Source organism: Puia sp. (genome assembly GCF_035546395.1).
Lineage (GTDB): Bacteria > Bacteroidota > Bacteroidia > Chitinophagales > Chitinophagaceae > Puia.
The window spans coordinates 57,672-142,997 of sequence record NZ_DASZXR010000013.1 but is presented as its reverse complement, the minus strand read 5'-3'; the positions used below and the strand labels follow the sequence as shown (position 1 = coordinate 142,997).

At 53.7% G+C, this 85,326-nt stretch carries 77 protein-coding genes and 1 pseudogene (1 of these 78 cut by a window edge); 38 read left to right on the top strand and 40 right to left on the bottom strand.

Translation table 11 applies throughout. The annotated features are described in order from the left end of the window. The 3 genes from VHE34_RS12710 to VHE34_RS12700 all read left to right on the top strand — a co-directional run. Window positions 1-1,149, top strand: a 1,149-nt coding sequence (locus tag VHE34_RS12710; protein ID WP_325588404.1) for a Mu transposase domain-containing protein, incomplete at its 5' end; no start/stop codon positions are given. 29 nt (window positions 1,150-1,178) lie between these two features. Then, window positions 1,179-1,910 carry an IS21-like element helper ATPase IstB gene (gene istB, locus VHE34_RS12705; protein ID WP_325588402.1) on the top strand — a complete coding sequence of 244 codons (732 nt, stop codon included), beginning with the start codon at window positions 1,179-1,181 and terminating at the stop codon, window positions 1,908-1,910. Between the two features lie 343 nt (window positions 1,911-2,253). Further along, a complete protein-coding gene (locus VHE34_RS12700) occupies window positions 2,254-3,123 on the top strand; it encodes a hypothetical protein (RefSeq protein WP_325588400.1) in 870 nt (289 codons plus the stop codon). 15 nt (window positions 3,124-3,138) lie between these two features. On the opposite strand, the gene VHE34_RS31130 is transcribed toward VHE34_RS12700, so the two are convergent. Then, a complete protein-coding gene (locus tag VHE34_RS31130) occupies window positions 3,139-3,354 on the bottom strand; it encodes a JAB domain-containing protein (RefSeq protein ID WP_414709884.1) in 216 nt (71 codons plus the stop codon). 36 nt (window positions 3,355-3,390) lie between these two features. On the opposite strand from VHE34_RS31130, the pseudogene VHE34_RS12695 reads away from it, so the two are divergent. The 3 genes and pseudogenes from VHE34_RS12695 to VHE34_RS12685 form a co-directional block, all read left to right on the top strand. Continuing rightward, window positions 3,391-3,573, top strand: a pseudogene (locus tag VHE34_RS12695) (integrase core domain-containing protein); the annotation flags it as partial. A gap of 219 nt (window positions 3,574-3,792) precedes the next feature. Beyond that, entirely contained in the window at window positions 3,793-4,425 is a 633-nt protein-coding gene (locus tag VHE34_RS12690; RefSeq protein WP_325588398.1) for a DUF6088 family protein, read from the top strand. Between the two features lies 1 nt (window position 4,426). After that, the gene (locus VHE34_RS12685; protein WP_325588396.1) at window positions 4,427-5,677 is read left to right on the top strand and encodes a nucleotidyl transferase AbiEii/AbiGii toxin family protein; all 1,251 of its coding nucleotides are present in this window, start codon (window positions 4,427-4,429) and stop codon (window positions 5,675-5,677) included. A gap of 232 nt (window positions 5,678-5,909) precedes the next feature. On the opposite strand, the gene VHE34_RS12680 is transcribed toward VHE34_RS12685, so the two are convergent. The 11 genes from VHE34_RS12680 to VHE34_RS12630 form a co-directional block, all read right to left on the bottom strand. Then, window positions 5,910-6,869 (bottom strand): hypothetical protein, encoded by a 960-nt coding sequence (locus tag VHE34_RS12680; protein WP_325588394.1) that lies wholly within the window; start codon window positions 6,867-6,869, stop codon window positions 5,910-5,912. Window positions 6,870-6,874: 5 nt separating this feature from the next. Next, entirely contained in the window at window positions 6,875-7,732 is an 858-nt protein-coding gene (locus VHE34_RS12675; protein WP_325588392.1) for an alpha/beta hydrolase, read from the bottom strand. Window positions 7,733-7,841: 109 nt separating this feature from the next. Then, window positions 7,842-8,294, bottom strand: a complete 453-nt coding sequence (locus VHE34_RS12670) for a thioredoxin family protein (RefSeq protein WP_325588390.1) — start codon at window positions 8,292-8,294, stop codon at window positions 7,842-7,844. 11 nt (window positions 8,295-8,305) lie between these two features. Next, on the bottom strand, window positions 8,306-10,801 hold the full coding sequence (locus VHE34_RS12665; RefSeq protein ID WP_325588388.1) for a DUF5686 family protein: 2,496 nt from the start codon (window positions 10,799-10,801) through the stop codon (window positions 8,306-8,308). Between the two features lie 11 nt (window positions 10,802-10,812). Then, window positions 10,813-11,052, bottom strand: coding sequence for a hypothetical protein (locus VHE34_RS12660; protein WP_325588387.1), 240 nt, complete (start codon window positions 11,050-11,052; stop codon window positions 10,813-10,815). A 136-nt stretch (window positions 11,053-11,188) separates the two neighbouring features. Beyond that, window positions 11,189-11,842 carry a hypothetical protein gene (locus tag VHE34_RS12655; RefSeq protein WP_325588385.1) on the bottom strand — a complete coding sequence of 218 codons (654 nt, stop codon included), beginning with the start codon at window positions 11,840-11,842 and terminating at the stop codon, window positions 11,189-11,191. Beyond that, window positions 11,839-13,653 (bottom strand): NRDE family protein, encoded by a 1,815-nt coding sequence (locus VHE34_RS12650; protein WP_325588383.1) that lies wholly within the window; start codon window positions 13,651-13,653, stop codon window positions 11,839-11,841. The genes VHE34_RS12655 and VHE34_RS12650 overlap by 4 nt, the downstream gene beginning before the upstream one ends. Beyond that, window positions 13,641-14,138 carry a hypothetical protein gene (locus VHE34_RS12645; RefSeq protein WP_325588381.1) on the bottom strand — a complete coding sequence of 166 codons (498 nt, stop codon included), beginning with the start codon at window positions 14,136-14,138 and terminating at the stop codon, window positions 13,641-13,643. The genes VHE34_RS12650 and VHE34_RS12645 overlap by 13 nt, the downstream gene beginning before the upstream one ends. A gap of 2 nt (window positions 14,139-14,140) precedes the next feature. Beyond that, window positions 14,141-14,545 (bottom strand): DoxX family protein, encoded by a 405-nt coding sequence (locus tag VHE34_RS12640; RefSeq protein WP_325588379.1) that lies wholly within the window; start codon window positions 14,543-14,545, stop codon window positions 14,141-14,143. Between the two features lie 82 nt (window positions 14,546-14,627). Beyond that, window positions 14,628-15,101 (bottom strand): YHS domain-containing (seleno)protein, encoded by a 474-nt coding sequence (locus VHE34_RS12635; protein ID WP_325588377.1) that lies wholly within the window; start codon window positions 15,099-15,101, stop codon window positions 14,628-14,630. A 299-nt stretch (window positions 15,102-15,400) separates the two neighbouring features. Continuing rightward, window positions 15,401-16,345 carry a hypothetical protein gene (locus tag VHE34_RS12630; RefSeq protein WP_325588375.1) on the bottom strand — a complete coding sequence of 315 codons (945 nt, stop codon included), beginning with the start codon at window positions 16,343-16,345 and terminating at the stop codon, window positions 15,401-15,403. 136 nt (window positions 16,346-16,481) lie between these two features. Here VHE34_RS12630 and VHE34_RS12625 point away from each other — a divergent pair, with 136 nt between their 5' ends. Both VHE34_RS12625 and VHE34_RS12620 read left to right on the top strand, forming a co-directional pair. Then, a complete protein-coding gene (locus VHE34_RS12625) occupies window positions 16,482-17,183 on the top strand; it encodes a response regulator transcription factor (RefSeq protein ID WP_325588373.1) in 702 nt (233 codons plus the stop codon). A gap of 11 nt (window positions 17,184-17,194) precedes the next feature. Next, window positions 17,195-18,682: a HAMP domain-containing sensor histidine kinase gene (locus VHE34_RS12620; RefSeq protein WP_325588371.1), complete on the top strand. Its 1,488-nt coding sequence runs from the start codon at window positions 17,195-17,197 to the stop codon at window positions 18,680-18,682. Window positions 18,683-18,727: 45 nt separating this feature from the next. Here the strand turns inward: VHE34_RS12620 and VHE34_RS12615 are convergent, their stop codons facing one another. Continuing rightward, complete coding sequence (locus tag VHE34_RS12615; RefSeq protein WP_325588369.1) at window positions 18,728-19,450, bottom strand: LytTR family DNA-binding domain-containing protein; 723 nt, start codon at window positions 19,448-19,450, stop codon at window positions 18,728-18,730. Beyond that, window positions 19,447-20,643, bottom strand: coding sequence for a sensor histidine kinase (locus VHE34_RS12610; protein ID WP_325588368.1), 1,197 nt, complete (start codon window positions 20,641-20,643; stop codon window positions 19,447-19,449). Before VHE34_RS12610 ends, VHE34_RS12615 begins: the two co-directional genes overlap by 4 nt. 142 nt (window positions 20,644-20,785) lie before the next feature. Between VHE34_RS12610 and VHE34_RS12605 the strand changes: the two genes are divergently transcribed. Continuing rightward, window positions 20,786-22,168: a vanadium-dependent haloperoxidase gene (locus VHE34_RS12605; protein WP_325588367.1), complete on the top strand. Its 1,383-nt coding sequence runs from the start codon at window positions 20,786-20,788 to the stop codon at window positions 22,166-22,168. Window positions 22,169-22,207: 39 nt separating this feature from the next. Here VHE34_RS12605 and VHE34_RS12600 read toward each other — a convergent pair whose 3' ends face one another. Continuing rightward, window positions 22,208-23,137: a hypothetical protein gene (locus tag VHE34_RS12600; RefSeq protein WP_325588366.1), complete on the bottom strand. Its 930-nt coding sequence runs from the start codon at window positions 23,135-23,137 to the stop codon at window positions 22,208-22,210. Window positions 23,138-23,233: 96 nt separating this feature from the next. On the opposite strand from VHE34_RS12600, the gene VHE34_RS12595 reads away from it, so the two are divergent. Continuing rightward, window positions 23,234-23,662: a DUF1810 domain-containing protein gene (locus VHE34_RS12595; protein WP_325588364.1), complete on the top strand. Its 429-nt coding sequence runs from the start codon at window positions 23,234-23,236 to the stop codon at window positions 23,660-23,662. Between the two features lie 118 nt (window positions 23,663-23,780). After that, entirely contained in the window at window positions 23,781-24,689 is a 909-nt protein-coding gene (locus VHE34_RS12590) for a lysophospholipid acyltransferase family protein (protein ID WP_325588363.1), read from the top strand. Window positions 24,690-24,756: 67 nt separating this feature from the next. Here VHE34_RS12590 and VHE34_RS12585 read toward each other — a convergent pair whose 3' ends face one another. Continuing rightward, window positions 24,757-25,578: an alpha/beta hydrolase gene (locus tag VHE34_RS12585; protein WP_325588361.1), complete on the bottom strand. Its 822-nt coding sequence runs from the start codon at window positions 25,576-25,578 to the stop codon at window positions 24,757-24,759. A 121-nt stretch (window positions 25,579-25,699) separates the two neighbouring features. On the opposite strand from VHE34_RS12585, the gene VHE34_RS12580 reads away from it, so the two are divergent. Then, entirely contained in the window at window positions 25,700-25,840 is a 141-nt protein-coding gene (locus VHE34_RS12580) for a hypothetical protein (RefSeq protein ID WP_325588359.1), read from the top strand. Here the strand turns inward: VHE34_RS12580 and nifJ are convergent. After that, on the bottom strand, window positions 25,804-29,376 hold the full coding sequence (gene nifJ, locus VHE34_RS12575; protein WP_325588357.1) for a pyruvate:ferredoxin (flavodoxin) oxidoreductase: 3,573 nt from the start codon (window positions 29,374-29,376) through the stop codon (window positions 25,804-25,806). The two genes, VHE34_RS12580 and nifJ, sit on opposite strands and share 37 nt — an antisense overlap. 157 nt (window positions 29,377-29,533) lie before the next feature. On the opposite strand from nifJ, the gene VHE34_RS12570 reads away from it, so the two are divergent. After that, a complete protein-coding gene (locus tag VHE34_RS12570) occupies window positions 29,534-30,709 on the top strand; it encodes a DUF1343 domain-containing protein (RefSeq protein ID WP_325588355.1) in 1,176 nt (391 codons plus the stop codon). Here VHE34_RS12570 and VHE34_RS12565 read toward each other — a convergent pair. Next, window positions 30,698-31,570, bottom strand: a complete 873-nt coding sequence (locus VHE34_RS12565; protein WP_325588353.1) for a phytanoyl-CoA dioxygenase family protein — start codon at window positions 31,568-31,570, stop codon at window positions 30,698-30,700. The genes VHE34_RS12570 and VHE34_RS12565 overlap by 12 nt on opposite strands. A gap of 35 nt (window positions 31,571-31,605) precedes the next feature. Between VHE34_RS12565 and VHE34_RS12560 the strand changes: the two genes are divergently transcribed. From VHE34_RS12560 to VHE34_RS12550, 3 genes are all read left to right on the top strand, one after another. Beyond that, window positions 31,606-31,842 carry a hypothetical protein gene (locus tag VHE34_RS12560; RefSeq protein ID WP_325588351.1) on the top strand — a complete coding sequence of 79 codons (237 nt, stop codon included), beginning with the start codon at window positions 31,606-31,608 and terminating at the stop codon, window positions 31,840-31,842. A gap of 97 nt (window positions 31,843-31,939) precedes the next feature. Then, complete coding sequence (locus tag VHE34_RS12555; protein ID WP_325588349.1) at window positions 31,940-32,752, top strand: SDR family oxidoreductase; 813 nt, start codon at window positions 31,940-31,942, stop codon at window positions 32,750-32,752. 27 nt (window positions 32,753-32,779) lie between these two features. Further along, window positions 32,780-33,688 (top strand): helix-turn-helix domain-containing protein, encoded by a 909-nt coding sequence (locus VHE34_RS12550; RefSeq protein WP_325588347.1) that lies wholly within the window; start codon window positions 32,780-32,782, stop codon window positions 33,686-33,688. Window positions 33,689-33,712: 24 nt separating this feature from the next. On the opposite strand, the gene VHE34_RS12545 is transcribed toward VHE34_RS12550, so the two are convergent. The 4 genes from VHE34_RS12545 to VHE34_RS12530 form a co-directional block, all read right to left on the bottom strand. Next, a complete protein-coding gene (locus tag VHE34_RS12545; RefSeq protein WP_325588346.1) occupies window positions 33,713-34,522 on the bottom strand; it encodes an AraC family transcriptional regulator in 810 nt (269 codons plus the stop codon). 21 nt (window positions 34,523-34,543) lie between these two features. Next, entirely contained in the window at window positions 34,544-35,515 is a 972-nt protein-coding gene (locus VHE34_RS12540) for an aldo/keto reductase (protein ID WP_325588344.1), read from the bottom strand. A gap of 85 nt (window positions 35,516-35,600) precedes the next feature. Then, window positions 35,601-37,148, bottom strand: a complete 1,548-nt coding sequence (locus tag VHE34_RS12535; RefSeq protein ID WP_325588342.1) for a GMC family oxidoreductase — start codon at window positions 37,146-37,148, stop codon at window positions 35,601-35,603. Window positions 37,149-37,158: 10 nt separating this feature from the next. Beyond that, window positions 37,159-37,521, bottom strand: a complete 363-nt coding sequence (locus tag VHE34_RS12530) for a hypothetical protein (protein WP_325588340.1) — start codon at window positions 37,519-37,521, stop codon at window positions 37,159-37,161. Window positions 37,522-37,600: 79 nt separating this feature from the next. On the opposite strand from VHE34_RS12530, the gene VHE34_RS12525 reads away from it, so the two are divergent. Together VHE34_RS12525 and VHE34_RS12520 are read left to right on the top strand one after the other, a co-directional pair. Then, window positions 37,601-38,101: a DinB family protein gene (locus VHE34_RS12525; protein WP_325588338.1), complete on the top strand. Its 501-nt coding sequence runs from the start codon at window positions 37,601-37,603 to the stop codon at window positions 38,099-38,101. Then, entirely contained in the window at window positions 38,094-40,739 is a 2,646-nt protein-coding gene (locus VHE34_RS12520; RefSeq protein WP_325588336.1) for a bifunctional YncE family protein/alkaline phosphatase family protein, read from the top strand. Before VHE34_RS12525 ends, VHE34_RS12520 begins: the two co-directional genes overlap by 8 nt. A 10-nt stretch (window positions 40,740-40,749) precedes the next feature. Here the strand turns inward: VHE34_RS12520 and VHE34_RS12515 are convergent, their stop codons facing one another. Both VHE34_RS12515 and VHE34_RS12510 read right to left on the bottom strand, forming a co-directional pair. Further along, entirely contained in the window at window positions 40,750-41,445 is a 696-nt protein-coding gene (locus VHE34_RS12515; protein ID WP_325588334.1) for a hypothetical protein, read from the bottom strand. Window positions 41,446-41,630: 185 nt separating this feature from the next. Then, entirely contained in the window at window positions 41,631-42,293 is a 663-nt protein-coding gene (locus VHE34_RS12510; RefSeq protein WP_325588332.1) for a hypothetical protein, read from the bottom strand. Between the two features lie 41 nt (window positions 42,294-42,334). Here VHE34_RS12510 and VHE34_RS12505 point away from each other — a divergent pair, with 41 nt between their 5' ends. The 4 genes from VHE34_RS12505 (at window position 42,335) to VHE34_RS12490 (ending at window position 45,696) form a co-directional block, all read left to right on the top strand. Beyond that, window positions 42,335-43,096 (top strand): cytochrome b/b6 domain-containing protein, encoded by a 762-nt coding sequence (locus tag VHE34_RS12505; protein WP_325588331.1) that lies wholly within the window; start codon window positions 42,335-42,337, stop codon window positions 43,094-43,096. Between the two features lie 24 nt (window positions 43,097-43,120). Next, window positions 43,121-43,867 carry a molybdopterin-dependent oxidoreductase gene (locus VHE34_RS12500; protein ID WP_325588330.1) on the top strand — a complete coding sequence of 249 codons (747 nt, stop codon included), beginning with the start codon at window positions 43,121-43,123 and terminating at the stop codon, window positions 43,865-43,867. 64 nt (window positions 43,868-43,931) lie between these two features. Beyond that, window positions 43,932-45,005 (top strand): nickel-binding protein, encoded by a 1,074-nt coding sequence (locus VHE34_RS12495; protein WP_325588328.1) that lies wholly within the window; start codon window positions 43,932-43,934, stop codon window positions 45,003-45,005. Window positions 45,006-45,099: 94 nt separating this feature from the next. Next, on the top strand, window positions 45,100-45,696 hold the full coding sequence (locus tag VHE34_RS12490; RefSeq protein ID WP_325588326.1) for a DUF4242 domain-containing protein: 597 nt from the start codon (window positions 45,100-45,102) through the stop codon (window positions 45,694-45,696). Between the two features lie 385 nt (window positions 45,697-46,081). Here VHE34_RS12490 and VHE34_RS12485 read toward each other — a convergent pair whose 3' ends face one another. Then, on the bottom strand, window positions 46,082-47,101 hold the full coding sequence (locus VHE34_RS12485; protein WP_325588324.1) for an aldo/keto reductase: 1,020 nt from the start codon (window positions 47,099-47,101) through the stop codon (window positions 46,082-46,084). Between the two features lie 285 nt (window positions 47,102-47,386). On the opposite strand from VHE34_RS12485, the gene VHE34_RS12480 reads away from it, so the two are divergent. Then, window positions 47,387-49,576: an outer membrane beta-barrel family protein gene (locus VHE34_RS12480; protein ID WP_325588322.1), complete on the top strand. Its 2,190-nt coding sequence runs from the start codon at window positions 47,387-47,389 to the stop codon at window positions 49,574-49,576. Between the two features lie 18 nt (window positions 49,577-49,594). Here the strand turns inward: VHE34_RS12480 and VHE34_RS12475 are convergent, their stop codons facing one another. After that, window positions 49,595-51,142: a S10 family peptidase gene (locus VHE34_RS12475; RefSeq protein ID WP_325588320.1), complete on the bottom strand. Its 1,548-nt coding sequence runs from the start codon at window positions 51,140-51,142 to the stop codon at window positions 49,595-49,597. A gap of 197 nt (window positions 51,143-51,339) precedes the next feature. Here VHE34_RS12475 and VHE34_RS12470 point away from each other — a divergent pair, with 197 nt between their 5' ends. Genes VHE34_RS12470 through VHE34_RS12460 form a run of 3 tightly spaced genes read left to right on the top strand, consistent with a single transcriptional unit; the run spans window position 51,340 to window position 55,712 of the window. Next, window positions 51,340-51,903, top strand: a complete 564-nt coding sequence (locus VHE34_RS12470; RefSeq protein WP_325588318.1) for a YybH family protein — start codon at window positions 51,340-51,342, stop codon at window positions 51,901-51,903. A gap of 26 nt (window positions 51,904-51,929) precedes the next feature. Next, window positions 51,930-52,487, top strand: coding sequence for a hypothetical protein (locus VHE34_RS12465; RefSeq protein ID WP_325588316.1), 558 nt, complete (start codon window positions 51,930-51,932; stop codon window positions 52,485-52,487). A 51-nt stretch (window positions 52,488-52,538) separates the two neighbouring features. Then, the gene (locus VHE34_RS12460) at window positions 52,539-55,712 is read left to right on the top strand and encodes a WD40/YVTN/BNR-like repeat-containing protein (protein WP_325588314.1); all 3,174 of its coding nucleotides are present in this window, start codon (window positions 52,539-52,541) and stop codon (window positions 55,710-55,712) included. A gap of 64 nt (window positions 55,713-55,776) precedes the next feature. Here the strand turns inward: VHE34_RS12460 and VHE34_RS12455 are convergent, their stop codons facing one another. After that, a complete protein-coding gene (locus tag VHE34_RS12455) occupies window positions 55,777-56,049 on the bottom strand; it encodes an acylphosphatase (protein ID WP_325588312.1) in 273 nt (90 codons plus the stop codon). A gap of 142 nt (window positions 56,050-56,191) precedes the next feature. Next, entirely contained in the window at window positions 56,192-57,193 is a 1,002-nt protein-coding gene (locus VHE34_RS12450) for a hypothetical protein (protein WP_325588310.1), read from the bottom strand. A 174-nt stretch (window positions 57,194-57,367) separates the two neighbouring features. On the opposite strand from VHE34_RS12450, the gene VHE34_RS12445 reads away from it, so the two are divergent. Next, the gene (locus tag VHE34_RS12445; RefSeq protein ID WP_325588308.1) at window positions 57,368-58,480 is read left to right on the top strand and encodes a YARHG domain-containing protein; all 1,113 of its coding nucleotides are present in this window, start codon (window positions 57,368-57,370) and stop codon (window positions 58,478-58,480) included. Between the two features lie 65 nt (window positions 58,481-58,545). Then, a complete protein-coding gene (locus VHE34_RS12440) occupies window positions 58,546-58,962 on the top strand; it encodes a DsrE family protein (RefSeq protein WP_325588306.1) in 417 nt (138 codons plus the stop codon). A gap of 5 nt (window positions 58,963-58,967) precedes the next feature. Here the strand turns inward: VHE34_RS12440 and VHE34_RS12435 are convergent, their stop codons facing one another. The 4 genes from VHE34_RS12435 to VHE34_RS12420 are packed head-to-tail and all read right to left on the bottom strand — an operon-like array spanning window position 58,968 to window position 65,995. Next, window positions 58,968-60,446, bottom strand: a complete 1,479-nt coding sequence (locus VHE34_RS12435) for a lipase maturation factor family protein (protein WP_325588304.1) — start codon at window positions 60,444-60,446, stop codon at window positions 58,968-58,970. Beyond that, window positions 60,443-62,620, bottom strand: coding sequence for a molybdopterin cofactor-binding domain-containing protein (locus VHE34_RS12430; protein ID WP_325588302.1), 2,178 nt, complete (start codon window positions 62,618-62,620; stop codon window positions 60,443-60,445). The genes VHE34_RS12435 and VHE34_RS12430 overlap by 4 nt, the downstream gene beginning before the upstream one ends. 52 nt (window positions 62,621-62,672) lie before the next feature. After that, complete coding sequence (locus VHE34_RS12425) at window positions 62,673-63,491, bottom strand: hypothetical protein (protein WP_325588300.1); 819 nt, start codon at window positions 63,489-63,491, stop codon at window positions 62,673-62,675. A gap of 53 nt (window positions 63,492-63,544) precedes the next feature. Further along, the gene (locus VHE34_RS12420; protein WP_325588298.1) at window positions 63,545-65,995 is read right to left on the bottom strand and encodes a glycoside hydrolase family 9 protein; all 2,451 of its coding nucleotides are present in this window, start codon (window positions 65,993-65,995) and stop codon (window positions 63,545-63,547) included. Between the two features lie 44 nt (window positions 65,996-66,039). Here VHE34_RS12420 and VHE34_RS12415 point away from each other — a divergent pair, with 44 nt between their 5' ends. Beyond that, on the top strand, window positions 66,040-66,660 hold the full coding sequence (locus tag VHE34_RS12415; protein ID WP_325588297.1) for a hypothetical protein: 621 nt from the start codon (window positions 66,040-66,042) through the stop codon (window positions 66,658-66,660). A gap of 190 nt (window positions 66,661-66,850) precedes the next feature. Continuing rightward, window positions 66,851-70,105 carry a S41 family peptidase gene (locus VHE34_RS12410; protein WP_325588295.1) on the top strand — a complete coding sequence of 1,085 codons (3,255 nt, stop codon included), beginning with the start codon at window positions 66,851-66,853 and terminating at the stop codon, window positions 70,103-70,105. Window positions 70,106-70,134: 29 nt separating this feature from the next. Here VHE34_RS12410 and VHE34_RS12405 read toward each other — a convergent pair whose 3' ends face one another. Beyond that, complete coding sequence (locus VHE34_RS12405; RefSeq protein ID WP_325588293.1) at window positions 70,135-70,854, bottom strand: tetratricopeptide repeat protein; 720 nt, start codon at window positions 70,852-70,854, stop codon at window positions 70,135-70,137. Between the two features lie 3 nt (window positions 70,855-70,857). Next, window positions 70,858-72,546 carry a GMC family oxidoreductase gene (locus tag VHE34_RS12400; protein WP_325588291.1) on the bottom strand — a complete coding sequence of 563 codons (1,689 nt, stop codon included), beginning with the start codon at window positions 72,544-72,546 and terminating at the stop codon, window positions 70,858-70,860. Window positions 72,547-72,613: 67 nt separating this feature from the next. On the opposite strand from VHE34_RS12400, the gene VHE34_RS12395 reads away from it, so the two are divergent. After that, on the top strand, window positions 72,614-72,997 hold the full coding sequence (locus tag VHE34_RS12395; RefSeq protein ID WP_325588289.1) for a helix-turn-helix transcriptional regulator: 384 nt from the start codon (window positions 72,614-72,616) through the stop codon (window positions 72,995-72,997). A 36-nt stretch (window positions 72,998-73,033) separates the two neighbouring features. Further along, window positions 73,034-73,420 carry a VOC family protein gene (locus VHE34_RS12390; RefSeq protein ID WP_325588287.1) on the top strand — a complete coding sequence of 129 codons (387 nt, stop codon included), beginning with the start codon at window positions 73,034-73,036 and terminating at the stop codon, window positions 73,418-73,420. Here the strand turns inward: VHE34_RS12390 and VHE34_RS12385 are convergent. Together VHE34_RS12385 and VHE34_RS12380 are read right to left on the bottom strand one after the other, a co-directional pair. Continuing rightward, window positions 73,413-73,985, bottom strand: a complete 573-nt coding sequence (locus VHE34_RS12385) for a hypothetical protein (protein ID WP_325588285.1) — start codon at window positions 73,983-73,985, stop codon at window positions 73,413-73,415. The genes VHE34_RS12390 and VHE34_RS12385 overlap by 8 nt on opposite strands. Before the next feature lie 81 nt (window positions 73,986-74,066). Then, window positions 74,067-75,107, bottom strand: a complete 1,041-nt coding sequence (locus tag VHE34_RS12380) for a polysaccharide deacetylase family protein (RefSeq protein WP_325588283.1) — start codon at window positions 75,105-75,107, stop codon at window positions 74,067-74,069. Between the two features lie 201 nt (window positions 75,108-75,308). On the opposite strand from VHE34_RS12380, the gene VHE34_RS12375 reads away from it, so the two are divergent. After that, the gene (locus tag VHE34_RS12375) at window positions 75,309-76,061 is read left to right on the top strand and encodes a carbon-nitrogen hydrolase family protein (RefSeq protein ID WP_325588281.1); all 753 of its coding nucleotides are present in this window, start codon (window positions 75,309-75,311) and stop codon (window positions 76,059-76,061) included. Between the two features lie 150 nt (window positions 76,062-76,211). Next, complete coding sequence (locus VHE34_RS12370) at window positions 76,212-77,162, top strand: hypothetical protein (protein ID WP_325588279.1); 951 nt, start codon at window positions 76,212-76,214, stop codon at window positions 77,160-77,162. Between the two features lie 112 nt (window positions 77,163-77,274). Here the strand turns inward: VHE34_RS12370 and mddA are convergent, their stop codons facing one another. Further along, window positions 77,275-78,012: a methanethiol S-methyltransferase gene (gene mddA, locus VHE34_RS12365; RefSeq protein ID WP_325588277.1), complete on the bottom strand. Its 738-nt coding sequence runs from the start codon at window positions 78,010-78,012 to the stop codon at window positions 77,275-77,277. Between the two features lie 86 nt (window positions 78,013-78,098). On the opposite strand from mddA, the gene VHE34_RS12360 reads away from it, so the two are divergent. Then, on the top strand, window positions 78,099-78,554 hold the full coding sequence (locus VHE34_RS12360; RefSeq protein ID WP_325588275.1) for a GNAT family N-acetyltransferase: 456 nt from the start codon (window positions 78,099-78,101) through the stop codon (window positions 78,552-78,554). A gap of 74 nt (window positions 78,555-78,628) precedes the next feature. Here VHE34_RS12360 and VHE34_RS12355 read toward each other — a convergent pair whose 3' ends face one another. The 3 genes from VHE34_RS12355 to VHE34_RS12345 form a co-directional block, all read right to left on the bottom strand. Further along, window positions 78,629-78,988 (bottom strand): superinfection immunity protein, encoded by a 360-nt coding sequence (locus tag VHE34_RS12355; protein WP_325588273.1) that lies wholly within the window; start codon window positions 78,986-78,988, stop codon window positions 78,629-78,631. Window positions 78,989-79,047: 59 nt separating this feature from the next. Further along, window positions 79,048-80,466 (bottom strand): T9SS type A sorting domain-containing protein, encoded by a 1,419-nt coding sequence (locus VHE34_RS12350; RefSeq protein ID WP_325588271.1) that lies wholly within the window; start codon window positions 80,464-80,466, stop codon window positions 79,048-79,050. A gap of 151 nt (window positions 80,467-80,617) precedes the next feature. Beyond that, window positions 80,618-81,106: a hypothetical protein gene (locus VHE34_RS12345; protein WP_325588269.1), complete on the bottom strand. Its 489-nt coding sequence runs from the start codon at window positions 81,104-81,106 to the stop codon at window positions 80,618-80,620. A 119-nt stretch (window positions 81,107-81,225) separates the two neighbouring features. Here VHE34_RS12345 and VHE34_RS12340 point away from each other — a divergent pair, with 119 nt between their 5' ends. The 3 genes in view from VHE34_RS12340 to VHE34_RS12330 are tightly spaced (at most 9 nt apart) and all read left to right on the top strand, a layout consistent with a single transcriptional unit that may run on beyond the window. Further along, window positions 81,226-81,597: a BlaI/MecI/CopY family transcriptional regulator gene (locus VHE34_RS12340; protein WP_325588267.1), complete on the top strand. Its 372-nt coding sequence runs from the start codon at window positions 81,226-81,228 to the stop codon at window positions 81,595-81,597. Next, entirely contained in the window at window positions 81,594-83,075 is a 1,482-nt protein-coding gene (locus VHE34_RS12335) for an N-acetylmuramoyl-L-alanine amidase (RefSeq protein ID WP_325588265.1), read from the top strand. Before VHE34_RS12340 ends, VHE34_RS12335 begins: the two co-directional genes overlap by 4 nt. Before the next feature lie 9 nt (window positions 83,076-83,084). Next, window positions 83,085-85,326, top strand: partial view of an FtsX-like permease family protein gene (locus VHE34_RS12330; protein ID WP_325588263.1) — the 5' portion only. The gene runs 104 nt beyond the window's last position; 2,242 of the gene's 2,346 nt are visible here — the first part of the coding sequence; its start codon is at window positions 83,085-83,087; its stop codon lies off the right edge, out of view.

Below are 85,326 nucleotides of genomic sequence, written 5' to 3'. Positions count from 1 at the left end.
CATCTCGAACACAAGGCGGCAGAGACGATCATGATCGACTTTGCCGGCAAGAAGCTGCGTTATACGGACCTTGCCAGTGGAGAGGTGGTGGAATGCCAGGTCTTTATCGCGGTGCTGCCACACAGCGGCCTGATCTTCTGCCTGGCGGTACACAGCCAGCGGACGGCCGATCTGGCCGAGTGTCTGAACGCTATGTTGCGTTACTATGGTGGAGTCACCCTGATCATTCTGTGTGACAACCTGAGAACAGCCGTGACCCGGCCGGATAAGTATGAGCCGTTGTTCACCGATATGTGCTACCAGCTCAGTGAACATTATGGGGCGACGTTCAGCGCCACGAGGCCAGCTAAACCTCGGGATAAGGCTATGGTGGAGCGTAGTGTCAACATTGTTTACAACCATATTTACGGGCCGTTGCGCAACCAGGTCTTCCACTCCCTCAAGGAGCTCAATGCCGGTATCGCCGTCTGCCTCGAAAAACTCAACAGCAGGCGCTACAAAGGTTCGTCCTATAGCCGGCGGCAGTTGTTCGACAACCAGGAACGGGCGCTGCTCCGCCCCCTTCCTTCTGCCCCTTTTACCCTTAAAAGATGCATCCAGGCTACGGTACAGCGTAATTACCATATCCAGCTCTCCGAGGATCATCGTTACTATAGTGTCCCGTATGGTTATGTCGGTAAGAAGGTCAAAGTCCTTTACGACAATAAAACCCTGGAAGTCTACTATGATCATACCCGCGTCGCCCTGCATCACCGCAGTTCCCTTACCAGCGCCTATATCACCCATCCCGATCACATGCCCTCCAATCACCGGTATGCGCTTCAGGCAGGTGGCTTTACACAGGAAGAGTTGCTGACCAGAGCGGGCCGGGTAGGCCCACAGACTGCCCTGGCCGTTGAACATATGTTATCAGGCAGCATTTACCCGGAGCAAAACTATAAGGCCTGTCATGGGCTGCTGATGCTGCAAAAGACCTACGGTCCTGCACGCCTGGAGAACGCTTGTGCCCGGGCCCTGACGGGCTCCCGTATCAATTACACCCTGATTAAAAATATCCTTCGCTCAGGACTGGACAAACAACTGCCGCTACCGGTCGCAACCCCTTTGCCCCAACACGACAATATCCGGGGAGCCGCAGCCTATCAATAAAGTATCTTTTTGTAAACCCATATATGCATATGAACACAACAGCTACGCTGCAACAGATGCAGCAACTAAAACTACATGGAATGGCCGCCAGCTACCAAACGCAACTGGAACTGCCGCTGGATCATCAACTGGATGCCCACGATCTGATCGCTCAGCTCCTGCAGGCGGAGATACTGGCTCGTAGTAATGAACGGACCACCTACTACATCAAACAGGCTAAGTTCCGGCTGACAGCTATGCCTGAGGATGTCGAGTGTTCCGTCGCCCGCAACCTGTCCAAATTACAACTGGCAGCGCTGCTGGATGGCAGCTATCTGAAAAAAGGAGAGACCCTGTTAGTGACGGGGCCGACCGGTTCCGGAAAGAGCCACCTGGCCTGTGCATTAGGTTACCAGGCCTGTATCCAGGGCTATAAAACCCTCTACCTAAACCTGCCCAGGCTGATGGAGCGCATTACCCTGGCCAAGCTCGACGGGTCGTATGTTAAACTGCTTAACCAGTTCGAGCGGATCCCGCTGATCATCCTCGATGACTTTGGCCTGGTCCAGCCCCTGGAACACACCGTCAAGCTGGCCCTGCTGCAGATCATGGAAGACCGGTATGCGAAAAAGTCCCTCATCATTACCTCCCAGTTACCGGTCTCCAAATGGCATGACTATATCAATGAACCCACCCTGGCCGATGCCATCATGGACAGATTGACAGCCCGATCTCACCGGGTAGAACTAAAAGGAGAATCCATGAGGAAGAAAAAACCATAAAACCATTTATCCGATTCTATATCTTTGATCACCACAAGCAGTAACTATCTACGCTCTTTGCATTACCGTTAGTGCCCCGGAACAGGGGGGAAAGGTTGCTCCGGAATGACGGGGTAACATTGGCCGGTATCTACATAAGGGCGTTACCGATCTGGATGGTGCTATACAAAGAATATATTCCTCAGATTCGCTGTTTGAGAATTGGTTTACAATCAAAGCATTTGAAGCCAAAATAGCGGAATTTGTATATTCTATTCACTCTGAAAACAGGCAAAGTGAACCTGAGGACTACTCAATTTTTCGAAATAAGATAACGGCCATACCTGAAATTAAAGTAAAAGTAGTGGCACCGATTCGAGGAGTAGCGCTTAGCCGACCCTCTGTCCAGTTGGGTCCGTTTATTATATATTCACCAAAAGAGATTCTGGGGAAGATATCATTAAATGAAAGCGATATTGATTTGTATAGGTTGAAATTTCTAAATGAATTGCCGTTAATCGAAATAGAAGTATCGGCAAAAGATGAAGATCGCTGCTATGAAAAAGCCAGTTTGGCTTTCGCGAAATTCGAAAGCGTATGCAATTACATTACTGGAAGTTTTTACAATGAAAGCAAGGTTAGAATTTTTAATCAAAATATGCCTAATGAAGCCGAATGCATTTTTATAGCTGACGGAGAAGTTACGAAATCAATAAAACAGGTCCATCATTATAATGACGTTTCTATCGACGAACCATTTTATCAAGACAGCAACCGAGGCTATGATAAAATTTGGTGGTGGATCACTAACGCGCAAAACGACTTGCAACAGAAAATATTGAATTCAGTCGAATGGTGCGGAAGAGCTTTGGTTGATCCAGACACTGTTAAAGCGCTTCTTCAATTCGTAATAGCAATCGAATCTCTTCTTCAGTTTAATGAAGGGTCTTTTATTACACCTTCTATAGTTAGTCATCTTTCGGACTCGGTGGCATTTTTACTTGGAAACGATAGAAAAAGTAGAATAGAGTGTGCTGGTTACATCAAAGACCTTTATGCAATTCGATCGAAGATTGCTCATACTGGAATAGCAGTGGTCCCTAGCCTCTCTTTACACACAGCACATGTTATGTGCAAAAGAGTTGTAACGAAGATAACTACGGAAGCGCCTTATAATTCTTTTTCAAATAAGAAGGAGCTTGGTAATTATCTATCAAATTTAAAATTTGGGTAGAACTATTTTTTACGATTATATGAGACCATCTACCCTCATCGACAAATACCCATCCGCCGAAATAATCAAGTGATCGAACAACTGCACATCGATTAGCCGGAAGGCCTTTTTGATCTTCATAGTGGTGAGCCTATCGTTGAGGCTTGCTTGCAGTATCCCGGATGGGTGATTGTGGGCCAGGATCGCATAAGAAGCTATGCAGTGGAGGGCGAGGCTGACAAGGAGCCGGATCTATTTCAGAAAGCGCTGCAAAAGGCCAGGATGCTATGTAGTATGAGCCGGAAAGGGAATTGCTGGGACAATGCTGTTGCGGAGAGCTTTTTCTCCTCGCTCAAGCGCGAGCTGATCTATCCCAATGGTATTTTTGCCAGTAAGGACGAAGCCCGAAGTAAAATTTTCAGCTACATCGAAACATGGTATAACAGGCAGCGGAAGCACTCGGCATTATAGTACTTATCACCGTCGGAATATGAATTCGAAAAGGAAAATCTATCTTTAACAACCGCAGCTTAACCAAGTGGCCCGAATTCCAGGACAAGTTCAGTTCACCCCCTCTTGTTTTACAAATATTTGATTATTATGTATATATTGAATAAAGTGCGACAAATATTCAAAAAAATGTGGCATTTTATTGGATAAAAATGCGACGAATTTGTGTAAATTAGTCGCATGATACACTCGGCGCATGATAAGATACAACGAAAAATCAACCGGAGTAAGCCCGGTAGCATTCTATTCCCATCTGATTTTAGAGGAATGGGGTCAGATATAGCTATAAAGAATGCTCTATCCCGACTGGCAAAAGCTGGAAAGATTGACCGACTGGCACATGGGCTGTACTACTTGCCAGAGCACGACCCCAAATTTGGAAAGCTCCTGCCTTCCTTGGAGAAGATAGCCCAAGCAGTTGCTCAACGCGATCATGTTAGGATCAAGCCTGCCGGAGCATTTGCGATCCATAAACTGGGTTTATCGACTCAGGTTCCCATGAAGCAGGTCTATATAACCAGCGGACAGCCGAAGCGCCTGAAAATGGGAACGGGCATTATCGTTTTTAAGTCAACGACGGCAAAAAAATTAGCTCTGAAAGGCCCGATCAGTAGCCTTGTCATTCAGGCACTAGAAGAAATTGATCCGAAAGATATTGAACTCGATCCCGGTCTTAGAGAGAAAATTACTAAATTGCTTGCTACTGAAAGTCCTTCATTACTGCAGCACGACCTAAAGCTGGCTCCAGCCCGAATTAGTGATTTCATTTTCAAATTGATTATTCAAAACAAACATTTCACTCAAACAGACTAAAATGATAGGCTGGCTGATCAACTTGACGGAAGGCGAAAGAAAGCGAGTGGTGGAGCAGGCTGCCATACGGTGCGGGGTACCACCACAGGCTATTGAAAAGGATTGGTGGGTGACTCTGGCTCTAAAGGCTATATTTCAAACGAGGTACGCTTCCCATCTCATATTTAAGGGAGGAACTTCATTAAGCAAATGCTGGAAACTAATCACCAGATTTTCTGAGGATATTGACCTGGGAATCGACCGGGCCGTTCTTGGGTATTCTGACTTCCTAAGCCGGACTCAAATCAAGGCGCTAAAAAAGAACGCTGCACAATTCACGTCAACCGTACTAAAAGACGATTTTATAAAGCAGTTGATCAATATCGGTGTTCCAGCAGACAAAATATCTGTTACCTCAGAAGAGATAAAGCCGAACCATCCTGATAAGGATCCTCAGACGCTGTTCCTTCATTACCCCACGCTCTTTGAATCACTTCCCTATTTGCCCAATGTCGTAAAAATTGAAGTCAGTGCCCTTTCGCTAAGGGAGCCTTTTGCAAATTGTGCAGTTGGCTCCCTCTTATATGAATATTTTCCAAACGTACTTTATGAAGAGGAGGCTTTTGCTGTGCCTGCGGTAGAACCACATAGAACTTTTTTGGAAAAAGCCTTTCTTCTTCACGAAGAACTCGCAAGACCTGACAGGCTAAAGGCCGATCGGAAATCGCGTCACTTCTACGATCTGGTAATGCTCATGGATACTGCTCATGGAAAGAAAGCGCTCGAAAATTTGGAATTATATGAGACCATCGTAGCGCATAGAAGTTTATTTTATAAACTGCCAGGGGTGAATTATGCCACGCACTCCCCCGATCGAATAAATTTTGTTCCAGGTGTTGATTTATTGTCGCGATTCGAAAATGACTACAAACTGATGCAGACACAGATGATATATGGAGAACCTCCCGAGTATGCAAAATTATTGGAGTCGTTGCGAACTCTTCGATGGAGATTCAGGGCGAAGAAGCCGATCCCACTGCCTTATAGTTACGCATTAGAAGATGTCATTAGGCATGGTAAAGAGATAGCCGAACAAAGTGGTATATTTAGAAATGTCCGAGAAATGTCTTTTGTTAGGGTGCCTGTTCATTACCAGCTCGACATATATAAGCCCAGCAATTCAGCAAATGTTGACCGGTCTTATATGGTCAGCTTTATCTTTTCTCGAGGGCAGCTGGTGGTTGATGATGTCCAGGCGCTGAGCGTTAAATAAGAGTTTACTTGAATTTATTTATATTTTTCGTGGTGCTGATTGGGTCACTGATTTCAAAATTAGTGACCATAGCGTGAACGTGTTGTCTCAAAGGCGGATCCTCTCTTCGCTGACCTCCAATGTCAGGCCGCGTTACGAACAACTGCTCAAACAATACCCTTCCCTTATCCAGCGCATACCCAAAAGCCTGATTGCCGCCTACCTGGGCGTTTCTCGCGAGACTTTAAGCCGGTTACGTCCTTAGGGTGGGCAAGCGAAAAACTGATCGGACATCATAGATCATAAGAGACACCGAGCCCGACGCATTTACTTTGTTCCGGAAACGGTCCACTTTTGTCCCGTCCGGGGCCACCTGGTACCGGTCCGTCGTTTTGTATTCTGCAAAATAGAATTGATACACCGCTTTTAGTTGCCAGCGTTCGGCAACTTTATACTTCATGAAAAATTCTGAATTCAGGCTGCCGTAGTCGTTGTCCCCGGTCAGCAAAAGGTTAAAATGGGCCGGTTTTACTGCCGGGTCCGGTGAGATTGCGCCGTTGCTCAATAAAAACGCATTGCTTGTGCTTCCCAGAGAGAAGCCGATAAGATCGATGTTCACGCCGCCATACCATTTTGACGAAAAGCGATAACCAAAATTGGCGGACAGGTTCAACGAAAAAACGGAAGGCTTTCGCACGGTAAGGGTGTCGATGTTTTTTTCGTCGTGTCCCGCGAAAACAATTATAAAAGGGATGGTCGTCGATCTGGCGAGCCTTGCGGGCGCGGTATAAAATGGCTTATCTGTGCCCGAATAAAATGTCGATCTCGCTCCCAGTCCGACCTCAAATTTTCTGCTCTTGCCTACTCGCCAATTATTTACATAAGAAAAAGAGATAGTGCCTTCCTTGTCTCCAAGGGCGCCGGAGACATCAAGGAACCGGTTTACTGCCGGAGGGGAGTTTTGTGCCTGCAAGTGAATTGTGTGAGACAGGACAAGCAGTAGCAGGAAAGATTTTTGCATGGGGAATTTGATTTTTTTAGTGTTGTGGCCGGCAGCAATTGGTGCTTTGGCGGCCGCGAGGTCGAAATAGCACGCTACCGTCTGCGGAAGAAACTGCCATTGGCGACGGATGAAGACCTGTCGGACTTTCTGATTGCGATAAGACCCGAACAGGGGAATCTCAACGTCCCCGAAGGCGATTGGATAGCGCACCCGATTCACTCATTCAAAGTCAACAGATGCTTTTTTATAATATCATAATGTTCCCAGGGAATAAAATGATTGGCTCCCGGGATAATAATCATTTTTGCATTGTTATTGGCTGTAAGTTTATGCATTCCATATTGAACATTTTTAACCGTTACCAGTGGATCCTTGTCTCCATGGATAAACATCACCGGCATTCGCATCGTATCATAATGCCGGTCCATCTTGTATAAGTCTTTCTTAAAATACCATATTTCCTTGTTGCAGGTACGGATGGCCCCGGGAAGAAGGTATTCAAACGGCCCGGAGGCAAAAAATCCACGCCATTTCTCCTTCGGCTCATCGTATGGCGAGATCGATCCGGAAAGTATGGTCAGTGAGCTGTACGCATTCGGATGCTCCTGCGCCAGCTTAACCACAATCGGACCGCCCAGGCTGTGCCCTATCAGGTGTAAAGGCTTCCCATTATCTTCCTGCTCAACAATATTATAGATCAGGGCGGACTGCTCATATAAGTGAAATGCATGCCCGAATGAACTGTAGCCGAAACCCGGACGGTCGATAGCGATCATTCGGAAATGCTGCAGCAGCGCCGTATCCGCCAGATAGCGCTTATAGGCGGTCCAACTTCCCGGAGAGCCGTGAATGAAGAATAGTGTTGGCAAGCTGTCGTTACCTGTCTTCGCATAGTGGAGTTTTATTCCACCGATCTCAATGGTTTTAAAGGTAAGCTTAACGCCTTTTTTGGCAAACTCAGCCATAGCGGCGCGATCAGGCTCCCTCATCTTAAAAATAAAAGATGAACAGATGAACCATACCGGAAGAAGCAGCCAAGGCAAAACCCGCCCTTTTATCCTTTTCTTTTTCATATCTGTGCCATACCGCCATCTACACAAATCCCGCTGCCCGTAATAAAGCCCGAATTAGCCGATGCGAGGAACGAGGTTTTGATAGCTGTTTTTGATATTCTGTAATGTATTAATGTCTAAGCTGATTTTCGACGAGCAGCAGATCCCCCGCGCCGGTGTAGCCTTCGATCTTTCTTGCTACGGAACCGTCGGGGTTAAAGAAAAGCAGGGTCGGCGTAGCCCGGATAGGGAATTGCTTGCCGAGCTGCTTGCCGTCCGGGCTGTCGATGTCGATGGCAACATTGACAACCTCTTTATTATAGCTGTCGCCGAGCGCTTTTTGATTGAGTACCTCATTTTCCATGCGTTTACAGGTCGGACACCAGGAAGCATGTGCAAATACGAACAGCGGTTTGTTTTCGTCTTTTGCCAGCTGTTTAGCCTGGACAAGAGAGATTACATTGAAGTTGATCCCATCATGGGAGGTCAGCATTGCCTTGTATTTGGTGTTGCAGGAGAGGAGTCCGAGAAACAAACCGGCAAATGCCAGCAAAAGAAAATAACGATGTGTGTTTTTTTTCATACTATGATAATTTAAAAAGCCACCCGAAAGCTTCCGAAAACCCCAAAACGCTCCGCGCCCTCAGCGGGCAATGGCTGGGGTAAGATCCGCCAGATACAATCCACCCGGAAGAACCGGAAAATATTATCCACCCCGGTCCCCAATTCCAGGTACGTCCTTCCATTCAACGACTGAAAATTGCTGCCTGGTTGGCTATTGTAAGCCGTGTTTTCCCTGGATAAGCTTCCCCACAGTGCCTTGGCTGTCCAAAATTGCCTCCATTTGAGCCGGCGGGTCAGGGGAATGAACCGAAACAGGCCGTTTCCCACATTATGCTCCAGGTTGGCGCCCCCGTATTTATCGTGGATATACTGCCATTTGTTAAATAAGCTAAACGCATATTGGTTGTAATAGTAAAGTTCGTTGCCGGGAGCCACATCCAAAAACGTAAAGGGCAGCGTACCATAGGTCTTTCCTGCAAAGACATTATAATATAATGTTCCGAAGGTCTGTATCGTGGTCAGATCGGATATGCTTCCCGATAGTTTGTTGTATTCATAGTTGCTGTTCAGTACACCCTTTATTCCCCTCGTGTACTTTATCGAAACGACCGGGTATTTCGCTCCCAGACTCCTCCGGTAAAAAGTATTCTGAAAGAACTTTTCTAAGTAGGCCCATCGAAACCGGATGGAGGTTTCGAACGTATGGAGGGGGTCGCCGCCAAATTTCCCGAAACTGGCCTTTGAAGGCAGGTGCAGTAAAGGGTCATATTGTTTGTCATCGCCGGTCAGCGTAACGGAAAATCCGTTGTGCCATTCCTTGAATAACTCCAGCTTCTTTTCCTCGAGGTTGATGAACTTTATCGGGATGCCCGATTTGCGCAGCGCAATAGCGAAAATATTATCGGAAGTGATCTCATCATAATACTGCTGACCATAATCCAGATCATTGCGGTACATGCCATACAAGGTGAATCGCGGATCTCTGTGCAGCACCCACAGTGCGTCGGCTTCTCCGCGCACCCGCCGGTCGCCAAAGCCGTAGGCAAGATAACCATGCAAAATTACCTTCTTTGAAAAATTGCGATTGGTGCCCAGATCGAATCGCAGCCGGAATCCCTGCAGTTGATTGGAGTAGATGGCATTATACCACGGACCAAATTCCCAGGGACCCGCGTCATAATAGCCCGTGCCGATGAAGTTCACCCATTCCGTATAGGTATGGAACAAAGGCATTTTCAGGAGGCTGTCCATCGTGGTATACACAGCCTGCTGATGAGGCGACAGCGGTTCATGCCTGGCGGACGCCCAGAAGGAATCCGCACGATCCCTGGCTCCGGCCCTTGTCACGATCTCCTCCCGGATCCTGTTGCTGTCCAGCGTCCGTGAAACGTTCGGATCATCGATCCGTATATTCCGGTAAGTGGCCGTTTTACGACCGATAAACCCCACCTTACTACCGCCCAACGGCGAAATGTTCACTACGAACTTATCCCTGGTCAAAAACCAGGTACTATCATTGATCAGGCTAAATTGCTGGATAAGACTGAGCTCGTTAATAAAATTAATATTTGCCTCCCTGTTGAGGCGAAGGTTCATCTTCTGTATCGCAAAGGTTGTGTCGTGAACCCAGCAATCACCCTCGAATGTACTTTCACCTTTCCGTTGTGGCGTAAAGACAAGGTGAAAAAAGCGCCGGGAATTTATCCATTGCGTATCGACCAGCTTATAGTGGTAATAATAGTCTCCCCGGTCACTGAGCGGGCTGATGAACCGCTTGGTAAAGAGTGGGATATAATTGCTGTAAAAATCCACATTCTGATCCATCCCGCCCAATAGCTGAGTTACACTGGGATTGTCGATCCCCAGTGTCTTACTGGCCTTGATCGCTTCCCGCTTGCGAACGGGGCGTTTTTGGTAGAAATAGTCCGAAAGGGTTTCCGTCAGATATACCGGCAAAAAAGGAACGCCCTGGAGTGTATCGACATTATCGAACACGAACGCAAAAGGCCGAAGCAGCCGTTTCGAACGCAGGCGGTCTTTGTTCACATCATTCAAGTCCAATTCCAGTCGATTATAGAGTTCGTATGCAAAATTATTCAGCCTGTACCGATCGTTAAAAGGCCGCCGTCTCACTATCTTCCGCCATAACAACAGTCCTTTGTCAACTGTTCGTTTAACCACCACGTCCGCTGCATATTGCGACCGCTGCAGTGTTACAATAATGCCAGGAGGGCTCTTGTCCGCAAAGCTGTGGGCCATTTCCCGCGATACCGGCAAGAGGAAAATTTTATATCCTACATAGCTGACAATTAACGTATCCACCGAACGATCACTTTCGGCTAACCGGAATCGGCCTGCTGAATCGCTTATCGTACCGGTACCGGCTACCGCCCAGCGGGCAGACGCAAAGGGTATCCGTTCGTCGCTATGCTCATCCTTAATGATGCCCTTTACTATTAACCGCTGAGCGTGGCCCGCCGACACGGTCAACAGCAGCACGACGGCCATCACTGTCCGCCATATCATATTTGATATTTTTACCAACCCGTCGGTTTTTCCGCCGGTAAATGCAGCGTGTTGCTTACAATGTTGGATATTACATTATCTGCGATGGCCATTGCGACGTCGAGCAGATGAGGCAAACCGTATCCGGCCTCGAAGAACTCGTCCAAAACCGTCTGATCTGCCCTGGTCCTGTTGATTAACGAACTATGAACCAAATGGGCCAATGCATTTAGCCTATGGTCAAAGCCTGCCGTACCTTCTTTCACTTCCATTATTTGCACGTCGTTAAAGCCATTCAATTTCTCGATCATCGTAGGTGTCTCGAGGCAGCAATTCGAGTCATGCATTGCCGAAACGATCAGGCCGACGATCTCGGACTGATCATACCTCGTCAATGACTTATCTTCCCTAATAATAAACCATCCCTTTTACCGACCCTTTAAGAAAGATCTTATATAGCTGCACCAGCGCGGTGATCAACAGCGCAATTCCGACGACCCAGTTCAATAGCACCTGACGACTGCCGAGCAACTGGATCAGGTAACCCCCGGCAGTACCATATAGGCAAAACGCCATCGCGGTACCCAACCCTATCGCTCCGATGAACGTAAGATAAGACCCCGACTCATCGATTAGTATCTTTTTGGTTCTTAGGACGGTCGTCCATCCCATCCAAAAGGGAAGATGCAATGGATTGGTAAGGCCTAAAATGGCGCCAGCCGCTACCGGATGCAGGAATGGCAATGGCAACGTAGCGCGGAAGGCCGCCATTTCCAAAGCGGCCAGCAGACTGCTGAACGCCAGGAAGAGTAATACCCCGGTACTGACCAGGTTGAATATTTTCAGGAATAGCCCCAGCCGTTCAAGACGACGGATCACGATCAAGGCCACCCAGACCAACAGCATTTCCACTGCTATCGCAGCCACTGAAAATCCGGCGGCCCCGGAACAATTTCCCAGGAAGGCGTAGTTTGCCACACTCAGGTTGAGCGTACCAAGCGGCAGTGTGCCCAGGAAACTGATCGACATCGCTGAGAGGAACAACCTGATTCGACTTTTCATAAATTTTTTATTGATTTCAGATATCGCCTGTGTTCCTTTAGCATTTTATATCCCTCGCGCATCGTCATGAATGGGATATGCCTGCTACTGGCGTTAGCCATGCTTATCCGGCAAAGCAATCGCCAGTGGCGAATGATTTCCCTCCAGGCGAAGAACAGGGAGTGGCGGGGATCATAGATATGCGTGGGTTCGCTACCGGCCCCATTGACTTCGATAATGGAGAAATTCTTTCCTTGCAGCAGATCTTCCCAGCTGGCAAACTTCAAGTCCATTCTCCCAAAATAAAAGTCGTGGATCTGTTTACAAATTGAGTCTACGACTGCCGTCAGCTCGTCGCTGATCCGGTCGCTCCAATCGACGAACTTCGACCCCCGGCTATGATTACCATAAGGCACCAGTACATGCTGTATTCCTTCCGGCAGCACCGTCTCCAGCGCATTACCATACTTTGCCTGCAATGCTGCGATTTGTAGCACAAATCTCGGTGTCTTTTGCAAAAGCTCAGTAACAGTGGATTGTCCGTCTCCGGTAACGGCCAGAAATTCCTTGCCTACAATCCCGGTGATCAATCCCTTCTCTTCTCCGGGCAAACGGACGTAAAATATCCCCGCTTCCATTGGAAATGAGACGTATTCCTGTACCAGGAAATTTACGCGGCTTTGGTGGCAATAGTCCTCCAGTTCCCGGGCTGTCTGCAGCAAGCTTACCTGCATTCCTCTTTCCCCAATGTCCGGTTTGGCGATGAGAGGGAATCGAAATTCCAGCCTGTTCAACTGGTCGTTCAAGATATTTCCATCGATTCCCGCCGGGCAAAAATGTGTCCTTGGGTAGTAAGAGGCTGGTATCTGCTTATAGATTTCGCTTTTCCTTTCATGGGTAAAACCTCCATATTCGATTTGGGGATTAGCGGCATTAAAGAAGAACAACGACCTTGCCCGGAGTCCTATCAATAGCCACACTGGATAGATCGGCCCATAGACAAGATGGGTCGGCCAGTATTCCCAGTGCGTCAGCCTGATGCGGAATGCCTTCCACCAGGAATTCCATCGCTCCGGCAACGACCGCCCTGCAGGTTGTTTAACGGCCTTTCCCGTCCTGGGATGACGACCGGCAAATCCTGTGGATGTAATGTAATTGTTCTGCAGGTCGTTATAGAGCATTTTAATATCTCCGTTTGCGCTTACGATCGATGTTATACTGACCGTAGACATTTTGTTATCCGGGCTTACGATCAAACCATTCCGCTGTTCTCCGATGCCTGCCGAGCGGTGAAATGCAAGGATATCTTCGGCGACAATACGCCTGTTCCCCTGGTACCATTCGTCAAACCAACGTTTTCGTTGTTTTCCCGCCTGCCCATCATAAAGGGTGGTGGATAACCAGATATGAGGCAGGGTAGTGTCCAACGCCCGGGAATGCTTTTCCAGTCCGTCCCATCGGCAATCCCAAAGGCGACCGCCTGACAAGAGTACCAGCGTAAAGGGCTCGATACCCTCCAGGTCCATCTCCCTGAACCGGGCGAGGGGCGCCGTTGCCCGTACGATATCCAGCAAGACAAGGCCCCGGCTGATCTTATATGGCGGGCGTGGCATATGCTTTAGAAAAGCTCCGTTAAGGAGAACAGCTGCCGTGCCTTCTTCCTTTAGTACGATCCAGCTTCCTCCCGCGTCAGCGTCCTTTGGATAGATTAATTCTTCCATCCCGCTGCTGTATATCCTGGGCGAAAGCGCACGCCCCCGGCAGCTGCTTTCATCCCGATTGGATGTAAGATAAAATCCGCCCGAAGCCGGCACAAACGTTACCGTACACATGCTTTCCGGTACTTTATGGTTGAAGATGCTACCCCAAAACCGGCAGGAAGCACCAGCTCCGATACGGCGCCCACCCCAATTCGCAACAGGGCCATGTGATGTACTGCGTGCTCGATATTGTACAGCAGCTCCCGGTGGAAATTGGTCTGCACCTTACACCTGACATTCCCGAATTCCGTCGACAGGACCAACGGCTTGTCCTCATTGTCGAGGAATGCAGCCACTCCGCTCAGAACACGTGCCGCATAGACGCGGCTGGTCTCGATCCTCCCATCCCTTTTCCGCTGGTCATAATCCACCAGGCCGATGTCGTAGCCGACAAACAGCTCCACGAAAAATTCAATGACATGCCGGGTATGCTGCCCAATTGTAGCATTTGACAATAGGTCTATTTTTCGCACGTATTCCTCATCGGATAATCCGTTAATCATTTCCTCCAATTGAGTCAGCAGCAATTTCAGGGGCTCGATAAGTGGGGTGCTCATTATCAGCGGGGTTTTTGCTTTTGGAATAAAAGGACTAACTGCCTCCTGTCCATCCAGGCCATAATTAAACAACTCATAAAGACCAATAGCGCATAGATAAACAGTTGACCCGAATCCTCCTTCACCACTATCCCCAATTTGGTCAGATGAAAAAAGATCGCTCCACTCATCAAGCCTGTCCCGAGTATTGCTCCAAATACAGTGGTGGCAGGGATCAGAATGAGCACCGATGCGATCAATTCACCTATCCCGGTCCCGATCCGGCCCCAGGGTTCGATTCCCAGCTTTGAGAAAATGTAAATGGACTCTTCCGCTCCGGAAAATTTATAGAATAGTGTTTGTAGCATGATGGCGGCCGCCAGTATGCGTAAAACCCATTGGATGATGCTTCTTTTTTGAAAAGCCATGATAGAAAAATTAAGGTTTGTCCTTTAATTCCGGCCAGTTTTTGTCGGCTTTCCCGATCAAAGCCTGCTTCAATTTCACGCATTACGGGACAAATTTCATCCAGTTTTTATCGGCATTTGCCTTTAGATGCATTTCGTCTTTATTCCAGGTCTTCAGGGTATTATTGAAGAATTTATTATAGAAGAGGTATAATTTACCATCTATTATCTTGAAAGTTTCGGGATCAATATCCACCTTTTCGCCATTTGCGCCCATGGCATAAGCGCACCACCCTCCATATTGGGGCTCATACTTTGCAGGGTTGGCCTTGAATGCATCCCGATCGGCGGTAGAAGCGAACCGGTAGGTGACCCCCTGGTCTTCCAGGGTGATGTCTTTCTTTCCATCTACTGCTTTACCCAAGGTAAAATAGGCTACCGGGTCATAACCGTCGATAGCCAGTCCGGACTTGTCGAGGTTAAACTGTTTCTTTCGGACTTCCGTTGATTGCGCCATCGCTCCATAGGTAAACGCGGCCGACAATAGGAGCGTTGTAACGAGTTGTTTCATATTCATTCGTGTAGTTTCAAAATTTTGGTAAAAATAATGCGACCAATGCCCTGCAACGATGACCAATGTTCCCGACTTTTTGTCTGTATTTCCCGGCGAACGGCCAAATTATTTGCCATTAAGCGCTTTACGTTGCGGGCGCTTGCCGACCGTAAAATTTCGGGAGATGATTAACTAGTTGTTGATTGCCCCCTGGTTGATCCATGCCCGTATTTTCGCGATCTCACAATCCGGTAGCCGACAACATCCGTCGCATACCGGACATTGGTGGTATCGCAACCCATCGCACGTTCACCTGCAGCCGACTATTGTTGGACGTTCACAACCGGGCAATTGACGTTCCCTGCGTTCGGTACAAGGACAGGGGCTGCGGAGGCTGTGGTAAAATCCATTACAGATCCAAAGCTCATATTGTCATATACCACCACTGCCCACAGTGGGGAATAGCCAGCGTTCGCCGGCAATGCGGAAACGACATTATGTGTTTGAGAGGATCCGGTCTCTGTCTTGAAGCCGGAAGCGGGGCCACCGTTAGGCTGATTGGGATTGATAGTAAACGACACGTAGATTGGTATCACCGGAACCTGACCGCTGGAATTTACCGTCAGTGCTTTTTCACCGAAAGAAAAATAATACACCGCCATGTCTTTATACCAGCCGGTAATTATCGATGCGTCGCTGCCCGCGGGATAGCGCTTAGTTGCCGTAGATCCCTTGGGTACCACGGGACAATTGACCAGTGTATTTGTCCTGGTGACCGTATATCCCTTTGAAACGATTTCCTGATAGCTGGTAACTGTATTGGCTACGTAATTGGACGGCACCGTCACATTGTAGATCTGCCAGAAATCGTTGTATCCCGGTTCACCGGGAATGACATCGATTATATTAAATTGTCCCGCGACCGGTGTTGTTTCCCCGCTTTTGATCAACACATAGATCGGTGCGGGCGCGGTCGGCTGTACGTCGAAATTATAATAGTCAACGACCTTCCCTGCCGGCGACAAACCCCTGGTAATGAAAGGAGCCTGATCGAAATTGACCGCTGCATTGGCTGCCGGAAGTCCGTTAGAAGACGTTCTCACCTGGAGATGACCGGCTGCGCTGCTGAACCGATCGATCGAAGCCTGGGGTGCGGTATTCGGGTCCCGGGGTGTGGAATTCGTGTTCGTATGGCTGTCTTTCTTGCAGGACGCCAGCAAAGCTACCAAGGTTATCGTACTCAGCGCCTTCAAATGGATTCTTTTCATTTTCATCATTTTTTGTAATGCAAAACTAGAATCCTATTATCCTGAGATCGTCACCAAAAGTTAACAAATGTATCACAGCTTGCCCCATATGCCGGAAATTCTGCAATTTTGATCTCCAGTGAATACATCCCCAATAGTGAAAAGGGTCCTTATCATCGAAGACGACAGTCAGATAATAGAATTACTGACCATTCATCTGACTGATCTGAATTGTCATGTCGTCAGTATATGCAATGGAAAAGAAGGTCTTGAGCTGGCGTTGAAAGAGCCCTTTGACCTGGTCATACTTGATCTTATGCTTCCCGGCATGAACGGAATAGATATCTGTCGCCGGTTGCGTCACTCCGGCATCTCATCACCGATCCTTATCCTGACAGCAAAGTCGGAGGAGATAGACAAGGTCGTTGGACTGGAGACGGGCGCCGATGATTACCTGACAAAACCTTTCAGTGTCCGGGAATTTATCGCGCGTGCAAAGGTCATTTTCCGGCGGAAGGATGAAAATAAAGATGTCCTGACCGGACCCACCAAAGGACAGATGCAATATGACGCGCTCTTTATCGATGTTGACATGCGAAAAGTGACGCTGAACAATGCGCGCGTAGATCTGTCGCCGAAAGAGTTCGAGCTGTTAATTTTACTGGCCGGCGCCCCCGGTAAAAGCTATAGTCGAAAACAGCTTTTAAACCTCATCTGGGGTTATGACTTCGACGGATATGAACACACCGTCAATTCGCACATCAACCGACTTCGAGGGAAGATCGAGTCGAACATTTCGTCCCCCCGCTATATCCTCACTACGTGGGGTGTCGGATACCGATTTAATGAAGAATTATAAAATTCTACGGCATGGCACTTCGCTCGATAAAGAACAATTTGCTTTTCTGGAAGATCACCGCGGTCTTTACCTCTCTACTCGCCATGCTGGGGATCACCTATTTTTTGATTGCCTCCTGGATGTCCAGCCGGAACTTCAACGCCATTAACCAACAACTCTATGGAGACGTCGCCTCCAATCTTACGAAGATGACCAGGCCGATACGCAACGGCCGACCCGACACTGCTGTCACCCATGATATTATCCATTCCATCATGGTGATCAATCCAAGTGTCGAGGTATACCTGCTGGACACTACCGGGAAGATAATCGACTTTGTAGTTCCGGACCGATCGGTCAAGACCTCCAGAGTCAACCTGAATCCCATATGGGAATATATGCGTGATGGGCCGGAACACTATGTAACCGGAGACAATCCGAAAATGCCAGATCAGAAAACCATCTTTTCGGCCGCCCCGATGTACGACCAGGGCCGGCTGCAAGGCTATGTCTATGCCGTCCTGGCAAGCGAAAAACAAGCCCAGATAGCTAACGCGTTGAACCGCCATTTTCTCCACGGCCTTGGCACCGTGCTGTTTATTGCCACCCTCCTGGTGGTATTCCTCGTCGGGAGCATCACGTTTTTCCTCATCACTGACAGCATTTGTAAAATATCGGCCGTAGTGAAGCGCTTCAAGGACGGAGACAATAAGGCAAGGATTCAAGGATATGCAAGGGGTAATCTTGGAGTCCTCACATCCACTTTCAACGAAATGGCCGACACGATCGTCAGCAACATGAATAAGCTGACTGAAATAGACCGGTTGAGACAGGAGCTTATCGCTAACGTATCCCACGACCTACGCAGCCCGCTTGCGATCACCCAGGGCTACGTCGAAACGCTCATTATAAAAAGAGATAGTCTCAACGAACAGGAGACCAAACGGTATCTGTCGATCGTCATGAGCAGTCTTAAGAGGCTTTCCCACCTGGTAGAGCAACTCTTCGAATACTCGAAACTGGAAGCCAACCAGATACGTCCAGTCAAGGAACCCTTCCTTCTTACGGAACTCGTGTCGGATATCCTTATGAAGTATGATATTCTGGCGAAAAAAAAGGGGATAGCTTTTTCGACGGACGTGCAGGAAAACTTACCGGCGGTTTTCGCCGACATCGCTCTCGTCGAAAGAGCTATACAAAATCTTATTGACAACGCACTCAAATTCACGCCGCAAGGGGGAACGATTACGATCAGTGTCCAGGATCGGGGCCAGGCCCTGGAAATAGCCATTGCTGACACCGGTATTGGAATTCCATTGGGCGATCAGTCCTACATCTTCGATCGCTATAAAAAATTCCCAAGCCATGAAATAAAAAACGCGGATGGCGCAGGACTGGGACTCTCCATCGTAAAGAAGATCATCGAGCTTCATCAGACCACGATCAATGTCAGGAGTACGCCTGGCGCCGGAACGACATTTTGGTTTAATTTACCTACGGCATTTCTTGTTGATTACTGATCCAACTATTTTTATAATCAGCATGCCAGGTTCGCTCAGTCTTGATTATGCCGATTCTTTGTTTTGCAGTCGGTCCATTACCGATTGTTTGTACAGTCGTCCGATGGGGATTTCGCATCGTCCTATTTGCACTACCAATGCATTATAACCGGAGATTTTGCTGAGGGAAACAATGTACGACCGGTGCACCCGGATAAACTTGTGATCGGACAGAATATTTTCAATTACACTGATGGCGCGTTTCACCAGAAAATGCCTGCCTCCTGTAAGAAAAATCTTTACATAGTCTTTCCAGCTTTCGATGTATTCAATTTCATTCACAAAAACCTTTTTCATATCCCGGTCCACTTTCAGGTAAATAAAAGCAGCCGGGTCCGGCGCTTCCTTTATTGTGGTTACAGAAACTTCGCGGCCCATCATCCTGTTCAATTTGGTGATGGCTTTAAAAAAGCGTTCGAAGGAGACAGGCTTTACCAAATAATCCACCGCATCCAGTTCAAAACCATCAATTGCATATTCTCTGTAAGCCGTAACAAAAATCACTTTGGGCGGATGGGAAAGGTTTTTTAGGAATTCGGTGCCGATGATGCGGGGCATTTTTATATCGAGGAAAATAACATCAACTGTCCTTTGCCGCAATACGCCCAATGCTTCTATTGCATTTCTGCACTGGCCCACAATTTCCATGTCATTAAGGGAAGAAATATATTTTGCCAGCACTTTCAAAGCCGGAGGCTCATCATCTATAAGCAGGCAACGAAGTTTCATGAGGTGATAGTTTGGGCAGTTACGGGAGGGAGATGCATTATTCTATACCCTGAAATGCTACCGCTCAATTTGAGCATTAATGAAACCGCAAAGAAATCACCCTCATCATTTATCCTCAGTTCATGTTTCCCGGGGTAAAGGAGTTCGAGACGTTTTTTCACATTGTCGACGCCAATGCCATTCCTGCTGTGTGCCGTATATTCGTTTTTGCTATTGGCGATCTTGAATTTCAATGTATTGTTCGCTACGGATATATCCACTGCCATCCAGGGTTTTTCAATTTGCTCCGATGCGCCATGCTTAAAGGCATTTTCCAGAAATGGAAGCATCAACAGGGGGGATATGAAGACGTCCCTGATGTCGCCTTCCACGGTCCACGATATCTCAATTGTATCGCCATAACGTTCCTTTTCCAGGTCAATATAATCTTTCATGATCTCCACTTCTTTCTCCAGCCTCACTTCTTCCGCCTTGCAATCGTAAAGCATGTAGCTGAGCAATGATGACAGTTGTAAGATAAGTTGCGGTGTTTTTGGTGATCTATCGAGGGAAAAGGAATATATATTATTAAGCGTATTGAATAAAAAATGCGGATGCACCTGCGCTTTCAGCAGTTGCAACTCGGCCGTTATCTTTTCCTGCTGCGCCCGCAGGAAATCTCTTTGCTTCAATAACCATTGCTTCCCAAGAGATAGAGAAGAGAAACAGGCTGCGGTAGTTATCACACAAAGGAAACACTGCCATTCATAACCGTCACCGCGAGGCATTTTCATCGAATCTAACAAGGGACCGGATGCATACTTAAGATAGTAGACGCTCAGGAACCATCCGACTCCAAGCCAGAAAATGACTGATCCCAGGAATGCCAGGTATTTGCCGTTCAACAGCAATTTTGGAATGGCAATATGCGCGACAGGATAGCTGAAGGTTATGAAGACCGGAATCCAAAGCGCGATGCGAATAAGGTTATCGGTGAATGTCGACCAAATCAACGACAAGAAGCAGGTCCAGCCCAAAAGCCACAACAACCAAAACGAGAAGTGCCGCAGCACTTTGTGTTTCGGGTAGAAAATAATCTCGTTTGTTTTGACCATGGTCAGGTTGAAAGCTTGCTTTCCCCAAGTTAAGCAATTAAACCAAATGATCGTTTTACCTGAACAAAAAATAGACGAACAACATTCAATTGCAGACAAACGACATGTTTTGCTTTTGGACACCACAAACCCGTTTCAGCGGGTTTGTTTCCGGTAAATAAGCCTTTTGATCGATTAGAATTTATTGTGGGCGACGCTGTTTCTATTTTGTCTTCCGTTAACTAACACCAAACACTAAACAATGAAACAGAAAAGCGTTTATGCAATGTTGCTGGCTGCCATTGCGTCATTATTGATTTTTTCGTGCCGGAAAGGATCAAACCAGGAGAACAACGGTCATCTGCAGCAAACCAAAGCTTATTCTTCGGATGTTGTAAAAAAATGGCTGGGTGTGCAATTACCATTGTTGTACTCGCCTGCTGTTTCTTATGGAGTTAATGCCGGCAGATACATGGCTTATTGTGGCGTTGCTGTATATGAGGCCGTGGCGCCGGGCATGCCCTCTTATCAAAGTCTCTACGGTCAACTAAATGAGATGCCCCAAATGCCTCAAACGGAACCGGGTAAATCCTATCACTGGCCAACCTGCGCCAATGCGGCTTTGGCTGAGATAACCAGGAAACTTTTCACTTTCAATCCTGCAACGAACGATGCGGTGCAAAAACTGGAGGATTCATTAAATGAAGCCTATGCAAAGGAGGTTGGCGATACGGCAATCCTTGAACGATCGAAGGCTTTCGGAAATGCCGTAGCGGATAAAGTCTTCGAGTGGTCGACCACGGATCATCCCTGGTCTGCCTGGGCGCCCCTGGTACTGACCGATCACAGTCCAGGCCGTTGGTGGCCGGAAAACAATAACCCTACCATCGCCAATGGTCTGGCTTACTGGGGTGATACCCGCACCATGGTTGCCGGCAGCATCGACGATGTGACTTCGACGCCGTATGCGTACAATGATGCGGATGTAACCTCTCCTTATTATAAGGATTTTAAGGAAGTGTACGATGTTTCCAAAAGCCTGACCTATGATCAAAAGCGCCTGGCCAAATACTATGATGACCCGGCCGTGAATGGTTATCCGTCCGGAGCGAGCTATATTCCTGTGCTCAAACAGATCCTGGATCAACAAAATCCGGCACTCGATATAGCTGCATTTGCTTATGCCAAAACCGGTATCAGCCTGTTTGACGCCACGATTGGCTCCATGAAAGCGAAGTTCCATTTCATGCAGGAAAGACCCTTTCAGTTCATTCGCAGGGTGATAGAGCCCTCCAGCGACCCGGCTACCTGGTGGAAGCCATTTATTGCCACGCCGCCACATCCTGATTTTCCGGCAAACCATGCGACTTTTAGTGGGGCATTTGCTCAGGCATTAACCACGGTTTTCGGCGATCATGTGGCTTTTGTAAATAGTACTTATAAAGGCCAGATGTTCGATTTGGGAAAAGGTCCGGAGGACATGGGCAGCTATTCGTACCATTCTTTTTTTGAATTTGCCAGCGCCATTGCGATCTCGAGGGTTTATGGCGGTATTCATACCCGTCATGCGGTGGAAGAAGGCGCAAAACAGGGAATGAAAATAGCGCAGAATGTCGATAGCAAGGTGAAATTCAGGAGGGAATAGCCGCATTCGTTCCGGGTGTTACGATTTGAATAGTTGTCGTTATTCAATAAATTTCGAATACGCCCTTGGACCGAAATATTCGTATCCCTTATTCTCTTCATCTGTTCGATACAGGACGGAGTGGATAAAGCCATTTAGTTCCACTTGTTGCGTGTGGAATATTTTCCGATCGGGATTGGGTTTAAAAAAGAAGGCGATTTGATCGTTTGTGCTTCGGTAAAAAATCAAAGAATCGTCTTTGGGGCGGGAAAACGAAAAATCGTTTCGCAGGTGTCGCAGCATCAAATGCGATCTGAACCATGTTCCTCCCGTGGCCGAGACAAAGGGTTTTCCGTTTAGCAGCGCGACACTGTCGTTGTAGGCAAATACGGTTAAAGTCGCTGTCTTAATGTGTTTCAGCCAGGTCCTTATTTTGTCATAGTAGCTGCTGTCGTAACCGTAATCGCTGTCGAGGAAAGTGATTCGCTGCACAGCGGAAGGGATCTTTTCAACGCCGGCGAGATAGCCAAAAACAAAACTTCCGCCACCGCTATGTCCGCTCAGCTGGATTGTTTTCCTTTTGGATGGAATAAGGTTGTACAAGGTATCCACAATATGCCGAATTTCTGCCTTAAAATCCGGATGTTTTTGTTTCCATGAAGGCCAACTTTTGTAATTATTTTCAAGATATGCCACCACGATATTTCGGTTCAGTTTCTCCCGGATAAAGGAAGTTTGTGCTTTTATGTGCTGAATATCATAGTGCCAGTCGTCGCCTGGCGCCAGCGCTTTTCCCATTGTTTGCGCGGTGGTATTGCCATTGGGAAGAGCAAATACAATCAGCGTTGTTCTTTTATATCGATAGGAAGGCACGTCCATCGTGATCTTTACATCGTTGTATATTCTGAAAGAATCGAGGTGAGGCTGTGCATGGCAAATTGTGGACCGGCCGAGGGAGATGAAAAGCAGGCAAAAGGCGAAGTACTTCATGTCATAAAGCTAAAGATTCCTGCGAATCTGCTTAGAAAAGTCGGATCCGGCGACAGACAATGCATTAATTTTGCTCTACAATAGTTCTAATCAGATATGACCTTTCTGCTGGATCGCTTTATCACTGCTCAGGCGACAAGCTATGTTCAGGCGCTTTCCGAGATCCGCGCGGGCCGAAAGCGCAGCCATTGGATGTGGTTTATCTTTCCGCAACTGAAGGGACTGGGTTCAAGTTCCAACGCTTTGTACTACGGCATTGAGGGGCTTGCGGAAGCGACTGCTTATCTGAAAGACAAGATCCTTGGCGCCAGGCTTATAGAAATCTCCCGGGCGTTGCTGACGCTACCGGGAAGCAATGCTACTACAGTGATGGGAAGCCCGGACGATATGAAGTTACGCTCTTCGATGACCTTGTTCTCGGAGGTGGAGGGGGCAGATGCCGTGTTTGAACAGGTGCTGGAGAAATATTTCCAGGGGCAGAAAGACGCCAGGACATTGGCGATGTTGGGGCAATTGGGTGGATGAGAGGAAGTGGAATTGTCAAAGGCTGCATAACATTCGGGTGATAAATTCCTCCTTTTAGTATATCTTTAAGCCGGTCGCCGGCGCCTCGATAGGGGCCGCGAAACCACCAGGTCTTGCCATGTATTACCTATTTTACGGATTCCTTTACGTCGTGTCACTTCTCCCCATGCGGGTTCTTTACTTGCTTTCGGACTTTATTTATGCGATTGTCTACTACGGCTTTGGCTATCGCCGGAAGGTGGTGATGGGCAACCTGCGGCAGGCTTTTCCGGAGAAAACGGAAGCTGAGCTGGTCGGGATCGCGAAAAAATTCTACCATAACTTTATTGACTCCTTTGTGGAGGTGGTGAAGCTGGTGTCAGCGGATGAGGCCTGGTTGCGGAGGCGATTCACGGTGGACGTGCGCGTGCTGGATGAGGTTTATGCAACGGGCAAACCCTGCCAGATGCACCTGGGACACACCTTCAATTGGGAGTGGGGGCAGATCGTGCTGACGGCACTGACGCGATTTAAGATCCTGGTGGTCTATATGCCCATCGGCGCCAAAGTGTTTGAAAGGCTGTTTTACCGGCTTCGGACCCGCACGGGGAATGTTTTTTTGCCCGCCCCACAAATGCGGGAAGCTATCGTACCGCACCTCTCCTCCCAATACCTGCTGGGACTGGTGGCGGACCAGTGTCCGGGCAATATGCAAACCTCTTATTGGATCGATTTCATGGGCCGGCCGACTCCCTTTGCGAGCGGGCCGGAAAAGGGCGCCCGGCAGGGCCACCTGCCGGTGATCTTTGCGTCGATCGATAAACCGCGGCGGGGCCACTATCACGCCACGATGAAACTGGCTTGTATGGATGCGGCTGAGCTTCCGGAGGGCGAGCTGACGCGGGAATATGTTCGATACCTGGAATCGGTGATCCGGAACCGGCCGGACATGTGGCTGTGGAGCCATCGGAGATGGAAACATGCGTGGAAGGAGGAATATCAACCGCGGAGGATCGATGAGGGTGGGTTGGGGTTGCTGCCGGCGTGACCGTGGATGGGGTGGAAGAAATCCCTGCATTTATTTCTTACGATAAATGCAGGGAAGCTGAGGGGGATTATCCTTTTATAAATGCTAAGAGATCGGCATTGATCGTCGCCGCTTCCGTGGTGGGCATTCCGTGGGGGAAGCCCGGATAGGCGATCAGTTTTCCCTTCTTGAGCAGCTTGATGGACTTCGCGGCTGAGTTTGCAAAGGGAACGATCTGGTCATCTTCGCCGTGCATAACAAGAACCGGGATATCGACGGTTTTCAGATCGTCGGTGAAGTCGGTCTCTGAAAAGGCCTTCACACAATCATAATGCGCTTTGATACCTCCCATCATGCCCTGGCGCCACCAGTTGTCGCGAATCCCCTCCACGATCTTCGCACCCGGGCGATTATATCCGTAAAAGGGCATCGTAAGGTCGTGGTAGAACTGCTGCCTGTTGAAGCCGGTATTTTGGCGAATGTCATCGAATACGGCAATGGGAACGCCATCGGGATTTGTTGCGCTTTGCACCATCACCGGGGGCACCGCGCTGATTAAAACGGCCTTGGCTACGCGCCCTTTTCCATATTTCGCTGCATAATGGATGACCTCACCGCCGCCAGTAGAGTGTCCAACGTGGATCGCATCCTTCAGATCAAGCGCCTTTACGAGCTCGGCTACATCTGCAGCGTAGGTGTCCATTTCGTTGCCTGTGGCGGTTTGGGAAGACCGCCCGTGGCCTCTGCGATCATGCGCGATCACCCGGAATCCGTGCTGCAAAAAGAACATCATTTGGGCATCCCAGTCATCAGAAGACAAGGGCCAGCCGTGATGAAATACGATGGGTTGCCCTGTGCCCCAGTCCTTGTAGAAGATCTCTGTACCGTCCTTTACTTTAATCGTAGCCATTTTCTTGAGTTTTTTTATTATCGTTAATCGTTTTGTAAAGGTCGGCGACTTCTGCGAATTGCCGTACCCGATGCGATGTCCCCTGCATAGCAATCGATGTCGATTTAACGGGTCGCCCGACATGGCCAACGGAGACCGGAGTCCGGAAGGCGCCTGGCGCCAGCGTGCTCAATCTGTGGCGGCGATGCCGAACCCCATAAAGAGTTTGGGAGGGAAGGGGCTGGGCTATAGTCCTGTCAGCGTCTTCATTCTCGACCAGTGATCTTTTGTAGCTTCCTCTGCTTCGGCCAGAAATTTTGCGGCCAATTCGGGATCCTTTGCCATGATCACCTTGAAGCGGTTCTCCCGGTACAGGAAGTCCGAAAGCGGAAGGGTAGGTTCTTTCGAGTCGATCACGAAGCGCTGGCCCTGGGGTTTCGAGGGATTATAGTGGAACAGGGGCCAATACCCGGTCCTGACGGCCAGGTCCTGGTGTTCCGTCCCTTCGCTCATTTCGATGCCATGGGCGATACAGTGCGCATAGGCGATGACCAGCGAGGGGCCGGGGAAATTCTCGGCTTCGATGATGGTCCGGAGCGTGTGGGAGTCGTTGGCGCCCATGGCGATCTGGGCCACGTAGGCCGTGCCATGGGCGATGGCTTGCAGGGCCAGGTCCTTCTTGCCGGTCGTCTTTCCGTTCACGGAGAATTTGGCGCTGGCGCCGATCGGGGTTGATTTGGACTTTTGACCGCCGGTGTTGGAATAGACCTCGGTATCCATGACGAATATGTTGACATTCTCGCCTGTCGAGAGCACATGGTCCAGTCCGCCGTAGCCGATGTCGTAAGCCCAGCCATCGCCGCCGATGATCCACATCGAGCGCTTCGCGAGGAAGTCGGCCAGGTAGGAGAGGTTTCTTGCCGCTGGGGTATCGATGGCGGCGAGACGGGCTTTGAGTTCGTGGATGTGTTGGCTGAGGAGTTTTATTTCGGATTCCGTTGTTTCCGGGGCGTGGACGAGGGATTCGACCAGGGTTTCTCCCAGCGTATCCTTCATTTGGTGCAGGGCGGATATTGCAGCCTCCCGCTTCTTCTCATTGGCGAGCTTTATGCCGAGTCCAAATTCCGCATTGTCCTCGAAGAGTGAGTTTGCCCAGGCCGGTCCGCGGCCTTCGTTGTTCTTCGACCAGGGGGTGGTCGGGAGGTTGCCGCCGAAGATGGAAGAACAGCCCGTGGCGTTGGCCACGATCATGCGTTCGCCATACAGTTGCGTCAGCAATTTCAAGTAGGGCGTTTCGCCACAGCCGGCGCAGGCTCCCGAGAATTCGAACAGGGGTTGAAAGAATTGAGATCCCTTGACGGTATTCCGGTTGACCCGTTCCCTGGCGATCTCGGGGAGGTGGAGGAAGAATTCCCAGTTTTGCCGTTCCGCTTGCTGGATGGCGGTCTTATCGACCATATTCACCGCCTTGTGGTCCGGATCGGTCTTGCTGACGATCGGGCAGTATTCCATGCAAAGCGTGCAACCGGTACAATCCTCGGTGGAGACCTGCAGGGTATATGCTTCTTTTTCCTTATCCCATTCTTTGCCGATGGGGTCCATGTGTTTGAAATCTGCGGGTGCGGCGGCCAATAGCCCTTTGTCATACACTTTTGCGCGGATCGCAGCATGGGGACAGATCAGGACGCATTTGTTGCATTGGGTGCATAGACTGGTATCCCAGACGGGGACGGTATCGGCGATATTTCGTTTCTCCCATTTTGTCGTACCGGACGGATAGGCGCCATCTGCCGGAAAGGCGCTGACGGGAAGCTCGTCGCCGTCGCCCGCAATGATCTTTCCGAGGACGTCTTTGACGAAATCGGGGGCCGCATCCGGGACGGTGTTGCTCAGGGGGGTGTCTCCGATGGCATACCCGTTGTAATCGACCTCGTACAAATTTTCCAGGGCTTTGTCTACGGCTTCGTAGTTCTTTTGCAGGATCTCTTCCCCTTTCTTGCCGTAGGTCTCGACAATCGCCGTTTTTATCTTGCCAATGGCTTCTTCGCGGGGAAGGATATTGCTGATCGCGAAGAAGCAGGTTTGCAGGATGGTGTTGACGCGACCGCCCATATCCGACCCTTTTGCGACTGCATGGGCATTGATGGCGTAGAATTTCAGTTTCTTGCGGACGATCTCCTGCTGGATGGGGCGGGGCAATTTGTTCCAAAGTTCGTCTTTTGGATAGGGGGCGTTGAGCAGGAAGACCGCGCCTTCCACCGCGTCCCTCAATATATCGTACTTGTTCAGATAATTGAAATGGTGGCAGGCAATGAAGTTGGCAGAATCGATCAGGTAGGTCGATTGGATGGGATGCTTGCCGAAGCGGAGGTGCGAAACGGTTAAGGAGCCGGATTTCTTCGAGTCGTATACAAAATATCCCTGGATATAATTATCCGTCTTTGTCCCGATAATCTTGATGGAGTTCTTGTTTGCGCTCACTGTCCCGTCCGAGCCAAGCCCGAAGAACTGGCCTCTGAACAGGTGTTGGTTATCCAGGGAGAAGTTGTGGTCGTAGGGGAGGCTCAATTGCGTAACGTCGTCATTGATCCCGACGGTGAAATGAGGCTTGGGGTCGGCGTTGTCCAGTTCCTTAAAGACCGCTATCACCATTGCCGGGGTGAACTCCTTTGAAGAAAGGCCATAGCGTCCGCCGATCACCAGCGGATAGGGCCGGAGCCTGGCGCTGCTGAACGCGTTTACGACGTCCATATACAACGGTTCGCCGATGCTGTTCGGTTCTTTGCAGCGGTCGAGCGCCGCCACCTTTCTCACCGTCTTTGGGATGTAAGCCAGGAAATCGGCAACGGAAAAGGGTCTGAACAAGCGTACGATCAACACGCCGACCCTTTCTCCCCGGCCGTTGAGAAAGTCGACAGTTTCTTTTACGGCGCCGGCTCCCGAGCCCATGATCACGATCAGCCGTTCGGCTTCTTCGTGGCCATAGTATTCAAACGGCAGATACTTCCTGCCGGTCAGTTCTTCAAACTGTTGAAATTTCTGTTTTACGATATCGACTACCCTGTCATGGTAGGAGTTACAGGCTTCCCTGTTTTGGAAGAAAACGTCCGGGTTCTGGGCCGTGCCGCGGATGTTGGGATTGTCGGGTGACAAGGCCCTGCTCCGGTGTGCATTCACTTCGTCCATATCGATCATGGCTTTTATGGTCGTGTCGGGGATCCTGTCGACCTCGGTCAACTCGTGGGAGGTGCGGAATCCGTCGAAAATATTGAGGAAGGGAATACGCGAGCTGAGGGTAGCGGACTGAGCGATAAGCGCCATGTCCATCGCTTCCTGCGAGGAATTGCCGAAAAGCATGCTGAAGCCGGTGGAACGGACTGCCATGACATCGCTGTGGTCGCCGAAGATGGATAGCGCGTGGGTGGCCAGCGATCGGGCGGCGATATGGAAAACGGTGGGGGTGAGTTCCCCGGCGATCTTGTACATGTTGGGGATCATCAGGAGTAATCCCTGCGATGCCGTGAAGGTGGTAGACAGGGTGCCGCCCTGCAGGGCTCCGTGTACCGCGCCGGCGGCGCCCGCTTCGCTTTGCATTTCAATGATCCTGGGTACCTGGCCGAAGATGTTCGTGAGTCCCTGGGCGCTCCATTCGTCCGCCCATTCGCCCATCGTGGACGATGGAGTGATGGGATAGATGGCGCAAACCTCGTTTGTTTTATAGGCGATATAGGCGGTGGCCTCGTTGCCATCCATTATGGCGAGACCTGGTTTTTTGGGTTTTGGCTGGTTGCTGCCGGCAGACCCCGGTTCGATGGCCATATGTATTGCTTTTCTGGCGATAAATATAAAGCCGGAGGTGGGGGTAGCCTATGACCGGGGTCAGGGGCCGGGATGATTAGTCACGGGGTGAGGGGAGGGGTGGGACGACGGTTCCCGGTGTTCTTTTCCAGCGCCAGCAATTTCGTATCTTTCCTCCATGGTTACCCTTTTTATTGCGATTTTTACCGTCTTCTTCCCACCAAAGCCGAAGCCCATCATCACCGGGGCCGATCAAACGAGCGCCTATCTTCCTTTATTAAAGGGCAAACGGGTGGGCATCCTGGGCAATCCCACGAGCATTGTCGGCAGCCGGGCGCTTGTCGATAGTCTTCATTCCCTGAAGATCGACATTCGGGAGATCTTTGGTCCCGAACACGGATTTCGCGGTAAAGCCAGCGCCGGCGCCAAGGTGTCGGACGAGGTCGATTCGGCCACGGGCATCCCCATCATCTCGCTTTATGGTTCCAAGCGGAAGCCGTCCAGGGAAGACATGGACGCGATCGATATTATGATCTTCGATCTGCAGGATGTAGGTTGTCGATTTTACACCAACATCAACGTCCTGCGCAATATCATGGAAGCCTGCGCCGAGTCGGGTAAGGAACTTCTTATCCTCGACCGGCCCGATCCGAATGGTTATGTGGATGGTCCGATACTGGATATGTCGCTTAAGTCCGGTATCGGTCAATTTCCAGTGCCGATCGTCCATGGGATGACGATCGGGGAATTCGCTCAAATGATCAACGGGGAGGGCTGGTTGGCGAATAAGGAACAATGTAAGCTGAAGATCATTCCTGTGAAGAATTACGATCACTCTTTGTATTACAAGCTGCCGGTCAGCCCTTCTCCTAATTTGAATACGCAGCAATCCGTGCTGCTTTATCCGTCGCTTTGCCTTTTCGAGGGGACTGTCATCAGCCAGGGGCGTGGGACCCATATGCCGTTCACTGTCCTTGGCAATCCTGAGTTGAAGAGTGCCTATTCTTTTTCTTTTACGCCGGTCAGTATTCCGGGGATGGCCGAGACGCCGCTTCACCAGGACCAGGTGTGTTATGGCCTTGACTTGCGCGTTATCGATGCCGACAGCCTGCGGAAGACCGGGAAGATCAATATCACGTGGATGATGCAATTCTACAAGGCTTATCCGCACAAGGAGAAATTCTTCGACTATCACCAGAGCAAGCAGATGGGGGATATCAATAAACTGGCGGGCACGACGGCCTTTAAGGAACAGATCGCCGCCGGGATGAGCGAGGCGGAGATCCGCCGGAGTTGGGAGCCCGGCCTCAGCAACTATAAACAGATGCGGAGGAAATATCTTTTATATCCCTGAGAATAATAGCGGGAAGAACTGGCCTTCCATGCGGTGGCCGGACTTTATGACGGGTACGCCTTTGAGGAGCTCGTCGTTTGATTTGGATTCGGTACCGTCGGCGAAGACGTTGGTCACGAAGGCGCGGCGGGATCGCGGCGAGGAATTGGCGTAGGACCCGTGAACCATCAGCGGGTGGTGGAATGCGGCGTGTCCTTTTTTCAACTCGATGGGGATGGGTTTGAATTCTTCCTTTTGCTCCTTTGTTAAATACTGCATCAATCCTTCCATATCGCCTGCCAATGCGGGTTTGTCGAGCAGGCCCCAGTTGTGGCTTTTGGGTACGTAGTATAAACAGCCATTTTCTTTTGTCGCGTCGTCCAGGCCGACCCAGCATGTGAGATGTTGGAGTGGTCCGGTGCGGGTCCAGTAGGAGTAGTCCTGGTGCCAGGCCACGACGCCGCCGTGTTTGGCGGGTTTGCAGAATAGCTGGTCGTGCCAAAAACGGACCGGTTTGTTTCCGAGGAGCTGGCTTGCGGCCATTACGAACGCCGGGTTCCATAAGACATCGTGAAATCCTTTGGTGATGCGCCAGGCGCCGAGGGCGTGGAACAGGACTTTGTCGGGGTCGGCGGACTCGTTGCTGTGGAATTCATGGAATAGGCTGTTGGCCGGGTGAGTGGGGTCCATGATCGCCTCCAACTCGTTCTTTAATTGGTCGATCTGTTTTTCGTTCAGCAGCTTTATATCGGCGAGATAACCGTATTCTTTGAAGAAGGCGACCTGGTCGTCGGTTAGTTTGTATTGCTTCCATTCGGCGGGGGTGGCAGGCCAGGTGAAGAGATCGGAGATCAGGTGGTGTATTTGGGAGAGGTCTTGCATATGGCTATTTTGGGCAATTTAGTATCTTTCCGGCCATGGAACAAACGGTTGAAATTCCGGTGGATGTACGGGGTGTGGAGCGGACCTTTACGGCTCGTGTGCAGGCTTGGCGGTACGGGCTCCGGTTTTTGGTGGATGTGGATAGCGTCGAGGTGACGCTGGAGCGGGATGATGCGGGGGAGTTTCGGGCTATTTTGCCGGAGGGGTTTAATGGGAAGGCGCCGGATCGGGAGATGATTGCGGCGATTGTTGAGGTGTTGGAGGGGTTGTAGGTGGGGCGGTCATCGAAGAAATGTATAAGCCTTGCCAAGAAACCTATAAATACGGGGAGTAGCTGCGTCGGAACTTTGTGGCTACAAAAGAGAAATTATGAAAAAGACCGTATTTATTACCGGGGCTTCTTCCGGGTTTGGCAAGGAGACTGTTCGTTTGTTTCATGAAAAAGGCTGGAATGTTGCCGCGACGATGCGTTCGCCGGAGAAAGAGGGCGAGCTGGCGGCGTTGGATGGGGTGCTGGTGACGCGATTGGATGTGACCGACGAGGGGAGCATTGCGGCTGCGGTGAAAGCGGCGGTGGGAGCTTTTGGCGGGATCGATGTGCTGGTAAATAATGCCGGCTATGGGGCTCTTGGCGCGTTGGAGGCGGCTTCGGATGCGGAGATCCGGCGGCAGATGGAGGTTAACCTGTTCGGGTTGATCGCGGTGACTAAAGCGATGTTGCCCCATATGCGCGAGCGGAGAGCGGGTGTTATCATCAATGTTTCGTCTGTCGGGGGCAGGGTCACTTTCCCTTTTACTTCCCTGTATCATGCGACGAAGTTTGCCGTGGAGGGTTTAACGGAGTCCCTGCAGTATGAGTTGAATCCCCTGGGGATCCGGACGAAGATCATCGAGCCGGGTGGGTACCGGACGGAATTTGCGGGGCGATCGATGAGTGCTATCGGTGCGGGGGGGATCGATGCGTATCGGCAGCCGTGGGACAAAATGGTAGAAGTGCTGGCCGGTTGGCCGATGTCCGGGAATATCCGGGAGGTGGCCGATGCCATTTTCGAGGCGGCTACGGACGGCACGGAGAAGCTTCGTTACCCGGTTGGACAGGATGCGGAGCAGTTGCTGGCGGGGCGTGTCCAGATGGATGACGTCGCCTTCAAGAAGATGATGGTTGGACAGATTGGCATCTGAGGACAGGGGCGTAAATTTGCACTAACCATGAAAAAAGAGTCAATTATCGATCTGGAGTCGATCGGGGCGCTGCACGAATTTGTGCAGTGTCCCCCGCCGCGGCATCCGCTGGTGAGTGTGATCGATCACCGGGATTTTTATGGCAGGCGGCCGAAGGATCCGGCGGTACGGCTGCGGATGGGGTTTTATACGATCTCGTGCAAGAAATTCGAGGGGTTGATGTACTATGGCAAGGGTCATTACGACTTTAAAGACGGGTCTCTTGTGTTTACTGCGCCGGGGCAGGTGATCGGCGCGGGGCCGGATATCCGTGTGGAGGAGGGATGGGGGCTGTTTGTGCATCCCGATGTGTTACATGGGACGGCGCTTGGAAGGAAGATCCATGAGTATACTTTCTTCCATTATGAGGTGAATGAGGCGTTGCATATCTCGGAGGAGGAGAATTCGTTGATCCGGGATTGTCTCAGGAAGATCGAGCGGGAGTACCAGGGGTCGATCGATAAACATACGCAGGGGCTGATCGTGAGTAATATCGAGCTGTTGCTAAACTATTGTAACCGGTTTTATGACCGGCAGTTCTATACCCGGACCCGGGTGAATGCGGATGTGGTGCAGCGGTTCGAGGCGTTGCTGAAGGACTATTTTGGACAGCCCACTTTAATTGAGTCGGGGCTGCCGCCGGTGACCTATTTTTCGTCACGACTGAACCTGTCGCCGAGCTATCTTTCGGACCTTTTACAGAAGACCACGGGAAAGAGCACGCTGGAGCATATTCACCTGGAATTGGTGGATCGGGCGAAGTCGCTGCTATGGGGGACACCGCATTCGATCAGTGAGATTGCGTATGAATTGGGGTTTGAGCACCCGTCTCATTTTACGAAAATCTTCAAGGCGAAGACGGGGAAATCGCCTAGTGAATTTCGGAATCCGAACTGAGGGTTGGCCGTGCTTTGGGGCCGGCTACGCCCATTCCGTGGGGGCTTTGCCGAACTTTTTCTTGAAGGAATGGGAGAAATGGGAGAGGCTTTCGAAGCCGAGGTCCAAATAGATGGAGGAGGGCTTTTTGTTCTTCTTTTCTATCAGGTGGCGGGCTTCGGTAAGGCGTCGTTCCTGCAGCCATTGGCGGGGCGCCATGCCGAATGTCTTTTGGAAATCGCGTTTGAAGGCGGCGAGGCTGCGGCCGGTGAGTCGGGCAAATTTTTCGATGGGGACGTTGAAGTGGAAGTTGCTGAGCATGAATTTTTCCAGATCGATCTTATAGGGGTCCGAGAAGTCGAATAGAAATTCTTTCAGGGCCGGCATGGTGTGCAGCAGCAATTGAACTCCTTCTTTTACTTTTAGCAGGCCGAGCGCGGTCGTCAACTTTTTTTCCGGATGTTGAATATAGGGTAATACGGATTGGAAGTATCCACGCAGATAGTCGTTTGGCGGCAAAAGGATGTTGGACGGGCCGATATACCGGTGATCTATTTCGATATGCTCTTCCAGGGCGATCTGCCGGAGCAGATCTTCCTGGAGGCATATGACGATCGATTGATAATTTTCCCCGGGTAATGGGAGCTTCGTGAGCTGGGCCAGCTGATTTTTACGGATCAGCAGCATCGCGCCGGGTTGGGTGGCGACCTTTTCCGTCGAGGTTTCCAGGGTCAATTGTCCCGAGACCTGCAGGACCAGGGTGTTATGTCCATGGAAGCCTACCTTTTCCTTCCGCATTGCCGAAAGAAAAGCGTAGAAGATGACCCCGGGCATTATTTCGGCAGGATTTGTCACTGTATAAAGATATTGAAATTTCTACCGTTGCAGGTAGGTGCCGCCGGTGATCGCGCCGGGTGCGAAATGGGTATTCAGAATGTTTGTTTCTTCCGGGGTGAAGGTGATCGCCATGGCATCCCTATTCTCCGGCAGCCGGGAACGTTTGCTCATACTGACCAGCGGCATGAATTGTTCGCCCTGCCGGTTCACCCAGGCGATGGCCAGTTGGGCCGGTGTATATCCTTTTTCCTTTGCCATGGTCTTCAACACTTCGACTTTCGCGAGATTGTTCTTCAGGTGCTCGCCCTGGAATCGCGAAAAATGGTTGCGGTAGTCATTGGCTGCGAGGGGAGCCTGCAATTCACCGGTGAGTAACCCTTCGGCGGTGTTCGCAAAGGCGACCACCCCAATACCCAACTCCCTGGCGGTGGGAAGAAGGTCGTTTTCAATGCTGCGTTCGGCGAGGGAATAGCCTATTTCGAGGGCTGATACCGGATATATGCTGTTTGCCTTGCGCAATTGGTCTGCGGTGATCTCGGACACGCCGAGGTAACGCACCTTGCCTTCTTTGATGAGATCGGCGACGGTCCCTATTACATCCCCGATGGGGACTGAGTTGTCCAACCGGCAGGGTTGATAGAGATCGATGGTGTCAATGCCGAGGCGCACGAGGGAGTAGTTGATGAAGTTGCGGATGGATGTGGGACGGAGATCGAGACCGAGGAAGCGGCCATTGTCGACGAGGCCGCCGAACTTAACACTTATAAAGGCGTCGTTCCGCCTGCCTTTTATGGCTTTGCCTACCAACAGCTCGTTGTGGCCGCTGCCGTAGAAGTCGCCGGTGTTGAGGAAATTGATGCCGTTGTCGAGAGCCGCCTGGATGGTGGCGATGCTTTCCGCTTCATCTTTTGCTTTCGAGCCCCAGACGGGGGACATGCGCATACAGCCTAATCCGAGCTTCGATACGAGCGGGCCCTCTTTGCCGAGGGCGATCTTTGCTATTGTTGTCATTGTTTGTTTTTTTTAACGAGACAAAGATCGGACCCGGGGCAGGGTGCGCATTTCCCTTATGGCTCAATTTACTTGTCTGGATGGCTCAGCCAATGGGCGAGGAGTGGAAGAGCTTTTTGAGATGGTCGGAAAGGCGGAGGCTGAGTGCAACGATGGTCAGGGTGGGGTTGGGTGCGGCTGCGGTGACGAAGCAGCTGGCGCCGGCGATATAGAGGTTGGACACGCCATGGATTTTGCAATTGGCATCGACGACACCGGTCTGCGGATGGTTGCTCATGCGGGTCGTACCCATATGGTGCCAGCCGCCGCTGGTGAAGTCGGGCCAGGAGGGGTCGTTGGCATCCTGTAAATAGTCCATGAGTTTGATGCGGCCGGCGCCGTGTTGGCCGACCTGTTGGGCGACGAGCTGGTAGAAGGTGCGGATGCTTTGCTTTTCGAGGGGTGTCAGGGTCCAATTGAGCCGGGCGCGGAGCATGCCGAGCTGATCGCGTTCGGGCATGAGGGTGATACGTGAGTCGGGGTTGGGGGATTGTTCGATACGGGTCTTTAGTTCGAAGGCGTTGTAGCCGGATACTCCGGCGGCTTTCTTTTCGTGAGAATCCCACATGGACTTCATTTGATCTTCGTTCTTTTTCGGGTCGTCGGTGTTCCATATTTCGATCTGGGACTTTATCCCTTTGGCGAGTTCGGCGGGAAAAAAGGAACAGGTGCCGTTGAGGATGCGGTGCGCTTTCTGTGCGGCCGGTGTGATGGCCAGTTCGCAGCGCATTTTGGTTCCACCGCTCGAGAAGGTATAGAGCTTCATCGCATCGGGTTGCGGCAGGTGGATCCAGGCGGACTGGATCTCGAGATGTTCCATGAAGTGGCGGCCGACGAGGTCGTGATCATTGCCGAGGCCTTTTGGCGCCTGGGGACAGGCGGCGAGGAGGAGGCGGGCGTTCTGGATCGTGTTGCAGGCGAGAATATAGCGGCGGGCTTTTACTGTGTGAGTCTTACCGCTGAGATTGCGGGCGGTAAGCTTTTCGATGGCGCTGACGGATTCATTGGCGGTTATCTCCGTTAGGTTACTATAGGTGTAGAGGTGAATGTTGCGGGATTTTCGGACCGCATCCCCATATTTTGTATTGAACCGGGTCGGCGGGCTGAACTGCCAGACCTTATTCCAGACGATTTCGTTAGGGGGCAGCAGGGATTTTAGAGACGGATCGAGCTGCTGCCAGTATTGGACATCGTATTCGTAGGGGCCGAGGTCGAGTACTTTTTGCGCCCGGGCATAATAGGGATCGAGGTCCGATCGCCGGATCGGCCAGCCGCTTTTTGGGACCCAGTCTCTTTTTTCGAAGTCGATGGGATCGAAGATGGAGCAGAAGCCCGCCCAGTGGTTGCTGGTGCCGCCAAAATAATGCAGGCGGGTGGAGCGAAGGGGGTAGTAGCGCTGGCCGGTGGTTTGGCCGGTGTATAGATCCTGCATTTTGTCGTCGTAGTCGAAGCCGCCGCCTTCCAGCAGGATCACTTTATACGGCGTGCCTTCCCATTCCATGGCGATGCTGAGGCCGGCGGGACCACAGCCGACGATACAAATATCTCCTTCTATGTGGGTGTGATCGGGCAGGTGGCGTGCGTCGAGGTGCATGAGGCGATGTTTATGGCTTTTGCAGGGAATACAGGGCGCATTGGCGGGCTTCGGTGATGGACAGCACCCAGCCGTCGATGGTGACCGTTTTGCCGGCGGCGTAGTCCTGGCGTGCTTTGGCGTCGAGCTGGTTTGTGGGGTCGCTGCCCTGGGGAAGATCGGTGGTGAGGAGGCTGACCAGGCGATCTTCCTTTGTTTCGGCGGGCGTTGTTTTGCGGTAGTTGTTGCCGATATGGCGGAGGGTGGCGGGGTCGCAGATGGTGGAAAGGAAGAGGGGCCGGCTGAGCGCGGGGTTTGTGTGTGGCTTGCAGGCGGGCGCGATGGAGGCGCCCACTCCGCCAATTGTTAGTAAGATGAAATTCCTTCTTCTCATGGCATGCGCCGCCCCCGGCGGGATGGTTGTGTTAAGTTAATAAAAAATGCGGGTATAACCCTGTATCTTGCGTTTCGTTATGGAGAACCTTTCTGATCTGATCGACTATCATCTATGGGCGCACCGGCGACTGCTGGAGCTGCTGCCCGCGCTGACGGCGGAAGAATGGAATATCGACACCCGCGGCAGCTTCCCTACCTTAAAGGCGTTGTACCAGCACATCCTGGAGGGCGATTATCGCTGGCTGCAGCGGTGGAAGGGTGTGCCTATTGCCGAGGTCCCGGCGCATTACCGGATCGAGGGCTATGAGAGCCTGGACCGGCTTTTCCGGCCGCAGCTGGACGAGATGGTGGTGTCGGCGAAGCAGTGGCTGGCGTCGGGTCCGGACCGGCCGGTGTATTTTATCACGGGCAAGGGATTGCATGTGACGCAACCTTTCTGGCAGACCTTTTACCAGGTGGTCAACCATGGAACCTATCACCGGGGGCAGGTAGCGCATATGTTGCGCGCATTGGGCCGGCAGCCGGCCACGACGGATATCTTTTTATTCTTTCTTGAAAAGGATCAGCAACATGGGTAAGCACTTAGTCAGCAGTTTTTGTTTTTTGTTCTTTGTAGGGATCGCGTTTGGGCAGGAAGCGGCGAGCTTTCGGACGGCCTATGACGATAGTATTCAGGGCCGGCGTGCCGCGCATACGGTGATGCCGTTCAATCGATGGATCAAGTCGGCGGGAGAAGTGCTCCGGTTTGGCGATCCCTCGCAGGAGAACCATGCGCTGGATTTTGCGATCCTTCCCGACAGCCAGCATCTTGTGCTGGAGGAGCGGTATGGGGTCGATATCCTGGATACGCGGAGCCATAAATGGGTGGCTCACTGGAATTTTGTGAATGATCCGGCGGTGCGCGACCTGATGAGTACGTACTCGGGTATCAAGACCTTTGCTTTTGGGGGACATACGTATATCGTTTGGGGTGCGGGGAATTCGCGACGGTCGGCGGTTTTGGTGGCAGAATGGGATGGGACGGCGGTGCGGAATGTGACCCACCTGGTGGTGAATGCGGAATGGCCGGCGGCTACTGCGCTGCCCAATGACATTGCCGTGCAGGTGGAAGGTGGCGAGCCGTACCTGTATGTGGTCCTCAATGGAAATAATCGATTGATGAAGGTGCGTTTTGCGGATCGGTCGGTGGTATGGACTGTGCCTACCGGGGTGGCTCCTTATGGGTTGCGGATCGTGGATAACAAGGTGTATGTGACGAACTGGGCGGGTCCGCGGGTCACCGAGGCCAGCCCTGAAACGGCGGGGACGCCCTGGGGGAATGCTTATACGAGCCCGGTGACGGGGGCGACGGCTCGTGGGAGTTTGTCGATTATCGATGCCCGCACGGGTGGGGTTCTTGGCGAGGCGCCGCTTGGGTTGCATCCGAATGCCCTGGTGTGCAGCCCGGACAGTCTTTTTCTTTATATCTGCAACGGAAACAGCGATAATATCAGCGTGTTCGACGTGCGGCGTGGGGTCGTGACGGATTCGATTCCCGTCGGGCTTTTTGGGGGCAGTATCACATATTATGGGAGCAGTCCGAATGCGCTGCAACTGGATGCCTCGGGGACGACGCTGTATGTGGCGAACGGGTTTGACAATGCGCTTTGCGTGGTCCAATTGGGGGCGGATGTGGCGACTCGCGGTCGCGGTAAGACCCTGGTGCGGGGATATATTCCGACGGAGGCCTATCCGGGGGGTGTTGCTTTGTTTCGCGGGACGCTGTATGTCGCCAATATCGAGGCGGAGGGTTCGGGGGTGCTGGCGTTGGCGCCGACGTTGGTCGACGATTCTATGCGGATGGCCTATACTATTCACCAGGAGTTGGGTTCGATGAGCATCATCCCGGTACCTGATGACAAGAAGCTGAAGAATTTTACGGAGCGGGTGCGGGAGCAGAGCCTGCTGTTCCGCCTGGCGCTGACGAACCGGGCACCGCGTGCGGGGGTGGCGCCAAAGCCTGTTCCCGAGCGGATCGGGGAGCCTTCGGTTTTCAGGCATGTGGTCTATATCATCAAGGAGAATAAGACCTATGACCAGGTGTATGGAGATATGAAACCGGGACGGGGTGCTCCGGGACTTTGTATCTATGGCGACAGTGTGACGCCGAACCAGCATCGGCTGGCGTCGACGTTCTCGCTGCTGGACAATTACTATGCGGCGGGCAAGTGTTCTGCGGAGGGGCATCAGTGGGCGGATGCGGCGATGGTGTCGGATTATGTGGAGAAGAGCGTTCGTGCTTGGTTCCGGAGCTATCCGCACCGGCAGGATGATGCGCTTGTGTATAACCGGAACGGGTTTATCTGGAACAACGCGTTGGACCATGGGAAAAGCGTGCGGGTGTATGGGGAGGCGTGTACGACGCATTATGATGAGAAATTGAAATGGGAGGATATCTATCGGGGATATTTGGAGCATCGGGACCAGGGATTCTATAATACGACGACGATCGGGCGGCTTCGGCCGATCATTTCGCCCGACTACCCGGACTGTGATAATCTCGTGTTCACGGATCAACTGCGGGCGGATATTTTTATCAGGGACTGGAAGCGGGCCGAGCGGGCTGTTGGAGATTCTTTGCCGGATCTGATGGTCGTGTCCTTGCCGGACGATCATACGGCGGGGACTTCGCCGAACTTCCCGGCGCCGCAGGCGATGGTTGCGGACAATGATTTGGCGGTGGGCCGGATCATCGATGTGATTACGCATAGCCGGTACTGGGAGAATACGGTGGTCTTTGTGACGGAGGATGATAGTCAGTCGGGTTGGGATCATATCTCGCCCTATCGGACGACGGGGCTTGTGATCAGTCCTTATTCGGTGTTTGGCCGGGCCATTCATACGAACTATAACCAGACAGGGATGGTGCGGACGATCGAGCAGATCCTGGGGATCCCGCCGATGAATGTGATCGACGCGACGGCGTTGCCGATGTTCGATTGTTTTTCTGCTGAGCGGTCATCCGGGGTGGCTTTTTCTCATGTGGTGAACCAGGTGCCTTTGGACCGGATGAACAGGCCGGTGGCGGAGTTGAAGGGGAAGGCGGCGAGTTTTGCGCGGGCTTCGGCGAACCAGGCGTTCAAGGATGTGGATGGGGGGGATGATGCGTTGATGAATAGGATACTTTGGTTTGCGGCGAAGGGGGAGGAGCCGTATCCGGTGGCGACGAGGCCTTAGGGGGATTGCATCACCATTCGCGTACTCCTAGAATCCCTAGCCTGGGTGCGAGGTCTTTGCAGTCTTCAAGGTCCTGAGGATTTATACTCCAGGCGCCTGCAATTTCCATAGTGATCGACTCATCGGGATAATCGGCTTTTGCACTGTAATCCGGATCATCCTCGAATTCTTTTGAAAATGTATTGTAAAGATTATATCCTGCTTCAATGGGGGTAGGATCGCCTTCCACAATGGTATTGGCACTGTCGACAAATCCGTAGGCTCGCTCCAGCCGTCCATTTTTTGCTTTCATCCAGCAATCGTAACCGACTACACGGTATGTTCCAAAGTATTGGGCTTCGCCAAATTCGGTGCTCAGGTCGATCAGTATGTCTTTTAAGAGCTCAATCGTCCTGGAATCTTCGGCACAGGGCAGATTTCGGCTGACAATGAACGACCAGCCATCAACAGGCGGAGAGACAAAAAATAATCCCTCGTAACTATATTGGATGCCATACTCCCAATTGCAAGGGACTGTGGCAGTGAGTCGGAATAGGGAAGCGAGTTTATCCGTATCGATGGTGGGGATGGCGAGCCAATTACATTTGTAACCGAAACTATGGGGATGATCGATCGCAGAGCCTTTCGATGGGACTAAAGGCTTTGGTATCGGCGGCCTCCCGTTAGCTTTCTTTTTGAATAGCCTCGCAAGCAAGTTTTTCAGCATAATCAAATCTACGGAGTAAAAACGGCTTGGCCTGCGATAAAAGAGCCTAGGTATAAATACTTATAAACCCATACTTGCCATGCCGATCAAGTCCTTTATTCCCGTCATTTTAAGTCTGCTGCTGTTCACTGTGACGAGGTTGCTGATGGGGCATATTTATCATTGACCTGCATTTTCCGGGCGGCTTACATATCGAAATCGAAATAATAGGCCTTTTTTGCGGAGGTGTCAAACCACAAATACCGATACAGTTCGTGTTCACTTTTCTTTTTGTAGGGGACTAGTTTCAATATCTTCGCGCTGTCCCACCAGGGGAAGCGGTGCCATAGGCCGCTGCTGTAGTTGTCGGGTTGCATTTGCTTTTTCAATTTTAGGTGCTGAACTATCCTGTTGACGGTTGGGGTGTCACAGTTGAAGGCGAACTGAAAGTCGGCGTCGATGCCGATCTCATCATTGAAGCAGTATAGATTTTTGACGTCTTCCGGCGGATAGAAGCCAAAGAATTCCTCGAAGCGCCTTTTATTGAATTTCGTGTCGGGGTGATCGTCGTCGAAGTGCGGGAGAATCTTATCGCCGAGGTTGGATTTATTTTCGGCGAGGGTTTGTTTGGTCCATTTTGCCACTTCTTTGCCTTTGTTGGTGAGATGGTGGCAGGAGAGGGAGCCGATGAGGATCAAACTAAGGATGGCCGCTTGCGTTTTCAGGATTGTTACTTTAAATTGAAGATAATAAAAGCTGACGAATTCGCCGCAGGTGACGATCGATGTGGACGCCAAGACGACGAGGATGGCGCAGCGGAACCCGGAGCTGCTGATCGTGTTTATGGGGGGATGGAGCAGCTGGGGCAAAAGAGTGTGTGAGCATTGGGAGTTTTGGCGTATATTTAGATATGCCACCCCTCCCGACTGACGCCATACGGCCCGCGCCTGCGGGACATCGACCGTGGGTTAAAACGACCCATTGGGTGGGGACGATCAGCTTTCTGCTGCTGGTTTTTTCGGGGGTGGAGATCCTGATGGTGCATCCGAGACTTTATTGGGGCCAGGTGGGGAATGACCTAACGCCGGCTCTTTTCGAATTGCCGATCAGCCGCAATTATCATCATGGTGGATGGACGGCGAGCCAACCTTTCTTCGATCCGGCGCGTTCTCCCGTTAGCGCCGGAAGGACGTATGATATCTTTAACCAGAATGGCTGGGGCAGGAGCCTGCATTTTCTCAATGCCTGGGTCTTTGTGGTGACGGGTCTGATCTACCTGCTTACTGCGTTGTATACTCAACATGTGCGGCGAAATCTCCTGCCGGGCCGGCGTGAGATGAGCTTCAGGAGTGTTGCCCGGGATTTTGCGGATCATGTTCGCCGCCGGGTCGTTTTTGTGAAGGGACCTCAATATGGCGTGTTGCAGAAGCTGAGCTATTGCGTGGTGTTGTTCTTTCTTATCCCTGTCACGGTGCTGACCGGGCTGACGATGTCGCCGGCCGTAACGGCCTCGAACCCCTGGCTGCTGACCTTATTCTTCGGCGCTCAATCCGCCCGCACCCTTCATTTCTTTTGCGCCGTCCTGCTTATCCTGTTCTTTGTGGTCCATGTCATCATGATCGTCCGTTCGGGTTTCCGGAGGCACCTGCGGGCCATGACGATCGAATCGTAATAGTACTGTAAACCGCCAACCGCCATGAAAAAAAAGCAACTGATCACCCGGAGGACGGCGCTGATAACCGGCTTTACGGCCCTGGGCAGCTACCTGTTGTACCGGACGGTCAAATCGCCGGCCATGCCTACCTATGGCAGCATCCTTCGGGCGGGGGACAATTTTACCTATGAAGCGCAGCGGGCGCTGCTATCGAAACGGGCCCTGGCGAAGGAGTACTCGCGGGGCGATATCACCTCTTTCCCGGCGGTGGGTACGATCGATCCCGGGGATGAGAAGAGCCCGGTCTTCAGCAAGGACTACGCCCTGACGCGGCATCACGATTTTTCGGACTGGAAGCTGTCGGTGGAAGGGCGGGTGGCCCGCCCCGGTCAATATTCCATGGCGGACCTGCAGCGTCTGCCGGTGCGCACCCAGATCACGCGGCATAGCTGCGAGGAGGGCTGGAGTGCGATAGGGGAGTGGACTGGGGTCCCGCTGAGCCAGCTGCTGCAACATGCCGGCATCTACCCGACCGCGCGGTTTGTCAACTTTTACGCCTACGACGGGTACCAGGACAGTATCGATATGATCGATGCCTTTCATCCGCAGACCCTGCTTGCTTATGGAATGAACGGCAAGCCGTTGCCGGTGCAGCATGGGGCGCCCTTGCGGTTAAGGGTAGAGACGCAGATCGGGTACAAGAGCATGAAATACCTGAAGCGGGTGGTGGTGACGGACGAGTATGTCGATCCGGGGGACAGCGGTTGGGCGTGGTATACCGGGATTTAGACGCCTTGGTCCGGCCGGACTGGATTTCGGCAGGAGATTTGCGAATTGTGACAAACACCTTTTTATGCCCATTTTCATGGATCGCCACGACGTATCGGATGCGGTCACGGCGGAAACCATTGCCCATTTGCACCAGGAGGACCTTAAAGTACAGGCCCAGTTCGGGTGCAGGGGGCTGACCTATTGGTTCGACGACAAGCGGAAGACGGCTTTTTGTCTGATCGAGGCGCCGCATATAGAAGCCATTCGCGAGATGCACAGTTTTGCCCACGGGGATGTGCCGCACCGGGTGATCGAAGTGGATACCGACCTTGTCGAGTCGTTCCTGGGCCGGATCGAGGACCCTGTGAAGCCGCGGGGCGCCGAATTGAACGTCATCGATGACCCGGCCTTTCGGGCGATCATGGTGATGGATGTGAAACCTTTCTTTTTTCCGAACGGCGACATGGGTCCGCTCAGGGCTGGAACCCAGCTGCTTGCGCAGGGAGTTCCTGAAGTGTTGAAGGCTTTTGACGGCGCGATGGTGAAGCAATCTCCCGATCGGTATTTGATCTCATTCAAACAGGTATCCAATGCCGTTCATGCCGCGTTCGAGCTGCGGAAGTCTTTTCAGGTGAAGATCGGACTCAGCACGGGGATGCCGGTGACGGAAAAGAAGCTGATCTTCGAGGATGCGATCCGGCTGGCGGAGCGGATGGCGATGGCCTGCAGGGAGGACATCGTGGTGTCGGCCGAGGTCCGGGAGCTTTATGACGGCGAGAATCCCACTCCTTTGGCCACCCGGAAAGGCATTTGCTGTCTTACGCCAGCCGATGAGCAATTCCTGACCCGGCTGATGGATCATGCGGAAAAGTGCTGGAGTGATATCCACCTGAAAGTAGATGATCTCAACAAGGTGGTGGGCTACAGCAAGCCGCAGCTGTACCGGAAAATGATCGGGCTTACGGGCAAGTCGCCCGTGACCTTTATCAAGGACTACCGGCTTAACGAGGCCCTGTCCTTATTGAACAGACAGACGGGTAATGTCTCGCAGATAGCCTATGAGTCGGGTTTCAGCAGTCCTTCTTATTTTACCAAGTGCTTCCAGAAGCGCTATGGCCAGTCGCCCACCGACTACCTCGCGGCCAGGGCCGGATGATGAAAAATTACCAGCATTTGAACTAATCGTTACAATCGACGGGTTTATGGGTGATTAGTTTTGTGGCATATTAATCATCTTTAAATCTTTTCGAATGAAGTATTTTGTTGCCATTTTGTTGCATCTGGGAATTGGAGTCGCGAATCTTGCACACGCCCAGGGTCGTCAACTCTATATCGATGTCCATCATATCGGCGCCGGGAAGGTCGCTTATGATGGCGTTGCCCAGGCCCATCAAAAGGACCTCGCTGTGGAGGACAAATATGGCGTGAAGTTTATAAAATTCTGGGTGGACTCGGCAAAGGGAGACGTATACTGCCTGTCATCGGCTCCTGACAGTGAGTCTATTGTCAAGACCCATGCGGAAGCGCACGGACTGCTGCCCGCGAATGTTTATCCGGTGAGTGCGGGGGATGCTGCGAAGGCAAAGGGCGGCAAGCATCTTTACCTTGACATTCATGAATTCGGTCCGGGTAATGTGAAGGCCGCTGATGTGGCCGGGGCGCATAAGAAGGATCTGGCTGTTCAGAAGAAGTATGGCGTGAATTTGCTCAATTATTGGGTGGATGAGAAAGCGGGGGTTGTCATGTGTCTGGCGGAGGCGCCGAATGCCGATGCGTTGATCAAGACCCATCAGGAAGCGCATGGATTGTTGCCCAAGTCAGTGGAAGAAGTGAAGCAGGGGAATTAGTGTATGAAGCGGTTATTTGTTTTGGCAGGTTTGTTGACTTTGGCTGGAGGAGTTATTTCGGGTAGGAATTCCGTGCTGCCGGTTTCCAGTGTCCACGCCCGGGTGATCAGGGATTTTGTACTCAGGTATCGGGACGTCAGATGTGCGAGATGGGTGCCGAACAATGAAGGATCGACGATGTATTTTACCAGGAAGGGTATTCGAAGCCGGGCGGTTTATGACGCGAAAGGGAAATGGATAACTAGTTTTTGATACGAAGGTCCGGGTTAAAAAAAAGGTGCCCCCGAATGGGGGCACTTTGTTTCCATTGTGGATGGGAAGGTTAAGGAGGAATTGCTTCCTTCGGAAGTAATTCACTGACCTGCCGTTTGATCTTTCGTTTGACCTACCTTTTGATGATCCGGTCGTAGAAGCCGCCGAAATTGTTTTGGCGGACACCTTCTTCGCGGAAGAATTTGCCGGGAAAGCCGAGGTCGATGGCGCTGGCCGCGTCGAGTCTTTGGAGATCTTCGGGTGAGAGCACCAGATGGATGGCTTTTAGATTTTCTTCTAACTGTTCGAGTTTTGTGGCGCCTACGATGGGGATACATTCGAAGCCCTGTTGGCGGGTCCATTGGAGGGCGACATGACTGGGTTGGACCCCGAGCTTTTCGGCGATGGCCATTACTTCGCGGGTGATCCTTGTGCTGTTCTCGTCGCGGCGGTTGCTTTCGGGTTTGACCCGGCCCTGGCCGCCTTTCAGGTATTTCCCGGTGAGTGCGCCGCCTGCCAGCGGGGCCCAGGGGGTTACGGTCATGCCGTAATGTTTCGCCATGGGTGTCAGCTCGCGTTCGGGTGTCCGTTGGAGGAGGCTGTATTCGACCTGCAGGGCGACGAAGGGGCTCCAGCCCATGAGCTCGGCCAGTGTGTTTCCTTTGCTGACGATCCATGCGGGCGTGTCGCTGATGGCGGCGTAGTTGACCTTGCCCTGGCGGATGAGGTCGTCGAGGCCTCTTACTATTTCGTCGATCGGCGTGAGGTCGTCCCAAATGTGGAGATAGAGTACGTCGATGAAGTCCGTTTGGAGCCGGTTGAGGCTTTGTTCGACGCTGCGCATCATGTTCTTACGGTTATTACCGCTGGCGTTGGGATTGGTGGTGTTATCTTTTAGGGAGTATTTGGTGGCTATGACGAAGAAGTCGCGGTCGCGGGGGTTCATGAATTCGCCGATGATCTTTTCGCTGGTGCCGAGTTTGTAGATGTTGGCTGTGTCGAGGAAATTGCCGCCGGCGTTGGCGAAGGCTTCCATGATGGCGAAGCTGGTGGTTTTGTCGGCGCCCCAGCCGGCTTCGGTGCCGAAGCCCATGGTTCCGAGGCAGAGTTCAGATACTTTCAGGCCGCTGCGTCCGAGGAGTTTGTATTTCATGAACGCAAGTTATGGGCAAGTTGCGGGCAAAAAAAAAGGCCCAGATAGAAATCCAGCCCGTTTTTTAAATCCAACATTGTTTTGTTAGAAAGACCGTGCTGTATATGGCAATGGATGGGCCAGTTTTGTGGCGACTGCATATAAGATTGATTTGTATTACTTTGTGGGATTGCCGGCCTGTTGCCGGATTGGAATTTTTCCCAAAATTGGAATTTTTGGTCCCGGCGTTGGATTGTGATTAGCGGCGGCGGGATTCGGGGGGGATGGTTGAACTTTGGGTTAACCATGAAGATTACTACACTGCTTTTACTTTTACTGACTTTGATGGAGGGATCGGGTGTTTGTCAGGGCCCCGTTGGAGATACGGCGAGGCCGAAGAGCCGGACGCTGAAGGAGGTCACGGTGACCGGGCATGTGCTGCCGGTAGAACGAAAACGGGACAAGGTGATCGTGAATGTGGAGGCTTCGGTGACGAACACGGGTTCGACGGTGCTGGAGGTGCTGGAACGGTCGCCGGGAGTTACGGTGGACCGCAACGGCGGGATCAGCCTGAACGGGAAGGCGGGGGTGCTGGTGATGATCGATGATAAACCTACCTACCTGTCGGGAGACGACCTCAACAACCTGCTGAGCAGTATGAATTCTGCGCAGGTGGCGCGGATAGAGCTGATCGCGAATCCGACGGCGAAGTACGATGCGGCGGGGAGCGCGGGCATCATCAATATTAAAACGAAGAAGAGCAAGAGTAATGGCCTCAATGGGAGTGTTACAGGTTCGTTCGGCCAGGGTATCTATCCAAAGACCAACAACAGCCTTGTCCTGAATTACCGGCGGGGAAGGGTGAATGCTTTTTTGAATTACAGCTTCAATGACACAAAATACCTGACCAATCTTTATGCTTATCGACAGTACTTTGATGCGAATAGGGATGTTTCAGCTGTGTTGCAACAGCCTTCTTATTTTTCCGGGACGGTGATGAACAATACGGTGAAGGCGGGTGTCGACTATACCTTGTCGGCTTCGACGACGATTGGGATGGCGGTGACGGGTACGGATATCCATCGGATGGGTCATAATACGGCTACGGCTAACTGGCTGCGGGCGGATGGGCAGGTGGATTCGGCTATTTTGACCCAGAGCCGGCCGGAGAACCGGTTTAGGAATGGGGCGATCAATTGGAACGGCCGGCAGGTGTTGGCTAAGAATGCCGAGCTGACAGCCGATGTCGACTATTTGCATTACCGGATGCGGTTGGAGCAGGATTTCGATAACCGGCTGCTGGATTCCGGTGGTTATGAGCAGGTATACCGCAACGATATCCCCACCACCATCGATATCTTTTCGGCCAAGGCGGATGCGACGGTCGGGCTTGGATCGGACCTTACGCTGACCACGGGATTCAAAACTTCTTCGAGTCATACGGATAATGCGGCGACGTACCAGGACTGGCTGAACCAGCAATGGATCAAGGACGAGACCCTGAGCAACCATTTTGTTTACCGGGAGAATATCCAGGCGGTGTATGGGGCTCTTGAAGGGAAGGTCCGCCGCTGGAGCTACCAGGGCGGGGTGCGTTACGAGTATACCCGCTATACGGCACATCAGACGGGGAACAGTACGCAGCGGGATTCGCTGGTGTCGCGGAATTATGGGAGCTTTTTTCCGAGCGGCTATCTTTCCTACAAGCTGGATACGATGAACAGCCTGACCCTGACGGTGGGACGGAGGGTGGACCGGCCGGTGTTCCAGACGTTGAATCCCTTTCTTTTTGTGATCAATAAGTACACTTATGAGACGGGTAATCCGTACCTGCTGCCGCAGTATACCTGGAATTTCGAACTGAGCCATCAATATGGGAATTTGCTGACGACGGGGATCTCCCTTGCGCGCGTGTCGAACTATTTCTCGCAGATATTTCTTTCGGACACGTCGAAAACCATCCTTTATTATACGCAGGGGAATGTCGGGCGGGTGTATAACCTGGGGCTGTCGATGAGCCTGAATGTGTCGCCGGCGCGGTGGTGGTCGATGGCGTTGACGGCGGTGATGAATCACAAGCAGCTTCGGGGGTTCAATGGGAATGAGTATACGTCGACGATCACTCAACTGAGTGCGAATATCAATAACCAGCTGAGCATTGGCCGGGGTTATGCCGGTGAGGTGTCGGCTTTTTATACGACGCGGGCGCGGAACGATATCCAGGAGCTGTTGTATCCGACGGGGCAGGCGTCTGTCGGTGTGGCGAAGACGGTGTTGAAAAAGAAGGGGACGATCAAGGTGAGTTACCGGGACATCTTTTATACGAATGCGATGGAGGGGCTGACCTCTTTTCCGGATGCTTCGGAATATTTCAAGATCAAGCGGGACAGCAGGGTGCTGACGGTTGCTTTTACCTTCCGGTTTGGGAAGAGCCAAAAGGCGACCTCGCATGCTGATGGGGCGAGCGAGGAGAAGGAACGGGTGCAGAATGGGTAGCGGGTGCGTTGCCTGCGGCTAATATTTTGCCGGCTCGCCCGGTTTGGGGGTGGCTTCGCGGATGAAGCGGCGGAGGCTTTCGGTGGCTGCCTCGAGGTCCGGTTTGCGCAGGTAGAGCATATGGCCGCTGCGGTAGCCTTCCCAGTGGAGGCGGTTCTTTAGTTTCCCGCTGGGGTCGATCTGCCAGAGGCTGTATTTGGCGTTGAAATAATCGCAGGCGCCGTCATAGTAGCCCGATTGGATGAGGAGGTGCAGGTAGGGATTTTGGGCGATGGCCTGGCGGAGGTTTTCGCCGACGTGGTTGTCCTGATTGTTCCATGGGTGGACGGGGCCGAACATAAAGTACTTCAGATCGGTCTTGTAGTGCAGGTCGTCGCGGAGATAGATATTGATCGCGGGCGTGAAGGAGTGTTCCCAGGAGGTGAGTTCGGCGTTGTAGTCGGGGGATGCGCCGGCGTCCTCCCGGTCGATGCCTTTATAGCGGGAATCGAGGCGTCCGACGGTAAAGCCTTTATCGCGGAGGAGTTCTTTCCAGAAGAAATTTGTGGGGATCTCGAGGTTGGACTCGAGAACGGCCTTTTCGGAGAGGCCGGTATAGCGGGCCAGTTTGGCGGCCAGGGCTTGTCGTTTGGCGTCCTGCAGGAAGCCACCTTTTGCCAGGGCGGGCATGAGTTCGTTGAGGGTGAAGTCCTCGACCTCGGGGAGGTAGTCGGTGAGGTCCCTCTTTTGGAGCTCGGGGGCGAGGGCTTTGTGGTACCAGGCCGTGGCGGCGTAGTAGGGGACGAGAAGGGAGGTCTTTACGTAGTCGGCGCGATCGATCCCTATTTCCGTCGGTGACACGAGGACGACGCCGTTGAGGTACATCCATTGTGCGTTTTGGAGTTCGAGGGCCAGGCCGGAGACGCGGGTGGTGCCATAGCTTTCGCCGATGAGGAATTTGGGGGAGGCCCAGCGGTGATTACGGGAAACGAAGGTGGCCACCCATTCCGCGAGGTATTTGATGTCTTCGTTGACGCCGAAGAATTTATTGGCGGGGATGTCTTTGCTGACGGCGCGGGAGAAGCCGGTGTTGACCGGGTCTACATAAACGATATCGGCGACGTCGAGGATGGAGTAGGGATTTTCCTGAACGCCGTAGGGTTGGATCGGGTAGCCTTCGTCGTCGATCTTCAGGCGGCGGGGGCCGGTGTAGCCGATCTCCATCCAGACGGAGGGGGTGCCCGGGCCGCCGTTGAAGGAGATGACGAGGGGGCGGCTGTCGCGATCTTTTATGTCGGAGCGTTCGTAATAGGTGTAGAAGACGCCGGCGATGGGTTTGCCTTCTTCGTCCCAGACGGGGATGGTGCCGGCGGTGGCGTCGTAAGGGATCTTCTGGCCTTTTATGGTGACGTCGGCGTGGGTGGTGACGGAGGAGTCTATGTTGAGGATGCGGCTATGGGCGGGTGGGTGTTCGGTTGTGGCTTGTCTTTCGGGGGCGGCCGGCGCCGTGGGGGTTTGGGTATTTGTGCGGGGTTGGGCGACGGTTTGCAAGGTGCAGAACAGTAGGAAAGAAATGAAGATTTTCATGTAGTCACTCGGTTTGACCCCGAATATAGGAAGGTATTTTATTTTTTGACCTCAATTTTACTTATATTAGATAGTCTTTTACTGCGACTGCACGTCCTTATCTCCTTCTTTCTCTTACCTCCCTTATTGCCTTATCGCGTACATTTCCTTACCCCGGCGGAAGAAATAGCTTTTTTTAACCCTAAATATTGCTTGCAATGAAAAAATCCATTTGCTGGGCGGCTGCGTGCTGCCTGTTGGTCGCCTGCAACAATCCCGGTGCGGGTACTGCTTCCACTGATACTACGAAGGCTGCGACGCCGGCGGCGCCTGCTACGCCACCGCCGACCGAATTTGCCGATGCGCATTATTCGGACCTGCAAAAGAAGGCGATGGCGGCGCTTAGCTCGGGGGATGTCGCGGGTTTTGTGGATCAGTTTGCCGACAATGCCGTTTTTATCTGGTCGTCGGGTGATAGCCTGGCCGGAAAGGAGGCGATTGCCAAGTATTGGACGGACCGGCGGGGGAAGGCGATCGATTCGCTTGCGTTCGTCAATGATATCTGGCTTCCGGTGAAGGTCAACCAGCCGCAGAAGGGGCCGGATTGGCCCGGGGTCTGGGTATTGGGGTGGACCGAGGTGCATGTCAAATACAAGAATGGGGTGAAGCTGGGATTTTGGGTGCATTCGGATGCGCACTATAACGCGTCGGATAAGGTGGACCGGTATATTCAATATATTGACCGGGCGCCGATCAACAAGGCCTTCCCCGCTAAAAAATAGCTTTTTTCCAACTAAAATCTATGATCATGAAACTAAACTCCCCGATTGTCCTGGCGGTACTATTTGCTGCCTGTACCGGCGCTCCTTCCACGCCTGCTACCGAGGCGGCAAAGAGCGATTCTTCCGCTGCCGCCGTAAAACCGATCAAGTCTCCCTATGACATTATGTATTCCTCGAATTTTGCGATCGATGATCCCAAGAATTCCGAGACGCTACTGGCCCTGTGGAAGTTCTATGATGAGGGTGATCTGAGCAAGGGAAAAGACATGATCGCGGACTCGATCGAAATGTACCTGGGTGAGGGCTCGACGATTCATACGAGCAGGGACAGCGCGATGGCGATGGTGCAGGCCGTGCGGAGCTCCTACAAGAGCGCCGTGGACCGGGTCGATGCGGTGATGGCCCTGAAGAGTGTGGACAAGAACGAGCATTGGGCGTTGATCTGGGGGAAGGAGATAGATACCCATAAGGATGGGAAGGTAGATTCCATGGAGTTGCACGAGGTTTGGCGATTCAATTCTGCGGGTAAAGCGGATCTGATGATGCAGTATACGAGGCCGGCGGCGCCGCCGAAGAAGAAATGAAATTTTGGCTTAGGCCCCGCAGTCGCGGGGCCTTTTTCGTATATTCATCGTATGAGAAATATATTTTGGCTGCTGGGCCTTTGCACTCTGTCGTTTGGCGGGTGGGCCCAAAACAACTCCCTCAATACTTATTTGAAGCCGCTTCGCTGGAGGAATATAGGTCCCTTCCGGGGCGGCCGCAGCGTTACCTCCTGCGGGGTGGTGGGGCATCCCCAGATCTACTATATGGGGACGACCGGTGGGGGTGTCTGGAAGACGGAGAACGCCGGCGGGACCTGGCAGAATGTTTCGGATGGGTATTTTCAAACCGGGTCGGTGGGCGCCGTGGCGGTGGCGGAGAGCGATCCCAACGTCGTGTATGTGGGGATGGGAGAACATGCGGTGCGTGGGGTGATGAGTAGTTATGGCGATGGGGTGTACCGGTCTACGGATGCGGGCAAGACCTGGAAGAAGCTGGGGCTCGAAGGGACGATGCATGTCTCGGCTATCAGGGTGCATCCTGCCAATCCCGACGTTGTTTATGTGGCGGCGCAGGGTGCGGCGTATGGGGCGTCGGCCGATCGGGGGGTGTATGTGTCGATGGATGGAGGGCAGAGCTGGAAGAAGACGTTGTATGTCGATGAGAATACGGGTTGCGCCGATCTGAGTATGGATATGAATAATCCCCGGGTGTTGTATGCGGCGATGTGGGATTACCGGCGGCTGCCGTGGCAGATGCGGAGCGGCGGTCCGGGGAGCGGTTTGTATAAATCCGTCGATGGCGGCCAGACCTGGGTCAGGCTGGAGAAGGGTTTGCCGAAGGAGATGGGAAAGATGGGTATTTCGGTATCGGGCGCCAATTCCAGTAAGGTATATGCGCTGATCGAAAGCGATACCCAAAAAGAGGAAGGCGGACTGTTCGTTTCGGATGACGCGGGTAAGAGTTGGAGCCGGGTGAGTTCCGATCACCGGCTTGTGCAGCGGGCCTGGTATTATATCGAGGTCTTTGCGGATCCACAGAATGAGAATGTGGTGTATGTGTTGAATTCGCCGGGGCTGAAATCGATCGATGGCGGGAAGAGCTGGTCGGATATCGGCGGTACTCATGGCGACTATCACCAGCTGTGGATCAATCCGCGCAACGACCGGAATATGATCATTTCCAATGATGGCGGCGCGGCGGTGACTTTCGATGGCGGGGATAGTTGGAGTACGCAGAATAACCAGCCTACGGGGCAATTGTACCGGGTGAATGCGGATAATCTTTTCCCGTATAACCTGTATGCGGGTCAGCAGGACAACACGTCCGTCATGATCGCCAGCAGGAGTACTACGGGAGGGAGCATTGGGGAGAAGAACTGGTTTTATTCAGCTGGGGGAGAGAGTGCCTTTCTCGCTTTTGATCCGGATAGTCCGCGGTATGTGATGGGCGGGAGTTACCAGGGAACGATCGAGGTAGTGGACCGGTCGACGGGGGAGGGGAAATCGATCATGGTGGCGCCTATCCAATACCAGGCATTGTCGCCGAGGGATATGAAATACAGGTTCAATTGGAATGCGCCCATTATTTGTTCCCGTTGGGAGCCTCAAACCTTTTATCATGGGGGGAACCGGCTTTTCAAGACGGCCGATTTGGGTCGGACCTGGGAGGTCATCTCGCCGGATCTTACGCGGCATGATACGGCGCATATGGGGAAGAGCGGGGTACCTTATACGAATGAGGGGGCGGGTGGAGAGAATTATTGCACCCTGGCCTATGTGGTCGAGTCGCCGTTGGAGAGGGGGGTGATTTGGACGGGGAGTGATGACGGGGTGGTGAGCCTGACGAGGGATGGGGGAAAGACCTGGAGCAATGTGACGCCGGCGGGATTGGGAGAGTGTCTTGTCAATTGCATCGAGGTCTCACCTTTTGACAAGGCGACGGCTTATATCGCAACGACAAGATATAAGTGGAATGACCTGGCGCCGGCCATTTATAAGACGACGGACTATGGGAAGACCTGGACAAAGATCGTCAACGGGATTCCGAACGGGGCTTATACGCGTGTGGTTCGGGAGGACGATGTGCGGAAGGGGCTTTTGTATGCGGGAACGGAGACAGGGTTTTGTATCTCGTTCGATGGGGGTGCGAAGTGGTTGCCGTTGCCTTTGAATCTGCCGGTTACGCCGGTTACGGATCTGCTTGTGCATAGGGGCAACCTGATCGCATCGACGATGGGCCGGGGTTTTTGGATCCTGGATGACCTGAATGTATTGCGCGGCTATGATGGGTCGGGGTCGAAGAATGCGGTGGTGTTGTATCCGCCTGGAGACGCTTACCGGGTTTCGGGTGGAAGTGCGTTGGATAGGGTTGTGAAGGATTATGAAGAAGAGGAGGAGCAGCGGAGGCCTGCGGTGGCGGGGACCAATCCCTCCACGGGGGTGGTGATCTATTACCAGTTACCGGCCAGGGTGGATACATCGCGGGTGTTGTCGCTGGAGATATTGGATGGTGCGGGGCGGCTTGTCCGGCGATATTCGAGTAAGGAAGAATCCGGGTTTGTGCATTATCCGGGTGGTCCTGAGCAGGACCCTGTGTTGCCGTTTACGGCGGGGTTGAACCGGATGGTTTGGGATATGCGATATCCGACTTTGCCCGGGGTGCCGAGGGTGTTTATCGAGGGGGAGTTTTCGGGGCGGAGGGCGGCGCCGGGTGTTTATAGTGTGCGGTTGCGATATGACAGTGTGGAGCGGACGGTGAAGTTCACGGTGCTGGCCGATCCGAGGATCAAGGCTTCTGTGGCGGAGTATGCCGAGCAGCAGGAGTGGTTGGGTAAGGTGGAGGAGGGGATCCGCGAGATCCATGGGTCGGTGTTGCGGATCCGGAAGGTGCGGGAGCAGGTTAGCGAGGTCGTGGGGCTTGTGGGGACGCGGGCGGATTGGAAGGAGGTGGCGGATAGCGGGCGGAGGATTGCCGACAGGCTTTTGAAATGGGAGGAGGAGTTGGTGCAGAATAAGGCGCAGAGTAATGATGATGTGATCAATTTTATCAATGAGCTGAGTGCGGATTATATCTTTTTGAAGGGGGAGATGGATGTTAATATTCCGTATGTGACGGCGGGGGCGAAGGTGCGGTATGGGGAGTTGGAGGTGATGTGGAAGGGTTTGAGGGCGCGGATGGATGGGTTGTTGGAGAGGGATGTGGCGGGGTTCAATGCGTTGTGCAGGGGCAAGGGGGTGGAGCGGGTGGTTGTGCCGGAGCGTTAGGGGCTTTTGTGCGGCGGGCTTTTTTTGCTGGGCTGTTTTCGGATGGCGTGTTTTTCGGATGGCCTTAACCGCGGCGGATAATGAAGGATTCGAATGGGGTTTCGGGGAGGGTTTTTTTTTCGACGGCGGTGACGGTGGCGTGGCGTGGGCCGCGCCGGCACCAGTCGGCGAATTGTTCGAGGGCGGAGTTGGAGCCGGTGGCGGTGATCTCGACGTGGCCTTCGGGGGTGTTGCGGACCCAGCCTTTGATGGAGAGGCGGTCGGCCTGGTCTTTGGCGGAGGCGCGGTAGTTGACGCCCTGGACGTTTCCTTTGATGAGGAGGTGGATGGTTGGCATGTGTCCAAAGATAGGAAAGGGCACGGATTCAACCGGTTCATCGGCCGGGGTATGAGGTTTGGGTTGGGCTTATACGGCGGGGGAGAAAATAAAAGGTCGTCCCCGACCCGGAACGACCTATGGATGAAAACTAAGAGCACGATCAATAGGGTGCGATGAAGGTGTAAGTCTTGTTACCAATAGTCCATACGGCTTTGTAATAGTAGTAGCCGGTGCCGGGACAGGAGGTGGGGTTGCCGCTGGAGTCGAGACCATAGGTGATATCTAGGGTAACGGCTTTGCGGATGGTTTCGGTCTCACCGCTGGTCAGGCGCCAGTCGCAGTCCTGCTCGATGACGAGGGGTTGTACGATGAGGGTTTCGAAGGAATTGCCGAAGCGGGTGGTTCCCCAGACGGCGACGTTGTTGTTGGTGCCGTCGGAGTGTGTGCCGGTTGTGGTGATGACGACGCCATTGTTGTAGGTGAATACCCGTTGTTTGGCTACGCTCCAGGTGCGGGTTGCGCTGTCGGCGAATTGAACCGTGAGGTTGTCGGCGGTGACGGTATGGGTGATGGTGCCGAGACTGGCGAGATCACGAAGCAGGCCGCCGGTGACGTTTGTAAATTTGTAAGCGCCATTGATGATGATCGTCTTCTGGTCCCGGATGCGGGTGATCTTGAGGTTGTCGATGCTTACGGTGACCACGGCGCCTTTGTCTTTCCAATGGGTACCGATGGGGATCGAGATGGTGATGACACCCGTGCGGGTACGATGGCCTGCGCAGCCGAGGCCGTTGTAGGTGATGATCAGCTCGCGCTGGCCATTCGCCGTATCAGTGGTTACGGTGGCATCGCAGAGGTTGTAGAGGATCTGGAGGCCGCCTGCGCCATCGGTTTGGAGTCCATTGGCGGCGCTGGTCGTGCCTACGCCATTGAAGGCTGCGCTTGTGTTCAGGGAGTTGTTGATGTCGTTTTCGGCCGTGTTCAGTTCGGTGTTGACCTGGCTTTCGTCATCGGCCTGGGTCTCTACCTGTGTAGTACTGTTGTTGGGGGCGGTGCTGTTGGAGTTGTTGCCACCCGTTGCGGAATTGCTTTTGTTGCAAGCAATGATGAGGCCGGCGACGACAGTGAGTGTCGCCAGCGAGATGATGAATCTCGTTTTCATGTTTGTAAATTTTAACGTTGTAGTAGTAGAGGTAGATCGGGGTTTTTAATGCTGGTTTAATCCGGGGGTAGGGAAAATTTTCCATTCGTACTATTTTTCAAAATTTTATGTATAAGGGTTAAACTTTGGGTGATTTGGTTGGTCTGAATCAACTTTTAGGATATCTTGGGGTCTATGAAAGCCCTGCTTCCCCTGCTCCTGCTGCCTGTTTTTTGTTTTGCGAATGATGGCGCCTTTCGCGTCAACGGCAATCAATTGATCCCGATGTATGAGACGGATATTTCTGTGCGGAAGGAGATCTTGGCGATCAAGCGGATTGCCGACCGGCAAGCACAAATAACGGTTTATTACGAGTTTTTCAATCCAAAAGACGACAAGACGATCGAGGTTGGTTTTGAGGCCTATTCGCCCGCCGGAGATGTCGATGCAACTCCCAGGGCCGACGGACAGCCGTATATCGACCGGTTTACAGTGAACCTGAATGGCGCCAATGTGCCGTGGAAGGTGGCACTTGTACGGGACAAGAGTTATTACCGGGAGGGAAAGATCAAGGCAATAACCCTTGCACAGGCTACGAAGGAAGTCGAGGATGCCAGTTTTTTTTATGTGTATCATTTCAAGGCGCTGTTTCGTAAAGGTTTGAATATTTTGACGCATACTTATACTGTCGATCTATCCAGCTCGGTCGTCGAACATTATAGTCTATTGTATGTGCTTACTGCGGCGAAGAGGTGGGCGAACCGGCAGATCGATGACTTTACTTTGCAGATCGAGATGGGAGATATCCAGGAACTGGTGATACCGCGAAGTTTTTTTAGTCATGCTGCCGAGTGGACGATGACCGGATCCGGAAAAAGTTTTGACCGGCCGTATTCACGTGAAGAATATGACTCGGTGGATAAGGCGGATTTCTTTGTTCGTAGTGGCGGGCTGGTTTTCAAAAAAACGAATTTCCGGCCGGATGGTGAGCTTTCGATCGTGTGTCCGAGTCAGTATACCTATTATAGCAAGACATTGGGCAAGCATACGGGCGATGGGGAAGTCAAATTCGACTCCCGGGTGGATAGTCTCTCCTTTTCCGTCGAAGACGTATATGTTGGCCAGGCGTCGGATGAACTCTCAAAGAAAATCCTGCATAACCTGCCTTTTGCCCGGAGGGGATACATCTTCAAGTCGCGGGAGATCCAAGCCTACTATTCGCGCCAGCCCTGGTATATGCCTGATCCGGGCTATGTGCCGGATGAGAGCAAGTTAACTCAAGACGAGCGGACGCTTCTAAAGCGGTAGATACCCCCCAAACATGCTATTGAGGAGGCCTGTCCCGGGTGTAACTTTACCCGCAAAACTTCTTTATGAACAAGCCTATTTTCTTCAGCGGCTTGTGTATGCTGTTGATGGCGACAGCGTATGCGCAATCCAACGATTACCGAGTGGTCTTTGACCTGACGAGCAGGGATACGATCAACCAGCAGACGGTGGTCCGGGAGATCGGGCTTATCCGAAATGCCAATCCGGAGGCTCAATTGGAGGTGGTGATCTATGGGCAGGGGCTGGATCTGGCGGTGCGGGGCCGTTCGGCGCAGGAGAGTGCGGTGCAAAAACTGATCGCGGACGGGAAAGCGAAATTCAAAGTATGCGCGATGACGATGAAGCGGAACAATATCTCGACCGATCAATTGGTGCCGGGTGTGGAGGTGGTTCCGGATGGGATCTATGAGATATTGACGAAGCAGCGGGAGGGATGGGGGTATATCAAGGTGGCGCATTAACTATTTCAGTATGGGGACAATCGGGGATCGTCGGCGGCCATGGCGGGGAGCCATGGGGCGCCGAGTCGTGTTCTGTTCCACCAGCGGTGCTGGGGATTACCGGGTCGTGCGAAGGAGTAGCGGTAGAGGATCGCGCGGATGTAGAGGGGGGGCTTGGTGGGGAAGGGGTTGCCGGCGAAGAGGCTGAGGGCGCCGGGGTCGTTATGGAGGAGCTGCTTGATGAGCGTGAGCGTCCAGGGGTACTCGTCCGGGGTGGACATGGAGGCGAACCACATTTGCCAGTCGAGGCGGGGCTGGTAGGGGGCGACCTGGGGAGGGCGTTTGTCGAGGGCTACGGGCAGGGCTTTGTAGTCATATTCGATCCAATGGGCGCTGTCGGTGGGGATGCTGTCGGCGGTGCCTTCGAATACGATGTTGAGGCGTTGTTTACCGACGGAACCGAAGGCGCCGTAAGTGTTGACGAGGTTAAGGGGATCGAAGGAGGTATTCATGATCTGTTCGGGTGAGAGCATATTGAGGATGGGTTGGATGCTGAGGAGGCCGATGATGGCGGTGATCACCCAGGCGGTTACGGTCATGGGTCTCGAGGGTTCCGCGGTTGATTGGGCTGTTGTGGCTTTTTGGACGAGGCTTTTTGGGAGGATGTTTGCCCAGAAGCCGTCGTCGAAGCAGGCGAGGGCGGGGACGATGGTGAGCCAGTTGAGAAAGGAGAGATTGCCGCTGAGGATGAGGACGATTTGAAGGAGGATCATGATGACGCCGGCGATGTGGCGGGCGATGCGGGGCCCAAAGGCGAAGAACGGTGCGATGCCTTCGGCGAGCCAGTTGAAGTAGACGCCGCCTTTTAGTATCCCGTGGGGAAGGAAGTGAAACCAGCGGCTCAGAGGGCCGGGGATCGGTTGCGTCTCGAAGTGATAATAAAGGGCCGTGGCGTTTCGCCATACTACATCACCACGAAGTTTTATCAAACCGGCGCCGAGCATGATCCGGCAAATGAGCCATTGAAAGAGGACGATGATGGGCGTGGGTGGAGGTTGTTTTGGGAAGGGGCGGATGTTTAGCAGCGGGCAGAGGAAGATGGCGAGGAAGCCGGTTTCGAGAAGCTGGATCTCCCAGCCGTAGCCGTACCATTCCTGGCCGATGTTGACGAAGGACATGTATAGTGCCCAAAGGGTGGTCATGATGATCGCGTTGGCGTAGCCTGCGGTGACGAGAAGGGACAGCAGGAAGCCGAGCCAGGCGGCGGAGAGGAGGGTGGTGTCGGAATGACTGAACCAGAAGATCGAGGGAAGGCGAAGGAACCCGGTGGTGGAACCGATGGAATTGCTGATGCGGTGAATAAAGGTGTCGGCGGGGAGGAGGCCATGGGAGCCGATGAGGGGGAGGACCTGGTTGATGGCTGCGAGAAATGCGATGGCGTAGACGGCTCCGAGGAGGCGGAGTATGAGGAAACGGGTGAGCCAAAAGGTTGGGCGGGGGCTCATGCCGGCCGGGGTGTTTGTATTTTCCCTACCGGGAGCATGCGGATGCGTTGGCCGCAGGCTTTGTGGATCGCGTTGACGATGGCGGCGGCGGCGGGTCCCTGGGCGGCTTCACCGGCGCCGAAGGGTGGTTGGTCGGGACGGTCGATGACGGTGACGGCGACTTCGGGGGCCTGGTTGATGTGCATGACGGGATAGGTGGACCAGGCGCGGCTGGTGATCTTGTCTTTATTGAATAGGACCTGTTCGTAGAGGGTCCAGCTGGCGGATTGGATCATGCCGCCTTCGATCTGGTTCTTTATTCCGTCGAGGTTAATGACTTCGCCGGCGTCGATGACGGCCCACATTTTCTTTATTGTCGGAGCGCCGGTGGACTTGTTGATGGATGACTGGGCGGCGACGGCGCAGTAGGCGCCGGAATTTTTGTAACGGGAGAAGGCGATGCCGATGTCCTGTTGGTTGGGGGGAATTTGTTTTTGCAGTTGAAGGAGGACTTCCTTTGCGCGGGGATCGTCGAGGTTTTGGAGGCGGAATTCGATGGGGTCGATGTGGACTTGTCCGGCGAGCTCGTCCATGAAGGATTCGATGGCGTAGATGTTGGCATAGGCGCCGAGGCTACGCAGGGAGGAGGCGCGCAGGGGACCGGTGAAGAAGTGGGCTTCGACGAGGCGGTTGGGGATGGCGTAATAGGGTTCTGCGTTGCGGTAGGCGCCGCCGCTGTACCCCGATGGTTTTTGGGCGATGGGGTTTTCGATATAGTGTGCCGGCAGCAGATTGGCGGGGTTGCCGCCAGGGCGGGTGCCGTGGGTATCCGAGCGCAGGGCATAATTCCAATGGGTGATCTTGCCGGACGGAAGTACGATGGCTTCGAGGTCCATGAGCATAGCACTGCCATAGGGTTCCCAGCCGTGTTCGTCCTCCCTTGACCATTGGACCCTGATGTGCCTGCCGGGATTGGCGACGGCCAGCAGGGCGGCTTCGGCGGCTGCGTCGTCGGCGCCGTTGTGGCCATAGCAGCCGGAGCCGGGAGTGCCTTTTACGTGGATGTCATCGGGGGAAAGGTGTAATAATGCGGCGATGGTCTCGCGCAGTGGGTAGACGCCCTGGCTGTGGCTCCAGATGTCGAGTTTGCCATTTTCGTAATGTGCGACGGCACAGGAGGGGCCGATGGCGCCGTGCATGATATAGGGTTTGAAGTAGGTGGCTTTTAGGGTTGCGTTGTGTTTTAAAGGCGTGGTATCTCCTTTTTCGGTTACCCGTTCGGTTTGTACCGGGAGGGTTCGCAGGTAGGCGGGGAGATGGGCGGGTTGGATGTCGGGAAGGGGCTCGGGCGATGACCATTTGACGGCGTTCTGTACGACGTCGTGGGCTTTTATGACGGAGTACTCGGTGGGTGCGAGAACGGCGAGGAAGCTGCCGTTGACGGTGAGGGTGATGTCCGGAAGTTTGCTCTTTACTGACTGTTGATCGAAGGCATTTATTTGCGCGCCATAAACAGGTGGATGAATGACTCGGGCGTGGAGCATGTTTGGGAATTCGAGATCGTGGACGTAGACCGGCTGACCGGTGACGATGCGTTTTACGTCGTCGCGGGGAACAGCTTTGCCGATGTATTGATATTTTTCCTTCTGCTTTAGGGTAACGGGCATACGGACCTCGTCGGTGATCTGTCGGTTGTCGAGGATCTCCGCGAGGGTGGCGTTGCGGTGACCGGTCTTGTCCGTGATGACGCCTTTGGCGAATTCGAGACGGTCGGCGGGCGTGTTCCATTTTTGGGCGGCGAGCTGGATCAGTTTTTGGCGGGCGGCGGCTGCGGCGTAGCGGACGGCGATGGCGCTGGCTTCGATGGAGTTGCTGCCGGCGGTGTATCCTTCGTCGGGAGTGCGGCCTGTTTCTGCGAGGAGGACCTCTACCTGGCTCATGTCGAGATCGAGTTCTTCGGCGGCCATCTGGGCGACGGCGGTGCGGATGCCCTGGCCGAGCTCGATCTTGCCGGTGAGGACGCGGACGTGGCCGTCGGCGAGGATCTCGAGCCAGGCATTGATTCGGGGATTTTCCCGGAGGTCGCCAGGGAGCGTCTGGGTTGGCGAGGGCCAGATGGTGGCTTCGCCTGTCAGGCAGAATCCGATAGTGAGGGTGCCGACGGTGCGGATGAAATCTCTTCTGGTTTGTTGCATAGAATGGGTTTGAAAAGATTCGTCGCGGGGAAGGGGAGAATGTTACTCTAAGTTACGCTATTTCGATGAGCAACAGGAGTGCGGCGCGATAGGCGATCCAGGTGATGGTCAGGGTTCGGTTGAAGGACAGAAGTTTTGTGCGGCGGAGGTGTTCGAGGAGCATGAGCGCAACGACGAGGACGAAATATGCCGCGGGGATGAGGGGGCTAAGGTGGATCAGGGTTGTGGCGGCGAGCATGGGTAGGAGGAGGAGGGCGCCGGCGAGGGAGATGGTCATCATGTTGCCGAGATAGTCCCATTTTTTGGATGGGGCGATGGTGGTGACGATGGCGCCCTGGAAGAGGATTTGGCCGCCGCAAATGGCGTATTCGCGCCAGGGGTTGCCGGTTGGCACCCAGCCGGTGAGGAGTTTTGTATATGCGGTGAGGACGCCGCCGGCGATCATGGCGGAGAACAGGAGCCAGGCGAGGCGGTAGGGGAGTTTGAACGTGGGCTGGATTCCGGGGGTGGCGGTTTTGGGGGCCGGGATAATGACTTTGCGGTTATAGGAGATGAGTGCGTAGAGCTTGCGCATCGCCCAGTGGAAGGCTTTGTTGGCGAAGAGGGGTTTGAAGATCGGAAAGGAGCTGCCAATGATGGCGAAGAGGCTGTCGATGCCATAGCGGACTTCGCCGGTGGTTTTATCGATTAGGGCGATCTCGTCGACGGAGCGCTGGCGATGGACGAGTGGGCAGGCGAATTCGGGCATGTCCTGGTAGGGGGCGCGGCCGTTGGGGTCGAGCATGCCGGTGGTGGTGAAGGCGCGGGTGTAGAGGCTGCACATCGGGCATTCGGCGTCGTAGAGGATGAGGTGGTTTTTGAGCGTTTTCATGCTGTGTCGTTTTGTGGTACGAAGGTAGGGATTCGTTATTGAACTTTCAATATTTATTGAAAATTAAATAACATCGGAATGGACACGCATTGATAACCATTAGATTGCAGCCAGGTGAGGAGCTGGTCGAGGTGGTTATAGAGCTTGTCCTTGCGGCGGGGGTCGGTGCCGGCGTGGATGAGGATGATGGCGCCGTTGAGGCCGGCGGGGCGGGTGGTGCGGTATTGTTCGAGACTTTGGAGGATCTTGTCACCTGGGAGATAGCTGTTGCCCATTTCGGGGTAGGTATAATCGGCGTTTGTGCGGATGCCGGGGGTAAAGTTGATCAGTTGCCAGCCGGCGGCGCGGGTCCAGGCGGCGATGGTGTCGTTCCACCATTCGTAGGGGGGAATAAAATAATGGGGGCCGGTGGTGTCGATGCCGAGGGCCTTGATGGCGGCGAGGTTGTGTTGGAGATCGGTGTAGAAGCTGTCCGCGGTGATCAGGGTGCTGTCGCGACGGGTCCAGTCGGCGTATAGCAGGTGTTGGTTGGAGTGGGGGCCGAGATAGTGGTGTTGGCGGTGTAATTCTTTTATTGCGGGCTGGAAGGCGGGGTTGCTATAGAAGCGGCCGGTGAAGAAGAAGGAACCAGAAACCTTGTGTTTGTTCAGTGCCTTTGTGATTGTTGCCAGGCCGTCGCCGAATTCGTCGCCGGTGAAGACGAGGGCCACTGTTTTGCGGGTGGAGTCGCCCCGGAGGATGGCGCCGTGTGAAACAGTGAAATGTTCTGCCTGGTCTTGCTGGGCGGCGAGGAGATAGACGAGGGAGGCCGTTCCGTCCATGGTGGGTTCGTTGGTGCTGTAGTCGCCGTAGTCGTCGTGGTAGACGGCGAGATTGCTCTGGAATTCTTTATATGGATCATCGTGGGTGAGGCGGATACCGATGAGATGATCGTAGATGGATGTGTATACCGGTCCATCTACGAGGCCTCCATCTATGGGGTAGTTCTTCAGGTGAGTGAAGGCGGAGTGGGGGTCGGAGGGGTAATCGCCGTCCGCCGGAAGTCCATAGACCATGCTGGTGCCCCAGGGGTTGCAGCCGAAGATCCAATCTACGGCTGCCTGCTCGAGGGGCTGATATTTCTTATCGCCGGTTAGGCGGCGGTACCAGTAGCATTGGATGGCGAAGCTGACGGTGAGGTTGTTGCTGCACCAGATAAAGGGGATGTGGTGATAGAAGGCGTTTGTCTTTGCCTTTTGCCAGACGCGGTCGATGCCTTCGCGGTACCAGGCGATGAGGGAATCGCGGCGGGTTCCCGTGAGCTGCCTGGCGAGTTCATAGTGACCCAAATTGATAAAAGGATACCATTGATAGTGTTTGGCGGTGTCGTTGCCGAGCCAGGGGGTGATCTTTTCCTGTTGAGCGTATTGCCAGGCTTTGTCGGGCTGGGCCAGGGCGGCGGTTGCGAGCTCCATGTCGTCGGTCCAGTTGTCTTCCGCGTATATGTAGGGTGAGAGGACGGAGGCGGTTTGGCAGACGCCGGGTTTATCGAGGCCGAGCTGCAGGGCTGTGGTGGCGTGTTGGTTGAGGGACCTGGCGTAGGTGCTATCGATCGGGGCCAGCAAACGGCTGCCGAGGGCGAAGGCGGCGGCGAATTTGCCGGCCGTGGAGGCGACGCCGGTGGATTGATTCATGAATTTGCCCCTCACCTGGGGGAGGCCGGTGCAGAAATAGACCGGGCGTTCGAGGCCCCGGCCGTAGTAGTTGGTGTCTTCTTTTGGGATGCGCATGCCGCGATGGTCGCGGTCGTCCCCCAGCTGGTTGAAGATCCAGTCCGGGCGGGGGTGCATTTTCAGCAGCCAGTCCAGGCCCCATTTCGCTTCGTCGAGAACGTCGGGGATGCGGTTGGCGCCGTTGAGGCCGTTGGCTTGTTTGCTGTCCCCGAAGGCGCCGGGGAAGTCGCGCCAGGCGGCCAGGAGGTGATAGACGGCGTTGGCGGTAGTGGTGGAATATTGCAGATAGTCACTCGCATCATGCCAGCCACCCACCACATCAATATGCGTGCTATCGCGAACGGGGGCATAAAGGGTATAACCGTCATGGGTATGACAGGAATCCTTCAGGAAAGGGTTGAACCCGCTGCGTTGCTGGCGCAGGTAGCGGAGGCAGAAATCCGCGGCGCCATCATAGACTTCGCGGTGAATTTTGAAGCTGGGGGAAACAGTGGCGCCAACCTTTACATAATAATGCCCGGGCCTTTTGAAGACGGAGAAGTCCAGGCGGCGGGTGTCGGCGAAGGGGCCATAGCTGCCGAAGGATCTGCCGGTGGGAGCGCTAAATACGGTATGGTGAGTGGTTGCGTCGATGAGTTCGAACGTTGCTTCGTGGAGGGGGGCTTTGGCGGCGAGGACGGCTGTTTTCCCGCCGTCGGGGGCATAACCGAGTTGATTGATGCGGATCCAGGTTTGGCTATACGAGCAGGTAAGGGTCAGAGCAAGGAAGAATGTTAAGATGGGCTTAATCATGGGTCAGTTACGTGTTTTTTCCGATTTTTACGAAAAGCTAACATATGAAAAGAATGCCATTCCTTCTTTGTTTAATTGTTGTGGGTCTGACTGCTTTCGGCCAGAAGACGGGATATACGGTCGTGAACCGACGAATTACGGATGACGGAAAGGGGAATATTTACCTGAATGCTGCGGAGAGGGCGGGGATGGCCTGGATCAAGGGACTGGCCTTTACGGAGGGGACGATCGAATTCGATATCAAGGGAAAGAATGTGCAGCAACAGAGCTTTGTGGGGTTTGCTTTTCATGGGGTGAACGATAGCACTTACGAGGCGGTCTATTTCCGGCCTTTCAATTTCCGGTCGCCCGATGCAGTGAGAAAGGGGCATGCGGTGCAATATATTGCCAATCCGAATTTTGACTGGCCGGTGTTGCGGGAGAAATATCCCAACAAATACGAGCAGCCGGTGGATCCGGTGCCCGATCCCAACGATTGGTTCCATGCGAAGATCGCCGTGACCGCGGAGAAGATCGAGGTTTTTGTCAACGGCAATTCGAAGCCGAGCCTGGTGGTGAAGCCGCTGGTGCGTAGTGGCGGGAAATTGACCGGGTTCTGGGTTGGGAATGGGTCTGACGGGGACTGGAGGAATCTGCGGGTCAATGGCGTGGCGGTGATCAAATAATAGCGGGATCGTGAGCGGTCCAGAAGAGGAGGGGATGTTGGCGGGAATATTCTTTTATAGCGGCATAGGTTTGTGCCGCTTTTTATAGCCGGCCAGATTGGCAGCAAAGCTTCCTTTTTATGGGTGGGAAAAGGGTGGACATGGGATCATTATTTGACGTAACTTATAGAAATTTATTCAACTAATCTTTATGAGAAGCAAACCCCTGTTTATCCTGCTGTGTGTGCTGCTGGGCGCTCCGCTGCTGAGCCTGGCGATGGATACCAAAGACACGCGTATGCTTTCCCAGCCGGCGGTCAGTGCCGACCATATCGCCTTTATCTATGCCCAGGACCTTTGGGTGGCCAATGTGGACGGGTCGCAGCCGCGGCGGCTGACGGTGAGTGAGGGGATCGAATCGAGCCCCGTGTTCTCACCGGATGGAAAGTGGATCGCCTTCAGTGCGCAGTATGACGGAAATGTGGATGTGTTCGTGATCCCGGTGGAGGGTGGGGTTCCGAAGCGATTGACCTGGCATCCTTCCGCGGATATCGTGCGGGGATTTACGCGGGATGGTAAGGCGGTGCTTTTTGCTTCACAGCGGGCGGTGTTTACGGCGCGGTACCAGAAGCTATATACTGTTCCGGTCGCGGGCGGGCCGGAGACTGAGCTGCCTATTCCGAATGCCTTTTATGCAACCTATTCGCCTGACGGCAACCGGATGGCGTATACGCCGTTGGGGGATGCTTCGCGGGAATGGAAACATTACCGGGGTGGAATGAGCAGCCGGATCCTGCTATTCAATTTCAAGGATCATTCGGTGGAGGAGATTCCCAGGCCGAGCGGCGGGTGCAATGATCTTTCACCGGTGTGGATCGGGAATACCGTTTATTTCCGAAGTGACCGGGACGGAGAGTATAACGTCTATGCGTATGATCTCGGCGGCAGGCAGGTGCGGGCGTTGACGAAATTCGGCGATTTTCCCGTGCTGGAGCTTGGGGGCAGTGAGAGCCGGCTGGTGTTCGAGCAGGCGGGGTATTTGCATACGATCGATCTTGGCGGCGGCTCTGCTGCTGCGGAGAAAAGGCTGGTTATCGGCATCGCTGCAGACTTGTTGGAGTTACGGACCCGGTATGCCAGTGGGTTCCGGTATATCCGCAGCGGAGATATCTCGCCGTCGGGTGCGAGACTGGTTGTCGACTTTCGCGGGGATATCGTGACGCTGCCGGCTGAGAAGGGCGACTACCGCAACCTGACGCATTCGACGGGTTTTCATGAGACGGCGCCTGCGTGGTCACCGGATGGGAGATGGATCGCCTATTTTTCGGATGGTTCGGGTGAAAATGCGCTTTGTATCCAGGCGGCGGATGGGAAGGGGCAGGTGCGGACTTTGCCGCTGAAGGGTGCGGGTTTTTATGCGAATACGCGGTGGAGTCCTGATAGTAAAAAACTCTCGTTTACGGATAATTCGCGGAGTCTTTACATTCTCGATGTGGCGAGCGGGGAGGTGCGGAAAGTGGATAGCGATGAGCTGTATGGTCCGGGTGAATTCCGAGATCTGAGCGGGGACTGGTCGCCCGATTCGCGTTGGCTGGCGTATACGAAAATAACGGAGACGCAGTACCGGCGGATCTACCTGTATTCGATCGCGGAAGGGAAGTCCTATGCGGTAACCGATGGGTTGAGTGATGTGGATGAGCCGAAGTTTGATCCGAAGGGGAAATTCCTTTATTTCTTTGCTTCTACGGATGCGGGGCCGGTGATCAATTGGTTTGATCAATCGAACGAGGACATGAGAGCCACCAGTAATATTTATCTTGTGACTTTGCAGAAGGAGACCATTTCACCTTTTGCGAAGGAGAATGATGAGGAGAAGGCGGCCGATACGGCGGCGGCCAAGGCAGGGGCTGCGGCTGCTCCGGGTGGTAAGACGGAGGAGGTGCGGATCGATTGGGAGGGGATCCAAAACCGGATCATTGACCTGCCGATCAAGGCTGCCGATATGGAACAGCTAAGTGTGGGGAAGAATGATGTGCTTTATTATGTTGTGAAGAATCCTGATGGGGGTGGATCGTTGCACAAGTATGATCTGAAGAAGCGTAGCGACCAGGAGCTGTTGGATATCTCGGGTTATAAATTGTCTGCGAATGGGAAGAAGATGCTGATCGTTAAGGGCGAGACCCTTTGGGTCGTCGATGCGGGGGAGAAACCCGCGCCGGGGAAGAGTCCGGTTACCGTCGATATCCAGGTGGCGGTGGACCCTGTCAAAGAATGGGCGGAGATGTATGATGAGGCGTGGCGGATCAACCGCGATTATTTCTATGATCCGGGCATGCATGGGGTCGATTGGGCGGCGGTGAAGAAGAAGTATGCCGCGTTTTTGCCTGATCTGTCGTGCCGGGATGATCTGAATACGGTGATCATGTGGATGGGCAGTGAGTTGGGGATCGGGCATCACCGGATCACGAATGGGGGAGATCATCCCTTTGTGGCCCGGTCGATCAGCGGCGGACTGCTGGGCGCCGACTACGAGATTGCCGGCGGGCGCTGGCGGATCAAAAAAATCTACGGCGGGCTGAATTGGAATCCGAGTCTTCGGTCCCCGCTGACCGAACCGGGGGTGAATGCCCGGGTGGGGGATTATATCCTTGCGGTGAACGGGCAGGAGGTGAAGGCGGCGGATAATTTTTATTCCTTCTTCGAGAATACGGCGGGTAAGATCGTGGAGCTGACGATCGGGCCCAATGCTGAAGGGAGTGGGTCGAGGGTGGTGAGGGTGGTGCCGGTGGCCAATGAGTATGCGTTGCGGAACCGGGATTGGGTGGAAGGGAACCTGAAGAAGGTGGAGGCGGCGACGGATGGGAAGGTGGCGTATGTGTATGTGCCGAATACGGCCGGTGCGGGTCATGAGTATTTCAAGCGGTATTTTTTCCCGCAGGCGGGGAGGCAGGCGATAATCGTGGATGAGCGGTTCAATGGGGGTGGGGCCTTGGCGGATTATTATATCGGGTTGCTGACGAGGCCTTACCAGGCGCATTGGCATACGCGTTATGGGCGGGATTTCAAGTCTCCTTTTGCGACCATCGAAGGGCCGCGCGTGATGATCACGGATGAGACGGCGGGATCGGGCGGGGATATGCTGCCGTGGATGTTCCATAAGTTCGGGTTGGGGACTATTGTCGGCAAGCGTACCTGGGGTGGTCTTGTGGGTATTCTTGGGTTTCCGCCGTTCCTTGACGGTGGCGGGGTGACGGCGCCGAATGTGGGGATCTGGACGAAGGATGGGTTTGTGGTGGAGAATGTTGGTGTGGCGCCGGATATCGAGGTGGAGCAGACGCCGGCGGATGTGATTGCGGGGCGGGATCCGCAGTTGGAGAAGGCGATACAGGTGGCGATGCAGCAGCTGAAGGAGCATCCGGTGGTGACGCCGGTGCGACCGGCTTTTCCCGTCCTCAGCCGACCGTAGGCGGGCTGGGGCGGGGAACGGCCTGTTTTTTAATGACAGTAATCCGCTTTGTCCTGCGCTGCTTTTTTATAACCGGCCCCGATGGCCCTGTCAAAGTCCTTGCAGGCGGCTTCTTGCTTGCCAATATGTACTTCCGACAGGCCACGAACACGATAGGCGACGCCCAGGTATTGCGCATCGTTGAACCCGATGCATGTATCGAGGGTGCCGATCGCCGCCGTATAGTCCAGCATGGCGTATTGCGATGTCCCTTTGATCAAATAGGCTCCTGGATGCTTGGGGTCGAGGGAGATCACTTTGGCTTCATCGGCGATAGCTCCCTGATAGTCCTTTAGCAGCATCCTGATATTGCCTCTCCCCAGGTAGCCAGGAAAATAGTCCGGTTTTAGTTGGACCGCCTTGTCGAAGTCCTGAAACGCCCCCCGGTAATCTTTTTTGTCCTGGAATATCTGACCTCGCACGACATAAGCCTGGGCCAAAGCAGGATTGAGGACAATCGCCCTTGAAAAATCGGCTTCGGCGGTGGAGTCACCTATTTTGTATTTGGCGAGGCCTCTGTTAAAAATAGCCGCCTGATCATCCCGCTTCAATGCGACAGCTTTGTTGAATAACGCGATAGCATCGGCATATTGGCCGGCATTGTATTTTGCCAGACCTTGTTGGACGTATTCTTCTGCGGTTTGGGCGGATGCGGCGAAAACGAAAAAGAGAAAGGATGACAGCAGGAAGGGGCTTTTCAGGGAGGTCAAGTGTTAGAGGTTTTGTTTTTTCAGTTCTTCAACGGCGTGGTTGGCGGCGCGGGCCGTCAGGGCCATGAAGGTGAGGGATGGGTTTTGGTTGCCGGTGGAGGTCATGCAGGCGCCGTCGGTGACGAAGACGTTCTTGCAGTGGTGGAGTTGGTTCCATTCGTTCAGCAGGGAGGTCTTTGGGTCTTTGCCCATGCGGACGCCGCCCACTTCATGGATATCCAGGCCGGGGTTCTGGTGGTTGTTGAAGCCGTTGATGTTTTTGCAGCCTGCGGCTTCGAGCATTTCGGAGCCCTGGGTGACGAAATCGGCGGCCATTTTGTCGTCGTTGTCGTCGTAGGCGACGGAGGTGATTAGCTGGGGGACGCCCCATTCGTCTTTTTGGTCGGGGCTGAGCCGGACATGGTTCTCGAACTTCGGGATGGTCTCGCCCTGCATCCCCATATATACATACCAGGGGCCGGGTTCGGTGATGGAGTCTTTGAATTCGCGGCCGATTCCGGGTTTGTAATCGCCCTGCTGCCAGCCTGCGCGGCCGGCGCCGAAATAGCTCATATAGCCCCGCTGGAAGCCCAGGTTCTCGTGCTTGTGCAGGTTGCGGAAGGAAGGTATGAAGACTTCGGTGGGCCGGCGGCCGTAGTAATAGCTGTCAGGGAATCCCTCGAATTCGGCGCTTACATTTCCCCGGTAGTTGTGAAAGGCGATATAGTGTCCCAGGAGACCGTTGTCGTTGCCGAGGCCGTTGGGGAAGCGGGTTGATGTCGAATTGAGGAGGATGAGATTGGTGTTGAGGCAGGCGGCGTTGACGAAGATGATGCGTGCCTGGTATTCGGTGACGGCCTTTGTCCGGGCATCAATCACGCGGACGCCGGTGGCTTTTCCTTTCTTTTCGTCATAGAGGATCGAGTGGACGACGCTGAAGGGTTGCAGGGTGAGCTTGCCGGTGCGTTGCGCCCAGGGGATGGTGGTGGAATTGGAGTTGAAATACCCGCCGAAGGGGCAGCCGCGTTCGCAGAGGGAGCGGGCCTGGCATTGGCCGCGGCCTTGTTCGAGGTGAATGGGCTGGGGTTTTGTGAGGTGGGCGCAGCGGCCGATGATCACGGGGCGATCGGGGTATTTCTGCATGATCTTCCCGCTGATGTGTTTTTCGACGCAGTTCATTTCCCAGGGCGGAAGGAATTCCCCATCGGGGAGTTGTGGGAGGTTGTCCTTGTTGCCGCTGATGCCGGCGAATTTTTCGACGTGGCTGTACCAGGGTGCGAGATCGTGATAGCCGATGGGCCAGGGGACGGCGAATCCGTCGCGGGCGGGGCCTTCGAATTCGAAGGGGCTCCAGCGTTGGGTCTGGCGGGCCCAGAGGAGGGATTTGCCGCCGACCTGGTAGCCGCGGATCCAATCGAAGGGTTTTTCCTGTATATAGGGATGGGCCTTGTCTTTTACGAAGAAGTGCTGGGTGGCTTCGCCATAGGCGTAGCAGCGATTGACGACCGGGTTTTCGGCGTGGTCTTTTTCGGGCATGTCGCCGCGGTGCGGGAAGTCCCAGGGATTCTTTGTGGCGGTGGGGTAGTCTTTGAGGTGTTCGACGGGCCGGCCGCGTTCGAGGAGGAGGGTGGTGAGGCCGTGTTCGCAGAGTTCTTTTGCGGCCCAGCCTCCGCTGATGCCGGAGCCGATGACGATGGCGTCGTATTGATTCATGTCGCAGAGAGTTGTGGGTGGAAGTTAAGTAAAAATTGGGTAGATTGGGGGTGTCATTTGTTTCGATATGACCTTTTATCAACAGGAACTATTGCGGATGCAGCGGGACTGCCTGCCTTGTTTGTCGGTGATCGAGCGTTGCCGGGAGGCGAGGCGGCTGATGGATGAGCGATGTTGTTATGGCGTGGAGCTGGATGCCATTGCGGGCGGGGTGTTTGTGTCGAAGTTCCATTTTATCCGGCAGTTCAGCCGGGTCTATGGGTTGACGCCGCACCGGTATCTGACGGAGCGGCGGATGGCTTTGGCCAAGGAGCTGCTTGCTTCGGGGATGGGGGTCGGCGCGGTGTGTTCGCGGGTTGGATTTTCGAGCGTGCCTTCTTTTACTTCGGTTTTCAAGCGATATATAGGTTGTACGCCCGGGGCGTACGGGCGGATGCGCAATTTTGGATAAGCGCTTGGGGATATATTTGCTTCAAAAGCATTTTCTATGAAAGTAAGATTGGCGAGCGTCATGGTGAAGGACCAGGAGAAGGCCCTTCAATTTTATACCCGTGTGCTGGGTTTTGTCAAGAAACGGGATATCCCGATGGGGGAGCACCGATGGTTGACGGTGGTTTCCCCGGAGGAGCCGGATGGGGCGGAGGTGGTGTTGGAGCCGATGGGATTTCCGCCGGCGGTGGTGTTCCAGGAGGCGTTGTATGCCGCGGGTATTCCGTGGACGGCTTATTTGACGGCCGATGTGGATGCGGAGTATGAGCGGCTTCGTGCGGCGGGGGTAGTTTTCAGTATGCCACCGACTGCCATGGGGCCGACGAAGCTAGCCGTGTTGGATGATACGTGTGGGAATAATATCCAGATCTTCCAGGTTATTTGATCTGCCAGGCAACCTGCGTGGAACGGCTTTTCCCGATCGTAGGGTCCAAGTCTGCGGCGAAACGGGTGATCGGCTCGTCGAAGAATGCCCAGTCGGCAGGTTGCATCCTATAGTTGCCGGCGTGTGGGGCGGATGGAGGGTTTTGTGCGGCGAGGAGGTGTTTGAGTTGCAGTTCCAGGAGACTGGCCGGGTCTTTGCCTGTGAGGCGGGTCAATTGGCGATAGATCTTTTCCCGCTGGCCGGGTTGGCCGCCGCAGATGGTGGCGAAGGATACCGTTGTAAGACGGGACTTGTACCTGCGGATAAAGGTTTGCATGGGACCGGCGATGCGGCCGGCCCAGATGGGTGCAACCAGGATGAACCGATCGTGGTCCTGGAAGGGGATGTCGGGTAGGGTGATCGGGGTATTGAGACCGAGTACGGTTGTGAGCAAAAGGGAGAAGGTGCTGCGTTGCTTTTTGTTGTCAACTATCACTTTGATGGGACAGTTGAGCCTTTGCTGCAGTTGCATGGCCAGGTTCTCGTTGTTGGAGGTCCGCGAGAAATAAATGATCAGGGGTTTCATCTTTTTGAGACGAAGGTGAGACTGGGTAGGGAATTGTTGTATGACGGCGGTCAATAGAGGGCAAGACGTTGGTCATGCCGGCTATTTGGCGGCCTGGCGGCGTTGCATCAGTTCGCGCCAGGTGGTGAGGATGATGTGCTGGTCCTGGAGCGCTTTTTTGAAGGCCGGGTCCATCATGGCGAGCATGTCGCCGCGGCGGAGGGGGCCACTGTCGCTGATGTGGGTGAAGTGTTCGCCGGCGTCGGAGCAGTGCATGATCATCATGGTGACGCCGGGCTCGAGGGTCTTGAGGGCGTCGATATACAGGGAGGTGCGCCAGCGGGCGAGTTTTTTGTCGTTATGGGCGACGCTGTCGGGCACTTTCCAATCATAGCTGAAATTGTGGAGGTCGTCGAGGACGGGCAGGCCGGCGGCCCAGAGGGTCTTCCCGAGGGTGCGGAAGTTGTCCAGGGCAGCATCGGGGAGACCGGTTTGTTTTTGGATGAGTTTGTCGTGGCCGCCGGGCAGCATGACGGGGATATGGTTGGTGATTCCGGCGCGCATATAGCGGATGAGGAAGGCGGTGGAGTTGTAAACGGTGCCCATGTGGGTATCGAGGTGGGTGGGTTCGAAGCCCATGGCGCGGGCGCGTTCCAATTGAGCGGCGATCTCGGTTTCGACCTCGTCGGCGTTGGAGTGCGACACGACGGCGGCGACGGTAGGCCAGAGGCAGCCACTGCTGTCGACGAGGCCGGGGACGGACTTGCGGCCAGCCAGCGGGCCCCAGCGGTATTCGGTCCATTCGGAGGTGAGGGTGAGGTGGAGGCCGGCGTCCGTATTGGGATGTTTGTGCAGCCAGCTGACGAAGCCCGGGACCCAGGGGCAGGGCATCATGACGCTGACGGAGGTGGCGACGCCTTTTGTGAGGGCGTTGATGGCGCCTTCGTTCGATTCGAGACTCATACCGGCGTCGTCGACGTGGAGGATGAGGATGCGGGCGTCTTTTGGCCAGCCGAGGCGTTGGGCGTAGGTGGAGTCGCTTTGGGCGGGTGGCTGGGGGGTGGATGCGTTTGGTTGAGCGGCAGACCTTACCCGGATGAGGGTGAGCAGGAGGATGGCGGTGGCGATGGTTTTGGGCGTCATGGGGGAGTCTGTTATTTGATATAGTTGTCGATGATCCTGACGATGGATTCAGCCTGTTTGCATGGTTTAAATATAGGAAGAATTCAAATGCCGGCTTGCCTGATCATTTGGTTTGTCGAGAGGGCGCCGGGAAGGTTTGTCAGGAAGCGGGGGTGTTGTGAGAAGAAAGATATTCCTACCTTCAGGGAGAAAATGGAAAATATGAGAATAGGTGTCGTACAAACGAGGCCGGTGAAGGGGGATATCGCGGCGAACCTGGCCGTTCATCAGCGGTGGGCGAGCATGGCGGTGGAGCGTGGAGTGGATCTGCTGGTGTTTCCCGAATTGTCGATCACGGGTTATGAACCGACGCTGGCGGAACAACTGGCGACGACTGCGGAGGATGAGCGGTTTGCCGGGCTTCAGCGGATGAGCGACCGGTATGGGATTTTTCTCGGTGTGGGGGTGCCGATGCGCGTCGAGAATGGGGTGCAGATCGGGATGGTCATTTTCCGGCCGGACGAGACCCGGCTGGTGTATGCGAAGCAATATCTGCATGCGGACGAGACCCCTTATTTTGTACCGGGGAAGGAGCAGTTGTTTCTTTCGCTGGACGATCATAAGATCGCGCCGGCCATTTGTTATGAACTGTCGGTTCCCGAGCATTCGGTGAATGCGTACAGCAACCGGGCGGATATCTACCTGGCGAGTGTGGCGAAGACGGCGGCGGGGATGGAAAAGGCCATCGAGACTTTGTCGGGGATTGCGTGTACGTATTCGATGACGGTTTTGCTGGCCAATTCGATCGGGATTTGTGGCGATGGGATGTGTGCGGGGGGATCGGCGGTGATCAGCGACAAGGGGGAGGTGATTGCCGAGCTTTTTGACGATGAGGAGGCGATGCTGATCTATGATACGGGGACGGGGGAGACGATGGTGCGGAGTGCGGATGCGGGGGAGCAGGCGGAGGCCTGATGGGGTGCGTGTTGATGGGTGGTGGATTGCGGCGGGGCATTGACCGAGGCCGGGTTTTTGGCACTTGAACCGGGTTTGAACGGGTTTGAACCGGGGATGGACGGGGTTTCCCCGGGGGTGGGTCTACCTTACTGGTTAAATACCAGTACTATGACCAAAATTTCTTCCTTTGCGCTATTTGCGCTCTTCGTCTGTTATTTTTTCCTGACTTGTTTTTCCGTTCGCGCCCAGAAAAGCATTTGGAATACTCCGGCGGCATACCTGGGGCAGAAGCCTCCGGGGGATAAGCCGGAGGCGTTCGCCCTGGACCTCGTCATGAAAAACGATACGTTTTCGATGGACCGGGTCGCCTTTTCGGATGACGGGACGGAATTCTATTACCCTTCCAACAATACCTGGTTCAGCAGCACTGCGGCGGCGGTGCGGTGTTTCAAATACCGAAACGGGAAATGGGAGGGGCCATTTACGGTGTTCCGCCAGTATTATGCGCCTACTTTTTCGATGGATGGAAAGACGCTGTACCTGCTGGGCGGGGCCGAGCGGCGGGCGGATACGGCCCATTCCTATGTTTTCCAGTCGCACCGGACGGCGGACGGTGGATGGACGAAGCCGAGTGTATATTTGAAGACGAGGTTTGGGAGCTATGATTTTATGCCGACCCTCAGCGGCACCTGTTACCTGGCCAGCAACGTGCATCCGGGCAAGCGGCGGGATTTTAGCGATTATGATGTGTCGACGATGCGGGTATCGGGGGGTGATACGGTGGTGAAGAGTCTTGGGGAGCCTTTGAATACGCCTGGGTTCGACGGGGATTTCTATGTGGCAAGGGATGAATCCTATATTATCATATCCAATAAGGAAACGAAGGACTTTGAATGTGAGCTGGCGATCAGTTTTCGGCGATCCGATGGGAGTTGGACGGCGCCGGCGAGCTTAGGGCCGGCCATCAACGACCGGGTGGCGCACCGGTGGGGGGAGTATGTGTCTCCGGATGGGAAGTATCTTTTTTATTCGACGGGGACGAGTCCGAAGGATTGTCATATTGTTTGGGTACGGTGGGATAGGTTGCTGGAAAAATTGCGGCGGGAGAATTTGCGGTAGCTGGGTGATGTGGAAGGTGGTGATCCGTTGGCGCCAATTTGGAGAGTGATGGTGAGATGATATTGGGGTTATGACTGTCCTGTGCTGTTCTGGGGTGCGTAGCAACGGCCTTTTACCGGTTCGACCTGGGGATCGGGATAATCTTTGGGGTGGTGCGTTTGTATCTTTCGTAGCGGTCGCCGAATTGGTTGGAAAGATCGCGTTCTTCGTGCCAGATGCCGATAAAAATATAGACGGTCATGGCGATAGAAAAGAGGAGATGGCCGACGGTCATCACCGGGCTGGCCCAGAAGGCGATGAGCAATCCGAGGTAGAGGGGATGGCGGACCAATTTATAAAAAAATGGGGTGCGAAAGCGGAGGTCGGTGGAGCGGTTATTGGTAAGATACTGATAGGCCTGCAGCAGTCCGAAGAGATGGAAGTGATTGATCAGGAATGTGCTCAGCAGGGCGATCCCCCATCCGAGGAAGGAGATGGCCGTCAGGGTTGCTCCGGCGGGGCCACTGAGGGACCAGATGGTATTGGGCAGCGGCTGCCAGAAGAGGAAGAGGATGATGAGCATCGTGCTGGCGAACAGGACATAGGTGCTGCGTTCGATGGGTTCGGGGACGAAGCGGGTCCATTTTTCTTTGAAGCCTTGTCGCGCCATGACGCTGTGCTGGAGGCCGAAGAGGGCTATGAGGAACAGGTTGATCAGGACGCTGAAGCTGGCGGGCATGGACTCTGCCGATGAGTGGTCGATGGTGTTTGGGACGACGAGATTGGCGACAAAGGCGATGAGATATAGGAAAGTGATGAAGAAGATGCCGTAGCAGATAAGGGAGTAGAGAAGATAGAGTGCTTTTTTCATGAGTGCGAATATAGTGGCGGGTGGGGTCGCGGCAAATTCGAAACTAATGAGCGGCGGGTTTGATCTAATTTGCGGATATTCGGGGTATGGAAATCTATAAGGACGGATATACTATTTCGACGGACCTTGCGAAGCAGGACCTGGTGGCGGTGCATCATTTTCTTTCGACGCAGGCTTATTGGTGTTTGAACATCCCCTTCGAGCGGGTGAGGAAGGCGGCGGAAAATTCGCTGAATTTCGGCTTGTTCGACGGCGAGGGGAAGCAGATCGGGTATGCGCGGATCATCTCGGACCGCAGTACGATCGCTTACCTGGGGGATGTGTATGTGTTGCCGGAGTGGCGGGGGCGGGGATTGTCGAAATGGTTGATCGGGACGATCATGCAGCATCCGGAGCTGCAGGGATTGCGGCGGTGGATCCTTCTGACGGGGGATGCGCACGGGTTGTACCGGCAGTTTGGGTGGAAGGATGTGGCGCATCCGGAGCGGTGGATGGAGGTGACCCCCGTTGGGCCGGCGTATCCGGGGCCTATCGGGGCGTGAGGTGTTGCGGATAGCTGGGCTCTGTTGCGGCGTGATGCCATGCTGGGGAGTCGGGTACTATCGCGGCGCGCGGGTTATTTCGGGCGACGGAGGGTTGGAGCGGTCTGGTGGGTTGGTTGGGACGGCCCGTTAGGATACTGCGGCGGGTTATAGCCGGGAGGCGACTGGTAGGGCTGACCGCCATTGGCGTAATTATTATTTACGATAACGGTTGTGTTGGTGTTGCGGCTGGCGATGGCCCAGACGAGGGAGACGACCCACCCAATAAAGGTCCAACCGAGGAAGAGGTTCAGCAGGAAGATGCCGCCGGCGTTGTTGCTCCTGCGGATGAAGGCGATGATGGTCGGCAGGAAATAAGGAATGAAGAGTATGGCTGCGATACCCCAAGTGAAAACGAAGGGGAAAAAGAAGAATAAGAAGATCGGTGCGTGCATACGACGTGGTGTTAGTTTGAGCAAAAGGCGTTCCCCTTAAATATACATTATTTGGGCCATTATTCCTTGAAGACTTTCAACAGTTGTGTTCTTCCATTGTCTTTTACGGAGATGAGATAGACACCGGTCGGGTACTGGCCGAGCGGGAGGGCTGCGCCCATCACAAAATTCTCCAATACCTGCAGCGGTTTCCCGTCGAGGGTCATTACCGTCACTGCGACGAAGGGGCTGACGATCCCGGTGAGGTAGTAGTCACCCCTGGTGGGATTGGGATAGCCCATGAGGCGGCCGGTGGCGGCGATGGAAAGTTGGACAACGGGCGACCAGGTGGAGTGGTTGTCCCGGTCGACGATGCGGAGGCGGTAATAGTTCGCGCCTGGGATGGGAGCGGGGTGAACGAAGGTGTATATTTTTTCCGTGTTGCTGAAGCCTGCGGCTGGGATGGTTCCAATGCTTTGCCAGGTTTCAGCGTCGGGGCTGTATTGAATATCGAAGAACCTCGTGTTGCTTTCAGTACCGGTGATGAATTGAAGCAGGGCGCCGCCTGACTGCGGCATGGCTGTGAAGCTGCGCAGGGTAATGGGCAGGACCAGGGTCGGGACCGCGCTGGAGACGCCGATGAGCATCTGGTCACCGGAGTGTGAACTGCCGGTGGCCCAGTTGGAGGCCCCGCCATCCCCTTTTATATAGACTTTGAAACTCAATGACGAGATGTTGGTGCCTATTACGAGAATGGAACCGGTGGCGGCCCCTGAGCCGGTAAGTGAACTGGGATGAGCGGCGGTGTTGACGATGTTATTGCCCGTGACGTTCATCTCCGCGTCGCCGGACAGCCTGGAGAGCGTGATAGCGGGAGTCTGGAGATCGAATTCAGAGGTGAATCCGAGGGAGCCGGCGGTGGCGCCGATGCCGACGAGGTGGATCACGGGATCGGTGACCGGCACGCCGAAGGTAATATTCATATCGCCCATATAGTATCTACCGCTGGTGGAGAGACCGGCGTTGTAGAGGGGCATGGAGGAGATCATGAATTCGATGGCGTAGTTATTGGGGCAGGAGATCCCTGTGCCGGCGGTGACGAGTTCCGTCGAGGTGAAGTCCGCGTCGACGGGCGAACCGAGCGAGCTCATCTGCGCATAAAAAGACGCATTGAGTGCTTTTGGGCCGCCGTTGTTAATGGCAGCGCCAAAGACCATGGGCAGCCTGGTGGACATCTGTGTGGTCGGCAGGGTATATTGCTGATTGGTGAATGAGAAAGTCGTTGTGATCGTCGGCGATGAGTAGGCGACGAACGTGTTACCGGTAGGGTTGTTTGTATTCTCCCTGAAGGTCACTACCTGGGGGGTGACGGTAGCGCCACCGCCAACGGGGCCGCCGCCGCTGGCGAATTCCAGTGAGGTCTGTGCTTTTCCTGCGACTGCGCTTACCATAGCTACAATGAGCAGGTAAAGCCCTTTAGCAGTATAAAGAGTTTTCACGGGTTTAGGATTTAGGGGTTCCTTGAACTTTATTGACCAATTTGGATGCCGGGTGGGGATCTGGTGGTAATGAGCTAGAAATGGATAAGTGTATTATTGTATGTTTCCCAGCGTGGGATGAATTTGTCCCAGGAATGGAAAGAGTTACGGTTCATGCGACGTTGGAGGCGGCGGTGTATCGGAAGAGATTCGAGAGGAACAGTTTTGTTTTGGCGGCTTCTTTGTTGAAGTTGACAATGATGAGTGTATGGGCGGTAATGAGCATGCCGAGCGGGAAGAGGGAAAAGAGCAGGGCATGGGCGAAGACGGCGCCGATGAAGACGGAGGCGATGACGAAGGTCCAGAAAGTCATGAAGAGGAGGGGCAGGATATGGGGGTGGATGCGGATGGCGATATTGGTTCCGGTGGGGGTATTGATGAAGTGGCCGTTGGTGATGGGCTGCCAGGAGTTGTGCCAGTGGAGGACGCGGCGGATGACGAAACCGTCCTGGTCGAGGCTGCCGATATAGGGGCGGGTGGCGTTACGGACTAAAAAGGGAAGGTTCTGGCGGGCTTCGAGGTTGCCTTCCAGGCGTTGGCGGACCTCCGCGGCGGGGAGGTCGGTCGATAAGGTGTACTTCTCAAAAAGAAAATATTTCATTTTAGAGGGGCGATAGATGCGCTCACGCCAGCTTTTAAACGGGGAATTAAGAATTCTAGTATAAAAATTTGGATGACTAAGATTTTAGTTATTCTTTTGTATGACTAAAAACTTAGTTGATGAAACCATTAACGAAGGCGGAGGAGCAGGTGATGCTTGTCCTTTGGCGGATCGGGAGGGGATTTTTAAAGGATATCGTGGAGGAGACTCCGGAGCCGAAGCCGCATCCGAATACGGTTGCCACGCTGTTGAAGATCCTTGTGGAAAAGGGGTATGTGGAGTACACGGTACAGGGGCGGAACAACTGTTACGAACCGACGCTCAGCAAGGCGGAGTATGGGCGGAAGAGCGCCCAGCAGCTGGTCAAGGGATATTTCGAGGGGAGTGCGGCCAAGCTGGTATCGCAGTTTGTGAGCGATAAGAAACTGAGCTTGCAGGAACTGGAGGAGTTGTTGCAACAGATCCGGAACGCTAAAAATCCGAAGCCATGATCGAGATGATCTTAAGGTCGGCCGCCATTTCAGGTGTGCTGTTTGTTTACTATTGGCTCTTCCTGCGGAACAGGGTATTCCACCGGTGGAATCGCGGGTTTTTGTTGGGGACGGTATTGCTGGCCCTGGTGATGCCGTTGGTGCCTTTGCCGGGTTTCTTTGCGTGGGCGGGTGAGGCGCCGGGTTGGCCGGGAGTGTTGCATGCGGTGGCGCCGGGGAACTGGGGGGACGATGCGGGGATGCGGGCCGGGTTTGTTGTGCCGGCAGCGGGAATTGATTGGAGCGCGTGTTTTGCCCGGGCCTATTGGGTGGTAGCGGGCTTGTTGGGATTCGTGTTCCTGCGGGAGCTTGGGTATGTCTTTCGACTCTATAAGCGGTATCCCTGCGAGCGGCGGGGGGATGTGCTTTTCCTGCTGACACAGGAGCCGGGGACGCCGTTCTCTTTTTTGAAGACGATATTCTGGCACGCGGATATCGATGTGGAGAGTGATACCGGGCGGCAGATGCTGCGGCATGAGCTGGTGCATGTACGGCAGCGGCATTCTCTTGACCTATTATTGTTGCGGCCGTTGATGATCGTGTTTTGGGTCAATCCCTTCCTTTATTTTATCTACCGGGAGCTGCGGACGCTGCATGAGTTCGAGGCGGACCGGTGTGTGGTGGATGGCGGCGATGGATTGGCGTATGCGGAGTTGTTGGTGCGGCAGACGCTGGAGAGCCGGCAGACAGGATTGTTTCATTCCTTTTTTTCATCATCGATAAAACGTCGTATATCCATGATCACTCAATTCTCTTTTAGTAAATCCGGCCGGCTGAGCCGGTGGATGGTTGCGCCGCTTGCGGTTTTGTTATTGTGTGCTTTCTCCGGCAGGGTCCACCGGGAGAGGGTGAAGCCGATCACGGTCGTCATCGATGCCGGCCATGGTGGCTGGGACGATGGCGCCGTTGCATCGAACGGATTGAAGGAGAAGAATATCAATTTGTCCATCGCCCGGAAGGTGAAGCAGCTGGCTTCTGAGTATGGCGTCGATGTCGTGCTGACGCGGGACAAGGATGAATTGTCCGGCGGGTCGAAGGATAAGCGGGCGTCCTTGCATTACCGGGCGGATCTTTCGGCGGCAAGGAAGGCGGACCTTTTTATTTCGTTGCATACCGATGCGGGGAGTGGGCCGGAGACGGATGGGTTTCATATCTATGTGTCGAAAGAGAATCGTTATTTCCAGCAGAGCGAGCGGCTGGGCAGCGCGTTGGTCGAAGCCTTGAAGCCGAGCTACAAGGTGGGGAATGAGCTGCGGGAGACGCAGGAGCATGTATGGGTTTTGCGGGCGGCTACGGTGCCCGCGGTGACGATACTTTGCGGGAATATCGACAATGAACGGGATCGCGCCTTTATCAGTGCTATTACCAATCAAGAAAAGATTGCCCGGGATATTCTTCAAGGGGTGATCAGTTACAGCGGACCGGCGGCTCACCAATAATCAACTGTTATGTTGCGGAATTACTTGCTAATCGCATGGAGGCACCTGCGAAAGGGGCCGCTTTTTTCGTCGGTCAATATTGCCGGGCTGGCGATGGGAATGGCGATCGCCTTGTTAATCGGGCTTTGGGTGTGGGAGCAGGTGAGCTTTGACCATTGGCATCCTAAGCATCGGCGATTGGGCGAGGTACTTTCGATCGGCCGGTTTAATGGGACGGTGGATGTCGGTCTTTACGCCAGCGTGCCGATGGCCGCGGCGCTTCGTGTGCAGTACCCGGATGATCTTGCGGAAGTGTCGTTGATGGCTGGGGTTGGCGAGACCTTCCGGGTGTCCGACAAGACGCTCGGTGGATGGGGCGCCTGGGTGCAGGCAGGGTTCCCCGGGATGTTCAGCCTGTCGATGATCAGGGGCAATGCGGGTGCGTTGAAGGACCCGGGCGCCATTCTGCTGAACGCCTCGATGGCCCGGGGATTGTTTGGATCGGCGGATGTGGTAGGCAGATCGCTGGTGATGGGGGATTCGACGGTGTTGCAGGTGGGCGGTGTGTATGAGGACCTGCCGGAGAACAGCTCGATGGCGATGTATAGCTTTTTGCTGAGTTGGACCAATGCCGGTTGTCCGGGCCGGGAGAGTGAGGATGATTGGACGAATCATCATTTCCAACTGTTTGTCGAATTGAAGGAAGGACGGGATCTTGAGGCGATGTCGGCGAGGATCAAAGACCTAAGTAAGGCGCATATGAAGGGCCTGGAGGAGCTTGCCCTGCATCCAATGGACAAATGGCATTTGTATGACCGGGCAGAGAATGGGAAGATGGTGGCGGGGCGTTTGCAGTCGGTGCGGATCTTTGGGTTTATCGGTGGCCTGGTCTTGTTGCTTGCCTGTATCAATTTTATGAACCTTTCGACGGCGCGCAGCGAGAAACGGGCATTGGAGACGGGGATCCGGAAGGTATTGGGATCGAGCCGTGGTCAGCTGATCGCGCAGTTCCTCGGCGAGTCGATGCTGACGGCCTTTCTCGCGTTACTATTGGCGATGGGTTTGATGGCGTTGAGCCTGCCCTGGTTCAACGCGATGGCGGGCCGGCCGGTAAGGGTGCCCTGGGGAAACGGATGGTGGTGGCTGATCGTGGTTGGGTTTACGGGTGTTACGGGCATCCTTGCCGGGAGTTATCCAGCATTTTACCTGTCTGCTTTTCAGCCTGGGAAGATGGTTTCGAAGCGGAGGGCCGGGCTGGCGAGGAAAGCATTGGTGGTGGTGCAATTTACGATCTCGATGAGCCTTACCATCGGGACGATCGTGGTGTTCCGGCAGCTGCAATTTGCAAAGGACCGGCCGGTGGGTTATAGCCGGGCGGGATTGATCACTTTGCCGGTGAACAGACCGGAGCTGATCGGTCATGCCGATGCGTTGCGGCAGGAGCTGCTATTGACGGGCGCTGTTGTTGACCTGGCCGTGTCTTCGAGTCCTACGACGAATGTGAATAATTCCATGTTCGGCTATGATTGGGAAGGGCGCGATCCGAGGACAGTGCCGGTGATAGGGACCTTGTTTGTGGGGTATGAGTTTGGCCGGACGGTCGGGTGGACGATGCTGGAAGGGAGGGATTTTATACCGGGGAATCCGGCGGACAGCGGGGCGTTTATTTTGAACGAGTCGGCAGTGCGGTTCACCGGGTTGAAGGACCCGGTTGGGAAGGTGATCCGCTGGCACGGGGTGGATCATCCCATTGTGGGTGTGGTGAAGGACCTTGTGATGGAGTCTCCGTATCAGCCGGTCAGCCCGGTGTTGTTTACCCTTGCTTCGAATGTTCGCCAGCGTTACCTGGTAGTACGGATCGCGGCAGCTTTGCCGGTGCAAGAGGCGTTGGCGAGAATCGGGAAGGTGGTTCATCGGTGGGACCCTGTCGATGACTTTTACTATTGGTGGGTTGATGAGGCATACGGCGCGAAGTTTTTGGCGGAGGAGCAGGTGGGAAGGCTCGCGGGAGTGTTTGGATCGCTGGCCGTGGTGATCTCCTGCCTTGGGCTTTTTGGGTTGGCGGCGTTTGTGGCGGAACAGCGGAGGAAGGAGATTGGGATCAGGAAGGTGTTAGGAGCGAGTGTGGTGCAGTTGTGGGGGCTGTTGTCACGGGAGTTTGTGGTGTTGGTTGGGATTGCGTTTTGTGTCGCGGCGCCGGTGGCGTGGGTAGTGTTGCACCGGTGGTTGCAGGCCTATACATACCGTGTGGGGTTGTCGGTGTGGGTGTTTG

Excerpts from the sequence above, each read along its gene's own strand:
- VHE34_RS12515 (WP_325588334.1), bottom strand. The coding sequence starts at position 41,445 with ATGCTGAAAAACTTGCTTGCGAGGCTATTCAAAAAGAAAGCTAACGGG.
- VHE34_RS12495 (WP_325588328.1), top strand. The coding sequence starts at position 43,932 with ATGCCCATTTTCATGGATCGCCACGACGTATCGGATGCGGTCACGGCG.
- VHE34_RS12630 (WP_325588375.1), bottom strand. The coding sequence starts at position 16,345 with ATGAAAAGAATCCATTTGAAGGCGCTGAGTACGATAACCTTGGTAGCT.
- VHE34_RS12375 (WP_325588281.1), top strand. The coding sequence starts at position 75,309 with ATGAGAATAGGTGTCGTACAAACGAGGCCGGTGAAGGGGGATATCGCG.
- VHE34_RS12465 (WP_325588316.1), top strand. The coding sequence starts at position 51,930 with ATGAAACTAAACTCCCCGATTGTCCTGGCGGTACTATTTGCTGCCTGT.
- VHE34_RS12420 (WP_325588298.1), bottom strand. The coding sequence starts at position 65,995 with ATGATTAAGCCCATCTTAACATTCTTCCTTGCTCTGACCCTTACCTGC.
- VHE34_RS12620 (WP_325588371.1), top strand. The coding sequence starts at position 17,195 with ATGGCACTTCGCTCGATAAAGAACAATTTGCTTTTCTGGAAGATCACC.
- VHE34_RS12650 (WP_325588383.1), bottom strand. The coding sequence starts at position 13,653 with ATGTGTACGGTAACGTTTGTGCCGGCTTCGGGCGGATTTTATCTTACA.
- VHE34_RS12655 (WP_325588385.1), bottom strand. The coding sequence starts at position 11,842 with ATGAAAAGTCGAATCAGGTTGTTCCTCTCAGCGATGTCGATCAGTTTC.
- nifJ (WP_325588357.1), bottom strand. The coding sequence starts at position 29,376 with ATGGCCATCGAACCGGGGTCTGCCGGCAGCAACCAGCCAAAACCCAAA.
- VHE34_RS12640 (WP_325588379.1), bottom strand. The coding sequence starts at position 14,545 with ATGGCTTTTCAAAAAAGAAGCATCATCCAATGGGTTTTACGCATACTG.
- VHE34_RS12445 (WP_325588308.1), top strand. The coding sequence starts at position 57,368 with ATGAAAGCCCTGCTTCCCCTGCTCCTGCTGCCTGTTTTTTGTTTTGCG.
- VHE34_RS12570 (WP_325588355.1), top strand. The coding sequence starts at position 29,534 with ATGGTTACCCTTTTTATTGCGATTTTTACCGTCTTCTTCCCACCAAAG.
- VHE34_RS12340 (WP_325588267.1), top strand. The coding sequence starts at position 81,226 with ATGAAACCATTAACGAAGGCGGAGGAGCAGGTGATGCTTGTCCTTTGG.
- VHE34_RS12380 (WP_325588283.1), bottom strand. The coding sequence starts at position 75,107 with ATGACGCCCAAAACCATCGCCACCGCCATCCTCCTGCTCACCCTCATC.
- VHE34_RS12430 (WP_325588302.1), bottom strand. The coding sequence starts at position 62,620 with ATGCAACAAACCAGAAGAGATTTCATCCGCACCGTCGGCACCCTCACT.
- VHE34_RS12635 (WP_325588377.1), bottom strand. The coding sequence starts at position 15,101 with ATGAATATGAAACAACTCGTTACAACGCTCCTATTGTCGGCCGCGTTT.
- VHE34_RS12395 (WP_325588289.1), top strand. The coding sequence starts at position 72,614 with ATGACCTTTTATCAACAGGAACTATTGCGGATGCAGCGGGACTGCCTG.
- VHE34_RS12390 (WP_325588287.1), top strand. The coding sequence starts at position 73,034 with ATGAAAGTAAGATTGGCGAGCGTCATGGTGAAGGACCAGGAGAAGGCC.
- VHE34_RS12490 (WP_325588326.1), top strand. The coding sequence starts at position 45,100 with ATGAAGTATTTTGTTGCCATTTTGTTGCATCTGGGAATTGGAGTCGCG.
- VHE34_RS12460 (WP_325588314.1), top strand. The coding sequence starts at position 52,539 with ATGAGAAATATATTTTGGCTGCTGGGCCTTTGCACTCTGTCGTTTGGC.
- VHE34_RS12470 (WP_325588318.1), top strand. The coding sequence starts at position 51,340 with ATGAAAAAATCCATTTGCTGGGCGGCTGCGTGCTGCCTGTTGGTCGCC.
- VHE34_RS12600 (WP_325588366.1), bottom strand. The coding sequence starts at position 23,137 with ATGAAGTACTTCGCCTTTTGCCTGCTTTTCATCTCCCTCGGCCGGTCC.
- VHE34_RS12530 (WP_325588340.1), bottom strand. The coding sequence starts at position 37,521 with ATGAGAAGAAGGAATTTCATCTTACTAACAATTGGCGGAGTGGGCGCC.
- mddA (WP_325588277.1), bottom strand. The coding sequence starts at position 78,012 with ATGAAAAAAGCACTCTATCTTCTCTACTCCCTTATCTGCTACGGCATC.
- VHE34_RS12525 (WP_325588338.1), top strand. The coding sequence starts at position 37,601 with ATGGAGAACCTTTCTGATCTGATCGACTATCATCTATGGGCGCACCGG.
- VHE34_RS12550 (WP_325588347.1), top strand. The coding sequence starts at position 32,780 with ATGAAAAAAGAGTCAATTATCGATCTGGAGTCGATCGGGGCGCTGCAC.
- VHE34_RS12370 (WP_325588279.1), top strand. The coding sequence starts at position 76,212 with ATGACCAAAATTTCTTCCTTTGCGCTATTTGCGCTCTTCGTCTGTTAT.
- VHE34_RS12520 (WP_325588336.1), top strand. The coding sequence starts at position 38,094 with ATGGGTAAGCACTTAGTCAGCAGTTTTTGTTTTTTGTTCTTTGTAGGG.
- VHE34_RS12535 (WP_325588342.1), bottom strand. The coding sequence starts at position 37,148 with ATGCACCTCGACGCACGCCACCTGCCCGATCACACCCACATAGAAGGA.
- VHE34_RS12540 (WP_325588344.1), bottom strand. The coding sequence starts at position 35,515 with ATGACAACAATAGCAAAGATCGCCCTCGGCAAAGAGGGCCCGCTCGTA.
- VHE34_RS12335 (WP_325588265.1), top strand. The coding sequence starts at position 81,594 with ATGATCGAGATGATCTTAAGGTCGGCCGCCATTTCAGGTGTGCTGTTT.
- VHE34_RS12500 (WP_325588330.1), top strand. The coding sequence starts at position 43,121 with ATGAAAAAAAAGCAACTGATCACCCGGAGGACGGCGCTGATAACCGGC.
- VHE34_RS12690 (WP_325588398.1), top strand. The coding sequence starts at position 3,793 with ATGATACACTCGGCGCATGATAAGATACAACGAAAAATCAACCGGAGT.
- VHE34_RS12615 (WP_325588369.1), bottom strand. The coding sequence starts at position 19,450 with ATGAAACTTCGTTGCCTGCTTATAGATGATGAGCCTCCGGCTTTGAAA.
- VHE34_RS12595 (WP_325588364.1), top strand. The coding sequence starts at position 23,234 with ATGACCTTTCTGCTGGATCGCTTTATCACTGCTCAGGCGACAAGCTAT.
- VHE34_RS12560 (WP_325588351.1), top strand. The coding sequence starts at position 31,606 with ATGGAACAAACGGTTGAAATTCCGGTGGATGTACGGGGTGTGGAGCGG.
- VHE34_RS12565 (WP_325588353.1), bottom strand. The coding sequence starts at position 31,570 with ATGCAAGACCTCTCCCAAATACACCACCTGATCTCCGATCTCTTCACC.
- VHE34_RS12345 (WP_325588269.1), bottom strand. The coding sequence starts at position 81,106 with ATGAAATATTTTCTTTTTGAGAAGTACACCTTATCGACCGACCTCCCC.
- VHE34_RS12455 (WP_325588312.1), bottom strand. The coding sequence starts at position 56,049 with ATGCCAACCATCCACCTCCTCATCAAAGGAAACGTCCAGGGCGTCAAC.
- VHE34_RS12605 (WP_325588367.1), top strand. The coding sequence starts at position 20,786 with ATGAAACAGAAAAGCGTTTATGCAATGTTGCTGGCTGCCATTGCGTCA.
- istB (WP_325588402.1), top strand. The coding sequence starts at position 1,179 with ATGAACACAACAGCTACGCTGCAACAGATGCAGCAACTAAAACTACAT.
- VHE34_RS12660 (WP_325588387.1), bottom strand. The coding sequence starts at position 11,052 with ATGGAAGTGAAAGAAGGTACGGCAGGCTTTGACCATAGGCTAAATGCA.
- VHE34_RS12475 (WP_325588320.1), bottom strand. The coding sequence starts at position 51,142 with ATGAAAATCTTCATTTCTTTCCTACTGTTCTGCACCTTGCAAACCGTC.
- VHE34_RS12555 (WP_325588349.1), top strand. The coding sequence starts at position 31,940 with ATGAAAAAGACCGTATTTATTACCGGGGCTTCTTCCGGGTTTGGCAAG.
- VHE34_RS12360 (WP_325588275.1), top strand. The coding sequence starts at position 78,099 with ATGGAAATCTATAAGGACGGATATACTATTTCGACGGACCTTGCGAAG.
- VHE34_RS12400 (WP_325588291.1), bottom strand. The coding sequence starts at position 72,546 with ATGAATCAATACGACGCCATCGTCATCGGCTCCGGCATCAGCGGAGGC.
- VHE34_RS12415 (WP_325588297.1), top strand. The coding sequence starts at position 66,040 with ATGAAAAGAATGCCATTCCTTCTTTGTTTAATTGTTGTGGGTCTGACT.
- VHE34_RS12450 (WP_325588310.1), bottom strand. The coding sequence starts at position 57,193 with ATGAAAACGAGATTCATCATCTCGCTGGCGACACTCACTGTCGTCGCC.
- VHE34_RS12665 (WP_325588388.1), bottom strand. The coding sequence starts at position 10,801 with ATGATATGGCGGACAGTGATGGCCGTCGTGCTGCTGTTGACCGTGTCG.
- VHE34_RS12385 (WP_325588285.1), bottom strand. The coding sequence starts at position 73,985 with ATGAAACCCCTGATCATTTATTTCTCGCGGACCTCCAACAACGAGAAC.
- VHE34_RS12440 (WP_325588306.1), top strand. The coding sequence starts at position 58,546 with ATGAACAAGCCTATTTTCTTCAGCGGCTTGTGTATGCTGTTGATGGCG.
- VHE34_RS12435 (WP_325588304.1), bottom strand. The coding sequence starts at position 60,446 with ATGAGCCCCCGCCCAACCTTTTGGCTCACCCGTTTCCTCATACTCCGC.
- VHE34_RS12410 (WP_325588295.1), top strand. The coding sequence starts at position 66,851 with ATGAGAAGCAAACCCCTGTTTATCCTGCTGTGTGTGCTGCTGGGCGCT.
- VHE34_RS12675 (WP_325588392.1), bottom strand. The coding sequence starts at position 7,732 with ATGAAAAAGAAAAGGATAAAAGGGCGGGTTTTGCCTTGGCTGCTTCTT.
- VHE34_RS12670 (WP_325588390.1), bottom strand. The coding sequence starts at position 8,294 with ATGAAAAAAAACACACATCGTTATTTTCTTTTGCTGGCATTTGCCGGT.
- VHE34_RS12505 (WP_325588331.1), top strand. The coding sequence starts at position 42,335 with ATGCCACCCCTCCCGACTGACGCCATACGGCCCGCGCCTGCGGGACAT.
- VHE34_RS12685 (WP_325588396.1), top strand. The coding sequence starts at position 4,427 with ATGATAGGCTGGCTGATCAACTTGACGGAAGGCGAAAGAAAGCGAGTG.
- VHE34_RS12355 (WP_325588273.1), bottom strand. The coding sequence starts at position 78,988 with ATGCACGCACCGATCTTCTTATTCTTCTTTTTCCCCTTCGTTTTCACT.
- VHE34_RS12480 (WP_325588322.1), top strand. The coding sequence starts at position 47,387 with ATGAAGATTACTACACTGCTTTTACTTTTACTGACTTTGATGGAGGGA.
- VHE34_RS12580 (WP_325588359.1), top strand. The coding sequence starts at position 25,700 with ATGGCCAACGGAGACCGGAGTCCGGAAGGCGCCTGGCGCCAGCGTGCT.
- VHE34_RS12585 (WP_325588361.1), bottom strand. The coding sequence starts at position 25,578 with ATGGCTACGATTAAAGTAAAGGACGGTACAGAGATCTTCTACAAGGAC.
- VHE34_RS12645 (WP_325588381.1), bottom strand. The coding sequence starts at position 14,138 with ATGAGCACCCCACTTATCGAGCCCCTGAAATTGCTGCTGACTCAATTG.
- VHE34_RS12425 (WP_325588300.1), bottom strand. The coding sequence starts at position 63,491 with ATGAAAACGCTCAAAAACCACCTCATCCTCTACGACGCCGAATGCCCG.
- VHE34_RS12590 (WP_325588363.1), top strand. The coding sequence starts at position 23,781 with ATGTATTACCTATTTTACGGATTCCTTTACGTCGTGTCACTTCTCCCC.
- VHE34_RS12485 (WP_325588324.1), bottom strand. The coding sequence starts at position 47,101 with ATGAAATACAAACTCCTCGGACGCAGCGGCCTGAAAGTATCTGAACTC.